Origin of the sequence: Vibrio antiquarius, assembly GCF_000024825.1 — a bacterium.
GTDB lineage: Bacteria > Pseudomonadota > Gammaproteobacteria > Enterobacterales > Vibrionaceae > Vibrio > Vibrio diabolicus.
This window is the reverse complement of sequence record NC_013456.1, coordinates 115,343-229,025: the sequence shown is the minus strand read 5'-3', so window position 1 is coordinate 229,025 and position 113,683 is coordinate 115,343. Positions and strand designations below refer to the sequence as shown.

Genomic DNA, 113,683 nt, shown 5'->3' with positions numbered 1-113,683 from the left:
ACCAAGGATTACCTACATTAGGCTTATCATATGATCTTAACTGCGATTATCTGGAGGTTATTCGCGTACCAATGGACAACGCTGTCGATGAGTACCCGACGGTTTTTGCTGTTCGATTTGATCTTCGACAACCAGAAGGTGATTTTCTTGATTGCCTTAGCCGTGATGAGATCATGGGCAATGAGGCTTTAGGCATTCGACGTACAGATTTAGCTACTCGATTTGTTCAATCGTTCAAGGCCAAACTTAAAGCACATGAACGAAGATGTCACCGCAAAGGGATAAGAGTTTATCCTTGTACCGTTAGGTTCGTGTGGGTTAGGGAGCGTGATAAATCGGCACATGACCACTATCACGTTGTTTTACTCCTGAATGAAGACCGTTTTGGGAGGTTGGGCAATATTACAAGAGAAGGCTCTCTAGCATGGACTATCACCAGTGCTTGGGCTAGTGCACTTAACTGTGATGTTGATACTATCCGTCACCTTGTGCATTTCCCTGACAATGCATGTTATGTCCTTGATAGAAAGAGTAAGGACTTTATTAAACAATTTAACGACTTATTCTATAGGCTCAGTTATTTTGCCAAGAATGCTACGAAGCATAATGACGAAGGTAATCGCTGTATAGGTCGAAGTATTCGTTAGGTGCGAACCAAGGTCTTTATCTAGAAAGCAAAAAATAAAGGGGGAGCGAATCCCCTTATCCTTTATGACGATACCTTAAGTCCCATACACGCCACTGACTCGCTTGAATGTGCGCATGAGCGTCACCTTTAAGCTGAGTTAATGTGAAGGTGTTGGAGAATATGTCACCACTTAGGCAGTAGCTACAGAACTGATGACAGCTTTCATTTAACAGGGAATAGTTTGTTTGTACACCTAGCATAGCTTCTGCAATTTGAGCGCATTGCTCATTACCAATGGAATGGCCCTGAGCATTGCAACTCACGTAAATGGAAAGGGCTGTGGTATCTGCTAGGAATTGATGAATTGATACAGCTTCGATAAGACCTTTGCCATTACGGTGGATGATACGTCCATTTCCCACGTAGACACCCGAATGCTCAGCAGTACCAAATGCGAGATCGCAATATACAATGCTACCTCTGATTGGTTGATTGGTTGATTGGTTTTCCAGAATAAGTTTTGGATTAAACTTTTCGATAAACTGCCAACTAGAAAGCTTCCTATTGCGTGATATGGGTTCATGTTATTTGCTCTCAAATGTAATAATTGCGAAACTCAAAAAGGCTCTGAGCTTAATGTTTATAAGGGATTGGCGGTCCCGCCCCCTCACTAAATGACCCGGTTTAAAGTTCAAGAGAAACAAAGTCTTTATCGACTTCATCTTGAGTGATACCGATATAGCGAAGGGTGACGCCCTCAGATGTGTGACGAAGCATTTTCATGACACGGGCTATATCCTTTGTGGCTTGGTAGAGAAAGTAACCTCGCGTCTTTCTCATCGAATGAGTACCTAAAGCGATATTTAGCTCTTGGCCTACTTGTTGAAATGCCATGGACACAGCACGTCGCGTGATTGGCTGCGGTGGTTTGTTTTTCAACTGTTGGCATCGGTGGGATTGAAACAAATAGATGTGGTCGGGATGTTGCTCCCTTAATCTAGCAATATGCTGCTGCGCTTTGGTATTGAGCTGAATGTTTGCCAGTTTGCCAGTTTTACTTTCACGAATAATAAGTCGGTCACCATGAATGTTTTCAAAGCGAATCGATAACAAATCAGAAATCCTCAGTGCCAGGTTTAATCCGATATGCCATACATCGGCCATTTGTGGATGACAACGAATACTCAGCAAATGACCAATCAGGCGTATGGTGTCATCGTTTTTGATTGCTTGGACCTCAGCCATAATCTGCTTCCTTTTTTGTCTGTAGAAGGGTGTTTTGGGAAGTACAGAGCCGACGATATCAAGAAACCCTTGTGCAATAAGGGATTGAAGCTTCCCGTTTTAACAATATGGGAAGCAGGCATCGGCGTAGCTCTATGCGGGTGGTTGTGTTGAATGTTTGGTAAGGGAAGAGGAGTGTTCTGGGGTAGTAAGTGGATTGGCTTTGGTTATTAGCCACACTTAATCTGAATTTGGTTGTAAGCGTCCATTGCTACATAAGCTAGAAAGTTACACTCCCACATTTCATACAGCTCCGTGGTTTCTTGTAGGTGCATGCCCAGCCAGCCGCTAAAGCGCGCGAAAGCGACGTTGTTAGCAAAATCAAAAGTCAGGTCGAGAACCAGTTGCGGTGTCTTGTCACCCACATAAACGCGGTCCGTTATCTCCCTAATGGCAATATGGCTGTCTTTAACATCGATAGTGATAGAGACAGGATGAAACCCTCCATCTTTCGGGTGGTAACTGGTGTCCTTAAATCGGATAGTTAGCCGTCCTCGGTAATTAACATCATGAATAGAGCGTTTAATTAAGTCTTTGAGTTGGTGTGAAGGCTTGGCTCGCTTGCATGCGAACATAGCCAGGTTAGCAGCTTGATTCATAGTGACCTCTTTGAGGGAAATGGAGATTAGCGAATGGGGGTAATGTCGATTGAGATTGCAGAGTGTGCGATGAGCGAGCGAGTGACTGCTTTAAGCCAGCTGGCGAGTAAGGTTTGTACTTCTGGCCGTTGTAAACTGCACTGCTTAATTTCAGGGTGATAGAACCAACAACCCGCGAAGTTGAAATAAAGCGATAACTCTTTTTGTGGCGTACCTGTGACGACAACATCAAAGGTTGCGATAAAGCGAAGCTGCCAGGGCGAATCACTGGATGTGCGTTCTAATTGAATTTCAATGGGCTGAAATCGTTGGTCAGTCTCTTGAGAACGAATGTTTAACGCCAATCGTTCAACTGTATTAGGAATGGTGCTGTCCAATAACAGGGCATCAAGAAAGCAATGCATTGGAGTAACGAGCTCATCACTAAGTCCGGAAACAATAAACTCACTCATATCAAGCCCTTCTCAGCAAATGAAACACAACCTTCACCAACAACGATGTGGTCTAAGACGCGGATATCCACGAGCTTTAGAGCGTCGATAAGTCGCTGAGTAATGCGTTTGTCGGCTTGGCTAGGCTCAGCAATGCCGGAAGGGTGGTTGTGGGCAAAAATTACCGCGGCAGCGTTGTGGTTTAGTGCTGTCTTCAATACTTCACGGGGATAAATCGAAGCGGCGTCAATCGTGCCAAAGAACAACTCTTCAAAACTGATCAACTGATGTTGGTTATCTAGAAACATCACGGCAAACACTTCTCGGTCATGAGATCCTAACTTGAGCTTTAGGTACTCTTTGACATTAGTGGGGTTGGTGAAGGTGCCTTCACGTTTGTATTTCACAGCCAGAGCCTCGGCTGCACGCTCTAGCAGTTCATTGAGTTCTGAAGTCTCAAAGGGGTAGTCATGGTCAGTCTTTTGGGTACGCATAAGGGCTCCTTGGGGTATCTGTTTGGTTATGCGTACTGATGAAATATATCTGAAAGGGTTTTAAATCAGGCTTGTCAGGAATTGGAGGGGAGAAAGCAAGCGTGCCCAGAGACAGGTAAAAAATAACTTACTTGCTGTTGTTATGTAGGAATCGCTGTAAAGCAAGTTATTAACAACCAAGCCGAATCAGAGAACGTATCGGCTTATTAGTCTCTGGAGAGTATGACAATGAATACAGAAATTTATGTAGAAGCGGCCATGGTGAGAAAGCAAAGAGATCGTCTTGTTGGTGGTGTTGGCTTAATCGTGATCGATGATGATGCGTGCATTGAACATGAAGATTGGGAGTATTTTGGCTATGTCGCAGACCAAACTTACCTAGAGCTGTCAGTGCTTGCTTTTGGGTTAAAGCATGCGAGAGATGGCGATATTATCTATTCAAGCAGCGATTATTGCGTCAAAGGCTTTAATGAGTGGTTAGATGGCTGGAAGCGACGAGATTGGCGTAAGGCAAATAAAGAACCGGTAGCTAATGAAGACCTTTGGCGACTGGTGGATGAAAGAAGCGCGGAGAAGCGTGTTGAGGTGAGGAAAGTCGCAGCCTGTTCAGCAGGAAAAGATGCAGCTTATAGATACGCTCTCGCAGCGGCGAACCGTCAGTTGTAATGAAAATGAATCACTTGCTGGTACTGCCAGCAAGTGATTCATCTTTGTGTGCTGCTTTGTTCAGGAACTGTTAGCTGTAGCCTCAGAGTAGGCGAGTAGGAAAAGTAAAAAATAACGTAGCGGCCTTTGTTATGAGTTGAACTACATAACAAGGTTTTAAAATGTTGAATTTTCTTAATTTAGAGCAAGTGGAAACCAAAACAACACTATGCAAAAGCACCATCTATAAGCTAATGAAAAATGGTGAGTTTCCAAAAAACTTCACCGTATCAGGTAAGAGTAAGGCTTGGGATGAAAAGGAGGTTGAAGATTGGATGATGAGTAAGATTGGAATCAATGATGTGAGATAGTGTTTATATAACAACCCTGCATTCTTACAGTGCTGGTTATCGAGTAGTCTGAGCAGCATTAGCTCAATGAAGCTATACAACATAACAGAAGTAACATTGACACAATAAATGAATAAAACTGAAATCTTAGCTGAGGTCGCTGGTATGACTCGTTCGTTAGCTTTGGGCAAGGTGTTGTAATTATGTGGATTTTCTCAGTGCCATGTTGCTTGAGAAGCCCATCGATTACGAATTAATATTAGCTTCAACATTAACTATAACGCTGGGTTACAGTGGACACTAGCAACGAAGGTTTGGCTGTTTCTATTCCTGTCCAACCCAAGTATAATCAGCGATCATTTTAATCTTTTCTAACTCTTGGTTTCGCTCGAATGGTAAGTAAACTTACAACATTAAATTTCAATTCGTTTTTTGCTGGTATTGGTGGGTTTGACTTAGCCTTCGAAAATCAAGGGTTTGAGCCAAGCTTTCAGTGTGAGTTGAATGCATTTTGTCAAAGTGTACTCAAAAAGCATTGGGGTAGGGTCCCATTGCACGGAGATATTTCCAACTTAGACGCAAGTGAGATTCCTAAAGCTACAGTTTGGTGTGGAGGATTTCCGTGTCAAGATCTGTCTGTTGCACGAGGCTCCAAAGGAAGGCAAGGGTTACGCGGAAGTAATTCTGGTTTGTTCTATCCATTTTTTGATTTGATAGCATCACATAAACCCGAAGCTGTTGTCATTGAAAATGTTGTAGGTTTGCTCAGTTCTCATAACGGTCAAGACTTTAGGATTATTTTAGAAAAGCTTACTAGCATTGGGTATGCTGTTGCTTGGCGTGTTGTAAATAGCCGCTTTTTTGGTGCGCCTCAATCGAGGCCAAGAGTTTTTATTTGCGCTTTTAGAGGAAACCCCCTTAAAGCATTCTCAACTTTGTATGAAACTGGGGTAGGTACTAAACCAAAAGATCTGAGGCGAGCATTTTTGGACGTTAGTGAATGCAGTAAAAGCAAAGCTAAAGTAGCGCAAATAGCATATTGTTTGGCTGCTACTTCTGGTCGGCATACTGGCACAGATTGGAGTCGTACGTACGTTTCTTACCCTGATGCCGTCAGGCGATTGACTCCGTCAGAATGTGAAGGGATTCAAGGTTTTCCTAAAGACTGGACTTTGTTGAATCATGAAAGAGCGACTGACTCAGATACAGAACGTTATCATGCTTTAGGGAATGCAGTGTCTGTTCCTGTTGTCGAATGGGTCGCCCGACGTTTAAAGCAAGAAATTACAGGGGAAAAGAAACCTGTGACTAGTCAAAATATGATACGTCATTTGCTCATGAGTCACGGTCCAGTATTGGAAAAGTTTAGAGAGCAAAATCACGTAAATTTAGTTTTAGATCCAACAGATAAAGAACATAAATTAAAATGGATGTCTGGTGGTATAGCGTTCGATGATAAATGTATAGACTTCAAGGCCACAGACTACCCAGAGACAATAATTCCTTCAAAGCTAATAGATGTTATCGACAAGTCCACTAACTTAGATGAAAAATACTATATTAGTTCAAATGCTGCAGAAGGAATACTTCGTAGAGTAAAAAGTCAAAATAGAAGCCTATTTGGGCCACTATATGATGCTCTGCTTGTAATGGCAAAAGGCAGAGAAGCTGCTTGAGGTGAGTAGAGGTTAGTATGGATTTTGTTGTTATAAGGTTAGGTAAGGATAGTGTCGATGATATTAAAAGAATTGACTCTTACAAAGGTTCATTGACAGAAAGTACTGCGTTGATCTTTAGATGTCATCAAGTCGAACAAGCCATTGTTGATAAGTTTGCTAATGGAGCGGTGTACTGTTTTTTATATTTAGGTTCAGATAATAGCAAAGGCATACCTACAAGTTGGCAAAAAGGTATTAGAGCTCTCGGTAAAATAGTTGCAATAGATGGAAGATCTAGTTTTCAATCAGAAGCAACAATTCATATTGACTTAATCAGCATCTTTCCAAACAGCCTTAATTCTACGAGTTTTCTAGAAGCAACTCCCAAGCTTTATCGAGAGTTTAGTCAATACCCTGTAATTGGCCTTCAAAGTTCAAGAAATAATGCTATTCAATATGTGAAAGGCGAAGATAAGCAAGATACGGCTTCATTAATTAATGCGATTAATACTTTGTATCCTAGATTTAGGCTCGATTTAGCCAAGAATGCCAGTGACCTTTTGGAACTTATCGATTCAGAAGAAGGCGAGCTAGAAGGGTATGAAGTCGAAAGTGAAGAAATGATTCATAGCTTTGGCTGGGGTGAGGAGTACCCTTTAAATACAGTTTTGATTCGTACGGAACAGAGAACTGTAAAAAATGTAGTGGAGAGAATAACTAATGATCGCTTTAAGTTAGACCCAGACTTTCAGAGAGCGTTTGTTTGGACGTCTTCAATGCAATCTAAATTAATAGAGTCTTGTCTGATGCGGATTCCTTTACCTGTATTTTATGTTGCAGAAGACGAAGATGGAAGAATAGTCGTTGTAGATGGTTTACAACGGCTTACTACATTTTTCCGTTTTCTTAAAGATGAGTTTCCATTACGTGGCTTAGGTATAAATGGCAAAAGGTTTAGTGAATTACCGATAAAATTACAAGAAAGAATAGAAGATACGCAATTAATTTTTTATATTCTTGACGAAAAAGCTCCTGAAAGAGCGAAACTGGATATATTTGACCGTGTTAATGGGGGAAGTCCACTAACACGGCAGCAAATGAGAAATTGTTTATATAATGGAGAAGGTACTAAATTCGTAAAAAGACTTTCCGAGTTGCAAGTGTTTAAGAAAGTTACCGGAGGGAGTTTCGACCCTAAGACAATGAGAGATCGGGAAGTTATTAATAGGTTTTTAGCTTTTTCACTTTTTGAGTATAGATCCTATAAAGGAGATATGGATGATTTCCTTGCTCGAGCTTTGAAAACCCTTAATCAGTTAGAAAGCTCTGAATTGGCTAATTTGGAGAATAAATTTGTCTTAGCATTAGAAAATAATTATCATCTATTTTCTAGCCACTCTTTCAGGAAGTCATTATTCGGAGCTACTAAATTTAGTGCGAGGTCTGTTATAAATATTGCGTTGTTCGACGTTTTCAGCTTTGCTTTATCTACGGTAGACTTAGATTTGATTGATGCCGATACACTAAAGGTCAAGCTAGAAAGCTTATTGTTAGATAATGAGTTTCTTGACGCAATTTCTATTGGTACGAATAGTACTCGGAAAGTACATATGAGATTTTCCAAAGTAATGACTTGTTTGGACGAATTTAAATGATAAATAAATTAGATTTAACGAATTTTAAGTGTTTTAAAAGGCTTATTTTACCTTTATCACACCTTACTGCTTTGACTGGTTTTAATGCTTCAGGAAAGACATCTACAATTCAGTCTATCCTGCTTCTCTCTCAAAACCTGAAAAATATTAGGCAAGACGATAAAGTTAGCTTAAATGGTACTCTTGTTCGTCTGGGAAGTCCTGGTGATGTGTTATATGAACACTCGGATGAAAAACTCATCAAAATTGATATAGAAAATGAAGAAGAAAAGATTTCTTTATCTTTAGATATAAGTAAAAGAAACACTGATAGAACGATTGATATTAGTGACTTGTCATTGATTGGTAGAGAAGAAACGTTTAGTTGTCGTAGCAGCTCAGTTCTCTTCTCTAAAATGGCTGAAATCCAATCAACTATATTTACGTCAATAAGGAATATTGTCTATTTAAGTACAGGAAGGCAAGATCTTGATGCTCTCTACCCCACTTCTCTAGATAATAGTGAGTTCAATGTTGGTGAAAAAGGAGAGTTTGCTCCGTGGCTGTTTGATATATCAAAAGACGATGTTGTGAGCTCTAGTAAGAGACATCCAAATGAGTCAGCTGATAGTTTTCGCCGTCAATTCAATGCTTGGTTTGGTGATATTTTTCAAGGCGCCGAAGCTGACACTTTGCTAATTGATAATAGTAACTTTGTTCGACTTCTATTTCGTCATAACAATACTAGTGAATGGAGAAATCCATCAAACATAGGGTACGGGTTGTCTTATGCTTTTCCTATTGTAGTTTCTGCTTTGCTCGCTGAACCCGGAGATGTATTAGTCATTGATAGCCCTGAAGCTCACTTACACCCTCAAGGGCAATCAAAGATGGGGGAGTTTCTATCTGTTATAAGTAATTCTGGAGTTCAGGTTATAGTTGAAACTCATAGTGATCATGTGATCAATGGATTACGTTTAGCGGTGTCACGCTCACTGATTGCAAGTGATAAAGTAGGAGTTCATTTTTTCAACTCTAAGAGTGAAAATATTGTTTCGCCGTCTATAGATAGTAATGGTAGAGTTAGTGAGTGGCCTGAAGGTTTCTTTGACCAGGCTGAAAAAGATCTAGCAGAACTTTCCGGCTGGTAGTAGCTATGACATGGTTTATTAACGAAGTCTCATTTACTGGGCAATATAAAAATAACAAGTTGTTCATTGAACATTTAAAATCTCTACTGAAACTTCGGCAGAGTAATAAAATTATTAAAGATGGCTTGTATTGTTCAAAGTACCTACCAAATTTGAAAGTTGTTGGTGACTCTACAGTTAGAGATGCTGTCAAAGCTGAGAATGATAGAGATTTAACTCGACAAGTTATAGAGTGGTTAGACAAGAAAGGCCCTTTTATTGATAGTATAAGGGAGCAGATTGAGAATGACGATTTCGAGCTTTCTGATATAGTTGTAACTGAATATGCTATAGGAGAGTCTGTTAGACAAAAAATTATTGGTAATTACTCTGCTCTATATAGCTTGGAAACACCAAAGTTCGAATTTACTACTAGTCCTTTAGTTGTCAACCAAATAGATGACCACCTAACAATAACTGCACATAAGATTGATAATTTTTGGACACTGGAAGACTTGGTTAAAAGCGCAGAAAACCAAATCCCACAGCCTACCTCATGGAATGAAATGCTAGATTTAGTCAGAGAGTCCTTTCCCGGTTTATCATTAAGTGATGAGCTAGGCGATTACCTTAACCCCCATCCATTTAGTAGTGTTATTTGCCAACATGTAATGCTCTACATGAACATATTCAATAGAGTTATTGAAAGTAGAGACGAGTCTGGAGGGTATACAGAAAGAACTCATGAAATAATAAACAAACACTTTTTAGGTGATGGTGCCAAGATTACAGATGAATCAGCTACAAACAAGGCTAAGTTTAAAGAAGATATGACATTTAAAGATCCAAGAGATGCAAGTAAGAACTTATTTTGCTCTTGGCATGCGAAAATATCGTTACGACAATTTAGAATACACTTTGAGTTTCCTATTAAATCGACTGAAAAAACAATGGCAATATGTTATATAGGCCCAAAATTAACAAAGAAATAGAAATTTAAACCTTGTTGTACCCCTGTCTTAACTTAAAAACAAAACATAGCGGTGGGGAATTATTGTTATTTGAATAATAATCTGTTCATGACTTAAGTAAAGGTAGCAATTTGCCATGCTAGTTTATCTAAAGCCTCTCTCCGCTCTTCAAAATAATCATGTCGATCATAAATCCCTTCAACACCTTTTAACTTGTGATTCAAGCACCTCTCGGCCACATGGCCGGGGGTGCCTTGTTGTGCCAATAAGGTTCGGCACGTACGGCGTAGGTCATGAACAGTAAAGCGAGGCATATCCCCCATAAGATTTGGCGGCTGTTTCTTTTTACCAGGTTCATGTCCGAATAGTTTGGTAATCGCACGATTAAGCGTATCTGTCCCCATATGTGGATTTTTACTGGATCGGCGACTAGGGAATACATAGTCAGAGACTAAGCTTCTCACTTTCAGTTCTTCAAGCCATTCTAATACTGGTGTCGCTAAAGGGATAGTAAGAGCGACATTGGTTTTGCTGCGTTCTTTTGGGAGTTCCCACACTGCTTTTTCTAAATCAAACTCTTCCCATCTGGCTTCGCACAGCTCGGATTTACGCACACCTAAGCACACTAGTAAGGCGCATGCTAAATAGTTGTCACGGGTAAAGCTCATCGGGTTTTGTTTAGCGGTATTAAAAAACTGCTTGAGCTCTTCGGTAGTTAAGGCTCTATCTCTGCTCTTTTCCACACCGCCAGCATCCCGAACCGTAAATGCAGAAGCAGGATTACCTTGCATGAGGTCGAGCTTCATTCCATGGTTGAACAGTTGTTTACAATAGTTAAGGGCGTCATTCGCAATTGCGGGTTTGCCAGCAGCAGTAATGGCATTAATAGTGGTACGAATATCACGAGCGTTGACTTGCTCAAGCGGGATAGCGCCGATATGAGGGGCAATATCTTTTAAGAAGACACGTTTAGGAATGTTAGGGTGCTTCAAACGTTTTTCTAGGGATGGATACCAGTCTGAAAATAAGTCGTTAACGGTTTTTATTTTTTCTTGCTCTGCGCGCTTGCGTTGTATAAGCGGATCAAACCCTTCACGGACTTGTTTCATTTTTTCGGCAGCTAGGAGTCGGGCGTCACGCAAAGATATGTCACTGACTTTGCCGAGTGTCATTTCGCGGCGCTTTTTGTTAGATGTGAAACGTAGCATCCAGCTAGGATAGCCAGAATGGGGAACAACCAAATACAAACCACCACCATCACCATAGCGCTTTGTTTTATCCCCACTAGTTTTAATTAATGCTTCCACTTTCTTAACTGTTAACTGAGACATCCTAACCTAACTCCACACCCATCAAATCGGCAGAACCTTACTTTACCCACCATTATTCTCTAATAGTAGTGTAACATACCCACCACTTTAACCACCAGTTGGTGGTGGTTAAAGGTGGTTCTCTATGGACCTGTATGGAATTTTATTATATTTAAGTTTTTGATATTTATTGCTTTAAATAACAATATGGAAGCGTGTGGAAATCATTCAATATTCTGGATCTGCTCACGCATCTGTTCAATCAGAACTTTCAGTTCAACGCCCGATGCGGTGATGTCTGTGCTGATGGATTTCGACGCTAGCGTGTTCGATTCACGGTTGAACTCTTGCATCATGAAGTCCAGACGACGACCCACTGCGCCACCTTTTTTCAGAATGTTTGTGGTTTCTTTTACGTGAGAGTCCAAGCGATCGAGCTCTTCAGCAACATCCGACTTTTGCGCTAGCAAAATCAGTTCTTGCTCGATACGAGACGGATCCAATTCCACTTTAGCGTCTTCGAACTTCGAGAATAGTCGCTCACGTTGCCATTCTAAAATTTCTGGCATGCGCGCACGCACTTTTACGACTTCTGCAGAAATGGCGTTCAAACGCTGTTCAATCAGCGCTTTCATGTTCTCGCCTTCACGAGCTCGCGCTTCAATAAACTCATCCATTGCGCCTTCAAACGCTTCTAGTAGCACTTTATTTACCGCATCCATGTCTTGCTCTGGCGTTTCCATGACCCCCGGCCATTGCATGACTTGAAATGGATTGATTCGGCTCCGTTCACCAGTCATGTGCATGACTTGTTCAGCGGCCTTAATTACTTGGCTAGCAAGCGCTTCGTTGATGCTAAGCTCACCTTTTGCTGCAGGGTTTGCTTCAAAACGCAGATTACATTCCACTTTGCCTCGCGCTAAGCGCTTACGAAAACGCTCGCGTAAAACGGGCTCTAATCCACGAAATTGTTCTGGCATGCGGAAGTATGTTTCTAAATAACGCTGGTTCACGCTGCGGATTTCCCATACCGCAGAACCCCAGTCGCCTTTTACTTCTTTGCGTGCATACGCTGTCATACTGTAAATCATCGAATTTTCCTGTCTTCATTTTTTGAAAATTACTGCAAGAGTGTATCACGCTGCGTCGATAGGTGCGCGGGATGTATGGATTGTTTATGTTGTGCCAGCGGCGTAACCTATGAATCCGGAATCGATTCCGTTATAATCTTCGCCCAACCAAATCGTCTTCTCCTCATATTTAAGGTAGATGCCCATGCGTCCAAACGATCGCAAGGCGGATCAAGTTCGCCCTATCAAAATTACTCGTAACTACACAGCTTACGCTGAAGGGTCAGTGCTAGTTGAGTTCGGTAACACCAAAGTGTTGTGTAATGCGACCGTCGAAGAATCTGTGCCACGTTGGTTAAAAGGTCAAGGTAAAGGCTGGGTTACAGCTGAATACGGCATGCTACCTCGAGCAACACATTCTCGTACTCGTCGTGAAGCGGCAAGTGGCAAACAAGGCGGCCGTACGATGGAAATTCAGCGTCTTATTGCACGAAGCCTACGTGCTGTTGTCGATCTAAAAGCCATGGGTGAGTTCATGATCACCGTTGACTGTGACGTTATCCAAGCTGACGGTGGTACCCGTACTGCATCTATCAGCGGCGCAAGTGTTGCAATGGCCGATGCGTTCCAACACCTAGTGGATAGCGGTAAGCTAAAAGCGAATCCAATGAAAGGCCACGTAGCGGCAGTTTCAGTTGGTTTGCTAGGCGATGATGTTCTGTGTGACCTTGAGTACGTTGAAGATTCAGCGGCAGACACAGACATGAACGTGGTAATGACCGAAGAAGGCAAGATGATTGAAATTCAGGGCACTGCAGAAGGTGAACCGTTCAGTCACGAACAGCTGATGGCATTGCTCGAGTCGGCGAAAATCGGCATTACGGAAATTGTCGCAGCGCAGAAGGCGGCGTTAGCCAATTGATTTTAATAGCTCCCATTATGGGGGCTATTTTTTTATCTCGACAATAGAGAAATGAATGATTGTCGAGAAGAGACACAAGAAACCAAGGACATAGAGAGAAAATAATGAAAGCATACCAGCGTGAATTTATTGAGTTTGCACTTGAGAAAGAAGTTCTTAAGTTTGGTGAGTTTACTTTGAAATCTGGCCGTAAAAGCCCGTACTTCTTTAACGCTGGTCTTTTCAATACTGGTCGTGACCTAGCGCGTCTTGGTCGTTTTTACGCAGCCGCGCTCGCTGATTCTGGCATTGAATTCGATGTACTGTTTGGCCCTGCGTACAAAGGTATTCCTATTGCAACGACAACAGCAGTCGCGCTGGCGGATCATCACGATATCGACACGCCTTACTGCTTCAACCGTAAAGAAGCGAAAGATCACGGCGAAGGCGGTAACCTTGTAGGCTCTGCGCTTGAAGGTCGAATCATGCTAGTGGATGACGTAATCACAGCAGGTACTGCGATTCGTGAATCGATGGAAATTATTAAAGCAAATGGCGCTGACCTTGCGGGTGTGTTGGTTGCTATCGACCGCCAAGAGAAGGGCAAGGGCGAGCTTTCTGCGATTCAAGAAGTTGAGCGTGACTTTGGTTGTGCCGTGATTTCAATTGTAAGTTTGGGTGATCTTGTTACTTACTTAGAAGAGAAAGGTGACGCTGCTGAGCACTTGGAAGCAGTTAAAGCCTATCGCTCGGAATACGGCATTTAATTTGTTATTTTTTCTGAAAAAGTAAAAAGGGCAGATGGATATCCATCTGCCCTTTTTTTGTTTTTGGATTTATCGCCTTGACGACTTACTTATAGCGAATGCCTTTCTCGACATGCTCATCTTGCATGGTTTTGTAGCGTTTATGGAGCCACATCCATTGCTCTGGAGCGCGTAGGATGACCTCTTCCACATACTTGTTCATGTAAGCGGCAGCGGCGACTTCGTCTTTTTGTGGATAGTCGGCTTCAATGCACTTATCGGCGATGATGTCGTATTTCCCTTCACCATTGCGAAACCCTGAGCCTGGGATGATCGCACATTTTGAGGTATACGCCAGAATGCTTGTACCAGTTGTAGTACACGCATCGTCTACGGCAAAGAAGGGCACAAATACAGATTTTTTTCGACCGTAATCGTGATCCGGCAGATAGAACAGACGCTCACCGCTGCGTAATACACGAATCATCTTTTTCACATCTTTACGATCAATCAGTTTATTGCCGTTATGTGTCCGTCCCCAATACTGGATAAAGTTATAAGCAGGATTATTATGCGGACGAAACGCGCCGTACCCGGCCACGCCGAGCACGGCGAAAGCACGTGCAGTGATCTCTAGATTAAGAGCATGGACACAACAAAGTAGGACGCCTTTACCTTCTTTGGCTTTTTCACGCAGTGCGCCGAGATCTTTCTCGACGATAAGTTTTTTAAAGCGCCAAGTCGGCCAGAACCAAGTGATTCCGGTTTCTATGAGTGCCATACCGGTATTTTTGAAGTTCTCTTCAACAATATGTTGAATCTCTTCAGGTGTTTTGTCTGGAAAGGCCAATTCTAAGTTACGTTGAGCAACGTGGACACGCTTTTTACCGTAGCGCATGCCAAGTTTACCGAGTGAACGACCTAATGAAAGCAGCAGCCGATAAGGAAGAATATTGACGAGGATGGCCAACAGACCAAAACCAAGCCATACGCCCCAGTTACGAGGGTGAAGAAGTGAAAGAGAAAACTCGGGCTGCGTGTATTTGTCTTTACTCATAATCTTTTACTTTATTTGTGCACTCAAAAGCGCCCAGTACTCGTCAAAGTTTGCAGTCGGCTGGTATTTAAAGTCGCTACGCACAAAGCGGTTTAGGCTACCCTCAACTTGTCCCAGAATTTGCGCGGCTAGGATGCGCTCTTCGACAGGGAAAGACTTCCCTTCACGAATCTTACGTTCACGCAGGATCTGGCGCAATTGTGTTTCTATGCGCTCAAAGAGTTGATTGATGCGTTCACGTAGGCGTTCATTTTCAAACATTAGAGCATGGCCCGACAAAATGCGTGTCAGACCAGGGTTACGTTCAGAGAACGCCAAAATCAGGTGCATCACCATACGAATACGCTCTAGAGTATCTTTTTCGTCGTCTAGAATACGGTTGATACGTGTCATCAAGGCTTCTTCAATGAACTCAATCAACCCTTCGAACATGCGCGCTTTACTTGGGAAATGACGATACAGCGCGGCTTCTGAAACGCCGACTTGCTTGGCCAGTTTTGCCGTAGTAATGCGTGAAGCGCCTTCTGTTGATTCAAGCATTTCTGCCAATGCTTGTAAGATCTCTTCACGACGGTTGGATTTTTTACTGCCGGCCATTAGTTACTTCCTTTCAAAATACAAAGTTGAGCGGAGGGGATTATAAGACGCTATTTCGCCTCAAACTAGACCACTAAGGGTGGAATGGGAGATTTAACACCCTTAGTTGTCATGTTTGTACCAAATTTATGCCAGCTTTTGTGAAAAGTTGGCAGGGTTTTCAAACGTTAGTTACATCAAGTGATGCATTTTTTCGAGAATTCTAAAGCTCAATGCTTCTTTTGATTCTAAAGCGAGCGCAAGTTCACCCTCAGGCCAGTACAGGGTAATCGCGTTGTCGTTGCTGTTAAATCCTTGCCCTGCAACCGAAACGTCATTCGCACAGATCATATCGAGGTTTTTCTTTGTTAACTTGCCTCGAGCATAGGTCTCTACATCATTGGTTTCAGCCGCAAAACCGACGGTAAACGGACGCTTCTCCGTCATTGCTGCTACAGAAGCAACAATATCAGGATTTTTGACCATATTAATGACCATTTCGTCATTGCCTTCAGTTTTTTTCAACTTTTGAGACGCGATCGTTTGTGGGCGGTAGTCGGCAACAGCAGCGCAGCTAATAAACGCATCATGCTTGTTTGCGTGTGCCATAACGGCTTCGTGCATCTCTTGTGAACTGGAAACATTAATGCGCTCAACACCTACGGGCGTATTTAAACTGACAGGACCGCTCACGAGGGTGACTTTGGCTCCCATCTGCGCTGCGGCGCTCGCCAATGCATAGCCCATTTTACCGGAGCTATGATTCGTAATGTAACGCACTGGGTCAATCGCTTCGCGAGTTGGGCCAGCGGTGATGAGTATCGACTTACCTTCTAGCAATTTTGGTTGAAAGAACTGTTCACATAGATGCACTAGCTGCATTGGTTCCAGCATTCGACCTGGTCCCACATCACCACAGGCTTGCTCTCCTGCCGCTGGACCCCAGATGTGCATACCGCGACGCGCTAACGTTGAGATGTTCTCTTGGGTTGCGAGATTGCGATACATCTGTTGATTCATCGCAGGAGATACAGCAACAGGGGAATCCGTAGCGAGCACAAGCGTGGTAAGCAAATCGTTCCCCATACCTGCAGACATGCGCGCGATTAAGTCCGCGGTCGCTGGCGCTAGTAGTACTAAATCTGCCCATTTGGCCAATTCAATATGGCCCATAGAGGCTTCCGCTGCTGGGTCTAATAAATTGTCTGAGACAGGACGGCCCGAAACGGCTTGCATGGTTAAAGGGGTAATGAACTCTTTTGCTGCTTTCGTCATTACCACTTGAACTTGCGCTCCTCTCTCTATGAGGCGACGGGTTAGCTCCGCACATTTATACGCGGCAATACCGCCACTGATGCCGAGTAGAATTTTCTTTCCTGCTAGTGTTTGCATGTGAGATCTCCAATTTGATGACCGGATTTTAACACAATTCAAAGTCTGACCGCCCGAGCATATATAACGAGAAGATAATTCACATCAAACTCCAGAGTATTAATCTGACCGAGGAAGGGAAAATTCGCGCCTACCTCACAGACAAGTTGCGCGGAGTTTGCAAGTCTGAAAAGAAAAAGAGGTACTGGAAACCATGGTGTTGAAAAGTCGAAACAAATTGCTGTTGATAACCCTAATTCCGTTGTTGTTGATCACCACTTTGATCTCAGTGGTGTATTACATCAACAGCAGTAAAAGTTTGGAAGCGGAGCTGGCAAGAGACAGGCAAGAGCTCATCGAAACGAAAAAGAAAGAGTTACAAGCCTACATGATGATGGGTGTGACTGCGATAAAACCGTTATACGACACGGATGTAAATGGAAGTAATAAAGAGGCAGCAAAAGAAATTCTGAAAGCCATGCGCTTTGAAAGCGATGGTTACTTTTTTGCCTACGACTCTCAAGGTGTGAATACGTTACATGCCATCAAACCTTCTTTAGAGGGTAAAAACCTTTACGACTTAAAAGATGAAAATGGGGTCGCAGTTATTGCGGGCTTGATTGATGCTTCTCAAAAAGGAGATGGATTCCTCTATTTCTCGTGGCACAAACCGACCATTGACGCACAAGCGCCTAAGCTAGGCTATGCAGAATATCTATCGAAATGGGACTGGGTTTTAGGCACTGGTGTTTATATTGATGACATCGACCAGCAAGTTGCGATGCACAGAGAGTTAAAGACTCAAGAACTAAAAGAGCATACGTTATCTGCCGTGTTGATTTCCGTTATTGGGTTGATCATTACCAGTGTTCTCACCAGTATCGTGGTGTCGAAAGGCATTCAGCCATTACAACATGTCGCGGCGTCATTGAAAGATGTAGCCGCAGGCGGCGGTGACTTAACGGCTCGTTTAAAAGTCGAAAGTCAGGATGAAGTCGGTGAAGTGGCGGCCGCGTTTAATGAGTTTATGGATAAGCTGCACCCACTGATGCAGGATATCCACCGCTCTGCGACGACAGTACAGACCGTTTCTCAAAGCTTGAACACTCAGACCAGCCAAGCGAGCGGTCAAATGCAGGATCACTGTTTAGAGACGGACAAAGTCGTGACGGCAGTGACACAAATGAGCATGACAGCCAAAGAAGTAGCCAGCAATACCAATGCGACCGCGCAGGCGATTGAGGATGCCAACAGTCAAGTTACCGAAGCTCAGCGTGAAGTGGAACAAGCAATAGAAGGTATTACCGAGCTAGTAATGGAGATAGACAGTACGTCAGATGCAATTTCTGAGTTGAGTTTACAAACCGAGAAAATAACCAAAGTACTGGATGTGATTGGTGAGATAGCCGAGCAAACGAATTTGTTGGCCCTAAATGCGGCGATTGAAGCGGCTAGAGCCGGTGAGCAAGGTCGAGGGTTTGCCGTCGTTGCGGATGAAGTTCGCTCGTTAGCCAGTCGTACACAAAATAGTACTCATGAAATTGGCGACATGCTCAAGCAGCTACAAAATGGTGTATCAAGAGCGGTCAGTACGATGTCGGTGAGCCAAAAACGAGGTGTAAAAACGGCGGAAGAGTCCGCGCTCATTCAGCAATCTCTTTCTGGTGTTCATCATTCTATCGGTACGATTCGAGATATGGGTATTCAAACCGCGTCTGCCGCCGAAGAGCAAAGTGCGGTTGCAGAAGACATCAACCAAAACTTAGTGGCTATTCAACAGATCGTGAACAACATTAATGAGACGTTGCAGCATGCCGAGTCAATCAGCACGCAGCTATCACAGTCTGGAACAGAAATTCACGGCTTGGTTGGCAACTTTAAACTCTGATGAACTGTTAAGTTGCATTGAAAGCACTGATGGTACGAAGAAAGCGAAAGTCACACTCGACTTTCGCTTTTTGTTTTGTGGAATAGGGGCACTTTCCATATAAAGAGACATCAGATGATACTGAAAGCTATGCCAACTGAGTCCATGCCCAGAGAGAAGTTGTTGCAACGAGGACCGCAAGCATTGACCGATGCTGAGCTACTGGCCATCTTCTTGCGCACAGGCACCCGCGGAATGAACGTGATTGAGCTTGCAGACTTCCTTATTCAAGACTTTGGTTCGCTCAGACAACTATTTTCAGCATCAGAGCAAGAGTTTTGTCGTCACAAAGGATTGGGGCAAGCCAAGTATGTTCAGTTGCAAGCGGTACTAGAAATGACGCAACGCTACTTGGCGGAGACGCTAAAGCGTGGTGATGCCTTAACCAGTCCCGACCAAACTAAGTTATATCTGTCTTCTATTTTAAGGGATCGGCAAAGAGAGGCTTTTTATATTCTTTTTCTCGATAACCAGCACCGAGTGATAAAAGATGAAATTTTATTTGAAGGAACGTTGGATGCCGCGTCGGTTTATCCGAGAGAAGTCGTCAAGCGAGCTCTGCATCATAATGCGGCGGCTTTGATTTTGGCGCACAATCATCCTTCAGGCGTTGCTGAGCCGAGCCAAGCTGACAGAAGGATTACAAGGCGTCTCACCGACGCATTAGCATTGGTGGATATTCGTATTTTGGACCATTTCGTCATCGGAGATGGGGAAAGTGTCTCTTTTGCTGAAAGAGGCTGGATATAACTGTGCGTTTTTTAGGTTGTTAGTTGCTAAAAATCTGCTATCATCCACGCCACTAAATTTTTAACTGAATTCAGCTTGGACTGCTAAAAAAATCTGCTGTCTAAAAAAAGATCACGAAAACCTGTAAAAAGGATCTGTTCGGGTCTTGAGCAATGCATATCAAGTTAGTATAATGCGCGACCTTTGATAGCCTTGTATGGATTTTCCATAGCGGTTCTTAACCTCTAACTTCTTTTCGAGAGATAGAGAGGTTCGGCCACCAAGGTTGATATCGAGCTGAAACGATTTTGGAGAAGACATTCATGTCACGAGTATGCCAAGTAACTGGTAAGCGTCCAGTAACGGGTAACAACCGTTCACACGCACGAAATGCTACTAAGCGTCGTTTTCTGCCGAACCTACAAACTCATCGTTTCTGGGTAGAGAGCGAAAAACGTTTTGTTAAACTACGTCTATCTGCTAAAGGTATGCGCATCATCGACAAGAAAGGTATTGATACTGTTCTTGCAGACATGCGTGCACGTGGCGAAAACGTTTAAGAGGAAATAAGCAATGGCAAAGAAAGGCGTTCGTGAGAAAATCCGTCTAGTATCTTCTGCAGGTACAGGCCACTTCTACACAACTGATAAGAACAAGCGTAACATGCCAGGCAAATTTGAGATCAAAAAGTTTGATCCAGTAGTTCGCCAGCACGTTATGTACAAAGAAGCAAAAATCAAATAATTGGTTTCAGTCTCTTTGATGAATTGAAAAACCCAACTTTCGAGTTGGGTTTTTTATTACCTGAATAAAAAGTGCTGAAAAAGTGTTCAGTACGTTATCGGATAATAAAGCACTGCTGAAGTCATTTTATCGGTCCGACGCTACACTAGAATTTTTGATTTATCGCTCTCTACCGCTTTGCCACCAATTCTCTACACACTTGCACACCGTTGTTCTAGTCAAGCTCAATACTCTTTGGTAGTTTACTCATAACTATAAGAGAGTAGAGATGGTTATGCGTGTGAGTCCGGCTCGTCGCCGCCGATGGAACAATATTCTTATTCTGGGCATTATCGCGTTTATAGTGATCTTAAATGCGCCGATGTGGATCAAAACTTACCTATTAACAGACCAAGCAGACCCCTACCCAAATGTACTTCGCTCCGACTATACGGTGGAGTCTTTGTACTATAGTGGCTGGGAGTTCGAACTGCATGATGGACGATGGCAATCTAACATCAAAGTCGATGCACCGATCAGTGAACTTGTATCACGTTGGCAATCATTGGAAGGGACCGAGCTTACCTCTGAACAGTACGATCATTTAAAACCTAACCTGATGGTACCTGAAACGGTAGAAGTCTGGTATCAGGATCTCGAAGAGCCGCAGCGGGTGACTTTCTTTCGTTTACCTGATTTCTGGCTATTTAAAACCTGGCAAGACAAATGGGTAGCTATCTCCGTCGATGAAAACTACCTTATGCCAGAGTAGAGCCTTTTTGCGCCTATACCCCTAACAAGCTTCCCTATTTATCGTTTTTCTTTTCGATTATGCTAGCAGCGAGAACTATTAGCCGGTGAATTGGAGAATCTAATGCCTGAGTTGCCAGAAGTTGAAGTCAGTCGTATGGGGATTAGCCCCCACATGGTTGGACAAACGATCCAGTCGTTTACTTTTCGAACGCCTAAATTGCGCTGGGATATTCCTATAGAGCTTAAAAAATTGGAAGGGCAGGTGATCCGTGCGATTAGCCGTCGCGCAAAATACTTACTGATCGAGACAAACACAGGTACAGCCATTGTTCACTTGGGCATGTCGGGGTCTTTACGTGTCCTAGATGCCGACTTTCCGCCAGCAAAGCACGATCATGTGGATCTCAAACTAAGCAGTGGAAAAATACTGCGTTATAACGATCCGCGTCGTTTTGGGGCATGGCTGTGGTGTGCTCCTGGCGAGTCACATGCTGTACTAGCAAACATGGGGCCTGAGCCTTTAACTGAAGAGTTCAATGCGGAATATGTAGCGGAGAAAGCTAAAAATAAGCGTGTCGCCGTCAAGCAGTTCATCATGGACAACAAAGTCGTGGTTGGTGTCGGGAACATCTACGCGAATGAGTCGTTGTTTAAATCTCGAATTCACCCTTCAAGGCCTGCAGGTAAGCTGACTTCTCAAGAGTGGGGGGGACTTGTTGAAAATATCAAAATGACACTTGAGATTGCCATTACGCAAGGTGGGACTACGCTGAAAGATTTTGCGCAAGCCGATGGAAAGCCGGGTTACTTTGCACAAGAGTTACTAGTTTACGGAAAAGCCGGAGAGCCATGCCCAGAGTGCGGCGAACGACTTCAAGAGCTAAAAATAGGGCAGCGTAATACCTTCTTTTGTAGTGAGTGTCAGAAATAATAGGCTTGGAGAGTTATTGATAGTTCACGCTCAACAATGAGTATCCTTGCTAATAATTATGGGGGTAGATACTATATTGAGCTGCACTAAATCAGCTGAGGGTTTAACGGTGGAACTAAGCAGTAATACACCATTGAAAGTGTTTGTTATTACAACTGGAAATGAAGAGCGAGTAAATCGCATTCAAAATTACCTAAAGGGTATCGATTTTGAATTTGTTTACTCAGATTCTTATGATGATCTTCTTAAGCTAGAGAAAGAGTATGAAAGTTACTCTCATAAGTTTCGCCAAAAAGCGATCATGGCTGGAGAGATTGGTTGTTTTAAGACACACTCTCAAGCATGGGAATTGATTGTTGCGTCTGGAACGCCTGCGATTGTTCTTGAAGACAATATTGAGTTCATCGGTGAAGCATCAAGATTACTTGCTGATGACGTACTATCTTATATCCAAAGTTGTGGCTTAGTGAATTTTACTAACTTCTGCTACATTTTAGACCCAGAAAAACCTTTTAAAATATCAGATGTAAAAGAAAAGAAGCCGTTTCCAACTGTGTGTTATGGCATTACACCATTGAGAGCTAGAGATCTATTAAGCAGCATGAGAAAAACGGCTTATGCTGTGCCAATTGACAAGTGGTTAGCGATTCCCAAATTAAGTGGTTGTTATGGTTACATCAGCCCAATAGTGGTAGCGAAAAGAGAAGATAACCTGACTAGTATTGCTAATAAACGTAAGGGGAAAAAGACTTTTAATCCCCTTAACATGATTCAGCGTGTTATCAATAAAATTAAGTACAACTACTAGTTATTTCAGGGTTACCTAATAGATTTAGGTAACCCTTTTCTTCGTTTCTGCAAGATTAAAATACTTCTCTGCGACCAATAGAGAAATCAACCTTTCTCGTTTGGTGTCTTTAAATTGCTCAACCCACTGATGAGCATTCTGTATAATTTCTTCTGCCTTGTCAGGGTGTTCTAAGTAGTAGTCCATTTTTTCATCTAGGTCAGAAAAATCATCTTTGACTTGAACAAAGTGCACACCCGCTTTTAGTTTTCCTTCCATGAACCATGTTTCATAGCGCAGCTTAGGGGTGAAGCACAAAGAGTTGGAGGACATGATCCACTTAAGATTGGTTGCGACGTCCATTCCCTCCAAGCTCAAAATGAATTTGTACTCAAGTTGTTCTGAGATACTCATTGAAGGGGTCACGTAGCTCAGTTGTTCTGGATCTTTATCCTGCGTATCCACTCGACCGATATTACAGCGAGGATTATGGAAATGACGAGAAAGTAGTTTTCTTCGATTTGGTCGAAATCCCGTCCCACGCCATACAATCATGTCTTTTTTAGTTTGGTACGGTTTGTCTTTGTCCACAAAAAAGTAGTGTCTAACGGCGTTTAGCTTTAGTAGGACCGAGTTGGTGTTCTCTCCTTTAATAGGTCGACTTTTTAAAAAACTCGGCTCGTTTGGTACATCAATGACATCGCCATTGACATATTTGAAGACAGCCTTTTTGGGGAAGCATTTAATAACCTTCAATAGATCATAGTAATAAGCGCTGCCGCCCGTTTTTTTAAAGTCTTTTACTTTCGTAAGATCTGGAGGAGTCAGCTCGAAGCTCGTGGTATGTTTATTGTAATAATTAACGCGTTCACGCAAGTACTCTTCATCATAACTTGGGGCTTGTGCTAATAGTTTTTTTGCGGAATAACGAAACAAAAAAGAAGGTAAATAAGCGAGTATTCCGTTAGATAAGTAATACTTTAACTTTTTCATGCTGAACGTAGTTTTTCTAAGATGGCTGTGTTTACAGGGCTCGGAACGAATTGGGCGACATTTCCACCATGAATCGCTACTTCTCTTACTATTGTTGAGGACAAGAACGCGAACTCTTCTGAAGGGGTAAGAAAAATACTTTCTAGTCCGGGTAGTAACTTACGGTACATACTCGTCAAACCAAACTCGTACTCAAAGTCCATTGTTGTGCGAAGTCCTCTGATTAGGATCGAAGCTTGTTGTTCTTTGGCGAAATCCACAAGTAAACCACTAAAGCCGACAACGCTGACATTGCTTAAGTGTTGACAGCATTGGTGTACCAGTTCTACACGCTCATCCAATGAGAACATGGTGTTTTTCGAAGGGCTAGCTGCAACTCCAATTGTTACTGAGTCGAACATTTTTGCTGTGCGTTCGATTAAATCTAAATGGCCATTGGTAATTGGATCGAAAGTTCCAGGATAGATAACCTTTTTATTCATCGCTGCAATCCTCTGAAATAAACTGATCAACACCATTCTCACAACGCTTAAGCTTGTTTTTAATGGTATTATCTAAGATTTCATCGTTTTGGCTCAATGACGCACGAGAGTTTTCTACGTGGTATAAGTGGTAGCCTACACCTGCGAATTTTAGGTAAAGACGTGACTTACCCGCATTCAACATGCGATGAACAAACTCGCTGTCTTCGCGTCCCCATCCAACAAAATCTTGGTTGAAGCCATTCACCTCGATGACATCTTGTCGCCAAAACGCCATGTTGCAACCGCGAGTGGCTTTATCGTTATTGCGCTCGTAAGAGAACCATTTCGATAGCAAAGCGTTGGTGATGCAGTTTTTACGATTGCGAATGCCTTTGCTGAAGATAGAAGGCACTAAGCCGTTTTCCATGATGGCCTTGCTGCAGTTTTCATCCGTTAACACACGTCCACCCTGCACAAACCAATTTGGCTTTGCGACTTGTTTATGTGATTCAATAAACGTTTGAGACAACACCATATCGCCATCAATCATGATGAGGTAGTCACCTGATGCTTTTGCGATAGCACGGTTGCGGCTCATTGAAAGTTGAAAGCCATTATCTTCGTGCCAGCTATGAATAAGTGGTACGGGAAAGCCGTCACGCAGTTGGTCGATCATTGCTTTGGTATCGTCTCGAGAACCGTCATCTGCAACGATGACTTCATCAGGCAAAACGGTTTGACGTTTCACGCTTTCTAACACCGCTTTTAATGCTTCTTTCCAGTTGTAAGTGGTGATAATTAAAGTCGTTTTCATGATTTTTTTGCCTGTTCACGTAAGTAGAGATCGATATATTTTACAAAAGTAGAGTGCATGCTTAGCCAAGCTAGAATGAAACCATGTTTGCCATCAAGGAAGCCTCGTTTGAGCACATACATCTTCAAAAAGCTAGCAAGAGCGTGAACGATAGCGGTCGTTAAACCCGCTTTCTTTTTACCTTCACGTTCATCCGTCCAGGCCTTGAGGTAGCCAGTGGTTTTATTGATGTAATGATGAAGGTGCTCGTAAGTGTAGTGATGCAGTCGACCATCCAGTTTTTCAGTTTGATAGTTTTTCTCATCAACTTTTTCATGAACGAGCGAATCATTATATTGCGTATATTCGGTGCGATATAAGCGCACAATCCAGTCTGGAGACCAACCAGAATGGTAGATGAACTTACCAAACGCTGAGCTTAGTCGATTAAGTTTGTATAAAACGTTCGGCTTATTGGCTGATACCGCGTGTAAGATACTTTCTTTTAGCTCTGGAGTGACTTGTTCGTCCGCATCAAGCCATAAAACGTAGTCTGCCGTAACGTATTGCTGCGCAAGTTGGCGTTGTTTACCGAAACCTGGCCAATCTAGGTTGGTGTAAAACTTATCTGTGTATTGTCGGGCGATTTCTTCGGTGCGATCGGTGCTGCCCGAGTCTAGAAGGACAATCTCATCGACCCAATCTTTTACTGTGTCTAGACAAGCTTGTAAGTGCTTCTCTTCATTTTTTACAATTAAGGCAACGGCTAAGGTTGGTTTGGACAAGGTCATTTCCTTCTTAACAAATCAAGACAGTAAGTTTACTGGTATTGAGGATACAAATCTTCTAAGACTTGATCGAACATGCTCATTACTTGAGTGCTGGTAATGCGGTTCATTGCCGTTTCATCTTTAGCGCGAGTTCGCCAGCTTAACTCGTGACTGTTTTTACCTGTTTCCGCAAAGATCGTTTCTTCATACACTGAGACAACGTATTTTAGATAACGGTAAGGTCCTACTCGCAGCGGATTATGGTGTGCATAGAGCCCGATGATTGGCGTTTTCATGGCATTCGCCATGTGTGCTGGTCCGGTATCGGGGGCGATGACCATTTCAACCTTATCTATTAACGCAAGCATTTGCAGAATTGAACTTTGTCCAACTAAATTTAGACACGGTTCTTCCAAGCGAGATTGAATGGCTTCAGCCAAATCCAGTTCAACTTGAGCTGGGCTACCTGCCAGAATCACGTTCCAGCCTTTAGCTCTGGCGTGATGAATCACATCCACATAACCTTCCGCGTTCCAGTTTTTATAAGCTTTGCTCGCACCAGGCACAATCAGCAGGTTAGGTTTATTACGAGAAATATGAGACTCTGCCCAAGCTTGGTCGTGATCTGAATAAGAAAGTACCCAGTCCAGTTCTGCCTTTGGTACTCCAATTTGATGGGCAAAGGCCATTAAGCCATCTGCGACATGCAGAGATTGCGGGGAAGGCACTTTGACATTGGTAAATAGCGTCTGAAAATCTTGGCTTCTATCAGAAGAGAAACCAAGTTTGTATTTTGCTTTAATGCCCAACGTTGCGACACTCGCTCGAATCGCGTACTGCATATGCAATAGCGCATCAAACTCTCTGCCTTTCAGCTGTCGCCAAAGCGATTTGTAGCCATCGAGTCCCGCTTTTTTATCAAAAACAATCACTTCTACGCCATCAATGGTGGCTAATAACTGGGCTTCAAGTTTACCCGTTATCCAAGTAATCTGAGTCGAAGGCCAGTGTTTCTGAACAGCTTGAACGGTGGCGATGGTATTGCAAACGTCTCCAATAGCGGACAAACGCAAGATGCATAATGACGATGGGGCAGAAGTGAACATAATTATTGTCTGATTCGATGAATAGAGGCAGGTAAATTATGCAGACATCCCCAATAAATGTAAAATACACGGCTCGAATATAGCTAAGTACTGATAAGTGTTCTGCAATGTCAAAGATAACACCGCATCAATCGCAAGAATCTGGCAAACCGGGTAATACCGGGCTAAAGCGCATCGTTAAAGCGACGGGTTATTCGATCCAAGGATTAAAAGCGGCTTTTAAGCATGAAGCCGCCATTCGACAAGAGTTGGCTCTGTTGAGTATCGCTGTGATTTTGGCTTGGTTAGTGGATGTCGGCATGGTTGAGCGTATCTTAATGATCGGGGTCGTGGTGTTAGTCTTGATTGTAGAGCTTGTGAATTCAGCTATTGAGGCTGTGGTTGATCGTATCGGTATTGAGCGGCACGAACTCAGTGGTCGAGCTAAAGACATAGGCTCTGCTGCCGTTATGGTTGCATTGGCGTTCGCCGGATTTACTTGGTTGTATATATTAGCCAGCCGATATTTAGGCTAGAGGGTGAGCGCATGACTCAACAGTACAAAAACAACAACCAAGTGATATGGTTTGATGACGAGATCATTACAGATCCTAGCCAACCGATATTTGATGCGGAATACTGGCAGTCCTTAGACAAGGTGGTTGGCAGTGCGACGGGACGAGGCACGACATGGTTTATCCAACTAGAGAACATGCAAGCGGCACTGCGTCATTACCGTCGTGGCGGTTTGTTTGGGAAGTTAGTTAACGATCATTATTGGTTCTCTGGCTGGGATAACACCCGTTGTGCGCAAGAGTTTCAGCTTTTGTTGGCGCTAATTGAGGCTGGGGTGCACGTTCCTCGTCCTATTGCAGCAAGAGCCGTAAAGTCAGGACTCTTCTATCAAGCTGATTTATTAAGTGAGCGAATCCCAAACGCCAGAGATCTGGTTAGTATCTTGCAAGAACAGTCTTTATCGGTAGAAATGTATCAGAAAATAGGGCAAGAAATTGCCAAGATGCATCAGGTTGGCGTTAACCATACCGATTTGAATATCCACAATATCTTGATCGACGACAAAGATAAGGTATGGATTATCGATTTTGATAAGTGTCGTTTTGAAACTTCTGGTGACTGGAAGCATCAAAATCTAAATAGACTTCTGCGTTCATTTAATAAAGAGCGTGTAAAGCGACAGATTATTTGGCAAGAGTCAGATTTTGAGCGTTTGCAGGACGGTTACGCTTCTCAAATTTAATTGGGTTTTTTATCATTTTATAATTGATTGCCCTAAGTAAGCCTTTCTTGTGTCCAACGACGCTCGAGTGAGTCCATAAACTACAATCATAAGTATTCATGTGTATCTGATGACACACAAATTAACGTAGGTAACATTCGTGAAGAAAATATTAGTAACCGGTGGAGCTGGCTTCATTGGGTCAGCTGTTGTCCGACATATCATTCGTGACACCCAAGATACCGTTATCAATTTAGATAAACTGACCTACGCAGGGAATCTAGAATCATTAGTTGATGTCTCAGAGAGTGAACGTTACTACTTCGAGCAAGTGGATATCTGTGACCGAACTGAACTAGACCGCGTGTTTTCAGAGCATCAACCTGATATGGTGATGCATTTAGCGGCTGAGTCTCATGTCGATCGATCTATTGATGGTCCTGCTGCTTTTATTGAGACCAACGTGATGGGCACTTACCATCTGCTCGAAGCGGCCCGTCAATATTGGTCGAACCTAGATGAAGCGCGCCAATCGGCATTCCGTTTTCATCATATTTCTACGGATGAAGTGTACGGCGATTTAGAGGGAACGGATGATTTGTTCACCGAAACCACTTCATACGCGCCGAGCAGCCCATATTCAGCGTCAAAAGCCTCGAGCGATCACCTTGTACGCGCTTGGCAACGTACTTATGGTTTACCGACACTTGTCACCAATTGCTCCAACAACTATGGCCCGTACCACTTCCCTGAGAAGTTGATCCCTCTGATGATTTTAAATGCCCTCGACGGCAAGCCGTTGCCTGTGTATGGCGATGGTATGCAAATCCGAGATTGGCTGTTCGTGGAAGATCATGCTCGCGCGCTGTACAAAGTGGTCAACGAAGGTGAAGTCGGTGAAACCTACAACATTGGTGGCCATAACGAAAAAGCAAACATCGAAGTGGTGAAAACCATTTGTGCTTTGCTTGAAGAGTTGCGACCAGACAAGCCGGCCGGGGTCGAGTCGTATGAATCTTTGGTCACTTATGTCAAAGATCGCCCTGGTCATGATGTGCGTTACGCAATTGATGCCACCAAGATCGCTCAAGAGCTTGGCTGGACGCCAGAAGAAACGTTTGAAAGCGGTATTCGCAAAACCGTGGGATGGTACCTCAATAATCCGCAATGGTGGCAGCGTGTGCTTGATGGCTCATACAGTCTTGAGCGACTAGGAGCGGGCGAATAATGAAAGGCATTATTTTAGCAGGCGGCTCGGGCACTCGCCTTTACCCTATTACACGTGGTGTCTCTAAGCAGTTGCTGCCGGTTTATGACAAACCAATGATTTACTACCCGTTGTCAGTACTCATGCTTGCGGGCATTCGTGAAATCTTGATCATCACCACGCCAGAAGACCAGGAGGGTTTTCAGCGCCTATTAGGTGATGGCTCAGAGTTTGGCATTGAGTTGCAATACGCGATTCAACCAAGTCCAGATGGCTTAGCTCAAGCGTTCATCATTGGCGAAGAATTCATTGGCGATGACTCAGTATGTTTAGTGCTGGGTGACAACATCTTTTATGGACAAGGGTTCACTCCTATTCTTCAGCAAGCTGCGATGAAGAGCCGTGGTGCGACGGTATTCGGTTATCAGGTTAAAGATCCAGAGCGATTTGGCGTTGTAGAATTTGATGCCAATATGCAGGCGATTTCGATTGAAGAAAAACCAGTAAAGCCTAAATCCAATTATGCTGTCACTGGGCTATATTTTTATGATAACCGAGTCGTCGAATTGGCAAAAAAAGTCAAACCTTCATCTCGTGGTGAGTTAGAGATTTCGACGCTAAACCAAATGTACCTTGAGCAAGGTGACCTGAATGTTCAATTACTAGGGCGCGGCTTTGCTTGGTTAGATACTGGAACACATGAAAGCCTGCATGAAGCCTCTTCGTTTGTTCAAACCATTGAAAATGTTCAAGGTCTTAAAGTTGCCTGTTTAGAAGAGATTGCGTGGCGCAATGGGTGGTTATCAACTTCTCAAGTTATCCAATTTGCTCAACCAATGTTAAAAAATGACTACGGACAATACTTAAATAAAATTATTTGTGATGATTGCTCATCAAGCTAAATAGAGATTACCCAAAACGAGTCCAAGCTTCAGGTATTGTTATGTGTAAAAAAATAGTATTACATGCGATGACTAAAAAAGGGTATGAAGTTGCTACCCTTTTATTTGAAAAATATCGAGAAATTGTTGATTTCCTTGTTATAGGAAAAGATAAAAATATTAAAGATGATTATAGTGAAAATTTGAGACAATTAGCTATCAACTACGGTGTTCAGTATTATTATCATAATGACACTTACACAATACCTCAAGAATCCTATGTGTTAGCAGTGTCATGGCGCTGGATGATTAGAAGTATCGAAGATAGCAAGTTAATTGTTTTCCATGACTCTATTTTACCTCGATATAGAGGCTTTGCTCCGCTAGTGAATAGTTTAATTAATGGTGAGCATGAAATTGGTGTTACAGCTCTATTTGGTTCAGATGAGTATGATAAAGGTGATATTATTGCACAAGCTACTTCATTTATTGACTATCCAATAAAATTATCTGATGCAATTGAAGTGAATAACCTCAATTATATAAAACTGGCAGATTTGATATTTAATAGTTTATATTCCGGAAGAGAGATAAAATCCTCACAACAAGATGAGTCATTAGCGACATATTCAATATGGCGAGACGAATCTGATTATGAGATCGATTGGAATCAAAGTTCTGCATACATTAAACGATTTATTGATTCTGTAGGGTACCCATATTCTGGAGCTATTACTAATGTTGATGAGAATAAAGTGGTGGTCTTGGATGCTGAAGTAGTACAGGATGTGGTTTGTGAGCATAGGCATGTTGGTAAAGTGATATTTGTTGAAAATGGCTGCCCCGTTGTAATTTGTGGTAAAGGCTTGTTGAAAATCACCAAAGCAGTAGTGAAGGAAGAAAACCAAGCTCGAGATTTCTTGCCGATCAATAAATTTAGAATGAAATTCTATTGATTGTAACCCCAGAGAGATAGATTAATGATTCCATTTAATAAGCCCCCAGTTGTAGGTAAAGAGCTTAGCTTTATTGAGCAAGCTATCCAAGGAAGTAAACTCTCGGGAGATGGGCCACTTTCTGAACGATGCGAGAGTTGGTTTGAAAACAGAGCGAGCTGTATTAAGACTTTGTTAACGCCTTCATGTACCCATGCGCTTGAACTCGCCGCTTTACTGATCGATATTCAGCCTGGTGATGAAGTGATTATGCCAAGCTACACTTTTGTTAGCACTGCGAATGCATTTGTACTGCGTGGTGCAAAAGTGGTGTTTGTTGATATTCGTCCAGATACGATGAACATTGATGAAACCAAAATTGAGGCTGCAATCACTGAAAAAACGGTTGCTATTGTACCTGTACATTATGCTGGTGTTGCTTGTGAGATGGACACGATCATGAGTATTGCAGAGAAGTATAAACTCATTGTTATTGAAGATGCGGCTCAAGGTGTGATGTCTACTTACAAAGGGAAAGCGTTGGGGGCAATTGGCCATCTAGGTGCATATAGTTTTCATGAGACGAAAAATTATACGTCCGGTGGTGAAGGTGGACTACTTCTTATTAATGACCAATCTTTTGTTGAGCGTGCAGAAATTGTCAGAGAGAAGGGGACGAACCGAAGTTTGTTCTTCCGTGGCATGGTAGACAAATATACTTGGGTTGATCTTGGTAGTAGTTTGCTTCCAAGTGAGATACAAGCAGCATACCTTTGGGGGCAGCTTGAAGAAGCTGAAGGGATTAACCAAAGACGGCTACAAATTTGGCGAAAATATCTAGATGAGCTTACGCCTCTTGCCGCAAAACACAATATAGAAGTGCCAACTGTTCCTTTTGAATGTCAGCACAATGCGCATATGTTCTACTTGAAACTGGAAAATCTGGAATTGAGAAGCCAGTTTATTGAAATGCTTCGTGAAGAGGGCATAGTCTCTGCGTTTCACTATATTCCATTGCATAGCTCACCAGCTGGCCAACAGTTTGGTCGGTTTGTCGGCAGTGATATATATACGACACAAGAAAGTGAGCGCTTGGTAAGGCTACCACTGTACTTCAATATGAGTGATAGTGAGCAGTCGTATGTTATTAATGCTATAAAAAATGTTTTAGGGCGTATGGAATTGTAAAAATGCGAAGCAGCGAGATTAAACATATTTTTTTAGTGTCTAGCACAGACTACTTTTCCCCTCTGTTTATTGATGCCTTAATTGAGAAAGCTGGCATTAATCACGAGACGTTAGGTGTCGTCGTTTTCGGGTGTGGTGATATTGAATCTCAGTACCATAAGAAAATTGATGGAGTCACTTACTTTTCTTACGAAAAGGTGAACAACTCTATTTTTTTGAACGCTTCAACGATAACTTATTTCTCTCTGAGTGCACTTAACTCTGCTCAAATTCGAGAGGTTCTCGAGCTTAGTCCACAAATGAAGAGCAAGTGTTATATGTTTATCACGGATGATGAGGTTGACAGATGGCTTTGGTGCAAAGATAAACATGGACGCTTAGTTGCAGATGTTAAGCTTAACATTACAGAGAATGATCTTTGGGTTTTAAGTCAACAAGAGCAGTTTATTGCTTTAAATAGTGCGTTTCGTGAGAAGTTGAGCCAAGTATTAGAAAGGTGTGATTTTTGTCTTGTTGATTCTAGTGTTGTCTTCGACACATTACCCACTAAATCTGCTGAGACTCTGGCGATTTCTGTTTATGCAGACGAAAAAAATAAGAAAAAAAGTATCCTTTTAGGTACTAAACCTAATGCATTTAAATATCAAAACATTAAAGCGATGTTGCGTGCATTCATAAAAGCTGGAGTGCACACGGAATACAAGTTTGTTGTGATGTGGCCTGTAAAGCAGTGGCGAAAACGTCTTCTTTTAGATCTTTATTTAACCTATTTGCAAAAGATAAAGAAGCAAACAGTCGATGTGTCTGTCATAACTTCACTTCCCCCACTAGCTTACACGGCTGTTGTGATGTCGTGCACCCATCTTGTGCTTCAACCTAGAGGCGGAGCTAGTACCGCCCGTCAACTGATGAAGTGGGGGCAAGGTAAGGTTTATGTGGCGAAAGGAAGCCACAATGAACTGTTCTTTAAAGATGCACAAAATGTTGAACTCTGTAGTTTTTCTACATTTGATGAGCTAGCGAGCAGTTTAGGAAAACAGATTGATGTTAAAGCTAATGCCTCTAAAATAAATGCAGAAGAGCAACGTTCACTTCAAGAGCTAGCTACACTTTATAGCTAGGCCACACCCAAATTTTCAAGGCTAAATATGAGCAATATTCTCTCTCTTATCGGTCGTACCGATGCTTTATTCACTCAAGACATCTCAAATCAAGAAGTTGAATTGTCAAAGATTGTCTCTGAATCTCGCTTTCTTGTCTTAGGTGGGGCGGGCTCTATTGGTCAAGCGGTCACGAAAGAGATTTTTAAACGTAACCCAAAGAAACTTCATGTTGTTGATATTAGTGAAAATAATATGGTTGAGTTGGTTCGTGATATTCGTAGCTCTTTTGGTTACATTGATGGCGATTTTCAAACATTCGCATTGGATATTGGTTCCATTGAGTACGATGCGTTTATCAAATCGGATGGGCAGTTTGACTACGTGCTGAACTTGTCAGCGCTGAAACACGTGCGCAGTGAAAAAGATCCTTTCACACTTATGCGTATGATCGACGTGAATGTATTCAATACAGATAAGACCATCCAGCAATCAATAGAATCTGGAGCGAAGAAATATTTCTGTGTATCGACAGACAAAGCGGCAAATCCAGTCAATATGATGGGAGCGTCTAAGCGCATTATGGAGATGTTCTTGATGCGTAGAAGTAAGCAAATGTCGATTTCAACCGCTCGCTTTGCCAATGTCGCATTTTCTGACGGCTCTTTACTGCACGGCTTCAATCAACGTATTCAAAAGCGTCAACCTATTGTTGCTCCTAATGACATAAAGCGCTATTTCGTAACGCCACAAGAGTCGGGTGAGCTCTGCCTGATGTCTTGTATTTTTGGTGAAAACCGAGACATCTTTTTCCCTAAATTGAGTGAAGCGCTTCACTTAATTTCATTTGCTGATATTGCAGTGAAATATCTAGAGCAATTGGGTTATGAACCATATCTCTGTAGCAGTGAAGATGAGGCTCGTGAACTGGCGAAAACTTTACCTGAGCAAGGTAAATGGCCTTGCTTGTTTACAGAAAGTGATACTACGGGTGAGAAAGATTTTGAGGAGTTCTTCACGGATAAAGAAGTCCTTGATATGGAACGCTTTGAAAACTTAGGCATCATCAAAAATGAACCTCTTTTCGAACAAGCTCTTTTGACTTTGTTCGAGCAAAGCATTGCTGAGATGAAAGATAAACGTGAGTGGAGCAAGGAGCAAATTGTAGAATTGTTCTTTACCATGATTCCCGACTTTGGCCACAAAGAAACGGGAAAATACCTAGACAGCAAGATGTAAGCGGAGCGAATGATGAATCCAACATCGATTGTTGAATTTGTGCAAGATACGTATAAAACCGAAGACTTTATTCCATTACACGCGCCAGCTTTCCAAGGCAATGAAAAAGCGTATGTGATGGAGACTATTGACAGTACTTTTGTATCAAGCGTCGGTAAGTTTGTTGATCAATTCGAACAGAAAATAGAGCAATACACTGGCAGTGAAAAAGCGGTAGCAACTGTTAATGGTACTGCTGCATTGCATGCTGCGCTGTATATGGCAGGTGTGCAACGTGGTGATTTGGTGATCACTCAGGCCCTCACTTTTGTGGCTACCTGCAATGCCCTTTATCATATGGGGGCCGAGCCTATTTTTGTTGATGTTTCAAAAGTTAGCCTTGGTTTGTGCCCTAAAGCGGTTGATGCTTACTTAATGGAACACGCAAAGCTTACAGAGGAAGGGTGTTTTCATCAAACAACGGGTCAACGCATTAGGGCTGTTGTGCCCATGCATACGTTTGGTCATCCCGTTGAGTTAGATGAATTGATTGCGATTTGTCACAAGTGGCAGCTTAATTTGGTTGAAGATGCGGCAGAAAGCTTAGGATCTTTTTATAAAGGTCAACACACTGGAACGATTGGTGATTTTGGTGCGGTTAGCTTTAATGGCAATAAGATTATTACGACAGGTGGTGGTGGTATAGTGTTGTGTAAGACCAAAGAGTTAGGCCAACATACTAAGCATGTGACTACGACCGCGAAAGTACCTCATCCTTATGAGTTTTATCACGATGAACCTGGGTTTAACTATCGTATGCCAAATCTAAATGCTGCACTTGGCTGTGCGCAGATGGAAGTGATAGAAACGTACTTGGCACAAAAGCGTGAGTTAGCAAAGCAGTATCAAGCTTTCTTCTCTGGTAGCGATGTTCAGTTTGTGACTGAGCCTGAGTACGCACACTCAAACTACTGGCTCAATGCGATCATTTGTCCGGACATCGAATCGCGAGAAGCGATATTACAAGAGACTAATGCCGCGGGCGTGATGACTCGTCCAATTTGGAAGTTGATGCATCGTTTGCCGATGTTTGAAAATGCACTGCGTGGTGATTTAAGTCACTCAGAGTTCATCGAGGCGCATTTAATTAACTTACCAAGCACTCCAGTTGCACTAAATCGTTAAGGCAAGATTAAACATGACACAGCAGCAAAAGAAAGTCGCCGTGTTTACCGGGACGAGAGCAGAGTACGGGCTGCTTTACTGGCTTCTAAAGGATATTCAAGATGATCCTGAGTTGAAACTTCAGCTTTTGGTGTCTGGTATGCACCTTTCGCCAGAGTTTGGCGAAACTTATCATCAAATAGAGCAAGATGGCTTTGTCATTGATGAAAAAATTGAGATTCTACTTTCATCCGATTCGGCAGTTGGGATCGCGAAAAGTATGGGACTAGGAGTACTTGGCTTTGCTGATGCCCTTTCAAGACTGCAACCTGATGTATTGGTCATTTTAGGCGACCGATTTGAAGCTCTTGCCGCAGCACAAACGGCAATGATACTGCGTATCCCTATTGTTCACTTGCACGGTGGGGAGATCACTGAAGGAGCGTATGATGATGCAATACGCCATGCCATTACCAAATTAAGCTATTTGCATGCTACGTCCACAGAGGATTACAGGCAGCGTGTTATTCAGTTAGGTGAGTCGCCCGACCGAGTAAAAAATGTGGGTGCTATCGGTCTAGACCACCTAAAACGCGCAACGTTTATGACGGTAGATGAGCTTGCTAAGTCACTTGCCTTTAACCTAACTCAACCATTTTTTGTGGTTACATATCACCCAGTGACCTTAGGTGATGAGAAGCCTGAGGCAAGCTTTCAAGCGCTTTTAGGCGCATTAGATGAATTTCCCAATCATCAAGTAATCCTTACTTATCCGAATGCTGATGATGGAGGACGACGTATTATCCCTATTTTGGAACAATATGCTCAAGCTAACCCACAACGTGTATTAGCTATTCCATCTCTTGGGCAAGTACGTTACTTGAGTGCGGTAAAGCATGCAGCTGCTGTGATTGGTAATTCTTCGAGTGGGATTATCGAAGTGCCTGCTTTTGATGTACCTACCGTTAATATTGGTTCAAGACAAAAAGGGCGTTTGGCCGCCAAGAGTGTCCTAAATTGTAAGCCTAATCAGATAGATATTTCTGCTTCAATAAGTGCGGCTGTGCAGAGAGCTTACAAAAGCGATAGCAACGAGGTTGTCTTAAATCCTTATGGGCAAGGCGATACAAGCGGGCAGGTGATTGACATGATTAAGACTTTGCGTTTTGAGCCGAGTAAAGCCTTTTTCGACCTAGATTTTGATAATGTATAATTATCCCATTGTAGATTTAAAGACGATATAAAGAGACTCTATGACATTAATAATTGCTGAAGCTGGTGTAAATCACAATGGTGATGAGACGTTGGCATTTGAGCTAGTCAATGCGGCGCATAAAGCTGGTGCTGATATTGTTAAGTTTCAAACTTTTAAAGCTAAAAACTTAGTTACAGCTGAAGCAAAACAAGCTGAATATCAAGTAGCAAATACGCAAAAGCAAGAGTCTCAACTTGCGATGCTTAGTCGGTTAGAACTTTCTTATGATGTTCATCACCAACTAGTAGAGCATTGTCAGTCAATCGGTATTGAGTTTCTATCGACAGCTTTTGACTCTGAGAGTCTAGATTTCCTTGTTAACGATTTGAATCTCACCCGATTAAAAATACCGTCGGGCGAGATTACTAACGCCCCTCTAGTTTTAGAACATGCACGTACAGGTTGTGATCTCATTGTTTCTACAGGAATGGCTACACTCTCGGAAATAGAAGCTGTTTTGGGAGTGATTGCTTTTGGTTACACTGCTGATCAAAATGCCACGCCAAGTGAGCTAAATTTTCAAAAAGCTTATGCCTCTGAAGTGGGGCAAAAAGCCTTAAAAGCAAAAGTGACGCTACTGCATTGTACGACAGAATACCCTGCACCAATGGAAGAGATAAACCTTAAGGCTATGGATACTCTTGCTAACGCCTTTGAACTACCCGCTGGCTATTCTGACCATAGTGAAGGTATCACAATCCCAATTGCGGCTGTTGCTCGCGGAGCGGTACTAATAGAGAAACACTTTACTTTAGATAAGAATATGGAAGGGCCAGATCATAAAGCTTCGCTCGAGCCGAGCGAGTTGACTGCAATGGTTTCAGCTATTCGTCAGGTGGAAGTTGCGTTAGGTGTTGGAGTGAAAAGCCCAACGGTTTCTGAGGTAAAGAACAAAGCGGTAGCTAGGAAGAGCTTGATTGCAGCGACGAACATCGCTGTAGGTGAAGTTTTTACTCAGGATAACCTGACTATAAAACGCCCTGGCACGGGCCTTTCTCCTTATAAATTTTGGGAACTACTGGATAAGCCAGCCAGTAAGGCTTACCAAGCAGGAGATTTAATCTTTGAATAAAGAGAGCTTGAAGCCTCTCGTCATTATTGGTGGAGGTGGTCACGCTAGTGTACTAGTGGATGTACTTCTACAGCAGCAAAGAGAGATCTTGGCGGTTATTTGCCCGGATGAGCTGAGTGAGCGCGGCATTTTTAACGAGCTACCCCATTTTCGCAAAGACGAAGATGTCTTTAGGTTTGATTGTAACGAAGTTTTGCTAGTCAATGGCATTGGTGCTCTCCCCAAATCGGGCTTAAGAAGCAAGCTAACTGAGTTTTATACAGCGAGTGGGTACCAGTTCGAAACAGTGATTGCCTCTTCTGCTCAAGTATCTCCTTTTGCGGAAGTTCATATGGGGGGGCAAATTCTTTCCAGTGCCATTATTCAAGCCGGAGCCAGAATTGGTCGCCATACAATAGTGAATACTGGCGTTATAGTTGAGCATGACTGTGATATTGGATCTTTTAACCATTTGGCCCCTCGTTCAACACTGTGTGGTCAAGTTCTGACTGGCGATAATGTTTATATTGGAGCTGGGGCTACGGTGATTCAAAACGTCCGAATAGATACAAACTCTATTGTAGGTGCTGGAGCGACAATCACTCAAAATGTGCCAATGGATACGATCTGTTACCCATATAGGGTAACAATGAAAAGTTTTAAATGATTTAGAAAATAGGTTAAGCATGAGTCATTGTTGGAAAAATGTTTTAATTAAGCCAACCAGTTCATTACTTGATGCGTTAGAAATTATAAACAATGAAGCGTTGAGAGTTGTGCTAGTTGTTGACGATAATGACCATCTTTTGGGGGTCGTTACGGATGGTGATATTCGTCGTGGGTTGCTTAAAAACTTGCCTTTGACTGCTGATGTAGCGCAAGTGATGAACACTAACCCATTGACGGCTAATATTAACACCCCTCGTGAAGAGTTAATTTCAGCAATGGAGAGCCGTAGCGTTCTTTCTATTCCATTGATAAAAAACGGAAAAGTGGTTGGTTTAGAAACTTTGCACGGTGCGCTACGTCAACCAACCTATCAAAATCCCGTTTTTCTCATGGCTGGTGGTTTCGGGACTCGGTTGAAACCTCTGACTGATACATGTCCTAAGCCAATGCTCAAAATTGGTGGTAAGCCTATTTTAGAAACGGTTATTCGAAGCTTCATTAAGGCTGGTTTTGTTAATTTCTATATTTCTACTCATTACATGCCGGAGCAGATTGAGCAGTATTTTGGTGATGGCTCTAAGCTCGGGGTAAATATCACCTACGTTTATGAAGAGTCTCCGTTAGGTACTGGCGGTGCTTTGGGTTTGCTACCTAAGGACTTACCAGCAGACCTGCCATTAATAATGATGAATGGCGATGTCTTAACGAAAGTTGATTTTCAGAGACTTCTGGAGTTCCATACAGAAAATCAAGCTGATGCAACGATGTGTGTCCGTGAATATGATTATCAGATCCCGTATGGTGTCATCAATGGCGATGGCAATAGAATTACCAGCATGGTAGAAAAACCAATCCAACGTTTTTTTGTTAATGCCGGAATATACGTTGTATCTCCGAGAGTCATCCAATCCGTACCGAAAAATCATCATATTGATATGCCGACTTTACTTGAGCAACATATGCATGAACGTGAAAATGTACTCATGTTTCCAATTCACGAGTACTGGCTTGACATTGGTAGAATGGATGATTTTAATCGCGCTCAAGCAGATATTCATACGTTAGGTGTACTGTAGTGATCGATGGTAAAAAAGTAATTGCGCTCATTCCTGCTCGTGGGGGTAGTAAGCGCTTGCCTAGAAAAAATGTGTTACCGCTAAACGGTAAACCTTTAATTGCTTGGTCTATTGATGCTGCGAATAATTGCCCATACATCGACAAAGTCTTGGTGAGTACTGATGATCAAGAAATCGCAGATATTGCATTACAATTCGGGGCTGAAGTTCCTGAATTGCGGCCGGAACATTTGGCTTCTGATACAGCGAAAACAGAAAGTGTGTTGATTTACACGCTTGAAAAGTTTGGTAAAGGTGATGAGATACTTGTCTTGTTACAACCGACATCCCCTTTACGCACCACTCAGCACATTAATGAAGCTCTGGAGTTGTTCATAGAAAAGCAAGCTTTGTCAGTGGTTTCTGTTACACCATGTGAGCACTCCCCGCTATGGTCGAACACGCTTCCGGAAGATGGTTCGATGGGGGGATTTTTGAGGCCAGAAGCACTTAATCGTTCACAAGACCTCGGAGAGTTTTACCGACTAAATGGAGCGATATACATTTTTGATGCCAGAGATCTGCTGGAACAAAAAAAAATTCATTATACCGCTAAGTCATACGCCTATGTTATGGATAACCGAGTCTCTTTTGATATCGATCAGAAGTTGGATTTTGAATTGGCTGAGTTTTTTATGGGCAAAACGAACTGATATATAATGCCTTGTTACAAGGCATTATATTACTTAATGGTTCAAATTTTCTTATTTCAGGTTTTTGTCTGTTTTCCATTGAGTAAGGAAATCGTGTAGATCCTGTGCAAGTAAATCAACTTGTATATTATCATTGACCTCTTTTAGGTTCAGTACAGAGGTTGAGTTCAAAGTATAAAGATGAACATTTTTATCATCTGGAGAAATAAGAACTTCAGCTGGTATAAATTTATCTAGAACCAAACAAGAAAAGTGCTTAGTATAATCTGTACATTCGCGAGGATGTGGCTTTATTACTGTAATGTTATATTTCTCAGCAATTTCTTTGTACAGCTCTATTTTTCCATCTTCCGTCACCAGATCGCTGATAGGTTGAGTAAATAAAATGTTTTTTCCACTAAGAGACTCGAAGCTGTGCGTTAGGATCATCTGCAAACTAAAATTTCTGGTGTAGTCCAACATATCAACAACATCGAAGACTTTTGTTTTGCTTTGTAATTGAGAGTCTACAAGTTCTGGTTTTGATAAATAGATGCTAGTTATTTTATTTCCATAGCCCAAAGGAGAGACAACTCTGCCTTTTAAAGCGCGTTTTACTCTTTTTTTGTATGGTATTGGGCCATTATAGTTTCCAGCACCATCTTCTAGAACTGAGCCATGAGATAAATCGAATAGAAACGCATAGGTTAGGTGATCGTGACCAAAAAACTTTTTCTTTTTAATTAGAGTTGTAATGTCATATTGTAGAAGTCCCATTTTGTAAAGAAAAGAGTCCCAATTTTTGTTGAGCTTAGTGTTAACAATGACTACGTTATCTAACTTACTATTCGCTAACAGAGCCTGGAAGTCAATATGGCTAACGAACAGTGTATTATGGCCCCCTTTATTAATATATAAGTATAAAAAAAGTGCGAAAATTGAGTTTACGTAACATACGTTCTCATAATTAGATTGAATTCTCTTATACGTAATGATGTTTTTCATTATTTTTTCTCAAAGATTATTGTTACTATTTTATTCACAACATTTGTATAATTAGCGATGAAATTTGCACTATGCAAACTTATAGAGTTTGTACTTAATGAAAAGTGATTATCTATCAAGTTACTGAGTTCGTTAACTTTTGTAATGATATTGCAGAACGAATGTTTTTTAAGAAGATTAACAATTTCTGTAAAATTGTAATAACTTGGTCCGGTGATTACAGGTACTCCCAGAGCTGCTGGCTCTAACACATTGTGTCCACCGACTTTATCTCCGATTAGACTGCCACCCATAAAGCAGATGTCTGCTGCACCCATCAAAGTTAGCATCTCACCCATAGTATCGCCGAGATATACTTGAGTATTTGTCTCTACTGCATGCGTTGAAGTACGACGCACAGTGTTAAAGCCTTGCTGTTGGCAAAGCGTGAATACATCATCAAATCGTTCTGGATGGCGAGGAACCAAAACGAGTAAAGCATTTGGATGAGATTTTAAAACTTGTCTATGTGCATCTAATACCTGTTCGTCCTCGCCTTTGTGGGTGCTAGCGGCAATCCAAATCGGACGATCGTCTCCAAGCTGGGCTCGAAGCTGCTGTCCTTGCTGTTTCACTTGCTCTGATATTTGAATATCGAACTTAATAGAACCGGTAACGGATAGTTTCTTTTTCTCGACGCCTAAGCGTTCAAAGCGCTCGGCATCTGAAGCTGTTTGGCAGAGTACTTGAGTTAGGCATGGATGAAGTTGGTTAAAAAGCCGCTGTATTTTGGCGTAGTTCTTACACGATTTTTCAGATAGGCGCGCATTCACGACAGTTATAGGGATACCCGCTTTGTGAACATTGTGAAGCGTGTTTGGCCACAACTCAGTCTCAATGATCAACATCTGTTTTGGTTGCACTGCTTTAAGAAAACCTTTGATAGCGAACCCAAAGTCAATTGGCATATAGCGGTGTTCAACTAAATCACCCAACTTAGCAATCTGTTCAGCTCCGGTACTTGTTGTTGTAGTAACTAGAATAGATTGTTCGGGGTTTTGTTCCTTAAGGGCTTTGATTAAAGGTGTTGCTGCTATGCTTTCACCAACAGATACGGAATGTATCCAAATAGGTTTGTCGTTGCTTTTTAGCTTGGGAGTTATGCCAAAGTGCTCTCTCCAGCGAGAGCCGAACTTAGGCTTATTTGGTTTGCTCTTGTACAAACCAAATAAAAGCAGCGGTGATGCTAGAGCGAGTAGTAAGGTATAAACAATACGAACTAACATGAGCTTATCGTAATGGCGTCAAGTTTTTGGATACTATCTAGCACTTGCTTAGGCGAAAGTTCTGTCAAGCACTTAAGGTGTTTGTATTGACATTCACGCTGGAAACAAGGGCGACAATCAATATCGGTATGAACAATCTCCACTTTTTCTGCGAGTGGGGGGGTGTACTTCGGTGAAGTTGAGCCATACACGGCAACAACATTACAACCAACCGCAGCAGCCACATGCATTAAGCCTGAGTCATTCGCGACAACAGCCTTGCATGCAGCAAGTAGATCGACCGCTTCAATTAAGCTGGTTTGGCCGGCTAGAACATGAATGTTCTCATGGAATTGCGTCGGGACAAGTACGCGGATATTGTTACAAGTCTCTAAGTCTTTTTGAGAACCAAACAACCAGATTTGATGCCCAGATCGAGCCATTTGCGTCGCAACTTCAGCGTAGTGTGTTTCGGGCCATTTTTTGGCAGGACCAAACTCTGCTCCTGGGCACAGTCCAATGATTGGTTGGTCTTGCGTTAAGTTGAACTTTTTGAGCGTGGCTTGTTGCTCAGCCGCGTTGATTGCAAGGCGTGGGCGGGGCAAGGTTTCAAGCCCGCCAAGGGAGTTGGAGTCCACCATCTCTGCTTTTGGATAAGCTAATGCTACATAGCGTTCTACCATGTATTGAAAAGACTTCATGTTGGGGCGTAAGTCATTCAATAAACCATAGCGCATTTCTCCCTTCCAGCCAGTACGAAGAGGAATGTTGGCAAACCATGGGATCAGTGCTGATTTCGCCGATTTAGGCAAGATATAGGCGTGGTCATATTGCTTTTCACGTAATGATTTACCAATTTCCCTGCGGCCTAATAAGTTAAATTCACCATGACCGATAGGCATTTCAATCGCTTGGTGGATTTCAGGCATACGCTCAAGAATCGGTTTACACCATCCTGGAGCGATAACGTCAATTTGGCTATCTGGATGACGTTGCTTTAATACGATATATAACGATTGCGACATTACCATATCGCCGACCCACGCAGGGCCAATAATTAAAATCTTTTTCATTTATTTACTTGCCAATCAGTATCATATCTAGGCTTAAAGATATTGTAATAGTTATTGCCGTCTTCTTGAGAGTGCAGCAACTGCAGTACCCACATATATTGTTCGGGCTTATCACCGACAAAATATTCAATGGCTTCATTACAGGTACGAGCGTCTTGCTCTTCGCCTTTATCCAGCTCAAACGCCGGTAAAATCTCAATATCAAACGTACCGTCTTCTGTGTTCATCGACGCAAATAGAGGCAATACTTTTGAGCGTGATAGTTTTGCAATTTTGCCTAAACCAGGTAGCGTTGCTTTACGTGTGGCAAAAAAATCGACAAACACACTATGCTCTGGGCCGTGATCTTGATCGGGTAGATAATACCCTACATAGCCATCTCGAATGGATTTCAGAAAAGGCTTAATGCCACCTGAGCGTTCATAAACACGGCCACCGTATTGAACTCTTTGCTTGTGCATCAGCCAGTCGGCAACATCATTCTTTTGCTTTTTCGCCATTGCAGAAACTGGCATTCCCATTGAAGCGAGCAAGATAGCAGGCACATCAATAGCCCAAGAGTGGGGAACCATTAAAATCACATTTTCGTTGTTATCAATGTGCTGTCGTAAAATGTCTAGGCCGCGAATTTGGCAACGGTTCTGAAGCCACTTTGGTGAGCGTAAACTTAGTAACCCGAAGCGAAAAAAGAACATGGCTGCTGTGTAGAGTGTTTTTTCTATTAAAGCTTCACGTTCTTGGAACGACTTTTCTGGAAAACACAGCTCAAAGTTAACCCTCGCTCGGTGAGCTGGCCCTTTGTGGGATTTCGACAGTTTTTTGGCTATGGTTTTCGCTAACCACTTTTGTAAACCCAGTGGCATTAATGATAAAGGTAAAAATAAGAGAACACCTAACCACGTGCCCCAGTACTTAGGCGACAGGAAGTGGCGCTTAAACTCAGGGTTATATGCTTTATGGTCGAAGTCATCACGTTTTATGGTCATGGCGTGTCTAGTTACCTATTCGTGTACTGGCGAAGTGGTTTAAATGAGAAAAAAGATATTAAGGAATGATACAGGCTATTGCACTTGAGTAAAGGTGGCAGGTTATGGTTCTGCCACCTTGTGGTGCTTAACTGTTTTGGATAGTCAAGTATTCGGCAACGCCTTCTGCAACTGTCTTGAATTCAACATCACAGCCTGCGGTGCGCAGTTTGGTCAGATCCGCTTGTGTGAATTCTTGGTAAGCGCCTTTTAGGTGCTCAGGGAATGGGATGGTTTCAATTTGGCCTTTGCCATGATGCTTGATAACTGCTTTTGCTACCTCTTCAAAAGATTCAGCACGGCCAGTACCACAGTTAAAAATGCCTGATACGCCGTTTTCTAAGAACCACAGGTTTACTTTACAGACATCACCAACGTAAACGAAGTCGCGTTTGAATGATTCGCTGCCCGCGAACAATTTAGGATTTTCACCTGCGTTAAGTTGGTTGTTGAGGTGGAACGCAACTGATGCCATGCTACCTTTGTGGTCTTCACGTGGGCCATATACGTTGAAGTAGCGGAAGCCGGTGATTTGAGAAAGGGTCTCACCATGTTCTTCAGCGTCTTGCCATAGGCGACGAACGTAGTTATCAAACTGCTGTTTCGAGTAACCGTATACATTCAGTGCACCTTCGTATTCGCGTTCTTCAACGAAAGTATCTGTATCGCCGTAAGTGGCTGCTGAAGAAGCGTATAGGAATGGAATCTCGCGATCTAAACAGTAATGAAGCAGCTCTTTAGAGTACTCGTAGTTGTTTAGCATCATGTACTTACCATCCCACTCAGTCGTTGCAGAGCAAGCACCTTCGTGGAAAATTGCCTCAATCGGACCAAAATCATCGCCCGCCATAATTTGGGTCAGAAAGTCGTCACGATCCATGTAATCTGTGATGTCCAGATCAACTAAGTTCTTAAACTTTTTGCCATTTTTTAGGTTGTCGACAATCAGGATATCGTTAATACCTGCTTCGTTTAGTGCTTTAACAATGTTGCTGCCGATCATGCCAGCGCCACCAGTTACGATGATCATAGAACTTCCACCATAGATTAAAATTTTCTCAGGAATTCTAGCAAGAAACGAAAAGTAGCGCTATTGGAAGCAGGAAGATAGGTTTGAGTCTTCTATTGCTCAGTATCTAGATATGAAAAAGGGAGCCTCAGCTCCCTTGATTACTTTATTATTCCACATCCGAACGGTTAGGTCTTTGGTACCAAGGATTTCGTTCGTCGGTTAACTCAATTAAGCTGTATTTGCGGCCGAGCTTCTGCCCTCCGTCACGAGTAAGAGGCTGCCAACTAAAGTTCGCACGATTGTTACTTGGTTTAACGGTCATGATGTCAAACGGAATCGACAAGTAGAAACCTTTAGTAAAGCTACCTTCACCAAATTCATCCGCAGACAAGTCTGTAAATGAGGCAAAGGCGCCAGCAATTACGCCACTCTTGAACTGCTTAGAAACATTGATTTGTGTACCAACATCGCCAGCTAGGAACTGACCAACATCGACTTGGATCATCAAATCTTGCAGGAACTCCCATTGAGGGTAGTAGTAACCAGATACAAAACCAGTGAATCCTTTATCAATAACTTGGAACGGACGTCCATATTCTGGCACGTTTTGCCATTTCTCATCGTAAACACCGAAGTAACTTTGTGGATCACGTTGAGAAATTACGTTGACGTCAGCGCCAATCGCCCAGTTAGCTCCTTGTGGTCGGTAAAGAAACTCGGTACCGACTCCGGCAAACATGCTCTCCAGATAGCCAGCGTAGAATTGCTGGTCCATCGTATTGGAATACTCTTGGAACCAAGTCAATTGTAGGTTTGACATGGTTACAGTATGTTCATTTTGGTAAGCGCGGAACATGGTGCGAACACGAGGAACGGTAGTACCATCAGGTGGAGTGACATAGTTAAACTTATCGTAGTTGTTATACCAATCCCAGTATAAGGAGCCGCCAATTTCAAGGTTATCCGTCAGCCAGTATGAGGCATTACCGCTTAGTCCTACACTAAAGAGGTAGAAGTCTTCTGCGTTACCGAGAGTTTGAACAAGCTTCGGTGCAAAGCCCCAATCAAAACGCTCAAAACCATCATAGACAGATTCTCCACTTGGCTTATTGCTAGCTTTTGCGGTTGCATCTTCTATTTTAGGGTTGATGTAATTAACTTGGGCAAAGTCGCGATATTTCTCCTTGGAAATAATCGTTTGTTCGCCGACTAAGCCTCGGCTACGTTCATTGATCGCATAGGTATCAATATCTTCAGGCATTTCATTATGAAGTACAGCCGCCGCTTTTTCATGTGCCTCTGTACGGTCACGATATTTCTTCTGTTCACCAACGACAGTTACGGTGTTGTCATCAACATAAATGCGCGTGTTTTGGTAACCCGCAATTTTGTCTAAATCTTCCGTTACACGTTCCCAGTCAACATTAGACAGTTCTTCTGGTTGGTTATCTTCGACTTCTGGCGTAGGCTCATCTCGCCAGAATGATGGCATGTCATTGAAGTTAGTGTTGAGCGTTAAACCTGCAACCAAAGTGTCTCCGCGTTCATAACTTAAACGAAAATCGGCCATTCCGATACGGTACAGCATACCAGCGTTCCACGGAGTATGTGGTGTCATGTCCACGCCACCTTTTACCACAGGGAAGTCTTCGCTGTAATCATTGCTATCGTATTCGAGTTTAAAACGTAATGGTGCATGTAAGGTCTGATATTCAACACCACCAAACAATGCAGTTGGTCCTTTAAATGCTCTATCAAAGTTAGTTGTGCCACCTGTATCTAAATAGTCAGAGGGGCGTTCACAAAATCGATCTGACAATTTACAAGTCGGGTTAGAGATGTTGTCACGAGTGCCTAGCGACCCCCAACCAATACCAAAAGTAAAATCAAAGGTCCCTAGCTCAGAGTTGGAATACCGCTTCGTAGCTGCTATGTATTCTCCATCGAATAAGCCGGTACCAGCAAAGTCTCGAACACCCAGTGATAGCTCAGGAATATACTGAGATTCTTTTAGCAATCGAATTTTAAAGTCAATACCTTTATCTGTATAGTTTGTATCTCCCGAGAAACTAGGATCCTTACTATAGAGCAAATCTCGCACCGAAGTATAACGAATGGTTGTTTCTAACCAAGGCATTAGTTGCAGAGTAACGTTGTAAAAAAGGTACTCATCACTACCGGTAACAGAAAAGTTGAATTCCCCTTCAGGAGCCATACGTCCGGTTGGCATCTGCATTAAGCCAACACCACCAAAATCAGATTGAGAAGGCTGTAACGAGGGAGCCTCAAAGGGTACTTCTTGAGCCCAAACCAATGCTGGGCCCATTAAAGAAAGGGTTAAGCTTTTTCTAATTGGTATCATTACGGTCTCTTTGTAGCATTTGGTATCAGTTGGGTGAGTAGGCGGATTATATCTTGATCCATTTCAGGCCGTTCAAGATCACCAAACGGTACATATACCAAGGTCAGAGGTGGTAGGTAATATTGTGTTGTTAACCAAGCTCCGTGATGTGGCTTAACTACGTGACCATCTGGGTAGATCAACACTGGTGGTGTTGATAATGCACCAATGTTACTTTTCAAATTCTCTATTTGCTTCTGCAAAGGGATGCCTGCTTGCTCTTTAATAGAATACACGCTATTCAAGTTTCCCAAGAAATACACTTTTTCTTCGCGCAGAGGGCTTGCGAGCAGGAGATTGCCGCGCAACAGTGGGTTGTCGAATTTATTTAGTCGAATTTTATCAACATCGATCGCAGACAGTAAGCGTGGTGCAAAGCTTTGCTTCTGAATGAATTTATAGAATGGATGTTCAACCAAATTATGTTGAATCATTTGATTGAGTACTGAGCTCTTTAAAGCGGTAGAGTTTTTTTCGGCGCGTTCCGATTTGTCAAACAAAGTGGTACCAAGAGAGTATTGCAGAGACACGCTTTGCTCCTTAGCAAGTGCTAACAGACTTTCTAAACGAGTCGGCTCTTGGAATTGTAGCTGTTTGCCTACTCCTAGCAATTCAACATTTAATGGTTGCATAGCAGAGCTTTCTGTTTGAGCGAAGCTAGGCATACTCAAAAGCGGCATGACCAAACCGAGTAATGTTAGTAGTTGCTTGCTCATGATTTGCTATATCCCTTCAAAATGGTTAACTCAACCGGAATCATATTTGGTCCTAAGTATTGTAAGGTTTTGATAACCTGACCTTGCTCGTTTACCCAATAGTAGTTTTCGACCGATTGAGAAAGGCTGCTAAACTCAACAACTTCTTTATATACGTCGGTCATGGCGTTAGAAATAGGTGTTATTAACGTTTCTTGGCCTGAGTAAGAGCGCGTTACATTTACAGGAAAACCATAACGGTATTGTGTTGCCCAGTCGTATGAGAGTGCAAAGTTGACAGAGGCTGAATCAGAAGAAAAATCTGGCACGTCACCATAAATACCCGCTAAGTCCCCATTCTGTAGACCTATCGTTTTGACTATATGCCCATTCTCCGTAACGATCATAGCTTTGTCAGCACTTACCCATTTCAGTTGTATTTTTCCATTGAGAGGATTTCGCTCTGCAAAAGCTAAAACAACAAATACCTGTTTTTGATTCCCAAGTTTTAAATAGGCACTGGCATAAGGAACGGCATTTATTTCTTCTGGGGTCATCTCTACATCGATGTAGTTACCGTACGCTTCTTGAACGGTTGCTGAAACATCATTAAACTTTTGTGTACAACCAAAGAGTAAGGCGAATAGCGGAAGAGTGAGAAGTGGGCGTATCCATTTAGACGTTCGGAAGATATTCATTATTCCCTCTTACAAATAAAATCGCCCTGAGTCATTCAGGGCGATTATCTTCTATCTACAAAACGAAATTAGTTTGTAGAAGTAGAAGTAGAAGTAGATGTTGAAGTAGATGTTGAGTCGCTATCTGACGCTGCAACTGCTACTACAGTTACTGCTGCTGCCGCACCTACTGCTACAGCTGTTGTGCCTGTGGCAGATGCAGAAGCTGCGCCTGCTGAACCAGCTTCTTCTGCTGCAAATGCAGTTGATGCGCTTAGAGCCATAAGAATAGCTAGAGCTGTATTCTTCATTATTAATCCTTGTATTAACTAGTTTTAAAACATCGATGTTCGAAACTCTATTTAGGGTTTCAACTCATATTCTAGTTAAAAGTTGGGCAGACTGTAAATAGTTTCTTATAAAAGGTTTTTTTTGTTGCATTTTTGAAATTGTTGGTTTTTTTTACCAAAAAATTGCATGCAGCTAATTAATTGGAAAATTGCGAATACGCTCCATTGAGTATACTCTTCCGCGGGTGTGGACTTGCCTCAAAGGAGAGTTATCTTGTACCCTAGTACGCACTTCAAAGGGGGCATTCACTGTGGGAAAAGCTGATTAGCTAGCCCAGAGTATCGAGTGCTCAAAGCATCTTATTTGCCAAAATACATACGTGTTATGGATAACGTGTTTAACCATAGGGCGGTAGCGTGCGTAAAAATGACAAAACATCTACTTTTCAGACATAAACATTTCTTCATTTCTTTAGTGTCCATTACAGTGCTGAGTGCATGTGCGAGTAAACCTCGCCACGTTAAGGCAGATCTTCCACTTGTTACGCAAGAGTCATCTTCGATAGAAATGATGGAGGAAGTTCCAGAACAGTATTGGGGATATTTGAACAGACCTGAACTGGTCTCTATATCGCATCCAAATTATCCTGTTGCTGTTGGGCCGATTTATTTCTCTGCACTGGGCCTATACTGTCGAGAAGTGAGCATTGACTCCACTTCTAATGTAGTGTGCTCGATAAAGTCAGATAAAAATAATACCAAAAATACTTGGTATTGGGTCAATGGGCTTGTTAAAGATAAACTAGAGAAAAAGCTTTAAAAAAATGATGAAGATGACAAATAAAGCAGCTCAATGGCTAGTTGCAATTACAAGCTTTGCTTGTATCAATTCAGCTTTCGCACTTGATAGTAACAATTTAAACCTCAATGCAACTAATCCTACATTTCCCTCTTCTGGAACTTTAAACCAATCTCAAACGCCACCCAACGAGACACTCTCTGCTGGTTCATTTAATAAAGAGAACAGAAATAACCTTCTTTTGCCAGGTGAAGTGGATGTTAGACAATTACTCCCTTCCTCTGGAGAAGAACTACCACCTCCTTATGCAGCAAATATTTTTGCGGGTGGTTATGAGACTGAAAGAGCTGATGGTTTGAATGATAATTATCTCGTTGCGGCTGGAGATAAGATTAACATCTGGCTGTGGGGAGCTGTAAATTACTCTAATGTTGCTACGGTGGACAATCAAGGAAATATCTTTATACCAGAAGTTGGCCCGATTCATGTCCTTGGAACAAAAGCTAGCCAAATCAACGAGCTTGTGACAAAAAAAATTAAACACGTTTATACCACTAACGTAAACGTGTATGTGAATTTACTTACTGCTACGCCAGTTAGTGTTTTTCTAAGTGGGCCGGTCATTAGACCAGGGCAATACGCTGGAATGGCCTCTGATTCAATACTTTATTTTCTTAAACGTGCTGGCGGTATTGACTCTGAACGTGGCAGTTATCGAGAAATTCAAGTTCTACGAAATGGTAAAATCATAACCAATGTTGATCTCTATGATTTTATGCAATCTGGAGTTATGCCAAAAGTTAGTTTTAAAGATGGTGATGTTATCTTGGTAACACCACAGAAAGCAGCTATCACAGTATCCGGAGGGGCTCGCAATCCCTTTCGCTTTGAACTGGAAAATTCTAGTGAATTAGGAGAAAAGTTAGCGGTTTATGCAAAACCGCTCGCAAAAGTTTCGCATGTTGGAGTTGTTGGGAATCGAATAGATGGGCCATTCTCACGTTATATGACTTACCAAGATTTCCTGAGGTTTGAATTACGAGACGGGGATAAAGTTATCTTCAATGATGACTTACACGCTCAAGTCATAGATGTTCAGGTTTCTGGTAGCTACTTAGGACCATCTTACTTTGCAGTTACAAAAGGCACTAAGTTACATGATTTGCTGAATAATATTCCTATTGATCCCATGCTTGCAGATTACCAATCTATTTATATATTGAGAGATAGCGTTGCGAAAAAGCAAAAAGAAATGATTGATGAGTCTCTTAATCGGCTAGAAAGAAGTATTTTTACTGCACCAGCGTCTTCAGATGGAGAGGCTGTAATCAGAGCAAAAGAAGCAGAAATGGTACTTCAGTTTACTGAACGAGCTCGTAAAGTTCAGCCGCTAGGGAAAGTCATTGTTTCTGAACATGGTCTTGTAGCTAATATATTATTAGAACAAGGTGACCAAATTGTTATTCCAAACAAAACAGATCTAATTCAAGTGGGGGGTGAGGTTTTGATGCCACAAGCGCTTGTTTATAACCCTAATGCCACTATCGACGACTACATTGCGTGGGCCGGTGGTTTCACTGATAGGGCCGAGGATCAGCGTATAGCAGTTGTGCGAGCAAACGGCCTGGTTGAATTTGATAGTGGGAAACCCATACAAAAAGGTGATCAAATCTTAGTTTTACCTAAAGTTGACACTAAAACAATGCAGGCAGTTAAAGATATTACGCAAATCATTTACCAAATTGCTGTAGCAGCAAATGTAGCGATAAACTAACCTATGAAAACTGATCATATAGTGTTATCGCTAGATCCAATGTACTCGCCACTACACGAAAAAATAGCGGGGATATTGGGAAAGAAAAGGTATGCAGTTACTTCCTGTTTATCAAAAAAAATCTATCTACCTACTTTCAAGCAGTTTCTCGCAGTTAATATGATCGCAGCAGTGAGTAAGGATCAAGCGCAGCCTTACCAAGAAAAAATATCTTTACTTCGAACATACCATCATGCTTATGCTCAAAAAGTAGAAGGTCGGACTCTCAGTAATGAGGAGTTGAACTATATGGCTAGGTTTTACGTGGCGCTTAAAGGTTTTGTTATAGAAAAAGATATCAATCTCGTTCTACTGCATAATGATGCAAGGTGGTATCACGCTGTGGCAATTGATATATGCAAGGAGTTGGGTATAAATTATTTGGTTACAGAGCAGGGGCTTATTCGACCATTTACAACTGTTATCGATCCCCAAGGTGTTAATGCCAACAGCAAGATAGATTTTAAAATATTTAGTAATGAGGTTCAGCACACCCCAAAAGAGCAGGGGAGTTTTATACCAAAAGATACTCATGACTCAATAAAATCGATGTTTTTTTTCTTTATTTTTTTATTTGGTTTCACTTTTGAGCGGATAAACAAAAATCGAACAGTTATCCGCTATATGCATAATAGCTATAGTTTGAAAAAGTATTTCAAACGTATTGCGAATAAATTGCTTAAGAAAAAAAAAAGGATATCAGTACCATCATTGGGTTCCCAAGGTTCCATTTTGCTTTTACTCCAGCTAGAAAATGATTCTCAGTTTCTACTGCACAGCCCTTTTAAATCTAATCAAGAAGTTATCAATTTGGTTGCGGACTTGGCAAAGACGGCAAAAATGAGCTTAGCAGTTAAGCTTCATCCGCTAGACGATAAAGAGTACCAACTTGATGACAATACCTACTATGTTGAAGGGAAAATAGCAGACCTGGCGCGTGCCGCTGAAGCTGTATTTACTATTAATTCTAGTGCAAGTATTGAGGTACTAAAGACCGTGACTCCATTAATATTGATGGGCGAGTCAATTTATGCTTACAAAGGGGTGGCAGTGGAGTTCGATTTTAACTATCCATCTCAAACGATAGTACAAGCAAAAAACGAGGTCGACCCTGTTATCAGACAAAAATTCCTCTATTATCTGAGTAATGAATACTTGGTAAAGGGAGCTGGGTATTCTTTTTGTTCTAAGTACCTTAAGCACAAATTAGAACAAATTTTAATTTAAATACAGTATGTTAACTTTGGTTGGGGAGAGCACGTTCATGAAAACACTAGATATTAATGACTATTATTCCATTTCGGATGAACAAAAGCCGGTTTTAGCGTCGGTTGCTGAGACGTTTAAGCATCAGGCCAATGCATTAAATGAGATGGCTAAGAGTATTGACTTTGAGCAATATCAAAAGGCTATTTCTTATATTATTGACTGCCAAGGTCATGTCATTGTATGTGGAATGGGTAAGTCGGGTCATGTAGGCAAGAAAATTTCTGCCACCCTAGCATCAACGGGTACGCCAAGTTTCTTCTTACATCCAAGTGAAGCATTCCATGGTGATTTAGGTATGATCACTAAAGAGGATGTAATAGTTCTGATTTCTAATAGTGGTGAAACGGATGAAGTATTGCAATTGATTCCTTCATTGAAGTCATTTGGCAATAAGGTTATCTCTATTACCGGAAGAATTGATTCTACGATGAGTCGCAACTCTGATGCCACATTGCTTCTAGCACAGATCCAAGAATCTTGCCCTAACAATTTAGCACCAACCACGTCAACAACCCTTACTATTGCCTTGGGCGATGCGTTAGCCGTTGCGTTGATGAAAATGCGCCAATTTATGCCCAATGACTTTGCTCGTTTTCACCCTGGAGGGTCCTTGGGTAGACGTTTATTGACTCGTGTTCGTGACGAAATGAACGCTGAAAATTTGCCATTAGTTGACGTTAGCGATTCAATGACTTCTGTTATCATTAAAATGAACGAGGGGCGTAGAGGTGTGGCCATTGTTATTGAAAACAATGGATTGAAAGGTATTATCACTGACGGTGATTTACGCCGTGCACTGGCGAAAGAAGCCGAATTTAATAGTTTAAAAGCCGGCGATGTAATGACTGTTGAACCTAAAACTTGCTATGACACCGAAATGTTAGCAGATGCAGAGGAGAAAATGCGCCAGTTCTCGATCTCATCTTTAGTTGTTTTGGACGATGAGAGCAAGGTTGTCGGACTAATCCAAATCTTTAATATGTAATGAAAGACCTAAGACAGGCTTTAAGAGTGCAAGGGCGAGTCTTGTACGCCCTTATTTTGCGTGAAGCGCTCGGAAAATATGGTAAGAGTAGGATTGGTTATCTGTGGGCTTTATTTGAACCATTAACCCAAGTTCTTATCTTAGTAGCCATATTCTCCGCGTTAGGAAGAAAGTCACCAGTTGGAGGTGATTTGGCTATTTTTTTTACAACAGGAATAGTACCTTGGCTTATATATAGCAATATCGCAAATAGGTTATCGGGAGCCCTAGGGGCTAATCAAGCCCTACTCGCATATCCGCATGTTACACCTTTTGATGTTCTTATGGGGAGAGCTCTACTTGAATCGATTACTATGCTAGTTGTATTTGCCTTGATAATAGTATCTCTACAGCTAATAGGGAAAGCATTAGCGATTTATGATCTCTTTAATGTTTTAATGGGATTAATTACACTAGTTCTATTTTCTGTCGGCTTAGGAATGACGAACTCCGCAATTCGAATTTATTTTGATAGTTGGGACAAGTTGTTTAGTGCGATAAACAGGCCTCTTTATTTTATCTCTGGTATTTTCTTTACAGCAGCTAGTTTGCCTCCTCAAGCCAGAGAATATCTTCAGTGGAATCCATTGTTCCAATATGTTGAATGGGTTAGAAGTGGTTTCTTTTCTACTTATCAAAACGTTTATATAAATCATCATTATGCTATATCCTGTTCTGCAGGAATGCTGTTGATAGGATTGGCATTAACGCAATATACAAAAGAGCAAGCACGTAACTTATGATTGAGCTGTTCAATGTTTCAAAGAGCTATAGTACTCCAAAAGGGAAAAAAGAAGTTTTGAAACCGTGTACTGTAAGCTTTCCTAAAGGCCGTAATATTGGTCTTCTGGGAGTAAATGGTGCTGGGAAATCAACTTTGCTAAGGATGATTGCTGGTTCTGAAGCGCCGACTACAGGAGTCATCAAGAGAAAAGTAAAAATGTCTTGGCCTTTGGGGTTTGCTGGTGGTTTTAACGGTTCACTTACTGGTGCTGAAAATTTAAGGTTTGTTAGTCGTATATATGGTGCAAATATTAAAGAGGTCACTGCTTTTGTCCGCGAATTTTCAGAGCTTGGCGATTATCTTGATATGCCAATTAGAAGCTACAGTTCTGGTATGAAAGCTAGGTTAGCTTTTGGGTTATCAATGGCAATGGACTTTGACTGTTATCTGGTTGATGAAATTACCGGCGTTGGTGATAGAAGGTTTCAAGAGAAGTGCCGAGTGGAATTTAAAGATAGAAGTGAGAAATCTAGTTTAATTATGGTATCTCATAGTATGCCTACGTTAAAAGAGCACTGTGATATGGGATTAGTATTGTCGGATGGGGTACTAACCTTTTTCGAAGATATTAACGAAGCGATCGATAAATATCTAACATTATCAAAATGAAATTAAATAAAAAACACAAAACGATCTTAAATAAGTTCTGGAAAAATAGAAATAATAAACAAAGAAGTTTCATTTTAGTCGTGTTACTTCCTACATTTATATCACTTGTTTATTATACATTTATAGCCTCAGGGCAATATGTTGTTGAAGCTCGGTTTTCAGTTAAAGGGAACGAAATGCAACAGATTGATTTACTGAGCGGCATTGCAGGTATTCCTTCTCAAGGTGGAAGTTCAACAGACTCTTACATAGTTCAAGATTATATCCATTCTTTAGATATGGTCAGAGAGGTTAATAAAAGAGTATCTTTACAGCAAGTGTTTAATCATCCAGATGCTGATTGGATGTCATCTTTAGGGAAACAGCCAACTCAAGTAGAGATGTTGGCTTATTGGAATAAATTTGTCACTGCCTCTTATGACCCTACAACGACAATAATCACACTTAAAGTTAGAGCATTTTCTCCGCAAGATGCTAAAAATCTATCAAAGGCTGTTCTTTACCAAAGTGAGATCCTAGTAAATAATTTATCTGAGCAAGCAAGAAAAGACGATCTCCTCTTTGCTGAAGAGGAAGTGAAAAGAGCAGAAAAGAGAGTTGCGAATGTACGAGCTTTGATGAACGAATTTCGGACTCAAGCTCAAGATCTAGATCCAAAACAGACTGCAAGTTCTAAAATGATGCTGATAGGCGAGTTGGAGGCTCAACTGGCAAAGACGCAAGCTGAACTTAGCGCTTTGACTAGTTACATGGATCCTAAAGCTCCATCAGTTATTAATTTAACTCGAAAGGCAAATGCATTAACCCAGCAGATCCAAAATGAGAAAAATTCTATCGCAGGAGATACGGATACACAGCCTGCACTAAGTGGTGTGTTTGCAGACTATGAGCCTTTGGTTGTTGAGCGAACATTTGCAGAAAAAGCTTATACATCTTCATTAGCTTCTTTAGAAGCAGCTCGCGTAGAAACCTCCAGAAAACACCGTTATCTAGCAACTTTCGTTGAGCCAACCCTTCCGGATGAGGCATCGGAGCCTCAGCGACTGCGTTCAATCATTACTGTATTCTTGGCAAGTTTAGTCAGTTGGGCGATTGGTTTACTTGGATTAGGAATTATCCGAGAGCATATTGGCTGGGTTTAGTGTTTGTGTACCACTTGTAGCTTTAGCGAGAAAAAAGGATATGAAGTTTAGAGAGTTTGTAAGAAGTAAGGAAATAAAGAAGCATGGGCGTAGCTATGTGTACATTGAAAGAAATGAACACTTAATAATTGTAATGAGCGCCCATAATCAAGGCGAAAGGTATATGTCTATAAAAACCTTCTATGAGGGAACTAATTATAGTTTACTTTTCCTAAATAACCCTGAAAACTCATGGTACTTGGATGATAATGATTCATATGGAAAAATTATTCAAGAAATAGCAGAAGATTATGATTCAAAAAACATAATTTTTTACGGTTCTTCCATGTCGGGCTACTCTTCAATACTTTTTGCTTTAAGATTTAATTGCAATGCACTTTCTGTTAACCCTCAGATTAACTTGGAGCTATCCTATGACATATGTTGGGAAGAGTTAAGAAATAGTTTTGACAGGATTTCATCGCAAAAAATAGCGCTGGAAAAGTATTGCTTGAATCACTGGAAAGATTCAGTAGTGTATATTCTACATGGGCACAACCCATTAGACAGGGAAAATGTTGACCTATTTGCTCGAACTCGCTCTGATAACAAAAAACTAATAATTAACACACTCGACTATGATGAACATGATAACTACATTGGAAATAATGTGGATGTTTTAATAGAAACTTGTGAGCTTATTTATCAGTTCAGAAAGATAAAGTCAGTCGCTCTAAACGAAAAAAATAGCAATAAAAACAGAAGAAAGAATATAAATATCGATTTGGAAAATAGTTCTAGATTGAGAAATTATCATAATAATTCGATAGTGTGGCATGAGAGAAGCAGTTACGAAAATAATCTGGAGCCTGTTCATTTTTCAGATATAGGTTTGTATGACTCTAATGGAAAACTATCAGGAGCACTTTGTTATTTTAACGGCAGGGATTGGGAGCTGATATCTCCTAAGCTAGATTCAAAGTATAATTTATTAAAGAAACAGAATTTTAAATTAGACATTATACCTACGAAATTGATAAACAATGAGAAATTCTATCAAGATTGGTGGTCTAGAGTTGAAAATGATTCAAATATTGAAGTAAAAGTAAATAACGAAGAAGCGGTTTTAGATGTCCGTAATGTGAATAGCAAAAATACATATATTTCTACACATCCAGAGAAGGAAAGTTTTCTTAATGATATTTCTGCGAGTAGTAAGTATTTGACATTTTTTGCAGATATATCAGTTGAACAAGGCTCTGCTTTCTTAACTTTAGGGGGCAGGACAAAAGAAGAGTATTTTCACTCCAACTCTAAGTCGGTTAGTTCAAGTGATTATACCCGAGTTTATACTAGTGAGATATTTTCTAATGTCTATCTAGACCACAAAGACTTCGTTTATTGTAGAGTGTTTTTAAGCCCAGATTTAAAGGATAAAACTGTTAAAGTTAAGAATCCAATGTTAGTTGAAGGCTATTTCCCAGAAGGTTTAATTTTTTAAGATGAAGATCGTAAATCACGTTATGAGTCAAGATATTCATAGTAATATCTTGACATCTTTTATTGAGTATTTGTCCAAGTCAGACCCTGAGGATCAGCATATAACGTCAGTAGATCCGATTGAGGATGCCGATATATATCACTATCACCGACCTCACTTAGAAAAAAAATTAATGTCTAACAGTGTCGTAACGGTGCATCATGATTTGATGGAAAATGATCCTTGGCTTTCGTTACCAAAATTTCTTAAAGTTTATAGAGATGCCAGTGCTGTTGTTTGTCTGAATAATATCCAAAAGGAGATTCTTTCAAAGCATAACATTGACCATACTTTTGTTATTCCGCATGGCTATAATAAAGATATATTTTGTGATTCATTGGAAAAGATTAAAAAAGATAAAATCACATTAGGATTAATATCGAAGCGTTATGGTCGACGTGTTAAGGGAGAGGCATACTTTTTAGAACTCATCAAACGATTAGATAATCAGCGATTTGATTTCATCTTAGTTGGCGATGGTCGCAGCGAAGAATATTTTCTTTTAAAAGAATATGGTTTTGATGTTCAGGTATATGAATCCCTACCCTACAGAGTGTTTCAGAGTTTGTATCAGAACATCGATATTTTATTAATGCTAAGCTGCTTTGAAGGTGGGCCAGCTAACGTTCCTGAAGCCATAGTATCATCAACTCCAATAGCGGGTTTTCCAATTGGTATGATTCCTGATTTTGTTAAAGACATGGTGAATGGCTTAATATTATCGGGAGATGCAGAAGAGGACACTGATAAGTTAATGGAGCTGGCTTTAAATCGTAATGAGTTTGAAAAGCTGCTTGAAAATACAAAGTTGTACGCAAATACTGCTCCTACATGGGAAGCTGTCGCGGAAATGTATAATGAAGTTTATAATGATATGGTAGCACGATAGTATGAAAGCAAAGATTTTATTTTCAGATAACCTTCATTTTCACAAGCGCAACTTTAAGTCATTAATTGAAGCAGTTGAAAACCAAAACTATGATGTTGAGTATAATCAAGAGTATAAGGATTGGATGGCATTATATGGAGATTATACGAATAAGTTTAGCAGCTTAAGTGGATATTATAACCTGTTAGAAAGGTTAGATAAAAATGAGTTATTTTGCTATGAAGTAAGAGGTGTTAATGTCTATGAGGTTGCCAGAGCTGAGTTGCTTGCTTATATCATACCTATGAAGGAACTGTATAAGTCTGATTTAAGTGACGATGTTCGCGAAGTGTACAGTTATATATATAGCAATTGCAAGGAAGAATTGTTATTGAATATGTCTGCTGCTTTGTTTTGGTTGGACTTTTGGTATAACAAAGTAGTGGTAAATAAGAAAAAGTATACGCATATCTTTACTTTTTCTGGATCCAATATTTACTCTAAAGCTTTAGTTAAAACATGTCAAAGCACCATTAGTCGAGTGTTTGTAACAGAGACGTCTTTAACGGGTAATGATTATTATATTGAAGAGAAAAACTCTCATCTAGCTAATAATTCAGACATTAAACTTTTAGCAGTAAAAAGAAAACACTTAGATGATTTAAATAATGATAATTCACCTTACAACACACGAATTAAAGCAATAAATAAATTAAATCTATCCAAGAATAAAAATGTTACGCAACCATATTCCGAACTAGATGATATTAAGTTCGACAATGAGAGTAAGTTGGTGACTATTCTTGGTCAGGTAGTCAATGACTACTCTGTAATTGAAACTAAGTTTGGTTATTTGTCGACAGTTCATGTCTATAAGCTTTTGATAAAAGAGATTGTTGAAAATACAGGTTATAATATTGTTTTCAAGTCACACCCTTGGGAGGAAAACAAAACTAACTGTGAGTTTGATATTACATATCAAGAAATCGTTAAATTTATCGAAAGTGAAATTTCAGATAAAGAACGTATTAAGGTTATAAAGGATTATGATATTGATACGTTGTTGAAAGAATCTGAGCATGTAGTGTTGTTGAACTCACAGTCGGGCATAGAAGCTGCGAGTCATGGAATTAAGCCCGTCATCTTGGGTAACGCTTTTTATAGTGGTTTTGGTTTTACATCCAATTGCCGTAGTATACAAGAAGTACTAAATGTCCTGACCACCACACGCGGGTCTTTAACATTGGATGAATATGATAATTACGAGCTGTTCTTGACTCTCTATCTTGAGAAGCACTTATTTAGTGTTAATCCATCTGGTATGAAGAAAGTCATAAAAGAAATATTTACTCCACATCCTAAAGTTCCATTTGTTACAAAAGTGAGGCCACTCAAAGAAGTGACCAACGAAAATAATGGCATTGACGTAGAGCATTCAGCTGTCGTTGAGGAGTTGGTTGAGCTGTCGGCTGCAAGTCAGATTAAAAATGGTATCGTTTACTTTTTTACAGACTTCGACAAATTTAAGAAAAAGCTAAAGAATAAGCTTTAGTTAAGTGGAATACCATTAATACTATGTGTAATAGGGTAGTAGTACTATCGAGAGGAATAATCCGTATTTCGAATCTGACAAGTTTTTTAGGTTCAAAGCTGGTTTTGCCCATTTTTCGGTGGTTGTATAGCTGCAACGTTGTTGTCGGGTGGGGCTTTAAAGCCACTGCAAAGCGAGCCAGAGATTATGCTGAAAAGCATGATCTTACTTACGTAGCATTGGAAGATGGTTTTCTGCGTTCTATTGGCTTAGGAGTGGCGGGCGCGCAGCCTCTGAGTTTGGTTGTCGATGATGTCGGCATCTATTATGATGCAAGACAGCCATCGAAACTTGAAATTCTGATCAAAGAAAGTGAAGGTTTAGGCTCTGACGAGCTTGTGCGCAGTCGCTTATGTATTGACGCAATTCGTCAGTATCGACTCTCGAAATACAATCAAAGCCAGCGTGATGAGAGTTTATTAGAAGAAAAACCCAAGGTGCTGGTCATTGATCAAACTATGGGGGATGCTTCTGTTGAGGGGGCGCAAGCCTCTCAAGATACTTTTGTGGAAATGCTGAAGCATGCTGTCGAGGCAAATCCCGACGAAACAATTTGGGTGAAAGTTCATCCTGATGTTGTGCATGGAAAGAAGAGAGGTTTTCTTTACCCTCTACCATTTGAGCATCCGAATATTCGGCTGCATACGGAAAAAGTAAACCCTTGGGATTTTTTAGATAGCGTTGAAAGTGTTTATACCGTTTCCAGTTTGATGGGATTCGAGGCGCTCTTGGCCGGAGCTAGTGTTCATTGTTTTGGTATGCCGTTTTACGCCGGTTGGGGACTAACGCACGATATACAGCAATGTCCTCGCAGAAACATTGACCGTTCGCTAGAACAGTTGTTTTATGCAGCATATATACAATATGCACGCTATGTAGATCCTATTCTTGGAGAGCGATGCGAGATTGAGCGCATTATCAGTTATATTGCTGATACTCTAAAAGTTATGGCAAAACCTTCTAGAACAGTTTCCATATCAAACTTGTCGTGGTGGAAACAACGATGGATTGGTGACTACCTGAAAGCCTGGCGGTTTGAGAAGGTGAGTTCCGAAGCGGAAGAAATGCTGCGCTGGGGTCGTGGGTCGTTGGATGAAAACAGCTATTGTATTGAAGATGGCTTTATCCGATCTGTAGGGTTAGGGGTGCATTTTAATCGTCCGGTATCTCTTGTGTGCGATTCGCGTGGTATCTACTTTGATGTCCGAGAGCCCAGCGATTTAGAGTATATGTTGGAGAACCAAGATTGTACTGCATGGGATTGTGCGCGATCGCGGGCGTTGATCGCTCAACTGCTGACCGCTAACCTGACGAAATACAATGTTGGTAGCGAGTGTGCGCTTTCTTTACCTAAAGGTCGCAAGATCATTTTGGTGCCGGGCCAGGTAGAGTCTGATGCGTCAATCAAGTATGGCTCACCGGAGACCTATCACAACGAGGCGCTTCTTAAAGCTGTAAGGACGGCCGAGCCTGATGCCTACATTATTTATAAGCCACATCCCGATGTTTTGGTCGGCCAGCGAGACAACGGTAATTGGCAGGGAGATTTCATTCACGTAGCCGACCATGTTGAACCCCAGGCTTCAATGGCAAGCTTATTAGAAATAGTTGATGAGGTTCATACCATGACGTCCTTAACCGGGTTTGAAGCATTGTTACGAGGCAAGAGCGTCACCTGTTACGGTTTACCGTTTTATGCGGGCTGGGGACTGACTAATGATAAACTGAATTGTGCAAGAAGAACGCGTTCTCATTCGGTCGAAAGCTTGGCTTATTTTGCCTTGATAGAATACCCGACTTATGTGGATCCTGTTACGCGTCAAACGATGACAGCAGAACAGGCGGTGACTCGTGTAGCACAAATGAAAGCTGGAAAAGTGCAAGTCAAAGATACCAAGCTACAGTTGTTACTCGCAGTGAAGAAAGCTAAAAATACGCTCAAGCGATTTATCCGATCTTAGATCTGTCTTTTATTTCTAATCAACGTCACTCACAAAGATGGAACGTTAATGTCTAATATTCATATTGTTATTCCAGCTCGCTTCGGTTCAAGCCGATTGCCTGGCAAACTCATGCTGGATCTGGTGGGCAAGCCAGTGATTGCACATGTTGTAGAGCGTGCCCTGACCTTGACAGACTCGGTCTACGTAGCGACAGATAATCAAGATATTTTTGATGTTGTCAGTCAGGCTGGTGCAACGGCGGTCATGACCTCGGAGAAACACAATTCCGGCACCGATCGCTTAGCTGAAGCCGCGATCAAGCTAAACTTTGCTGATGATGATATCGTGGTAAACCTCCAAGGAGATGAGCCACTGATGCCGATCGCGCTGTTACGGCAAGTCTCAGCCCTGCTTGATGCCCATAGTAACGCTGGCATTGCGACACTAATGCAGCGCATTAAGCATGTAAAAGATTTTATCAACCCTAACGTGGTAAAAGTAGCTCAAGGCGAAAGATGCAAAGCCCTTTACTTTAGTCGAGCTCCAATTCCTTACTCGCGTGATGAGTTCTCTACTGAAATGGCTGAATTGCCACAAGGCGACTATTTCCGACATATCGGTTTATATGCCTATCGAGTAAAGACGTTAAAAGCGATTACTCAACTTACTGAGCATCCTCTTGAGTCTTTAGAGAAACTGGAGCAGTTACGTCCGTTAGCTCACGGCGTCGAAATCGTCATTGATGAGGCAAGTGAGGAGCCTGAGCACGGTATTGACACTCTTGAAGATTTAGAACGTGTTCGTCATGTTCTACTAGCTAAATAAATATATTCATTAAGATAAAAACGGAAACCCCAATGAACCAGAAAACCGTAAACATCGGTCATATTGAAGTTGCGAATGACAAACCATTCACTCTATTTGGTGGTATGAATGTCCTAGAATCGCGTGACTTAGCGATGCAGATTTGTGAGTACTACGTAAAAGTAACGGAAAAGCTTGGTATTCCGTATGTTTTCAAGGCGTCATTTGATAAAGCGAACCGTAGCTCTGTGCACTCTTATCGTGGTCCAGGTCTTGATGAAGGGATGAAAATTTTCCAAGAGTTGAAAGATACATTTGGTGTGAAAATTATCACTGATGTTCATACCGAAGCTCAAGCACAGCCAGTTGCTGAAGTGGTGGATGTGATTCAGCTACCTGCATTTTTAGCTCGTCAGACAGATCTTGTAGAAGCGATGGCTAAAACTGGTGCGGTGATCAACGTCAAGAAACCCCAGTTTATGAGCCCGGGCCAAGTAGGCAATATTGTAGAAAAGTTTGGCGAGTGTGGGAACGATCGTATAATCCTGTGTGAACGTGGTGCTTGTCATGGTTATGATAACCTAGTTGTTGATATGCTTGGCTTTGGGGTAATGAAAAAAGCATCGCAAGGTAGCCCAATCATTTTTGATGTGACGCACTCATTGCAAATGCGAGACCCTTCTGGTGCCGCGTCAGGCGGACGTCGTGAACAAACGGTTGAGTTAGCTCTTTCTGGTATGGCAACCGGGATTGCTGGTCTGTTTATGGAAGCTCACCCTGAACCGAATAAAGCAAAATGTGACGGCCCGTCTGCGTTCCCGTTGGCGAAACTAGAGCAGTTCTTATCTCAGGTTAAGCAAGTCGATGACCTAGTTAAGAGCTTTAGTGCAATTGATATCAAATAATCACTAGTTTTGATTTTTAAACGTTGTCTAATCGTCACATAACTAAGTTTGGCTTTGTTTAAAACTAGCTATTTATAAAAGCAAGCGCATTTGAGCTTGCTTTTTTGTATAAAATCTAATTCAAGAGAATTTATTTGATATACAATTAGTAGGTGATTTTGATAAACGCAGGAACTAATGCCTGTTAGATCACAAACCGCGTGCAAGCAAGTTTAGCTAAATCAGATGATTTAATGAAAGCCGCAAAATGTTTCTTATAACTATACTTATCACAACGGAACTTGGTTTGATCTCTCTCGTTTTACTTACTGTCAGTGTGTCTTTTATTAGCTTGTTTACTTTCAGGAAGCTTGCTCTTGCCCATGACTTCGTCGATAGACCATCATGTCGCAAAAAGCATATTGGAGATGTACCTGTAATAGGCGGTTTGTCCCTCTTTGTCACGATTACTTTAGCAAGTATGTTTGAAGGACAACTTTTGCCAAATCAGCAAGACTTTCTTGCATGTGGTTTAATACTGACTATTATCGGCACAATAGATGACAAGTTAGACATCAGCGCTTCTTTCAGGCTGTGCGTCATTACCGTTATATCCGTTTGGCTTACACTTGGTGAAGGGATTGCGCTTACAGAGCTTGGCAATCTATTTGGATTTGGGGTACTCAACGTAGGCAGTGCAAATGTTTTGCTAACAACGATTGCTATCATTGGTTGTATTACAGCATTTAATATGGTCGATGGAATTGATGGTTTATTGGCGTCTTTAGCATCAATCACATTTTTAGCTTTAGGGTTCATGTTTTACCAAGCTGGAGAAGTAAAGCTAACAATATTCTGTTTTATCTTTGTGCTTTCCATGTTCCCGTACATATTGTGTAACCTAGAGCTGATCCCTAAGCGCTCATTTAAGGTATTTATGGGAGACTCAGGAAGCTTTCTGATTGGTTTTACTATCGTTTGGTTACTAATACATAGCTCGCAAAGTATTTCTAATGAGGTACAAGCTATTTTAATGAAGCCTGTCACGGCCTTATGGCTAATTGCCGTTCCTTTAATGGATATGGCAATGGTCATGCTACGTCGTTTAAGGAAGAAACAGTCTCCTTTTAAGGCAGATCGTTTACATCTTCACCACATATGTATGCGGTTGGGTTTGTCATCGCGACAAACTTTAGCATTCATTACCTTCTGGGCGCTATTGTTTGCCGCGTTTGGAATTTTAGGGCAGGTGTTTCAGGTGCATGAACACGTCATGTTGATACTCTTTTTATTAGCATTTACATGTTATGTCTTCATCATTAGCTACATTTGGCGTATTACCTGCTGGATTAGAAAGCGATTTCAAATTGGTAAGACACATGTAACGGTAAGTAGCTGACGCTTATTTAACAACGGTGGAGCCTTTTTCTGTTAAGTTGGATTGTAGGGCTCTTTTTACTTTATTTTCACCATGAATTAAATGCACTTCTTTCGGTGGTGGATTAATTCCTTCTACAAAGCGAATTAGATCGGATTGATCTGCATGAGCAGAATAGCCAGACATCGTATGTATTTGAGCTTTCACTTTAATTTTCTTTCCTTCGATATCAACCTCACTCGCACCCTCTTGAATTTCTCTCCCTAGCGTTCCTTCTGCTTGATAGCCAGCAAACAGCACATCATTACGACTATCTGGTAACAACGCATTGAGGTAATTCACCACTCGACCACCTTCGCACATCCCAGAAGCAGCAACCACAATAGCCGGTTCAGAAGTGCTCGCCAGACGATTCACCAATCTCATATGTTCAGCATGAGTCTCAATCGTAATACATTGTTCAAACCCGAGAGGATGACGATGTTGCTCCAAACGCCTTTTTGCTTCTTTACCCCAAAGTTTTTTAAAGCGCCGATAAGTCTTTGTCACTTTTCGTGCTAAAGGCGAATCAAGAATAATTGGTAGGGCACCATGTAAAGACTCCTGGTGCAGAAGCTGTTCGATATCGAATAACAGTTCTTGTGTCCTACCGACACTAAAAGCAGGAATAACAATCACACCACCATCTTCCAGCGCATGTTCGATAATAGAGAGCAATCGAGTACTTTTACTTTTCACGCTTTCATGTTGCTTATCACCATAGGTCGACTCAATAAACAAATAGTCTGCTTTTTCAGGAGGTTTCGGATCTGGGAGTAAAGGCGTATCACTGGGACCGAGATCACCAGAAAATACCACTACGTCATTATTTGAGAGTTTAAATTCCAAATAAGCAGAACCTAAAATATGGCCCGCAGGTTGAAAGCGTATATAAGCCAACCCCTTAAGAGGAAGCCATGTATTGTACTGACATGGCACCAATCGTTGCTTAATTAGATTTAATATATGTTGCCGTTGATGTTTGCCTAAACCCAGCTGTAGCTTTAATCCGTCCTCTAACATAAGAGGGACCAATTCAGCAGTTGCTTGTGTGCAGTAGATTTTGCCTTTAAAACCAGCAGCGAGTAACCATGGTAATCGGCCTATATGGTCAATATGAGCATGGGTCAGTACCAGCGCTTTTACCTTGGTTAAAGGAAACTCTATAGCCAGCGAACGATCATTACGACCTACCAATGCATCTTTACCTTGAAATAACCCGCAGTCGATCAAAATGCTCCCTTGCTCAAGTCGCAGTTCGTGACAAGAGCCCGTCACCGTATCCTTCCCACCATGATGAAGTACTTTCATAGCTATCTCCTTTTCATAGGCATCAATGTAATGAATCGAAGAAAGAAGAGGGAGGGTAACCGACCAGATAAACACGAAAGTAGGAGTCAAAATGCTAGGGGAGTGTTAAGCGGTGCTTTAAGTTGCATTAAATTGTGATGCATATTCCACATAGGCAACTTTTTGCATTTTGTAATAAATATAAACGAATAAATGCGTATTATAAAACGCGCTTTAGGTAGGTAGAATTTACGATTTTCTGGTTAAACTGACACCTCATATCTTGGTTAGTTGTCATAAAAAAGCCATTTTTTTGTCAGTCTTGTACTTTTCGTTGCAACCTGTTTGCTATACAATCCTTTGCCTTGAGCACAAATGATAAAAAACCAAATGCACTGCCTTTAGGAGCCAGACCTAAGGGCGGTAGCGTGCCAAAAAGCAAAACAAAGCTCTCTAAGTGACATAAAAATGTCACCAGATAAATATAAATACAATTAAGCACATAGTTGCATTTCTGGCAAGGTCGGCTTTTATAAAAAGTGCGCCTAAACAAATAATTAACTAAATGTCCCATTACGTCAGAGGGGCAATTCAAAGCTGCGATGACAGTTTTTGAGTGATAATTGGCTAGGCATAAGGTTCCTCCCTTCTATTTACCGTCCACGTATCTAGTTCCGTAGAGTGTTCTCGTTGCACATATACTCATGTGCTCTATCAACGTGTCTACGGCATGCCTAAAACATCCATATTCGCTATTCGAATACAAATCACTCTTACAAGTATTAAGAACTTCTCAAGGGATGCCCTGTGCGTCCTTCGTCTATCTACGCCTTTGGTTACCCTAACCAGACCTAAAGGCGTTCTAAAAATCTAAACTTGCTAGGAACTAAAAATGAACTTTTCATTAGAAAACGCCAGAGTTGGCATCATTGGCTTAGGTTACGTTGGTTTACCACTTGCAGTGGAATTTGGCAAAAAATCACCAACGATTGGCTTCGATATCAACCAAGATCGTATCGATGAACTCTCTGCCGGACGCGATAGCACATTAGAATGCAGCGATAATGAATTAGCAGAAGCAAAATACCTTTCTTATACTTCCTCTCTTCAAGAACTCAAAGAGTGCAATGTTTACATTGTTACCGTTCCTACTCCAATTGACGAACACAAACAACCGGATTTAACGCCTCTTATTAAAGCTTCAGAAGCGTTGGGTACAGTAGTAAATCAGGGCGATATCATCGTTTATGAATCAACCGTATACCCAGGTGCAACAGAAGAAGATTGTATTCCCGTTGTTGAGCGTGTTTCTGGCCTTAAGTTTAACCAAGACTTTTTCGCAGGCTACTCTCCAGAACGAATCAACCCGGGTGATAAAGAACACCGAGTCACGAACATTCTTAAAGTAACAAGTGGCTCAACGCCAGAAGTCGCAGAGTTTGTCGACCAGCTATACAAAACCATCATCACTGCAGGTACACACAAAGCGTCATCAATTAAAGTAGCCGAAGCTGCCAAAGTAATTGAAAACACACAGCGTGATGTAAACATTGCATTAATCAACGAGCTATCAATCATCTTCAACAAGCTTGGTATCGATACGCTAGAAGTGTTAGAAGCGGCAGGCACTAAATGGAACTTCTTACCATTCCGTCCAGGTTTGGTAGGCGGTCACTGTATTGGTGTTGATCCGTACTACCTAACGCATAAAGCGCAAGCAGTAGGCTACCATCCTGAAATGATTTTGGCTGGCCGACGCCTAAACGATGGTATGGGGCAATACGTTGTTTCTCAGCTGGTGAAAAAAATGCTGAAAAAACGTATTCACGTAGAAGGCGCAAACGTACTTGTTATGGGCCTAACATTTAAAGAAAACTGCCCAGACCTACGCAATACCAAAGTGGTGGATATTATCTCTGAGCTAAAAGAGTACAACATCAACGTCGATGTTATGGACCCTTGGTGTTCAAATGATGAAGCGCAGCATGAATATGGCTTAACGCTTTGCGAAAAAGAAAAGCAAGGTCATTACGACGCGATCATCATGGCGGTCTCTCATAACGAATTTAAAGAAATGGGTGTTGAGAAAATTCGTACTTTGGGTAAACCAGAACACGTATTGTACGACCTGAAATACGTTCTAGATAAAGAAAGCGTAGATATGCGTCTATAAGGACCTAGAATCTAGAGCTTCAGAGCCGAACCATGAAATTCGAACAGTTAGAAGTTTGGAAGTGGTCATCACGCTTGGCGAACCTCGTTTATACATTCATGCGAGATTGCTAAGGTTATGGATTTAAAGACCAAATAACACACTCGGCTCTGTCTGTTCCTTCAAATATCGCTGAAGGCTTTCAAAGAGAAACCGCGAAAGAAGAAGCGCGGTTTCTTTATTACGCTAAAAGCGTTTTAGGGGAACGCCTTACACAAACTTATATCGGTATAGATGTAGGTTACATAGATCTTAGACCTTCCCCACACGGAAAACACAATGACCAAATACGAACAAATCCAACAAGAACTAGTTGAATCACCAAAGACGTGGTTAGTAACGGGTGTTGCGGGCTTTATTGGCTCAAACCTACTGGAAAAATTACTCAAGCTTGATCAAACCGTAGTGGGTTTAGATAACTTCGCGACAGGCCATCAACACAACTTAGATGAAGTTAAAGGTCTAGTAAGTGAAGCACAGTGGGATCGTTTTACCCTTATTGAAGGAGACATCCGTGAGCCGAAAACATGCCAACAAGCCGTAAAAGGTGTTGATTACGTACTACACCAAGCAGCACTCGGTTCTGTACCTCGCTCTATCGCTGATCCACTAACCACAAACGCAGCGAACATCACCGGCTTTTTAAATATGCTGGACGCCGCAAAAGAAGAAAGGGTAAGCAGCTTTACTTATGCTGCAAGCAGCTCGACATACGGTGACCATCCAGCACTGCCGAAAGTGGAAGAAAACATCGGTAACCCGCTTTCTCCTTATGCGGTAACTAAATACGTAAATGAGCTTTATGCCGGTGTATACGCCCGCACTTACGGTTTTAAAACGATAGGGCTTCGTTATTTTAATGTATTTGGTCGTCGACAAGATCCTAACGGCGCTTACGCTGCGGTAATTCCAAAATGGACAGCAGCAATGATCAATGGTGAAGATGTCTACATTAATGGTGATGGTGAAACAAGCCGAGATTTTTGCTATATCGATAACGTTGTTCAAATGAACCTGTTAGCAGCAACGGCAAAAGAAGACGCAAAAGACGAAGTATACAACGTAGCTGTTGGTGATAGAACCACATTAAATGAACTATACTATGCAATTAAAAATGCGCTGAACGATAATGGTGTTCTAGTCGATGCTGAGCCTAAATATCGTGATTTTCGAGCAGGAGATGTGAGGCATTCTCAGGCTGAGATATCAAAAGCTAAAAATAAGCTAGATTACTTACCAGAGTTCAAAGTATTGAAAGGTATAAGTGTCGCCATGAAATGGTATAAAAATGAAGTTCTATAATGACTAAAGACATATTTCACAGATTATTGAATCATAAAATGATAAGGAATGTTCTTATTCTTATGTCAGGAAGTGCGGGGTCTCAGGTAATAGGTATTTTATTTATACCTATTATCACAAGATTCTATGGTCCAGAGGCTTATGGAATATTAGGTGTTTTTATTGCTTGTCTTGGAGTTTTAATTCCATTATCTACCTTTGGTTTTCCTGGTGCAATTGTGCTTCCCAAAGACGAAAGAAAAGCAATTAATTTGGCTAGATTATCAATATTAACCTCGTTGATTGTGTTCCTTTTTTCTTTTGTTATTATTTTTTGTTTTGGTGAGTATGTTTTTAATCAAATCAGTGATGGTAAGTTGATTGATTTTATGTACTTAATTCCTATAGGAATGCTAATGGGAGGGTGGCTTGACGTTTCACACCAGTTATTAATACGAAAAGGCGATTTTAAAACAATAGCTTCTATTTCCATATTACACTCCTTTTTGAATTATGGTGGACAAGCCCTATTGGGTTTTTTAAATCCAATAACTAAGTTTCTATTGGTAATCCATGTTGCTAGCTCAGCTATCAGAGTTATTACTTTAAATAAATTAGGAATGTTTGGCTTCTTTAGTTTTGGATTTATTAAGTTGCCAAATGATTTTAAGGAAATTATATATGAATATAGGGAGTTTCCTTGTTATCGAGCACCTCAGATGATTATAAATGCTCTTTCTCAAAGTGTGCCTGTTATTCTATTTGCTTCTTTGTTTTCTCCTGTTTCAGCTGGCTATTATGCATTGACTAGAACCATATTAAACGTACCCATTAGGCTTTTAGGTAACTCTCTTCAGAATGTTTTTTATCCTAATTTTAATGATTTGGTCGTTAACTTGAAATGTTGCTCCAACCTCTTGTTAAAAACGATGTTTATATTGTTTTTACTAGGTTTAGTCCCATCCCTGATAATTTTTATTTATGGTCCTGATATTTTTTCTATTGCTTTCGGTGAAAAATGGAGAACATCAGGTTCTTATGCGCAATGGCTTACTTTATGGCTATATTTGGTTTTGATTACTCGACCAGTTGTAGCTGCTATTCCAGTATTGGGACTTCAAAGATGGTATTTGGTTTTTGAGGTTGTTAGTATTATTGTTAGATGTTTGGTTTTTATTTTTTCAGCATCGTTTGAATTAGATGAATTGTCAGTGGTGGCTATATTTAGCTTGTCTGAAGTTATTTTGCATATAATTCTGGCTGTAAAGGTTTATATGTCTTCAGTTAGTCATGATGTGAAAATTAATCAAATGAAACTTATTGGATAATATAATTATGAAGTTAGGTGTTTCAGTTGTTATACCATTGTATAATAAAGAAGAGTTGATTGAAAGTTGTTTGATGTCCGTCATTAATCAGTCTAAGAAAGTTGATGAGATTATAATTATAAATGACGGTTCTAAAGATAACTCTGTAAATGTTGTTAAAAATGTAATTGAAAATAATAAAGATCATAATATCATACTTTTTGAACAAGAAAATCAAGGTGTTTCGGTTGCAAGGAATAAAGGAATAAGCCTTGCGAGCTTCGAGTATATATGCCTCTTGGATGCCGATGATTTGTGGAAAAAAGAATTTATCTCTAAGGTTCATGAATTAATTTATAATTATCCTGATGCAAGTATGTATTGCTTGGGGCATGAAGTTGTGAGAAAAACGGGAAGATTTAAGCCTAAACATGGGTTAAAGAGTGGCTTTCAAGGCTATGTGGATGACTTTTTTAAGTCTTCACTGGTTGGAAGTGTAGCTAAAAGTTCAAAAGTTTGCATTAAAAAGAGTAAGCTTGAACAAGGGAATTTGTTTCCAGAAGGTGTTACGGCAGGAGAAGACTTGTATGTCTGGATTAGCTTAGCTTTAAAAGGGAAAGTCGTTTGTGATACTGAATCTTTATGTATAGTTAATCAAATAGAAGATGAGTCCAGAGGAGCTCGAGTTAATTCAGTTCCATATCCATTAGAGTATTACTCAAGAAATAAAGAAGAATTAACTTTTCATGCCAAAAATTATATTTCTCTAATAGGATATAAACATGCAATATCGGCATTGTTCAAGGGTGATATTAATCTTTTTATAAAGAGATGGGTTCTTACATATAAATTTTCCAGAGTTAGGGCTGTAATGCCATTTTATCTTTTATATATAGTGATTAATTAATCATGCTTCTTGTTGGAAAAAAGAATAGTTATTTTTTTGTTGTATTTTCCTTTATTTTTCTATTTGCTATACTCCCTTTGTCCTTTTTAGTAGGTGGTAGAGATATAAGCATTGGTACGGATACGGAAAATTACTATAATTTGTATTATTGGTTTGTCGAAAGTAAGTATATGGCTCTGGAGCCTGGCATCTATATATTTGCATATATATCTAATTTTCTAAACGGTGGAGCTTTTCTGTTTTTTTCTTCAATATTTATATTCTATTATTTTTGTATAAGTTTCTCTTATTATAATTTTTTCTATTCAAAGTTAGCGTTACAAGAATTTCTTGTGTTTTATATTTTTATTTGGGGGGCTTTATTGGCATCTAGTTGGTTTCAAGTTGCCACAATTAATGTATTGAGACATGGATTAGCTTTAACAATTCTTTACTCTTCTGCTTCAATGTTGATGAATAAAAAATATATCTTTGGAGGGTGTCTATATGTTGTTTCGATACTCTTTCATTATTCTTTGATTATGGTTTTGCCTTTTGTTTTTTTATTTTTATTGAAAGAGAGGATGTTTTATTTCTCATATTTTTTATTGGCAGTTTTTTATCCTTTAGGGCTGAATGAGATTTTAATTAGCTTTCTCTCTAGTATAACTGGAATTCCTTTATACTCTTTAGTGTCAAGTTATGCAGAGGATAATTCGCTATATGTGGGTTTTAACCTGTATTTTTATCTCTATACTATATTTTGGACGTTATCTGGATTATTTATAATCAGATTTTTTTGTAGACCAGAAATGAAGTCACTTCTTAAAGATATGCTTAGGATTTATAGTGTCTTATCAATGATATATTTTATGTTTGGGTTTGCTGCATTTTCCAATAGATATGCTTTTTTTTCTTGGCTTTTTATCCCATTTCTTCAAACTGCACTAATGTCATCTGTTAATGTCATTTCTAATATAAAAGCTTACATTGCATTGCTTTTTTTAATTATTGGTTTTATTAACTATTACTTTTTATTTTAAATTTAATAAAATGTTTTTCTTAACTATATAAATGGTTTTTACGTATGAGAGTTCTTGTTTTAGGGGCAAAACCTGCATCTTTATATAATTTTAGAGGGTGCTTTATAAAGAAATTGTCTTCTTATGGCTATAGAGTATGTTCTATTGCTTCTGGGGCTTCTGAGCAAGAGATTAAGAAAATTAATGAACTGGGGTCTGAGTATAAAGATGTACATATTGGTAGAAGTGGTATCAACCCATTTGTTGACTTTAAAACATACTACTGCTTACGGAAACGGTTAAAGAAAGATAGTTACAATATAATATTATCATATACTATTAAGCCAGTGATTTGGGGGGGGTTAGCTGCTCGCTCGGTTCCTGACTGTAAGTTTTATGCGTTAATTACCGGGCTTGGATTCGCTTTTCAAAAAGGTAGTTGGAAGAAGAGGTTATTGAATAAGCTTGTTGTCTTTCTATACAAAACCGCTTTAAAAAACTCAGAAAAAGTAATTTTTCAGAATCCAGACAATAAAAAGGTCTTTATCGAACAGGGAATAATTCCAGAAGATAAAGCTTGTATTGTCAATGGTTCCGGGGTTGATCTATCACACTACACTTTATCGCCTTTAGCTGTAGAGAAAACAAGGTTCTTGCTTATTGCTCGTTTATTGGGCGATAAAGGGATTCGAGAATACATACGTGCAGCTAATATTGTTAAGAAACAGTACCCAACCGCACAATTCCAATTAGTTGGACCTGAAGATCCATCACCTGACGGAATTTCAATAGCAGAACTGAATGATTTGAATATTGATAACGCAGTCGAATACAAGGGTGCTACTGCAGATGTAAGACCATTTATCGAAGAATGCACAGTTTTTGTATTACCGTCTTATCACGAGGGTTTGCCAAGAACTGTACTGGAAGCCATGGCAATTGGTCGACCTATTCTTACGACAGACGTTCCTGGTTGTAGAGAGACAGTAGTAGATGGATTAAATGGTTTTCTAGTTGAGAGAGGAAATGTAGAACAGTTAGCTTCAAGAATGATTTGGTTTGTAGAAAATTCTGAAAAGTTGTCAGGAATGGCTCAAGTCAGCCGAGCGATGGTTGAGGAAAAATTTGATGTAAATAAAGTGAACGAGGATCTCAGTAGAATTATGAATTTAGATAACATTAATAATTGTCAAAGAAGTAATGAGAGATATAAATGAAGCGTTTAGTTGATTTTCTAGCTGCCTTGATGGCTCTAATATTGCTTTCACCAATAATAATAATTACAGCAATGTTGATTTTCTTTAAGTTAGGCTCTCCTGTCTTATTTACACAAGATCGTCCTGGAAAGCATGGGAAAAGATTTAAGATGTTCAAGTTTAGAACTATGACAAGTGAAAAAGATGAATCAGGGCAGCTATTACCAAATGAACAGAGAATGACAAGTTTTGGTAATAAATTAAGGTCGACTAGTCTAGATGAACTCCCTGGACTAATTAATGTTTTAAAGGGAGATATGAGTTTAGTTGGACCTCGACCATTATTAGTTGAGTACTTGCCTTTATACAGTGAAGAGCAAGCTAGACGTCATGAAGTTAGACCCGGTATTACTGGTTGGGCTCAAGTTAATGGAAGAAATGCAATTTCTTGGGAAGAGAAATTCAAACTTGACGTATGGTATGTAGATAATCAGAGTTTTTTTTTAGATTGCAAGATTATTTTTTTAACGATAAAGAAAGTATTTATTAGAGAAGGGATTAATAGCTCTGATAATATTACGATGCCCAAGTTTAAGGGTGAGGTAAATGAGTAAGTCATTAATAATTGTAGGAGCAAGCGGGTTAGGTAAAGAAGTTGCTTGGTTAGCAAAACGCTTAGGTATTGATATTCTGGGTTTCTTAGATGATAGAGAGGAACTTATTGGATGTAGTTTTTATCATTATCCAGTTTTGAATACGGTATCTAATTGGAGTGAATATAAAGACTGTTATTTTTCTGTAGCTATAGCATCTCCTAGAGTGCGAAAAAAGATAGTAGAAAAAATGAAGTTATCGGACGAGCCAAAATTTGTAACGCTAATCGATCCAAGCGTTGTCATTGAAGAAGTTGATAATATTGGATTAGGGTCCATTATTTGTGCAGGTTCTGTTATCACTGCAGATGTTATCATTGGCGAATTTGTAATAATCAATAAATTAGTTTCAGTTGGGCATGACGTAACCATTAACGATTTCTGTACTATCTCACCCAAAGTAATGCTAGGTGGAAACGCTAATATTTCAAATGGTACTGAAATAGGTGCTTCATCTTCTATTCGGCAAGGGCTCAGTCTAGGTGAGGGCTCTGTGGTTGGAATGGGTAGCACAGTAGTAAAAAATGTAGATTCAAATAGCCTCTATTTCGGTTCTCCAGCAAAAAAAGTAAAAGAATTGTCTCCATTTTAGCTTCTAGCTCCTATAACTTGTCAGGAAATAACAATGCTTAATACTCCATTTTCTCCATGGCCTTCTTTTACTCAAGAAGAGGCCGATGCAGTGCGTCGTGTACTACTGTCAAACAAAGTAAACTACTGGACGGGTAGTGAGTGCCGTGAGTTCGAAAAAGAATTCGCAGCTTGGGTTGGATGTGATCATGCTGTTGCACTAAGCAACGGTACCCTTGCACTCGATGTCGCGCTTAAAGCGTTAGCGATTGGTGAAGGGGACGAGGTCATTACGACGCCTAGAACGTTTCTTGCTTCTGCCTCTTCTATTGTTACGGCTGGCGCCAATCCTGTGTTCGCGGATGTGGATCTCAATAGCCAAGCCATCACGGCTGAGTCGATTGAAGCGGTGCTAACCCCTAAGACGAAAGCGGTCATTGTTGTTCATTTAGCTGGCATGCCTGCAGAAATGGATGCCATTATGGCACTTTCAGAAAAACATGGTTTTTCTGTTATTGAAGATTGTGCCCAAGCACATGGCGCAAAATACAAAGGGCGCAGTGTAGGCACAATTGGTCACATTGGTGCTTGGTCTTTCTGTCAAGATAAGATCATGACCACAGGCGGTGAAGGTGGCATGGTGACCACAAATGATAAAGATTTGTGGTCAAAAATGTGGTCTTACAAAGATCATGGTAAAAACTATGACGCGATTTATAACCGTCAACATCCACCGGGCTTTCGCTGGTTGCACGACAGCTTTGGAACCAACTGGCGTATGACTGAGCTACAAGCCGTGGTTGGTCGTATTCAATTGACTCGCATGTCAGAATGGACGGCAAAACGTCAAGCCAATGCGGCACAAATCGATGAGGCGGTTGCAGATCTCAATATCGTTCGCCGTGTTCACGTGCCTGAGCATTCGCAGCACGCAGAATACAAACACTACCTATTTGTTGAGCCTAAACATTTGGCAGAGGGCTGGACGAGAGATCGCATTGTGGAAACCATTGTAGAACGTGGCGTTCCGGCTTATCAGGGGAGCTGTTCTGAGGTGTATTTAGAAAAAGCATTTGATAATACGCCATGGCGACCAGAAAAACGCCTACCAAATGCGGTGCAGTTAGGTGAGACTAGTTTGATGTTTTTGGTCCATCCGACATTAACACCAGAAGAAGTGGCTAAAACCAGCTGCGTGATCCGTGAAGTGTTGTTAGAGGCGCAGAAGTAAACCTGTTCAGTCTGAGTGGGATGCATAGATAACAATGCCTTAACGCATCGTTATCTATAATTTTTTCCTACCAATGCGTCCCACCACTTGATGAAAAATGTAAAACGTCTGTTACACATATTGCTTAAAAGATGCGATGCAGCGAGATAATATGCAAATAATGGTTCTATACATAATCATCAGGTTGTATAATCTTTGCTCAGGCTATCTCATAACATTAACTAGCATTACCACCAAACTCTTAAAAAATAAACTTGGGGTAATGAGGCTTACATACTGTCATGATTGAAAATAATTCCAAACTTAACGTCATTTGGTCTTTACCGAGATATCAAAAGCGCCTTATTAGTATCGGAGTGGATTTCTTTATTATCTCTGCTGCTTTTATGTTTGCTTATTGGTCTCGCATCGGTGAGTTCCGTCCACTTCCAGATACAAGCAGTCACTACGTATTGCTTGCCACCATTATGTGTACTCTTGCAGTCTTTGTCGCGTTTGGCCTCTACCGAGCGGTATTACGCTATTTAGGCTTTCATGTGCTGGCAGTCGTCGGGTTAGGTACTATTCTATCTGCGCTTTGTGTGGCCAGTTTTGCTTTCGCATTCGATGCTCAATTACCACGCTCGATTCCTTTTATTTATGCCGCTTTTCTAGCAATAGGTGTAGGGACTAGCCGTCTGTTAGTAAGAAGTTTGGTTGCTCAATCGGTACATAAGGCCGGAGATCCAGTCCTCATTTATGGTGCAGGTAGTGCTGGTCGTGAGCTTGCGTTTGCGCTGCGACAATCAGAAACCTACCGAGTTATCGGCTTTGTGGATGAAGATAAAACCCTGCAAAACACAATGTTAATGGGTTATCGAGTCTATACCGCAGATAATGCGATAAAGGCGATCAGAAAGCATGAAGTGAAAAAAATCTTACTTGCCATTCCTAGCGCTTCGAATAAACGCCGTAAGGAGGTTTTGGATCGAATCTCTAAACTTCCGGTTGAAATCCAAACCGTTCCTGATATGAAAGATATCCTTACGGGTAAGGCGAAAATTGATGAACTGAAAGAGGTTCCGATTGGTGATTTGTTAGGTCGTGATCCTGTTCAGCCGCAACAAGTTTTGATGGAAGCAAACATCAAGAACCAAGTGGTCATGGTGACGGGAGCTGGTGGCTCAATTGGTTCTGAGTTATGTCGTCAGATTTTGAACTACTCACCAAAATCATTGATCTTATTTGAGCTGTCTGAGTTTGCCTTGTATCAGGTTCACAGTGAGCTAAGCCAAATCATCAAGGCTAAGAAGCTAAACATTGTAGTCGTGCCTCTAGTTGGCTCTGTGCAGCGACAAAATCGTTTAGAAACCACCATGAAGGCGTTTGAAGTGGACACAGTTTACCATGCTGCAGCGTACAAACATGTTCCGCTGGTGGAGTATAATGTTGTTGAGGGTGTGCGAAACAACGTATTTGGCACTTACTACACCGCACAAGCAGCGATTGATGCTGGTGTGAAGAATTTCGTTCTCATTTCTACTGATAAAGCCGTTAGACCAACGAACGTCATGGGGGCGACTAAACGCATGGCTGAGTTGGGGTTACAAGCGTTGGCGGAGCAACAAAATCGAATTCGTGAGAGCAACCCAAACCTTGGCACGCGCTTTTGTATGGTGCGCTTTGGTAATGTACTGGGTTCGTCAGGCTCGGTAATTCCTGTATTCAAAAGACAAATTGAAAAGCGAGAGCCTATTACGGTTACCCATAAAGACATTACTCGATACTTTATGACGATCCCGGAAGCTGCTCAGTTGGTCATTCAAGCTGGAGCAATGGGTAAAGGTGGCGATGTATTTGTTCTCGATATGGGGGAGCCAGTTAAGATTGTCGATCTAGCGAAGAATTTGGTTTACCTGTCAGGCCTTGAAGTTAAAGATGAAAACAATCCTCATGGCGATATAGAAATTCTCTTCACTGGTTTGAGGCCTGGAGAGAAGTTATATGAAGAGCTGTTGATTGGGGATGATAATGTTTCCGAAACTGCACATGCTCGAATTATGACAGCCCAAGAAAGTTACTTGCCATTGAAAGAGTATGAGACCTTGATCGACAAGCTCGATGTTGCTTGCCACAACTTCCAACACGAAGTGATTCGTCGTTTACTGCTCGAGGCCCCTACAGGTTTTAACCCAGTAGATGGCATTGAAGACCTTGTATGGAAGCAAAATACTCGCACTGCGGAGTTATATACTTTTGAACCAAAGCAAAGTAATGCAAGTGAAACTTGATGCTTTTATTTGATTGGTAAATAATAGAAAAATTAATAAGATATGCTTTCGTGATGCTCGCTGTGGAGATTTACCTATGACGAGCCCAGTATCGGCATATTGCAATCTCAAAAAGGCACTTCTGAGTGCCTTTTTCTGTATTCAATACATTAACAGTGGCTAAAACTGATGGCACAGAAAACGATAAAAACAGGGATAGCAGCATTATCGCTGCCGCTACTGGTAAGTACCTCCCTTACCGCTCACGAGTTGGAAACGTTACCTTCCAACCAAAGCTTTACAGGTTTAACTTTTACGCCTAATGCGCAGTCGTTAAACTATGGTGACTTTTCATTTACGTATGCGCAAGGCTTGCCATTTCGAACGGCAGTTCAAGATTTGGATTCTCTTAAGTTTTCGTTTGGCATGCTTGAGGGGTTAGAGGCCCACGGAAGAATTGTCACTGATGATTACACCTCAAACTGTTTTTACGATTGTGGAGACATTCGTGATTTATCGATGTCTTTCAAATATCAGGTTCCTAACTTTTGGGGGGCGGAGAATCTAGACTTTGCTTTGGGTATTCAGGACTTGGGAGGGGCTGGTAACCAGTTCAGTACTAAATATGCGGTCGCGGACTACTCTTTCGACTTTGCTCCAGTTCGAGTGTCGGCAGGCTACGGGCTTTCTGATATCGAATTGGGTGTAATGGATGGCCCATTCGGTGGTATTGAGTATCAACCATTGAGCTTTTTACAGGTCAGTGGGGAATACGATGCTGTGGAGTTCAACTCATCGGTGAAACTTTTTACCCCACAAGGCACACTGCCTTATGATGTGACAGCTTCGCTAAGTTATCAGCTATATTCAGGCCACAATACAGATGAGCAAAATATCTGGAACGCAGCACTTTCAGTACCGTTAGTCACCGGGTACACGCGTTCTCGCGATTACTCTCGCAATAATGTCACGTTGATGGAAAGGTTGTCTTTGGAGCAGAAGAAAGCCAAAGAGGCTTCTATCTCTACTTTGGTGAGCACGCTTCGTAATGAAGGCTTCGTGAATATTCAAATTGGTCTGTTGAACCAAACGACGGTAGTTGCGCTAGAAAACCGTCGTTATAACCATAACCAGGTTGACGGTTTAGGTGTTGCGATGGGGATCATCTCTAGCCACCTAGGTCAAAATGCCGTATCAGAAGTGGGCGGTGAGTCGGAGCGCATTGAGCTAATTATGCTCGCAAACCAAAAGCCTGTTGTTAGTGTGCAAGCGAATTCGTCTTGTTATCAAAGTTTTATCAATGGTTCTGCTGCGTGCGAGGATATTAAGTTCACGACACGAGATTTAGCCGAGAAACTTGAGCTGGTTAATTGGAAAACAGAGCGCGTAAATAGCGGTGTACTAGACTCTCAACTTGTTTTTTCACCTATGGTTCGCCATGCCGTTGCGACAGAGTTTGGGGTCTATGACTACTCTTTTGCCATGTCGAGCAACTTATATACGTATCTTTGGCCTGGTGCCGCTGTCGATGTTCGCCATATTCTGCCGTTAGCAGAAAGTGACGATTATGAAAAATGGGGATACTTTGAGGATAGCGCGTACGAGAATGATATCGAGCGCGCAATGTTGCATCAATTCTTCCGTTTGCCTTATGTCGATATCGCGAACCAAGTATCCGTCGGTTTGGCGAAAACAGATTATATTGGCGCGAGAAGTGAATCAACATGGTTTTCTCAGTCCGGTGCGCATGCCTTTAGCTTAGAAATGAGTTATTTCCAGCACGTTGATGAGAAAGATGAAAATGGATACGAGACTCTCGATCGTCAAACTTCGCTAGCTCGTTATACTTTCTCAATGCCTGAATGGGATTGGCAGTTTAACGCGACAGCGGGTGAGTTTTGGCGGGGTGATGTCGGTGCCAAGCTAACAACCTCTCATTGGTTTGAGGATATTGAGGTTTCCGCTACTTATCAGGTTACTAAGTACAAAGATACTGATGAAGAGCAGTTTGTGGCTGTTTCAGTCAAGCTACCATTAACACCTTGGCGCGATATGTCTCCTGGTTTGTTGCAGGTTCGAGGCAACGAGGCCTATGACTTTAATGTGATGACACGAGTAGGCAATGATGTGAATTACTTAAGTGATGGACAAGGTGATGAGCTTATCATGGACAACAGCATGCTACGTCGTTACTTCAACCGTGGCCGCTATGGTAGTGATTACTTTGAAGAGAATAAGATTCGCTTACGTAATGCCTACCTGCGTTACCTATCAACTCAGTTAGACTAAACCCATAGAGTAATACGATGTGCAAAAAGCGGCCAATGAGCCGCTTTTTTATTTTCTAATGTATGAAGCTTAGGTTGCACAATATTGTTTCACTATCCAAAAATTAAAACTATTGATATTCTGATATAAGAACTAAAGATTAGGGTATTGGAATGAAAATAGCGGTTGCCGGTACGGGGTATGTCGGGCTCTCTAATGCGATGTTGTTAGCCCAAAACCACCAAGTTGTTGCACTTGATATTATAGAAAAAAAAGTTGAGCTTCTTAACAACAAATGCTCACCTATTGTAGATAAAGAAATTGAAGATTTTCTTTCTAATAGAAAACTAGACTTTACTGCTACCACGGATAAAGCGTTTGCCTACAAAGGGGCCGATTTTGTTGTTATAGCTACACCAACGGATTATGACCCACAAACCAACTACTTTAATACTGCTTCCGTCGAAGCGGTGATAAAGGATGTAATGGCGATTAACCCAAGTGCTGTAATGGTGATTAAATCTACAGTACCAGTGGGTTACACTGCGCGTATTAAGCAAGAGCTAGGTTGTGAAAACATTATTTTCTCACCAGAATTCCTGCGTGAAGGAAAGGCACTTTTCGATAACTTGCATCCTTCTCGTATAATTGTCGGGGAGCGTAGTGCGCGTGCTGAGACATTCGCCAACCTTCTCGTTGAAGGAGCGATAAAAGAAGATATCCCAGTCCTGTTTACTGACTCTACAGAAGCAGAAGCGGTTAAGTTATTCTCAAATACTTACCTTGCGATGCGCGTAGCTTATTTCAATGAGCTAGACTCTTACGCTGAGGCACATAATCTTGATTCTCGCCAAATTATAGAAGGTGTTGGCTTGGACCCGCGTATTGGTAACCACTACAACAACCCTTCGTTTGGATATGGCGGTTATTGTCTGCCAAAAGATACCAAGCAACTTCGTGCAAACTATCAAGATGTCCCAAACAGTATTATTGGGGCCATAGTGGAAGCCAATCGAACTCGTAAAGACTTTATTGCTGAGTCTATTCTCAAACGAGAACCTAAAGTGGTAGGGATCTACCGTTTGATAATGAAAGCCGGCTCAGATAATTTCCGAGCTTCGTCTATTCAAGGTATTATGAAGCGTATCAAGGCAAAGGGTATTGAAGTGGTGGTGTATGAGCCAGTACTTCAGGAGGATGAATTCTTTAACTCACGTGTAATCAACGATCTGAATGAGTTTAAACAAAGTGCAGATGTGATTGTTTCTAACCGTATGGTTGAAGAACTTGCTGATGTGGCTGATAAAGTTTATACGCGAGACCTATTTGGTAGTGATTAGACTTTAGTTACGATGATCGTGTGTAATATAACACGCAAACAAAAAGGGATGCATGATGCATCCCTTTGTTATTTCGACTCTGAGTAAAAACGAGATTAAGCTTTTGCTTTTGCCGCTGCTTTAGCGATTGCCGCGAAGCTTTTCGCGTCTAGAGAAGCGCCGCCAACTAGAGCACCGTCGATGTCTGGTTGTGAGAAGTAAGCTTCAGCGTTTTCTGGCTTAACAGAACCGCCGTATTGGATGATTACTTGTGCTGCAACTGCTTCGTCTTTCGCTGCGATTAGTGCACGGATAGAAGCGTGGATGCGTTGTGCATCTTCAGCTGTTGCTGCTTTACCAGTACCGATAGCCCAGATTGGTTCGTAAGCGATGATTGCGCCGTTTAGAGCTTCAACACCGTAAGTGTCGATAACTGCGTTGATTTGACGTGCACATACAGCTTCAGTTTCGCCAGCTTCGTTTTGCGCTTCAGATTCACCGATACAGAAAACAGGTGTTAGGCCGTTTTCTTTTAGGAAGTTGAATTTCTTAGCGATAAACTCGTCAGATTCGTTGTGGTATTCACGACGCTCTGAGTGACCGATGATGATGTGAGTAGCACCGAAATCTTTCAGCATTTCTGGAGACATATCGCCAGTGAACGCACCGCTGTTGTTTAGGTCAGTGTTTTGAGCACCTAGGATGATCTTGTTACCGCCTTCAGCGATTACGCGCTCTGCTAGGTCGATGTAAAGTGCTGGTGGAGCGACTGCTACGTCAACACCTTCAACGCCTTCAAGCTCAGCGTTAAGACCAGTTAGCAGCTCAGTTACCATTGCTTTGCTGCCGTTTAGTTTCCAGTTACCCATCACTACAGGACGACGCATAGGAATATCTCCCTTATCTTTAATGTAAATAGTCAATTAATGTAAAAAATCTACGTAGGAATATAACAGAATAATGTGAACAGATCATGATTGGCGTCATGTCTTGTCCGGCTTTCTTTACTGATTTGACCAAGCATCGATCCTGTTATTTTTGTCAAAAGCAATCGATTGGTGATCACGTAGACAGAATGATAGTTCATTCCTCGGAAATTGCTGCTGAGATTGGTATTACTACGCGCTGGAATTAATAGTTGTAGAAAGGAATCAAAATGCCAAATCTCGTTTTAGAGTATTCAAACTCGGTGGAAGAACGTGTCAATGTTCAGGGGTTGCTGGAGGATTTACATAAAACGGCGTTAGAGAGTGGCCTTTTTGAACTCGCGTCAGTGAAATCTAGAACGATCCGGTGCCATAATTGGTTAATTGGGGAAGAGGGCGATAGCCTCGACTTTATCCATATCAACTTTGATTTGCTATCTGGCCGTTCCCAAGAGCAGAAGAGAGAACTGTCACGAGCCTTGATGGCGACACTTCAAACGCAAGCCAGTCACGTGCACAGCTTAACGGTCAATATCCGAGACATGGACGTAGAAAGTTTCCAGAAGGTAGTGAATTAGGTTGAACAGAGTTTCTTGAGAATAGCGAGTAGGGTTAAGCATCGCGAGATGCAAGGGAACTGAAAGCTAATAGGCTTTATCGAGTGTTTATCGTTGCTTGAGCTTAGTCTCTGCTTGTTAGAACGGCGTTGTTGGCGCTTACACTACAGGTGTACTTTCCAAACCATATCGACTCGGCTAATCTATAACCTTTCTATTTTGGGGTAAAATTTGATGTCGACTAAAGAGTTACTGTTTTCTTTTCAAGGACGTATAAACCGTAAAACCTACTGGATTTGGAACGTCATTTACTATGTCTCTATTCTAGGTTTTGGTGCTGGAATCAGTAAGCTATTTCCTACTTTCTCCTATTTACTTCTCCCTATTTTCTTGGTGATTTTGTTAATCCCTGATTTGGCGATCACCACCAAGCGTTGGCATGACCGCAACAAATCAATCTATTGGCTAGCACTGAATATTCCGTTGATTATCGGGCGAATCGCCACGCCAATGACCAGCCCTGTCGCACAAGAGCCGTCGACACCGCAAATGTTCGTCGCATCCATTTCTCTGATTTGTGGTTTATGGATTCTAATTGAATGTGGCTTCTTAAAAGGAACATCAGGACCAAACCAATATGGCCCTGAGCCGGAGTAATCGCTTTAAGTAACGTGCTCGCTGAAAGTAGATTCTTAGTCTCGCTAAGGCTCGCTAGAATGACGATCCCCTTTGGTTTAGAGGCTGTTAAAGTCATCGTCATTCTGAACAACGAGGTACGAGCGTGATTCAGAATCTATCGTCCGCTTGAGCAGTGGCTAAGGTGAGAGGGAAAGAATAGGAGTTTGCTGTTACGAGATTCTTAGTCTCGCTAAGACTCGCTAGAATGACGATCCCCTTTGGTTTAGAGGCTGTTAAAGCCACCGTCATTCTGAACAGCGAGGAACGAGGTGATTCAGAATCTATCATCCGGTTGAGCCGTGGCTGAGGTGAGTGCGAAAGAATAGGAGCTTGCTGTTACCAGATTTTTAGCCTCGTTTGAGCTCGCTAGAATGACGACCTTCTCTTATTTAGTAGCAAGTTAAATTAACCGTCATTCTGAACAGCGAGGGACGAGCGTGATTCAGAATCTACGCACAGAGCGCTCCGAGTTTGAACTGAGCGAGTGAATTACAATGGAAAAGTAACAGCGAATAATGAAGGAGAATGAATCACCGATAGGACACATTGCGTTTATATCCTAACGTCAAACAACAACGCCGTTCTTTACATTGGTGTTACCAGTCAGCTGCCTCAAAGAATATGGCAGCATAAAAACGGAGTAGTTGAGGGATTTACCAAGAAATACAACGTTCATAAGCTCGTTTACTTTGAGTTATTCGAAGATATGGCAACTGCCATAAACCGAGAAAAGCAGCTCAAGCAGTCGAAGCGTGAGTGGAAGTTAGCCTTGGTAAGAGAAACGAACCCTAACTTTCTCGATCTATCTACTGAGTATCAGTAAAACTCATCCCTATCTTTAAACGCATTTAAGCTAACCACATCCGCTTTTTGAGTCGGTGTCGTTTCCCCTTGTAGCGCCGCTCTGAACTTCACGACCTGTTTTTGTAATTCGTTCATCAGTACCACATTGGTGTGATGAGGGTTTTTACACGTGCTGATGACCCTATCGATGTGGCTTTGCTGAGCCCACAGTCTTTCTTGCATGTTTTCTGATGCGCTTTCGATCATCTCTTTCGCCATTTCATGACGAAATTGCTCAAAAGCTTCTGGATCTCGCTCTGCCATTCGAACCATTTCATCGAATGGCGGAAGCGTTTGGGATGGGATATGACGTAGAGTAGACATCGATGCTCTCCAAATCCTTATGGAAATTGCTTTTAGTTACTAAAAGCCTATACCACTAGAAAGAGGAGAGAGAATGAATTCTTCAGCCGTCTCACTTATAAGAGAAGCTTTCAAGCTTGAGATTAAATAAGTGCGGCATGTCGATGTTTGTTTGTGGTGGTTACTGCAGTTGTTGGATGCGGTACACGCAGCGTCTTTGACCGCTGATGATATGCTCGGTGCGCTCTACTTTGGTGTCACGTCCAAGTAAAGACTGAAAGACACTTAATTCTGATTGGCACAAGCTTGGGCAGCGAGTTGCGGCTTTACAAATCGGGCAGTGATTTTCGATCAAGATAAATCCGTTCTCATCTTGCTCAAGCTCGGCCATATAGCCTTCTTGCTCTCTTAGTGTCACAAGAGTTTCTAGTTTGCTTTGCAGAGAGTTGCATTGCTCAAGGTGCTGACTATAACTTTGTAACGTGAGTTTTTCTCTTTCCGATGTGACTTTGTCCAGTCCATCTTTGCCAAAAATGTGTTCGACAGCCTCTATAAACTGAATGGTCAACTCACCGTGACGGTCAGCAAATTGCTCATGACCTTTTTGAGTGAGAGACCAATGGCGAGCGGGGCGACCCACTTTGACTTTGACGTCATGAATAGACAGGATGCCATCATCTTCTAAACTCTGAAGGTGCTGACGTGCCCCCATAGTCGTCATACCCAGCTCAGAAGAGAGTTGTTTTGCAGTGACGGAACCATCACGCTTAACGATTTGCAATATCCTATCTACAGTCTTCATATACCCACCATTTATACGTCAGTACATATTATGCGCGATAGGGTTAGTAAAGAAAAGTGTTGACTTAGTTTGAGTGGGGAGCTGTTGGGTCTATGTTCATGCGAACCAATATATATCGCCACTCTGAACAGCGAGAAACGAGTGTGCTTCAGAATCTATCGTTCGGTTGTGCAATGGTTATGGTGAGAGGGAGAGAATAGGAGTTTGCTGTTATTAGATTCTTAGTCTCGCTGGAGCTCGCTAGAATGACGAGTTCTTTTGATTTAGAGCTTGCAATGGTAGCCGTCATTCTGAACAACGAGGGAGGAGCGTGATTCAGCATCTATCGTCCGGCAGTGTAGGGATTAAGGTGAGTGGGAAATAATAGGAGTTTGCTGTTACTGGATTTTTTAGTCTCGCTGGAGCTCGCTAGAATGACGAGCTCTTTTGATTTTGAGCTTGCTATGGTGCCCATCATTCTGAACAGCGAGGGACGAGCGTGATTCAGAATCTATTGCTTGGTTGTGCGGAAAGAAAGGCTCCAACTCAGATTGGCTAGAGCCTCGAGAAATGCTTAAAGAATAATATCACGCACTTCTGGATCTTTACGATCTAGGTAGTGAGTCGACTTAATGCGACGAATAGTACGGCATCGACCACGCACGAGCAGCGTTTCTGTGGTTGCGATATTGCCTTGGCGAGAGATGCCTTCTAGTAAGTCACCTTTAGTGATGCCTGTTGCTGAGAATACCACGTTGTCGCTGCGTGCCATGTCTTCCATTTTGAGGACAACATTCGCTTTTACACCCATTTCATCACAGCGTTTTAGTTCGTCTGCGCCGTAAATGCGGTTTTCTTCAGTATCGCCTTTTACTTCATGACGAGGGAGCAGGCGACCGTGCATGTCACCATCTAGCGCTCGAATCACCGCGGCTGAGACGACCCCTTCTGGCGCGCCGCCAATACAGTACATCATGTCCACTTCACTGTCTGGCATACAAGTCAGAATAGAGGCAGCCACGTCACCATCAGGCACCGCAAAGACACGTACGCCCATTGCTTGCATTTCTGCAATAACGTCATCGTGGCGAGGTTTTGCAAGGGTAATAACGACTAGGGTATCAAGTGGTTTGTTCAGGGCTTTTGCTACGTTCTCTAGGTTCTCTTTTAACGGCTTTTCTAAATCAATTACGCCTTTTGCACCAGGGCCAACAACCAGTTTTTCCATGTACATATCTGGCGCTTTAAGAAAGCTGCCTTTCTCACCTGCGGCAAGTACGGCTAGTGCGTTTGATTGCCCCATTGCCGTCATGCGCGTCCCTTCAATCGGGTCGACAGCGATATCCACTTCATCACCACCAATACCCACTTGCTCACCAATGTATAGCATTGGCGCATCATCGATTTCACCCTCACCAATGACAATTTCACCACTGATATCTGTTTTGTTCAGTAGGGTGCGCATAACTTCAACAGCTGCGCCATCGGCTGCATTTTTATCGCCACGGCCAAGCCATTTGTAACCAGCCAAAGCTGCACCTTCAGTCACACGGGAAAATGCCATTGCTAAATCGCGTTTCATGATGTCTCCAAGTAAGCAAGAGGGAAGAAGAATTTGCGCGGCGATTCTATCACAACGTAGGGTAAACGTTTGCCTTTTTGCGGAGCTTTTACTTTATCTAACTTGAATTTGATCAATACTTAGGGCGATTTTCAGCGTGGCGGGAGGCAAAATCCTTGCTCAAAAATGCTTCGGCGATAAGAAAAGTCAGCGTTTAGTGAGATTGCGCTGATTTTTTGACCGAATGATGCGAAATATCGAATATAGTGAGTGTTTCTCATCGCGACGCTGAGTAGAATGAACCTTATATAGGTTAGGTGTGCATCAATCTTGCACATCGTCCCAACGGAATAACATAGGTAGGCCAAGATGTCTTTTGAAGTACTAGAACAACTAGAATCTAAAATTCAAACTGCAGTTGACACAATCACTCTTCTTCAGATGGAAGTCGAAGAGCTGAAAGAAGATAAAGCTAAACTTGCGGAAGAAGCGAACGAGCTTCGCTCTCAACGAGAAGAGCTAGAGCAAAAAGCACAACAAGCACAGCAAGAGCATGCGCAATGGCAAGAGCGCATTCGTGCACTACTTGGCAAAATGGACGAAGTGGAATAATCCGGCTTCTTCATTCCAAATTAAAAACACCCGCGTTAAGCGGGTGTTTGTGTTTTGGGGAAGTAGGAAATCTTTGGACAAGCTCTATGCCTGATAGCCAAGAGAAGGTCCTATAACTTAGGTACCTAAGACTCGTTATTCTTCTTCTTCATCCAACTCTAAATCAATATTCAATGGCTCAGGCGACAGGATGATCCCAGTGCTATCAGCATAAATATAATCTTCAGGTAAGAAGCTGACGCCGCCAAAGTTGACTGGTACATCCAATTCGCCAATACCCTGACTGGTCGCTCCAACAGGAATAGAAGCGAGGGCTTGAATGCCTAAATTCATATCTTCAAGTTCATCTACTTCACGAACACAGCCGTAAACGACAATGCCTTCCCACTCGCTTTCTTCCGCAATAGTTGCGATTTCTGCATCGATAAGGGCTTTACGTAGGGAACCGCCACCGTCAATTAACAAAACACGACCAAGTCCATCTTGCTCTAATGTCTCGCGGATCAACGAATTATCTTCAAAACACTTGATGGTGGTGATTTGCCCGGCAAATGAAGCGCGACCGCCAAAATTACTGAACATTGGTTCAACCACATCTACCTGATCGAGGTAGATATCACAGAGTGCTGAGGTATTGTATTCCATAGCGTACCTTTCTAAACAGAAATTGGTTGTCTTTGAGTATATCTAGGCATTAAGTCAATGCAATGACAATCCTTTTTTAACTTACTAGAGTTTGAGCTACCACAATTGTTGCAAACAAAACGTTGGTGACTAAAGAACATTTCACGATGACTGGCATCATTGGTGCTATCTGAGCGGGCTTTTGTGTATGCCAAACCGCTTTACCATGATCGGCCACGAAATAAATACTAAGTAAAAATGGCAAGCTAATCCAAACGGGTTTGTCTTGAATTAACAAGTAAGCCGCAAAGGCAAGAATAGCACCGCCAAGTAAAACAAAGTGGTACTGCTTGGCTTTGCGTTGACCCAAACGCACTGCGACCGTGCGTTTACCACACTCTCGGTCGTTCTCGATATCACGCATATTGTTGATGTTGAGTACTGCAACGGCGAGCAAACCGCAGCCTAGAGCAGGTAAGAATAGCGTGGTATCTACGTGACCAGTATGCAAGAAATAGGTACCGGATACGCCGAGTAGACCAAAAAACAAGAAAACTGAAATATCGCCAAGCCCCACGTAACCGTATGGTTTGCTACCCATGGTATAAGCAATGGCTGCGAGAATGGCCAAAATTCCCAGCCCGATAAAAGTGACAATGCTTTCTAGTGAGCTTAGTGAATAGAAAACTAACACTAAGCCAGAAATGGCGGTCAGAACGATGTTAAAGATAATCGCCTGTTTCATTTGTTTCGCACTTACCACGCCAGACTGCATCGCTCGTAATGGGCCAAGGCGTTTGTCGTTATCTGTACCTTGAACGGCATCGCCATAGTCGTTCGCAAGGTTGGATAGAATTTGCAGCAACGTCGCGGTTACGAAAGCCATGATGGCAATTGTCGGTGAAAAATGACCCGCCGAGTAGGCGAGTACACTACCCGTTAAGATAGAGACTAATGCCAGAGGTAGTGTTTTTGGGCGAGCGGCTTCAAGCCAGATCTGTAAAGATTGTTTCATGGAAATTTCGTGCTAGTAACCAATGTGCCCAGTATAAGCACAAAGAGGCAGATACGCTATTGACCTAAAACAACTCAACTAGAAGTCAAAGGGTGAAGTAGAAGGAAAGCAGTTTCGATATTTGAGGCGATAAAATAGCCCTCTTTTTGGAAAGTGAAGGGTACGGAGAACGCTGCTATTAGATTCTTAGTCTCGTTTGAGCTCGCTAGAATGACTAGGTTTTTTGATTTAGATGTTGTCAAAGTCACCGCCATTCTAAACAAAAAGCCCAGAAACAAGGTTCTGGGCTTTGGTGGGATAGATTGCGGTTAAAGAATAAAGCGGCTTAGATCTTCATCTTCAATCGTGTCGCCTAGGCGCTCTTTCACATAAGCGGCATCGATAACAAATTTCGCGCCAGATTGCTCCGCCGCGTCGTAAGAGATTTCATCCATTAAGCGTTCCATAACGGTGTGTAAGCGACGAGCACCGATGTTTTCTGTGCTTTCGTTGACCGTCCATGCCGCTTCCGCGATTTGCGTGATGCCATCTTCTGTGAACTCGATGTCCACATCTTCCGTTTTCATCAACGCAACGTACTGCTCTGTTAGAGAGGCTTTTGGCTCTGTCAGAATGCGTTTGAAGTCGTTGCTGCTTAGTGCTTCTAGCTCAACACGAATTGGTAGACGACCTTGTAATTCTGGGATCAAATCAGATGGTTTTGCTACTTGGAATGCACCAGATGCAACAAACAGAATGTGGTCTGTTTTTACCATGCCGTGCTTGGTTGATACCGTGCTGCCTTCAATCAGTGGAAGTAGGTCGCGCTGAACACCTTCGCGTGAAACGTCTGGGCCTGAGCTCTCACCGCGTTTACAGATCTTGTCAATCTCATCGATAAATACGATGCCGTTGTTTTCAACGTTGAAAATCGCTGCTTCTTTTAGCTCTTCTTGGTTAACCAATTTCGCTGCTTCTTCTTCCGCTAGCGCTTTCATCGCGTCTTTGATTTTCAGCTTACGCTTTTTCTTAGTATCGCCAGCCAGGTTTTGGAACATGCCTTGCAGCTGGTTGGTCATCTCTTCCATACCTGGGGGCGCCATGATCTCTACGCCCATTTGTGGTGCGGCTACGTCGATTTCAATTTCTTTATCGTCTAGTTGGCCTTCACGCAGTTTCTTACGGAAGATCTGGCGAGTGTGAGAAGACTCTTCCGTTTGCTCTGCTTGACCCCAGCTATCACGTGCTGGTGGCAGTAGCGCATCAAGAATGCGTTCTTCCGCTTGCTCTTCAGCGCGGAATTTTACTTTTTCCATCGCTTGTTGATGCGTCATTTTTACCGCGACATCAGTCAGGTCACGGATGATGGTTTCAACTTCTTTACCAACGTAACCCACTTCTGTGAATTTTGTCGCTTCAACTTTGATGAAAGGGGCATTTGCCAGTTTTGCGAGGCGGCGTGCGATTTCAGTCTTACCAACACCAGTAGGACCAATCATCAAAATGTTTTTTGGCGTCACTTCGGCGCGCAAGCTTTCTTCAAGCTGCATACGGCGCCAGCGGTTACGAAGTGCAATCGCAACCGAACGCTTGGCTTTTTCTTGACCGATAATGTGGCGGTTCAATTCATGAACGATTTCGCGAGGCGTCATTTCAGACATATTCTTTCCTTACTTCGTTACGATTACGCGGTTGGTTTTTCAGGCTCTACCGTTGAGTCTAGCTCTTCTACTGTGTGGTGGTGGTTGGTGAAGACACAAATATCACCCGCGATGTTGAGGGCTTTTTCCGCGATCTCACGAGCATCTAGATCTGTGTTTTCTAGTAGGGCGGTTGCTGCAGCTTGTGCGTAAGCACCACCAGAGCCAATCGCAATCAGGTCGTGTTCTGGCTGTACGACATCACCATTACCGGTAATGATTAACGATGCGGTTTCGTCGGCAACGGCAAGCAAGGCTTCGAGCTTGCGCAGAGCACGATCGCTACGCCAGTCTTTGGCTAGCTCAACCGCAGCCTTAGTTAGGTGGCCTTGGTGCATTTGCAGCTTGCTTTCGAAGCGCTCAAAAAGGGTGAAGGCATCCGCAGTGCCGCCAGCAAAGCCCGCTAGTACTTGGTTGTTATATAAGCGGCGAACTTTGCGCGCATTACCTTTCATTACGGTATTGCCTAGAGATACTTGGCCATCACCCGCGATGACGACTTTATTATTTCGACGTACAGATACAATGGTAGTCACAGTCGACCTCTTGATTATTTCTCTTTGGATTTAATTCAGTATATGGGGGAGGGGAAATAGGGATTCAAGGGGGCAAAAAGAAAGGCCCTAGGATCTTAGCTCCTAGGGCCTGAGTTTAAAGATTTTCTTTCCAAATCGCACATGGCTCGATTTTCGCGCGTTGCAACTTGTGACGGTCACGTTCTGCATCACGTTTGAACTTATACGGACCTAGCACCACGCGATACCATGAACTGCCTTCTTTCTTACGAATCTTGCTCGACATCCCTTGGAACGCGATTGCAAGCTTGCGCTCTTCCGCTTGTGCCTGGGTTTTGTACGCGCCACACTGCATGATGTAAGGAATTTTAGAAACTTCAATTTCTTTGGCCACAACTTCAACTTCACGTTTCGGTAGTGACTCAACATATTCCCACTTTTCTTCTGGTGGTGGCGGCAAGTCTTTTTTCGGCTTTGGTTTGCTTACAGTGGTTGTTGGCTGCTTCACGACAGGTTGTTTGGGTTCTGGGTCGCTACTCAAAAGGTAAAGACCATAGCCAAAACCACCCACGAGCAAGATAGCGAGCAGGCCACTACGCCAAGGTTTTTTTCTTCTCGGCGGCTGTTTTTTTGTCGACTTTTTTGGGGCGCCTCGCCCCCGTCTTACATAATCTCTATTTGCCACGGTTATTTCTGGTCATCAAGGATTCTTGCAAATATGTTAATCCAGAACGAGTTGAGAAAACACCCTATTGATAGAATCTTGATAGCTAAAGCGCGACAACGCCCGAGTGTAGGAGTGTGTTTCCGTTCTTGCTTATATTTATTCGGGGATACACAAAAAGCAGGAGGGGCAAATAAAAAGCGGCGCCTTAGCACCGCTTTGGGTATGAATACCTAATTTTTAGGTTAAGGGCGCTGTGGTGGCGCTGCACTTCCGCGAATGATGAGGTTAGTTTCAAGTAGGCGCGAGCCTGAATGCACGTCGTGTCCTTTTAACATCTCAAGCATCATTAGCATCGCTTGTCGACCAATCTCATAGCGAGGCTGAGAGATAGTGGTCAACGGTGGATCGCAGTACTGAGCGAAGTTAATGTCATCAAAGCCCACAACAGAGAGATCTTGCGGTACTCGTAAGCCAAGCTTTTTCGCTTCTTGAATTGCGCCGATGGCCATTGTGTCACAGTGGCAGAAAATAGCCGTTGGTGGCTCTGGCAATTCGAGCAGTTTACGAACGGCTTTTGCTCCGCCATCAAAAGAGAACTCAGTAATGACACTATATTGTGGATCTTTATTGATGCCGGCACGGCGCAGGGCTTGTTGGTAGCCTTGCTGGCGGAACTGACACAATATTGCTGTATCTGGTCCAGAGATTTGAGCAATGCGTTTATGACCTAATTGGGTTAGGTAATTCACCGCTTCAAATGCTGAGGTCAGGTTATCAATATGTACTGTCGGAAGCTCGAGTTCAGGCGCAAATTCACACGCCATTACCATCGGAGGTAAGTTCTTTTGCTCTGGCTTACTGACATCGAACGGTAGATCTGTGCCAAGCAGTAGCATTCCATCTGCCTGCTTAGTAAATACGAGGTTAACGAAAGAACTTTCGCGTTTCTTCTGTTGTCCGCTATCGCCCAGCAGGACTAGATAGCCATGTTCCATGGCAGCATCTTCAATACCGCGAATAATTTCAGAAAAATAAGGATCACAGATGTCGGGAACGATAGTGACAATGGTTTTTGATTCGTTTCTACGTAAGTTACGCGCTAATGAGTTTGGAGAATAACCCGCTTCAAGTACGGCATCTTCTACTCTTTTTCTCGTTGAAGAAGAGACCTTCTCTGGGTTCATTAATGCTCGAGATACCGTAGCCGTAGACACTCCCGCAAGCTGGGCAACATCCTTCATTGTCGCCATAGTTTTTAACCTCTCGTTTATTTTTTTGCCAAGATGACGTTATTCCTGTTTGAAATCATAATAATCACGCTGAGTTAGAGCATCGTTTGCTCTTCGCTCAGTTCGTGTTAACAAGTGGAAAAATGGATTCTTCACTGCGACATCAATTTGTGGGAATAGTCATTGTTTTAATCTAAGCCTGTGCGAACAAGTCACTTTAGACTTTTCTAATTTGGATAGTCTATTCATTTCTAAAGTGAAAGTTACGGTCTGTTTAACAAAAATTGCAATCCCGTCGTGATGCTCGTCACATTAAATGGTAATTCATTACATAGTTAAACGTTTGCTAGCTGAGATCTTGTGGCTCTATGTCTAAATTCCAGCGAACTTTCTTGGCATTTGGCAACAACTCAATAGCAGGTTTGGCACTGGTTAATAACTTTTGCATCAATGAACGATGCTGGGTTTGAAGTAACAGCTGCCAGCGGTATTTGCCTGCACGTTTGGCGAGAGGTGATGGTGTTGGACCCAGCACCATGCAAGTGTCGTCAAATAAAGGATGCGATTCTAAGGTAAAGCGAACCTGACGTAAGAAGTCTTCAACCACTTCACTTTGGTTTGCTTCTGCTTTAAACAGAGTCAAGAAACTATAAGGCGGAAGCTGGGCGAGCTTACGCTCTTCCAGAGCTGTCATGGCAAAGTGACGATAGTCTTTTTGAAGTAGGGCTTGCAGCAAGCTGTGCTCAGGATGGTGAGTTTGCAGGATCACTTCGCCAGGTTTACTTGCTCGGCCAGCACGACCTGCGACCTGAATAAACAGCTGAGCTAATCGCTCCGAAGCGCGGAAGTCACTACTATATAGAGAGCCATCAACATCCAAAAGAGCAACGAGCGTTACATTTGGAAAGTGGTGCCCCTTAGCCAGCATTTGAGTGCCTATCAGTATTTGGTATTCACCTTTACGAATCGACTCAAGGGCATCTTCCAAGCTACCTTTGCGACGTGTGCTGTCTCTGTCGATGCGAATGGCTTTGTATTCTGGAAACAACTGAGCCAATTGTTGTTCGAGCTGTTCCGTTCCTACGCCGACGGTAACCAGTTGAGTTGAACCACACCCCTGACACTGATGAATGACAGGTTGTTGTGAACCACAGTGATGGCAGCGTATTTCGTTGCTGTAATGGTGGAACGTATAGTACGCATCACAGCGTTTACATTCCGCAATCCAACCGCATTCATGGCACATCAAAGCGGGCGAGAAACCTCGGCGGTTAAGAAACAACATAACCTGATTGCCCACTTTTAAGTGTTTGCGCATTTCGGCAATCAGCTGGGCGGATAAGCCACTTTCTAAATACTGACCTTTTACATCTAACACTTTATTGGTGGTTGGCACGGCAGAGCCAGCTCGTTGGGTGAGTGTTAAATGGTGATATTTACCAGACAGTGCATTATGTAGGGTTTCTAACGCTGGCGTCGCTGAGCCAAGGACAATCGGCACTTGTTCTTTATGGGCACGCATGACTGCAACATCACGAGCGTGGTAACGCAAGCTGTCTTGTTGCTTATACGAGGAGTCATGCTCTTCATCAACGATAATAATCCCCAAGTCAGCAAAAGGTGTCAGTAGGGCTGAGCGCGTACCAATGATGATCCCCGCGGCTTTATCGCGAGCCGATAACCAGGCGTTCAAACGCTCTGTTTCATTCAAACCGGAATGAATCACATCTACCGGGACATTAAATCGATGTTTAAAGCGGTTGATGGTTTGGGGCGTTAGACCGATCTCAGGTACTAAAACTAGTGCCTGTTTCCCTTGCTCTAGAACTGGCTTGATAAGGTTTAAGTAAACTTCGGTTTTACCGGATCCCGTGACCCCTTCTAATAAATAGCAAGCAAAGCCCGTTTGGCTATTTACGCTGGCAATCGCGAGTGCTTGTTCGTGGTTAAGCTTTGGTTTCTCTACCGCACACTCTACATTTTGACTCCATTTCGTAATAACCGGCTTTTTCTCGATGCGCTCGACCCAACCTTTTTCTTCGAGGTTTTTTAAGATGGTTGAGTTTACTTCTTGATCCAAGAGCTCTTGATGCGAGGTTGGGCCGTTGACCATCATTTGGAGTGCACGCTGTTGTTTTATTGCACGTCCAAGCCCCTGCATGAGCTTATTTCTTCCTGCTTCTGTCAGTTGCCATTCTTGTAGCGTTGCAAAGTCGGCCGGTTTGCCTTTCCTCAGCGCGGCAGGCATTGCATTGTGTAGAGTGTCACCTAGAGGGTACTGATAGAACTGGCTGCACCAATTTAGCAGAGAATAAAGCGTCTCTGGCCATATCGGTTGGGAGTCTAATACCGCTTTGATTGGCTTAAGTTGATCTTTAGGAAAGTCGGAGTCGTTCACCATTGCGGTGACGATGCCGACTAAGGTTTGGCGTCCAAAAGGTACGGAAACGCGTCCACCAATGATCGGAAACAGGTGCCCCGGAATGGCGTAATCAAATTGTTTGTCGAGCGGAACGGGTAATGCCACTCTAGCAATGGTTGGACGCATAAATTCTTAGCTATTAAAAAGAGGGAAAGGAAATGAGAGTCTATTAAAATCGGTATGGAAATTCGAGTAAAGCTATGTGATTCAGCGTGAATCGTGCCTCTATGATTAGTCTGGCTAAAAAAGTGGCGAAAAAGTTGCCAAATATGTTGATCCGAGCAATGTGATTCTTTACTATATCGCGCCTTGAGATATGGCTTCGGCAATTAGTTGATGCGGTATCCCATTTTATTATTAATTGCGTGTGGTGTGCGGCTTAGATTCGTATAGCGACACGGCCTACTATTGAGGTTATCCCATGAAAGCTGGTATCCACCCAGAATACAAAGCAGTAAAAGCGACTTGTTCTTGCGGCAACTCTTTTGAGTTCAACTCTACTCTAGGTAAAGAGTCTATCCACCTAGACGTATGTGACAAGTGTCACCCATTCTACACTGGTAAGCAACGTATCGTTGATACAGGCGGCCGTGTTGATCGCTTCAACAAGCGTTTCGGTGCACTATCAAGCGGTAAGAAATAATAGCAGCCGCTATTACGATTACAGTTTAGAAAAGGACGCTGAAGCGTCCTTTTTGTTTAATGGCTACCAAGCGAAGAGGGATGTATAGGGTTTGGAATATTCCCGATTATTTTTCACTCAGCGCTTGCAACCTAAAGTGTGATCTGTATAATGCAGCGCACTGGTTAAGCCAGTTGTGAACCAATGAGCAGTGAGGAGCGAGCAAATCTAAGGATTTGTGAGGTAATGTATACTCAGCTTATGTTCGCGGTTAATACAATTAGCTATCTTTTCTTCGGAAAAACTATCCTCAAAGGTGACTTTGGCATATAGGGATAGTTAATCGAAAATTAACTGACAATGCGTCCTAATCTTGGATGCTACGGTTTCACATAAATCAATCGGCATTCTCTCGTCTTGACGAGTTTGAGTGGCGATATTGTTTGTGTAATTTATTAAATTTGGAGCTCTGTCTCATGCAGAACCAACGTATCCGTATCCGCCTAAAAGCTTTCGATTACAAACTAATCGATGCTTCTACAGCGGAAATCGTTGAAACAGCTAAGCGCACTGGCGCACAGGTTCGTGGTCCAATCCCACTGCCAACTCGTAAAGAGCGTTTCACAGTTCTTATCTCTCCACACGTTAACAAGAAAGCACGTGACCAGTACGAAATCCGTACTCACAAGCGTCTAATCGACATCGTTGAGCCAACAGACAAGACTGTTGATGCTCTAATGCGTCTAGACCTTGCTGCGGGCGTTGACGTTCAAATTAGCCTAGGTTAAGGGAGATTAGAAGTATGATTGGTCTAATCGGTCGTAAAGTGGGCATGACCCGCGTATTTACTGAAGAAGGCGTTTCTATCCCAGTAACTGTTGTTGAGGTTGAAGCTAACCGTGTTTCTCAAGTGAAAACTCTTGAAACTGACGGCTACGCAGCAATCCAGGTTACAGCTGGTTCTAAGAAAGCTAACCGCGTAAACAAAGCTGAAGCAGGTCACTTTGCTAAAGCTGGCGTTGAAGCTGGTCGCGGTCTTTGGGAATTCCGTTTAGAAAACGGCGAAGAGTTCGAAGTTGGTTCAGAACTAACTGTTGAACTATTCAACGAAACTAAGAAAGTAGACGTTACTGGTACATCTAAGGGTAAAGGTTTCCAAGGCGCTGTTAAGCGTTGGAACTTCCGTACTCAAGATATGACTCACGGTAACTCATTGTCTCACCGTGCTCCTGGTTCTATCGGTCAATGTCAGACTCCAGGTCGCGTATTTAAAGGCAAGAAAATGGCAGGTCACATGGGTGCTGAGCGTGTAACGACTCAAAACCTAGAGATCGTACGTGTTGACGCTGAGCGCAACCTGCTTCTTATTAAAGGTGCAGTCCCAGGCGCAACTGGCGGCAACGTGATCGTTAAACCAGCTGTTAAAGCATAACGTCTCAGGAGTAAGTAATGGAACTAATGGTTAAAGGTGCCGATGCACTAACTGTTTCCGAAACTACTTTCGGACGTGAGTTTAACGAAGCTCTTGTACACCAAGTAGTTGTTGCGTACGCAGCAGGTGCTCGTCAAGGTACTCGTGCTCAAAAAACACGTTCAGAAGTTTCTGGCGGTGGCGCTAAGCCATGGCGTCAAAAAGGTACTGGCCGTGCGCGTGCTGGTACAATCCGTAGCCCAATCTGGCGTACAGGTGGTGTTACTTTTGCTGCGAAACCACAAGATCACAGCCAAAAAGTAAACAAAAAAATGTACCGTGGTGCTATGAAGAGCATTCTTTCTGAGCTTGTTCGTCAAGAGCGTCTAATCGTTGTTGATAACTTCTCAGTTGAAGCACCAAAGACTAAAGAGCTAGTTGCTAAGCTTAAAGAGCTTGAGCTAACTGACGCTCTAATCGTGACTAGCGAAGTAGATGAGAATCTATTCCTAGCTGCTCGTAACCTATACAAAGTTGACGCACGTGATGTTGCTGGTATCGATCCAGTATCTCTAATCGCGTTTGACAAAGTTGTAATGACTGCAGAAGCAGTTAAGCAAGTAGAGGAAATGCTAGCATGATCACTGAAGAGCGTATCCTAAAAGTTCTACGTGCACCGCACATCTCTGAAAAAGCAACTATGGCAGCTGAGAAAGCGAACACTATCGTTTTCAAAGTAGCGAAAGATGCGACTAAAAAAGAGATCAAAGCAGCTGTAGAAAAGCTATTTGAAGTTGAAGTTAAGTCTGTAAATACTCTTATCACTAAGGGTAAGACCAAACGTCAAGGTCTACGCCAAGGTCGCCGCAGCGACGTTAAGAAAGCGTACGTTACTTTGAAAGAAGGTCAAGATCTTGACTTCGTTGGCGGCGCGGAATAACAGGAGTAGTTAAAAATGGCTATTGTTAAATGTAAGCCGACTTCCCCTGGTCGTCGTCACGTTGTTAAAGTTGTTAACGCTGACCTACACAAGGGCAAGCCATACGCACCTCTTCTAGAGAAAAACTCTAAGAACGGTGGTCGTAACAACAAGGGTCGTATCACAGTACGTCACATCGGCGGTGGTCACAAGCACCACTACCGTGTAGTTGACTTCAAACGTACTAAAGATGGTATTCCAGCGACAGTTGAGCGTCTTGAATACGATCCAAACCGTAGCGCAAACATTGCTCTAGTTCTTTACAAAGACGGTGAGCGTCGCTACATCCTAGCACCTAAAGGTGTTGTAGCTGGTGATGTTATTCAGTCTGGTGTTGATGCACCAATCAAAGCTGGTAACACTCTACCAATGCGTAATATCCCAGTAGGTTCAACAGTACATAACGTTGAACTTAAGCCTGGTAAAGGTGGTCAGCTAGCTCGTTCGGCTGGTGCTTACGCTCAAATCGTTGCTCGCGACGGTGCGTACGTAACTATCCGTCTACGTTCTGGCGAGATGCGCAAAGTTCTTTCTGAAGGCCGTGCAACAATCGGTGAAGTTGGTAACTCTGAGCACATGCTACGTGAACTTGGTAAAGCAGGTGCATCACGTCATCGCGGTATCCGTCCAACGGTTCGTGGTGTTGTAATGAACCCGATTGACCACCCACACGGTGGTGGTGAAGGCCGTACTTCTGGTGGTCGTCACCCAGTATCTCCTTGGGGTATGCCTACTAAAGGCTTCAAGACTCGTAAGAACAAACGCACTGACAAGTACATCGTACGTCGTCGTAACAAGTAATCTATATAAAGAGGAATCGCCATGCCACGTTCTCTCAAGAAAGGTCCTTTTATTGACCTACACTTGCTGAAGAAGGTAGAGAAAGCGGTGGAAAGCGGAGACAAAAAGCCTATTAAGACTTGGTCCCGTCGTTCAATGATCATCCCTACGATGATCGGTTTGACCATCGCTGTCCATAATGGTCGTCAGCACGTACCAGTATTTGTAACTGATGAAATGATCGGTCACAAACTGGGTGAATTCGCACCAACACGTACTTACCGCGGTCACGCTGCGGATAAGAAAGCTAAGAAGCGCTAAGGAGTAAATAATGGAAGCAATTGCTAAACATAACTTTGCTCGCATTTCGCCTCAGAAAGCTCGCTTAGTTGCGGATCTAATCCGTGGTAAATCTGTTGACCAAGCTCTAGAAATCCTAACGTTCAGCAACAAAAAAGCTGCTGCACTAGTTAAGAAAGTTCTAGAGTCTGCTATCGCTAACGCGGAGCACAACGAAGGTGCAGATATTGACGATCTGAATGTCGCAAAAATCTTTGTAGATGAAGGCCCAACCATGAAGCGTATTATGCCTCGTGCTAAAGGTCGTGCGGATCGTATCTTGAAGCGTTCAAGCCACATCACTGTTGTTGTAGCAGATCGCTAGAGACTAGGAGAGTAAGCAATGGGTCAAAAAGTACATCCAAATGGTATTCGTCTAGGCATCGTTAAGCCTTGGAATGCTACATGGTTTGCTAACACCAAAGATTTCGCTGACAACCTAGACGGCGACTTCAAGGTACGTCAGTTCCTTACAAGTGAACTGAAAAAAGCGTCTCTATCACGTATCGTTATCGAGCGTCCTGCTAAGAGCATCCGTGTGACTATTCACACTGCTCGTCCAGGCGTTGTTATCGGTAAGAAAGGTGAAGACGTTGAGAAGCTACGCGCAGCTGTAGCTAAAATTGCAGGTGTACCAGCGCAAATTAACATCGCTGAAGTACGTAAGCCTGAACTAGATGCGCAACTTGTTGGTGACAGCATCGCGTCTCAGCTAGAGCGTCGTGTTATGTTCCGTCGTGCTATGAAGCGCGCAGTACAAAACGCAATGCGCCTAGGCGCTAAAGGTATCAAAGTGGAAGTAAGCGGTCGTCTAGGCGGCGCTGAAATCGCACGTTCAGAGTGGTACCGTGAAGGCCGTGTGCCTCTACACACTCTACGTGCTGACATTGATTACGCAACTTCTTCGGCTCACACTCAATACGGTGTGATCGGCATTAAAACTTGGATCTTCAAAGGTGAAATCCTAGGTGGTATGCCAGCAGCTAACGCTGTAGAGCCTAAAGGCGACAAGCCTAAGAAGCAGCGTAAAGGCCGTAAGTAAGGAGTCGACAGATGCTACAACCTAAACGTACTAAGTTCCGTAAGGTTCAGACTGGTCGTAACCGTGGTCTAGCTAAAGGTACTGATGTAAGCTTCGGCGAATTCGGTCTTAAAGCTGTTGGCCGTGGTCGTCTAACTGCTCGTCAAATCGAAGCGGCACGTCGTGCAATGACACGTCACGTTAAGCGTCAAGGTAAAATCTGGATCCGTGTGTTCCCAGACAAACCAATCACAGAAAAACCACTTGAAGTTCGTCAAGGTAAGGGTAAAGGTAACGTTGAGTACTGGGTAGCCCAAATCCAACCTGGTAAGGTTATGTACGAAATGGGTGGTGTACCTGAAGAATTGGCACGTGAAGCGTTCCGTCTTGCGGCACGTAAACTGCCTTTCAAAACTACATTTGTAACTAAGCAGGTGATGTGATGAAAGCACAAGATCTACGCGAGAAAAGCGTTGAAGAGCTTAACGCTGAGCTAATGAATTTGCTACGTGAACAGTTCAACTTGCGCATGCAAGCTGCGACTGGTCAACTACAGCAAACTCATACTCTGAAAGCTGTACGCCGTGATATCGCACGTGTGAAAACTGTTTTGACTGAGAAGGCAGGCGCATAATGAGCGAAGTAAAACGTACTCAACAAGGTCGTGTTGTTAGCGATAAGATGGACAAGTCTATCACTGTTGCTATCGAACGTTTCGTAAAACACCCAATCTACGGTAAATACGTAAAACGTACGACTAAAGTACACGCACATGACGAGAACAACGAGTGTGGCCTAGGCGACACAGTTGAAATCGCAGAGTGTCGTCCACTGTCTAAGACTAAGTCTTGGACTTTGGTAAAAGTTCTAGAAAAGGCGAAGATTTAATCTCGTTAATTCTATGAAACTAAAGCGGCTCCAAAATATTTTTGGAGCCGTTTATTTTTTGACTACCCAATCACAAAAAAGGGTGGTACAATTCGCGTCCCTTTTAAAGAGGCAGCCCGACCCGTGATGGGTCTAGTTATTAATATTTAGCGGAGCACTAACATGATCCAAATGCAAAGTATGCTGGACGCAGCTGATAACTCAGGCGCACGCAGCGTAATGTGTATTAAGGTTCTGGGTGGCTCTCACCGCCGTTATGCACATATCGGTGACGTCATCAAAGTTACTGTGAAGGAAGCAATCCCTCGCGGTAAAGTTAAAAAAGGTGATGTTCTGAAGGCGGTGGTAGTGCGCACCCGTAAAGGCGTACGTCGTCCTGACGGTTCTGTCATTCGCTTCGACCGAAATGCTTGCGTATTGCTAAACGACAATACTGAGCAACCAATCGGTACACGTATCTTTGGTCCTGTGACACGCGAACTTCGTGGCGATAAGTTCATGAAGATCGTTTCACTGGCTCCAGAAGTTCTGTAAGGAGCACGTAGAAATGGCAGCTAAAATCCGTCGTAATGACGAAGTAATCGTTCTTGCTGGTAAAGACAAAGGCAAGAAAGGTAAAGTAACTAAGGTTCTAGCAACTGGTAAAGTTATCGTTGAAGGTATCAACCTAGTTAAGAAGCATCAGAAACCTGTTCCAGCTATGGGTATCCAAGGCGGTATCGTAGAGCAAGAAGCAGCAATCGACGTTTCTAACGTGGCGATTTTCAACGCAGCTACTGGTAAAGCTGACCGTATCGGTTTCCGTTTTGAAGACGGCAAAAAAGTTCGTTTCTTCAAGTCTAACGGCGAAACCGTTTCTAACTAATAGAAGTAATTTGGAGTTCTACTATGGCGAAACTGCATGATTACTACAAGTCGTCTGTAGTCGCTGAACTGACCAAACAGTTCGGTTACACAAGCGTCATGCAAGTCCCTAGAATCGAGAAAATCACCCTAAACATGGGTGTTGGTGAAGCAATCAACGATAAGAAACTGCTAGAAAATGCAGCGTCTGATATGGCAACGATCTCTGGTCAAAAGCCACTTATCACAAAAGCGCGCAAATCTGTTGCAGGTTTCAAAATCCGTGAAGGCTACCCTATCGGTTGTAAAGTAACCTTGCGTGGCGAACGTATGTGGGATTTTCTTGAGCGTTTAATTAACATCGCTCTTCCACGTGTACGTGACTTCCGTGGTGTTAGCGCTAAGTCTTTTGACGGTCGCGGTAACTACAGCATGGGCGTTCGCGAGCAAATCATCTTCCCGGAAATCGACTTTGATAAAGTTGATCGTGTACGCGGTTTAGACATCACTATTACGACGTCTGCTGGTACTGATGAGGAAGGCCGTGCTCTGCTGGCTGCCTTTAACTTCCCATTCCGTAAGTAAGGTGAAGGGTTACTGTTATGGCTAAACAATCAATGAAAGCACGTGAAGCTAAACGTGCACAGCTAGTAGCTAAGTTCGCTGAAAAGCGTGCAGCGCTAAAAGCTATCATCAGCGATGTAAACGCATCTGAAGAAGATCGTTGGAACGCGGTTCTTACACTGCAATCTCTTCCACGTGATTCAAGTGCATCACGTCAGCGCAACCGTTGCAACCAAACTGGTCGTCCACACGGTTACCTACGTAAGTTCGGTCTAAGCCGTATTAAGGTTCGTGAAGCTTGCATGAAAGGCGAGATTCCGGGTCTTCGTAAGGCTAGCTGGTAATTGCCACTTAATCATTTGGAGTAAATCATATGAGCATGCAAGATCCGATTTCGGATATGCTGACCCGCGTTCGTAACGGTCAGGCAGCAAACAAAGTTGCTGTAAAAATGCCTTCTTCAAAGCTTAAAGTTGCAATTGCTGCACTACTAAAAGCTGAAGGTTACATCGTTGACTTCGCTGTTGAAGGCGAAGCAAAACCTGAGCTAGAAGTTACACTTAAGTACTTCCAAGCTAAACCAGTAATCGAGCAACTTAAACGTGTTTCTCGTCCAGGTCTACGTGTTTACAAGAAGAAAGATGAACTTCCTTCTGTAATGGGTGGTCTTGGTATTGCTATCGTTTCAACTTCCAAGGGTCTTATGTCAGACCGCGCTGCACGTAAAGCAGGTCTTGGTGGTGAAATCATCGCTTACGTAGCTTAATAAGGAGTAGACTATGTCTCGTGTTGCAAAAGCACCTGTCGCTATTCCAGCTGGCGTAGAGGTGAAACTAAACGGCCAAGAAATCACTGTAAAAGGTGCGAAAGGCGAACTAACTCGCGTTCTTAACGATGCAGTTGTAATCGCTCAGGAAGAAAATAACCTGACTTTCGGTCCTAAAGAAGGTGTTGCTAACGCATGGGCTCAAGCAGGTACTGCTCGCGCTCTAGTTAACAACATGGTTGTTGGTGTTACTGAAGGCTTTACTAAGAAGCTAACTCTTAAAGGTGTAGGTTACCGTGCTGCTATCAAAGGCAACGCTGTAGGTCTAACACTAGGCTTCTCACACCCAGTTGAGCACGAGTTGCCAGCGGGTATTAAAGCTGAATGTCCAAGCCAAACTGAAATCGTGATCACTGGTGCTGACAAGCAACTAGTTGGTCAAGTTGCGGCTGACATTCGTTCTTACCGTGAGCCTGAGCCATACAAAGGCAAAGGTGTTCGTTACGCAGATGAAAATGTGCGTACTAAAGAAGCTAAGAAGAAGTAAGGTAACACTATGGATAAGAAAGCATCTCGCATCCGTCGTGCTACACGTGCACGTCGTAAGATTGCAGAACTGGGTGCGACTCGCCTAGTTGTACACCGTACTCCTCGTCACGTGTACGCACAGGTTATCGCGGCTAACGGCTCTGAGGTTATCGCAGCAGCTTCTACTGTAGAAAAAGCGATCCGTGAGCAAGTGAAATACACTGGTAACGTTGATGCAGCTAAAGCAGTGGGTAAAGCTATTGCTGAGCGCGCTCTTGAGAAGGGCGTAACTGCAGTTGCATTTGATCGTTCTGGTTTCCAATACCACGGTCGAGTAGCGGCGCTAGCAGAATCTGCTCGCGAAGCTGGTCTGAAATTCTAAGGTAGGGTTGGAAGATGGCTAAAGAACAACAAGTTCAAGCGAATGATTTGCAAGAAAAGCTAATCGCAGTTAACCGCGTATCTAAGACGGTTAAAGGCGGTCGAATCATGAGCTTCACTGCACTAACAGTAGTTGGTGACGGTAATGGTCGTGTAGGTTTCGGTTACGGCAAAGCTCGTGAAGTACCTGCAGCGATTCAAAAAGCAATGGAAAAAGCGCGTCGTAACATGACTACGATCGCTCTAAACGAAGGCACTCTTCACCACCCAGTGAAAGGTCGCCATTCGGGCTCTAAAGTTTACATGCAGCCTGCTGCAGAAGGTACTGGTGTTATCGCAGGTGGTGCGATGCGTGCAGTACTAGAAGTTGCTGGTGTACACAACGTACTATCTAAAGCGTACGGTTCTACGAACCCTATCAACATCGTTCGTGCAACGATCGATGCACTAGGTAGCATGAAGTCACCAGAAATGGTTGCTGCTAAACGTGGTCTAACTGTTGAATCTATTTCGGAGTAAGAACACCATGGCAACTATTAAAGTAACTCAAACTAAAAGCTCAATTGGTCGTCTGCCAAAGCACAAAGCTACTTTGCGCGGTCTAGGTCTTCGTAAAATCAACCACACAGTAGAACTTGAAGATACTCCGTGTATTCGCGGTATGATCAACAAGGTTTACTACATGGTTAAAGTTGAGGAGTAATCAGAATGCGTTTGAATACTCTAGCACCGGCTGCTGGCGCGAAAACTTCTGCGAAGCGAGTAGGTCGTGGTATCGGTTCAGGCCTAGGTAAAACTGGTGGCCGTGGTCACAAAGGTCAAAAATCACGTTCTGGCGGCAGTGTTCGTCCAGGTTTCGAAGGCGGTCAGATGCCTCTGAAACAACGTCTACCAAAATTCGGTTTCACTTCTCGTAAGAGCCTAGTGTCTGCTGAAGTTCGTCTAGCTGAGCTAGCGAAAGTTTCTGGTGACGTAGTTGATCTAAACAGTCTTAAAGCTGCTAACATCATCACTAAGAACATCGAATTTGTAAAAGTTGTTCTTTCTGGTGAAATCAACAAAGCAGTGACTGTGAAAGGTCTACGTGTGACTAAAGGCGCTAAAGCTGCAATCGAAGCTGCAGGCGGTAAAATCGAGGAATAATCTCGAGGAACGAGGTACAGATGGCTAAGAAACCAGGACAAGATTTTCGTAGTGCTCAGAGCGGCTTAAGTGAACTAAAGTCGCGCTTGTTATTCGTAATTGGTGCACTTTTAGTATTCCGAGCCGGCTCCTTTGTGCCGATTCCTGGTATTGACGCTGCTGTACTTGCCGATTTGTTCGAACAGCAAAAAGGTACCATCGTTGAAATGTTTAACATGTTCTCCGGTGGTGCTCTTGAGCGTGCATCTATATTAGCATTGGGCATCATGCCGTATATTTCGGCATCTATTGTTGTCCAATTGCTAACTGTAGTTCATCCAGCGTTAGCTGAACTCAAAAAAGAGGGTGAAGCAGGCCGTCGTAAGATCAGCCAATACACACGCTACGGCACGCTTGTACTTGCAACCTTCCAAGCTATAGGTATTGCAACTGGCCTACCAAACATGGTCGACAATCTGGTTGTTATCAACCAAACCATGTTTACGCTAATTGCTACCGTAAGTTTAGTAACCGGTACCATGTTCTTAATGTGGTTAGGTGAACAAATTACAGAGCGAGGAATTGGTAACGGTATTTCGATACTGATTTTTGCAGGTATTGTTGCTGGATTGCCTTCTGCAATCGGTCAAACAATCGAGCAAGCGCGTCAAGGTGAATTGCATGTACTTCTTCTGTTGCTAATCGCGGTATTAGCTTTTGCAGTCATTTACTTCGTTGTTTTCATGGAACGTGGTCAACGCCGAATCGTCGTTAACTACGCGAAGCGTCAACAAGGTCGTAAAGTATTTGCTGCACAAAGCTCGCATCTGCCTCTTAAAATTAACATGGCAGGTGTAATTCCAGCGATTTTTGCATCAAGCATTATCTTGTTCCCAGGAACATTGGCTCAGTGGTTTGGTCAAAACGGCGAGAGCAGCGCGTTCGGTTGGTTAACTGACGTGTCTTTGGCTCTTAGCCCAGGTCAACCGTTGTATGTAATGCTTTATGCAGCAGCAATTATCTTCTTCTGTTTTTTCTACACGGCGTTGGTTTTCAACCCGCGTGAAACAGCAGATAACTTGAAGAAGTCTGGTGCATTCGTACCCGGTATCCGCCCAGGTGAGCAGACAGCGAAGTACATTGATAAAGTAATGACACGTTTAACCCTTGCTGGTGCACTGTACATTACCTTTATCTGTCTGATTCCCGAGTTCATGATGGTCGCGTGGAACGTACGTTTCTACTTCGGCGGTACATCGCTACTAATCGTAGTTGTTGTAATTATGGACTTTATGGCACAGGTACAGACTCATCTGATGTCTCAACAGTATGATTCTGTGTTGAAGAAAGCGAATCTGAAAGGCTACGGCCGTTAATCCGGCGGTAGACTCAGTTTCATTTACGGAGTTTAGCAATGAAAGTTCGTGCTTCCGTTAAAAAAATCTGCCGTAACTGTAAAGTAATCAAGCGTAACGGTGTCGTTCGCGTGATTTGCAGTGAGCCAAAGCACAAACAGCGCCAAGGCTAATTAGCAGAAATTTTTACTTGAAAATGAAGGTTGGGTCGAGTATATTCCTCGGCCTACCTTTTGCGTGCAAAAGAAGTAGTATTCCGCAGCGTATCCATAACGGGCTTTGCTGCGGCTAATTCTTTTATAGAAACACTTAGGAGTGAATAATGGCCCGTATAGCAGGCATTAACATTCCTGATCAGAAACATGCAGTAATCGCTCTAACAGCGATCTACGGCATCGGTAAAACTCGCTCTCAAGCTATCCTAGCTGAAGTGGGTATTGCTGAAAATGTTAAGATCAGTGAACTAACTGAAGAGCAGATCGATCAACTGCGTGATGGTGTAGCTAAGTACACTGTAGAAGGTGATCTACGTCGTGAAGTATCTATGAACATCAAGCGTCTTATGGACCTTGGCTGTTACCGTGGTCTTCGTCATCGTCGCAGTCTACCACTACGTGGACAGCGTACTAAAACCAACGCTCGCACCCGTAAGGGTCCGCGTAAGCCGATCAAGAAATAATCGGGAAGGTAGAGTACAATGGCTAAACAACCAACTCGCGCTCGTAAGCGCGTACGCAAGCAAGTTGCAGATGGCGTTGCGCACATCCATGCTTCTTTCAATAACACAATCGTAACCATTACTGACCGTCAAGGTAACGCTCTTGCATGGGCTACTGCAGGTGGTTCTGGTTTCCGTGGTTCTCGTAAGTCTACTCCGTTCGCTGCACAGGTTGCTGCTGAGCGTTGTGCTGAAATGGCTAAAGAATACGGCCTAAAGAACTTGGAAGTTATGGTTAAGGGTCCTGGTCCAGGTCGCGAATCTACTGTTCGTGCACTAAACGCCGCTGGTTTCCGCATCACAAACATCGTTGATGCTACACCAATCCCTCATAACGGTTGTCGTCCACCTAAGAAACGTCGCGTATAACGTTTCTAGGACAATTGGAGAAGAATCATGGCAAGATATTTGGGTCCTAAGCTGAAGCTTAGCCGTCGTGAAGGCACTGACTTATTCCTTAAGTCTGGTGTTCGCGCGATCGATACCAAGTGTAAAATTGATAACGCACCAGGTGTACACGGCGCTCGTCGCGGTCGTCTATCTGAGTATGGCGTTCAGCTTCGTGAGAAGCAAAAAGTACGTCGTATGTACGGCGTTCTAGAAAAACAATTCCGTAACTACTACAAAGAAGCTGCTCGCCTAAAAGGCAACACTGGTGAAAACCTACTTCAGCTTCTTGAAGGTCGTCTTGATAACGTAGTTTACCGCATGGGCTTTGGTGCAACTCGCGCAGAAGCACGTCAGCTAGTTAGCCACAAAGCTATCCTAGTAAACGGTAAAGTTGTAAACGTTCCTTCTTTCAAAGTAGCGGCTAATGACGTTGTTTCTATTCGCGAGAAAGCTAAACAGCAAGCTCGTATTAAAGCGGCTCTAGAAGTTGCTGAACAACGTGAAAAACCAACTTGGATTGAAGTAGATGGTGGCAAGATGGAAGGTACATTCAAGCGTATGCCTGAGCGTTCTGATCTATCAGCTGACATCAACGAACAATTGATCGTCGAGCTTTACTCTAAGTAAGGTTTAAACTAAAGAGAGGACACAATGCAGGGTTCTGTAACAGAATTTCTTAAGCCACGTCTAGTTGACATCGAACAAATCAGCTCGACTCACGCAAAAGTAACTCTTGAGCCATTAGAGCGTGGCTTTGGTCATACTCTGGGTAATGCACTTCGCCGCATTCTTCTATCTTCTATGCCTGGTTGTGCAGTGACAGAAGTAGAAATCGAAGGCGTACTTCACGAGTACAGCACTAAAGAAGGTGTACAAGAAGATATTCTTGAAATCCTTCTAAACCTTAAAGGTTTGGCAGTGCGTGTTGCTGAAGGCAAAGATGAAGTGTTCATTACTTTGAACAAATCAGGCTCGGGCCCTGTGGTTGCAGGTGACATCACCCATGATGGTGATGTAGAGATCGCTAACCCTGAACACGTTATTTGTCACCTAACGGATGACAACGCTGAAATCGCAATGCGTATTAAAGTAGAACGTGGTCGTGGTTATGTTCCAGCTTCTGCGCGTATCCATAACGAAGAAGACGAGCGTCCAATCGGTCGCCTACTAGTAGATGCTACTTACAGCCCAGTAGACAAAATTGCCTACGCTGTAGAAGCAGCTCGTGTAGAACAGCGCACTGATCTAGACAAGCTTGTTATCGATATGGAAACAAACGGTACTCTAGAACCTGAGGAAGCAATCCGTCGTGCAGCTACAATCCTAGCTGAACAATTGGATGCATTCGTAGATCTTCGTGATGTACGAGTTCCTGAGGAGAAAGAAGAGAAGCCAGAATTCGATCCGATCCTACTGCGTCCTGTAGACGATCTTGAACTAACAGTTCGCTCTGCTAACTGTCTGAAAGCAGAAGCGATTCACTACATCGGTGATCTAGTACAACGTACTGAGGTTGAGCTACTTAAAACGCCTAACCTTGGTAAAAAATCTCTTACTGAGATTAAAGACGTACTTGCGTCACGTGGTCTGTCTCTGGGCATGCGCCTAGAAAACTGGCCACCTGCATCAATCGCTGAAGATTAATCGATACTAGTTAGAAGGATTAGGTCATGCGCCATCGTAAGAGTGGTCGTCAACTCAACCGCAACAGCTCACATCGCAAAGCGATGTTCAGCAACATGGCTAGCTCTCTAGTACGTCATGAAGTTATCAAGACTACTTTGCCAAAAGCAAAAGAGCTACGTCGCGTAGTTGAGCCTTTGATTACACTAGCTAAGACTGACAGTGTTGCTAACCGTCGTCTAGCATTTGCACGTACTCGTGACAACGAAGTAGTTGCAAAACTATTTAACGAACTAGGTCCACGTTTTGCTGCTCGTCAGGGCGGTTACACTCGTATCCTAAAAGCTGGCTTCCGTGCTGGTGATAAAGCTCCAATGGCTTACATTGAGCTTGTAGATCGCCCAGCTGCTGAAGAAGCTGCTGAGTAATCAGTTCGTAAGAACGAGAAAGCCGAGCGTTAGCTCGGCTTTTTTGTATCTGCGATTCAGTAAATCTTTATATCCAGCCTGCATTTATTTTACTCCATGCAGACTGGCAATTTAAAAAGTGATTATCACTTGCGCTTATTTACTAGTATTCCACAACCCGCCCAACGAACTTAGAAGTCCCTCGCTAGCGCCTTGCTTGTTCAAGTAATCCAAGATTACTGGAGCAAACTGACTGATCATAGAGGGATCTAAACCCAGCGTATCAAAAGCGCTTTTTACTGCACTAATATTCTCAATATTCCCCAGTAAGCTTTGTGCTCCTTGCAAGTTTGAAAGCCCAGGAATCAAAGACTGTAATTCACTGCTATTTTCTTGTGAAAGCTGGCTTTGAGCCAAAGCGAGTAGTGCGCCACTACCTCCAGCCGCTTGTTCTGTAGATACAGGTAATTGGCTAGTTAGCATGTCTGTTAATGGAGATGATTCAGTATTCAGGCTACTACCTACCATATCCATCAGGCCACTTTCTTTACTTTTTTGCGTGACGGAATCTAAGAATGCGTGTGCACTACCAATGTTCATTGATAAGAGTGCCAGAGTCAGGAGTGTTTTACGCATAGTACCTCCAAAGGTTGAGCGTTTTTTAAAGTGATTTTATTGTTTTAAAGGCTATCAGAATGAA

General features: G+C 42.4%; 127 protein-coding genes (1 of these 127 only partly in view). 90 read left to right on the top strand and 37 right to left on the bottom strand.

Features of this window, described 5'->3' with window-relative positions; genetic code table 11:
* Positions 1–647, top strand: the 3' portion of a protein-coding gene (locus VEA_RS01140) for an inovirus Gp2 family protein (protein ID WP_012841204.1). It extends 16 nt beyond the left edge of the window; 647 of the gene's 663 nt are visible here — the last part of the coding sequence; its start codon lies off the left edge, out of view; it ends in the stop codon at positions 645–647.
* 55 nt (positions 648–702) lie between these two features.
* On the opposite strand, the gene VEA_RS23025 is transcribed toward VEA_RS01140, so the two are convergent.
* From VEA_RS23025 to radC (VEA_RS01120), 5 genes are all read right to left on the bottom strand, one after another.
* Positions 703–1,050 (bottom strand): lecithin retinol acyltransferase family protein, encoded by a 348-nt coding sequence (locus VEA_RS23025; RefSeq protein ID WP_012841203.1) that lies wholly within the window; start codon positions 1,048–1,050, stop codon positions 703–705.
* A gap of 262 nt (positions 1,051–1,312) precedes the next feature.
* Positions 1,313–1,873, bottom strand: a complete 561-nt coding sequence (locus VEA_RS01135) for a tyrosine-type recombinase/integrase (RefSeq protein WP_006741823.1) — start codon at positions 1,871–1,873, stop codon at positions 1,313–1,315.
* 209 nt (positions 1,874–2,082) lie between these two features.
* A complete protein-coding gene (locus VEA_RS01130; protein WP_012841202.1) occupies positions 2,083–2,511 on the bottom strand; it encodes a DUF2787 family protein in 429 nt (142 codons plus the stop codon).
* A gap of 26 nt (positions 2,512–2,537) precedes the next feature.
* Positions 2,538–2,963, bottom strand: coding sequence for a DUF2787 family protein (locus tag VEA_RS01125; protein ID WP_012841201.1), 426 nt, complete (start codon positions 2,961–2,963; stop codon positions 2,538–2,540).
* Positions 2,960–3,436: a RadC family protein gene (radC, locus tag VEA_RS01120; protein WP_012841200.1), complete on the bottom strand. Its 477-nt coding sequence runs from the start codon at positions 3,434–3,436 to the stop codon at positions 2,960–2,962. The genes VEA_RS01125 and radC (VEA_RS01120) overlap by 4 nt, the downstream gene beginning before the upstream one ends.
* A gap of 228 nt (positions 3,437–3,664) precedes the next feature.
* On the opposite strand from radC (VEA_RS01120), the gene VEA_RS01115 reads away from it, so the two are divergent.
* The 6 genes from VEA_RS01115 (at position 3,665) to VEA_RS01090 (ending at position 9,845) form a co-directional block, all read left to right on the top strand.
* Entirely contained in the window at positions 3,665–4,102 is a 438-nt protein-coding gene (locus tag VEA_RS01115; protein WP_012841199.1) for an RNase H family protein, read from the top strand.
* Positions 4,103–4,263: 161 nt separating this feature from the next.
* Complete coding sequence (locus VEA_RS01110) at positions 4,264–4,452, top strand: AlpA family phage regulatory protein (RefSeq protein ID WP_012841198.1); 189 nt, start codon at positions 4,264–4,266, stop codon at positions 4,450–4,452.
* 371 nt (positions 4,453–4,823) lie between these two features.
* Complete coding sequence (locus VEA_RS01105; protein WP_006741824.1) at positions 4,824–6,107, top strand: DNA cytosine methyltransferase; 1,284 nt, start codon at positions 4,824–4,826, stop codon at positions 6,105–6,107.
* 17 nt (positions 6,108–6,124) lie between these two features.
* Positions 6,125–7,744: a DUF262 domain-containing protein gene (locus tag VEA_RS01100; RefSeq protein ID WP_006741825.1), complete on the top strand. Its 1,620-nt coding sequence runs from the start codon at positions 6,125–6,127 to the stop codon at positions 7,742–7,744.
* Positions 7,741–8,874, top strand: a complete 1,134-nt coding sequence (locus VEA_RS01095; RefSeq protein ID WP_006741826.1) for an AAA family ATPase — start codon at positions 7,741–7,743, stop codon at positions 8,872–8,874. Before VEA_RS01100 ends, VEA_RS01095 begins: the two co-directional genes overlap by 4 nt.
* A 5-nt stretch (positions 8,875–8,879) precedes the next feature.
* The gene (locus VEA_RS01090; RefSeq protein ID WP_006741827.1) at positions 8,880–9,845 is read left to right on the top strand and encodes a hypothetical protein; all 966 of its coding nucleotides are present in this window, start codon (positions 8,880–8,882) and stop codon (positions 9,843–9,845) included.
* Between the two features lie 92 nt (positions 9,846–9,937).
* On the opposite strand, the gene VEA_RS01085 is transcribed toward VEA_RS01090, so the two are convergent.
* Together VEA_RS01085 and VEA_RS01080 are read right to left on the bottom strand one after the other, a co-directional pair.
* Entirely contained in the window at positions 9,938–11,155 is a 1,218-nt protein-coding gene (locus tag VEA_RS01085; RefSeq protein ID WP_006741828.1) for a tyrosine-type recombinase/integrase, read from the bottom strand.
* A 203-nt stretch (positions 11,156–11,358) separates the two neighbouring features.
* Positions 11,359–12,225, bottom strand: a complete 867-nt coding sequence (locus VEA_RS01080; RefSeq protein ID WP_006741829.1) for a YicC/YloC family endoribonuclease — start codon at positions 12,223–12,225, stop codon at positions 11,359–11,361.
* Between the two features lie 184 nt (positions 12,226–12,409).
* Here VEA_RS01080 and rph point away from each other — a divergent pair, with 184 nt between their 5' ends.
* Positions 12,410–13,126, top strand: coding sequence for a ribonuclease PH (gene rph, locus VEA_RS01075; RefSeq protein ID WP_012841197.1), 717 nt, complete (start codon positions 12,410–12,412; stop codon positions 13,124–13,126).
* Between the two features lie 104 nt (positions 13,127–13,230).
* Positions 13,231–13,872 carry an orotate phosphoribosyltransferase gene (gene pyrE, locus VEA_RS01070; protein WP_006741831.1) on the top strand — a complete coding sequence of 214 codons (642 nt, stop codon included), beginning with the start codon at positions 13,231–13,233 and terminating at the stop codon, positions 13,870–13,872.
* Positions 13,873–13,957: 85 nt separating this feature from the next.
* Here the strand turns inward: pyrE and VEA_RS01065 are convergent, their stop codons facing one another.
* From VEA_RS01065 to coaBC, 3 genes are all read right to left on the bottom strand, one after another.
* Complete coding sequence (locus tag VEA_RS01065) at positions 13,958–14,908, bottom strand: Kdo(2)-lipid IV(A) acyltransferase (RefSeq protein WP_012841196.1); 951 nt, start codon at positions 14,906–14,908, stop codon at positions 13,958–13,960.
* A 6-nt stretch (positions 14,909–14,914) separates the two neighbouring features.
* Positions 14,915–15,505, bottom strand: coding sequence for a nucleoid occlusion factor SlmA (slmA, locus tag VEA_RS01060; RefSeq protein ID WP_005395778.1), 591 nt, complete (start codon positions 15,503–15,505; stop codon positions 14,915–14,917).
* Positions 15,506–15,676: 171 nt separating this feature from the next.
* Entirely contained in the window at positions 15,677–16,876 is a 1,200-nt protein-coding gene (coaBC, locus tag VEA_RS01055) for a bifunctional phosphopantothenoylcysteine decarboxylase/phosphopantothenate--cysteine ligase CoaBC (RefSeq protein ID WP_012841195.1), read from the bottom strand.
* Positions 16,877–17,069: 193 nt separating this feature from the next.
* Between coaBC and VEA_RS01050 the strand changes: the two genes are divergently transcribed.
* The 7 genes from VEA_RS01050 to VEA_RS01020 all read left to right on the top strand — a co-directional run bounded on the left by VEA_RS01050 (position 17,070) and on the right by VEA_RS01020 (position 22,726).
* On the top strand, positions 17,070–18,743 hold the full coding sequence (locus VEA_RS01050; RefSeq protein ID WP_012841194.1) for a methyl-accepting chemotaxis protein: 1,674 nt from the start codon (positions 17,070–17,072) through the stop codon (positions 18,741–18,743).
* 114 nt (positions 18,744–18,857) lie between these two features.
* A complete protein-coding gene (gene radC, locus VEA_RS01045) occupies positions 18,858–19,532 on the top strand; it encodes a RadC family protein (RefSeq protein ID WP_005395784.1) in 675 nt (224 codons plus the stop codon).
* 302 nt (positions 19,533–19,834) lie between these two features.
* Positions 19,835–20,071 carry a 50S ribosomal protein L28 gene (gene rpmB / locus VEA_RS01040; protein WP_005384783.1) on the top strand — a complete coding sequence of 79 codons (237 nt, stop codon included), beginning with the start codon at positions 19,835–19,837 and terminating at the stop codon, positions 20,069–20,071.
* 13 nt (positions 20,072–20,084) lie between these two features.
* A complete protein-coding gene (gene rpmG, locus VEA_RS01035) occupies positions 20,085–20,255 on the top strand; it encodes a 50S ribosomal protein L33 (RefSeq protein WP_004410866.1) in 171 nt (56 codons plus the stop codon).
* 274 nt (positions 20,256–20,529) lie between these two features.
* Entirely contained in the window at positions 20,530–21,006 is a 477-nt protein-coding gene (locus VEA_RS01030; protein WP_041853004.1) for a hypothetical protein, read from the top strand.
* A 102-nt stretch (positions 21,007–21,108) separates the two neighbouring features.
* On the top strand, positions 21,109–21,918 hold the full coding sequence (gene mutM, locus VEA_RS01025) for a bifunctional DNA-formamidopyrimidine glycosylase/DNA-(apurinic or apyrimidinic site) lyase (RefSeq protein ID WP_006742529.1): 810 nt from the start codon (positions 21,109–21,111) through the stop codon (positions 21,916–21,918).
* A gap of 109 nt (positions 21,919–22,027) precedes the next feature.
* Positions 22,028–22,726 carry a glycosyltransferase family 25 protein gene (locus VEA_RS01020; protein ID WP_154647399.1) on the top strand — a complete coding sequence of 233 codons (699 nt, stop codon included), beginning with the start codon at positions 22,028–22,030 and terminating at the stop codon, positions 22,724–22,726.
* Between the two features lie 24 nt (positions 22,727–22,750).
* Here VEA_RS01020 and VEA_RS01015 read toward each other — a convergent pair whose 3' ends face one another.
* Genes VEA_RS01015 through VEA_RS00995 form a run of 5 tightly spaced genes read right to left on the bottom strand, consistent with a single transcriptional unit; the run spans position 22,751 to position 26,831 of the window.
* Positions 22,751–23,698, bottom strand: coding sequence for a glycosyl transferase family 90 (locus VEA_RS01015; RefSeq protein WP_006742527.1), 948 nt, complete (start codon positions 23,696–23,698; stop codon positions 22,751–22,753).
* Positions 23,695–24,180, bottom strand: coding sequence for a pantetheine-phosphate adenylyltransferase (gene coaD / locus VEA_RS01010; protein WP_012841191.1), 486 nt, complete (start codon positions 24,178–24,180; stop codon positions 23,695–23,697). Before coaD ends, VEA_RS01015 begins: the two co-directional genes overlap by 4 nt.
* The gene (locus VEA_RS01005; protein ID WP_006742526.1) at positions 24,173–24,976 is read right to left on the bottom strand and encodes a glycosyltransferase family 2 protein; all 804 of its coding nucleotides are present in this window, start codon (positions 24,974–24,976) and stop codon (positions 24,173–24,175) included. The genes coaD and VEA_RS01005 overlap by 8 nt, the downstream gene beginning before the upstream one ends.
* Positions 24,973–25,740 (bottom strand): glycosyltransferase family 2 protein, encoded by a 768-nt coding sequence (locus VEA_RS01000; protein WP_005395793.1) that lies wholly within the window; start codon positions 25,738–25,740, stop codon positions 24,973–24,975. Before VEA_RS01000 ends, VEA_RS01005 begins: the two co-directional genes overlap by 4 nt.
* Positions 25,741–25,775: 35 nt before the next feature.
* A complete protein-coding gene (locus VEA_RS00995) occupies positions 25,776–26,831 on the bottom strand; it encodes a glycosyltransferase family 9 protein (protein ID WP_006742525.1) in 1,056 nt (351 codons plus the stop codon).
* Between the two features lie 107 nt (positions 26,832–26,938).
* Here VEA_RS00995 and VEA_RS00990 point away from each other — a divergent pair, with 107 nt between their 5' ends.
* From VEA_RS00990 to VEA_RS00925, 14 genes are all read left to right on the top strand, one after another.
* Entirely contained in the window at positions 26,939–27,346 is a 408-nt protein-coding gene (locus VEA_RS00990; RefSeq protein WP_012841189.1) for a diacylglycerol kinase, read from the top strand.
* 11 nt (positions 27,347–27,357) lie between these two features.
* Complete coding sequence (locus VEA_RS00985; protein WP_006742524.1) at positions 27,358–28,068, top strand: 3-deoxy-D-manno-octulosonic acid kinase; 711 nt, start codon at positions 27,358–27,360, stop codon at positions 28,066–28,068.
* A 139-nt stretch (positions 28,069–28,207) separates the two neighbouring features.
* Entirely contained in the window at positions 28,208–29,275 is a 1,068-nt protein-coding gene (rfbB, locus tag VEA_RS00980; protein ID WP_006742523.1) for a dTDP-glucose 4,6-dehydratase, read from the top strand.
* The gene (gene rfbA, locus VEA_RS00975; RefSeq protein ID WP_006742522.1) at positions 29,275–30,156 is read left to right on the top strand and encodes a glucose-1-phosphate thymidylyltransferase RfbA; all 882 of its coding nucleotides are present in this window, start codon (positions 29,275–29,277) and stop codon (positions 30,154–30,156) included. Before rfbB ends, rfbA begins: the two co-directional genes overlap by 1 nt.
* A gap of 41 nt (positions 30,157–30,197) precedes the next feature.
* Positions 30,198–31,091 carry a formyltransferase family protein gene (locus VEA_RS00970; protein WP_006742521.1) on the top strand — a complete coding sequence of 298 codons (894 nt, stop codon included), beginning with the start codon at positions 30,198–30,200 and terminating at the stop codon, positions 31,089–31,091.
* A gap of 24 nt (positions 31,092–31,115) precedes the next feature.
* Positions 31,116–32,258, top strand: coding sequence for a dTDP-4-amino-4,6-dideoxygalactose transaminase (gene rffA / locus VEA_RS00965; RefSeq protein WP_006742520.1), 1,143 nt, complete (start codon positions 31,116–31,118; stop codon positions 32,256–32,258).
* A gap of 2 nt (positions 32,259–32,260) precedes the next feature.
* Entirely contained in the window at positions 32,261–33,379 is a 1,119-nt protein-coding gene (locus VEA_RS00960) for a hypothetical protein (protein ID WP_006742519.1), read from the top strand.
* Between the two features lie 27 nt (positions 33,380–33,406).
* Positions 33,407–34,597: a UDP-N-acetylglucosamine 4,6-dehydratase gene (locus VEA_RS00955; RefSeq protein WP_006742518.1), complete on the top strand. Its 1,191-nt coding sequence runs from the start codon at positions 33,407–33,409 to the stop codon at positions 34,595–34,597.
* A gap of 12 nt (positions 34,598–34,609) precedes the next feature.
* Positions 34,610–35,761, top strand: coding sequence for a LegC family aminotransferase (locus tag VEA_RS00950; RefSeq protein ID WP_012841188.1), 1,152 nt, complete (start codon positions 34,610–34,612; stop codon positions 35,759–35,761).
* 13 nt (positions 35,762–35,774) lie between these two features.
* On the top strand, positions 35,775–36,953 hold the full coding sequence (gene neuC / locus VEA_RS00945; RefSeq protein ID WP_006742516.1) for a UDP-N-acetylglucosamine 2-epimerase: 1,179 nt from the start codon (positions 35,775–35,777) through the stop codon (positions 36,951–36,953).
* Positions 36,954–36,993: 40 nt separating this feature from the next.
* Positions 36,994–38,067, top strand: coding sequence for an N-acetylneuraminate synthase (gene neuB, locus VEA_RS00940; RefSeq protein ID WP_006742515.1), 1,074 nt, complete (start codon positions 36,994–36,996; stop codon positions 38,065–38,067).
* Positions 38,060–38,713 carry an acetyltransferase gene (locus VEA_RS00935; RefSeq protein WP_006742514.1) on the top strand — a complete coding sequence of 218 codons (654 nt, stop codon included), beginning with the start codon at positions 38,060–38,062 and terminating at the stop codon, positions 38,711–38,713. The genes neuB and VEA_RS00935 overlap by 8 nt, the downstream gene beginning before the upstream one ends.
* 19 nt (positions 38,714–38,732) lie before the next feature.
* Positions 38,733–39,791 (top strand): nucleotidyltransferase family protein, encoded by a 1,059-nt coding sequence (locus VEA_RS00930; protein ID WP_006742513.1) that lies wholly within the window; start codon positions 38,733–38,735, stop codon positions 39,789–39,791.
* Entirely contained in the window at positions 39,791–40,483 is a 693-nt protein-coding gene (locus VEA_RS00925) for an acylneuraminate cytidylyltransferase family protein (RefSeq protein ID WP_006742512.1), read from the top strand. Before VEA_RS00930 ends, VEA_RS00925 begins: the two co-directional genes overlap by 1 nt.
* A gap of 51 nt (positions 40,484–40,534) precedes the next feature.
* Here the strand turns inward: VEA_RS00925 and VEA_RS00920 are convergent, their stop codons facing one another.
* The 9 genes from VEA_RS00920 to VEA_RS00880 form a co-directional block, all read right to left on the bottom strand.
* Positions 40,535–41,467 (bottom strand): glycosyltransferase family 52, encoded by a 933-nt coding sequence (locus VEA_RS00920; protein ID WP_006742511.1) that lies wholly within the window; start codon positions 41,465–41,467, stop codon positions 40,535–40,537.
* Positions 41,467–42,732, bottom strand: coding sequence for a lipid IV(A) 3-deoxy-D-manno-octulosonic acid transferase (gene waaA, locus VEA_RS00915; protein WP_006742510.1), 1,266 nt, complete (start codon positions 42,730–42,732; stop codon positions 41,467–41,469). The genes VEA_RS00920 and waaA overlap by 1 nt, the downstream gene beginning before the upstream one ends.
* Positions 42,726–43,784, bottom strand: coding sequence for a lipopolysaccharide heptosyltransferase II (gene waaF / locus VEA_RS00910; protein ID WP_006742509.1), 1,059 nt, complete (start codon positions 43,782–43,784; stop codon positions 42,726–42,728). The genes waaA and waaF overlap by 7 nt, the downstream gene beginning before the upstream one ends.
* Positions 43,781–44,770, bottom strand: coding sequence for a lauroyl-Kdo(2)-lipid IV(A) myristoyltransferase (lpxM, locus tag VEA_RS00905; protein ID WP_006742508.1), 990 nt, complete (start codon positions 44,768–44,770; stop codon positions 43,781–43,783). The genes waaF and lpxM overlap by 4 nt, the downstream gene beginning before the upstream one ends.
* A gap of 127 nt (positions 44,771–44,897) precedes the next feature.
* The gene (gene rfaD, locus VEA_RS00900) at positions 44,898–45,839 is read right to left on the bottom strand and encodes an ADP-glyceromanno-heptose 6-epimerase (protein WP_006742507.1); all 942 of its coding nucleotides are present in this window, start codon (positions 45,837–45,839) and stop codon (positions 44,898–44,900) included.
* A 148-nt stretch (positions 45,840–45,987) separates the two neighbouring features.
* Positions 45,988–48,183 carry a YjbH domain-containing protein gene (locus tag VEA_RS00895; RefSeq protein WP_006742506.1) on the bottom strand — a complete coding sequence of 732 codons (2,196 nt, stop codon included), beginning with the start codon at positions 48,181–48,183 and terminating at the stop codon, positions 45,988–45,990.
* Entirely contained in the window at positions 48,183–48,938 is a 756-nt protein-coding gene (locus tag VEA_RS00890; RefSeq protein WP_006742505.1) for a capsule biosynthesis GfcC family protein, read from the bottom strand. The genes VEA_RS00895 and VEA_RS00890 overlap by 1 nt, the downstream gene beginning before the upstream one ends.
* On the bottom strand, positions 48,935–49,615 hold the full coding sequence (locus tag VEA_RS00885; RefSeq protein WP_006742504.1) for a YjbF family lipoprotein: 681 nt from the start codon (positions 49,613–49,615) through the stop codon (positions 48,935–48,937). Before VEA_RS00885 ends, VEA_RS00890 begins: the two co-directional genes overlap by 4 nt.
* Before the next feature lie 68 nt (positions 49,616–49,683).
* Complete coding sequence (locus tag VEA_RS00880; protein WP_005535462.1) at positions 49,684–49,905, bottom strand: hypothetical protein; 222 nt, start codon at positions 49,903–49,905, stop codon at positions 49,684–49,686.
* A 406-nt stretch (positions 49,906–50,311) separates the two neighbouring features.
* Between VEA_RS00880 and VEA_RS00875 the strand changes: the two genes are divergently transcribed.
* The 14 genes from VEA_RS00875 to wecA all read left to right on the top strand — a co-directional run bounded on the left by VEA_RS00875 (position 50,312) and on the right by wecA (position 66,332).
* Entirely contained in the window at positions 50,312–50,704 is a 393-nt protein-coding gene (locus VEA_RS00875) for a hypothetical protein (RefSeq protein WP_154647398.1), read from the top strand.
* 4 nt (positions 50,705–50,708) lie between these two features.
* Positions 50,709–52,457 (top strand): polysaccharide biosynthesis/export family protein, encoded by a 1,749-nt coding sequence (locus tag VEA_RS00870; RefSeq protein WP_006742503.1) that lies wholly within the window; start codon positions 50,709–50,711, stop codon positions 52,455–52,457.
* A 3-nt stretch (positions 52,458–52,460) separates the two neighbouring features.
* Positions 52,461–53,723, top strand: a complete 1,263-nt coding sequence (locus VEA_RS00865; RefSeq protein WP_006742502.1) for a capsular polysaccharide export protein, LipB/KpsS family — start codon at positions 52,461–52,463, stop codon at positions 53,721–53,723.
* Between the two features lie 37 nt (positions 53,724–53,760).
* The gene (locus tag VEA_RS00860; RefSeq protein ID WP_012841186.1) at positions 53,761–54,750 is read left to right on the top strand and encodes a KpsF/GutQ family sugar-phosphate isomerase; all 990 of its coding nucleotides are present in this window, start codon (positions 53,761–53,763) and stop codon (positions 54,748–54,750) included.
* Positions 54,750–55,532: an ABC transporter permease gene (locus tag VEA_RS00855; RefSeq protein WP_006742500.1), complete on the top strand. Its 783-nt coding sequence runs from the start codon at positions 54,750–54,752 to the stop codon at positions 55,530–55,532. The genes VEA_RS00860 and VEA_RS00855 overlap by 1 nt, the downstream gene beginning before the upstream one ends.
* Complete coding sequence (locus VEA_RS00850; RefSeq protein WP_006742499.1) at positions 55,529–56,182, top strand: ABC transporter ATP-binding protein; 654 nt, start codon at positions 55,529–55,531, stop codon at positions 56,180–56,182. The genes VEA_RS00855 and VEA_RS00850 overlap by 4 nt, the downstream gene beginning before the upstream one ends.
* Positions 56,179–57,324, top strand: a complete 1,146-nt coding sequence (locus tag VEA_RS00845) for a KpsE/RkpR family capsule polysaccharide export protein (RefSeq protein WP_006742498.1) — start codon at positions 56,179–56,181, stop codon at positions 57,322–57,324. Before VEA_RS00850 ends, VEA_RS00845 begins: the two co-directional genes overlap by 4 nt.
* A complete protein-coding gene (locus VEA_RS00840; RefSeq protein ID WP_006742497.1) occupies positions 57,311–58,804 on the top strand; it encodes a hypothetical protein in 1,494 nt (497 codons plus the stop codon). Before VEA_RS00845 ends, VEA_RS00840 begins: the two co-directional genes overlap by 14 nt.
* Before the next feature lie 22 nt (positions 58,805–58,826).
* Entirely contained in the window at positions 58,827–59,732 is a 906-nt protein-coding gene (locus tag VEA_RS00835; RefSeq protein WP_230198194.1) for a glycosyltransferase family 4 protein, read from the top strand.
* Between the two features lies 1 nt (position 59,733).
* On the top strand, positions 59,734–61,263 hold the full coding sequence (locus VEA_RS00830; RefSeq protein WP_006742495.1) for a capsular polysaccharide export protein, LipB/KpsS family: 1,530 nt from the start codon (positions 59,734–59,736) through the stop codon (positions 61,261–61,263).
* A 23-nt stretch (positions 61,264–61,286) separates the two neighbouring features.
* Positions 61,287–63,263 carry a capsular polysaccharide biosynthesis protein gene (locus VEA_RS00825; protein WP_006742494.1) on the top strand — a complete coding sequence of 659 codons (1,977 nt, stop codon included), beginning with the start codon at positions 61,287–61,289 and terminating at the stop codon, positions 63,261–63,263.
* A gap of 48 nt (positions 63,264–63,311) precedes the next feature.
* Positions 63,312–64,070: a 3-deoxy-manno-octulosonate cytidylyltransferase gene (gene kdsB / locus VEA_RS00820; RefSeq protein WP_006742493.1), complete on the top strand. Its 759-nt coding sequence runs from the start codon at positions 63,312–63,314 to the stop codon at positions 64,068–64,070.
* A 32-nt stretch (positions 64,071–64,102) separates the two neighbouring features.
* Complete coding sequence (gene kdsA, locus VEA_RS00815) at positions 64,103–64,954, top strand: 3-deoxy-8-phosphooctulonate synthase (RefSeq protein ID WP_006742492.1); 852 nt, start codon at positions 64,103–64,105, stop codon at positions 64,952–64,954.
* A 247-nt stretch (positions 64,955–65,201) separates the two neighbouring features.
* Positions 65,202–66,332, top strand: coding sequence for a UDP-N-acetylglucosamine--undecaprenyl-phosphate N-acetylglucosaminephosphotransferase (gene wecA / locus VEA_RS00810; protein WP_006742491.1), 1,131 nt, complete (start codon positions 65,202–65,204; stop codon positions 66,330–66,332).
* 3 nt (positions 66,333–66,335) lie between these two features.
* On the opposite strand, the gene VEA_RS00805 is transcribed toward wecA, so the two are convergent.
* Complete coding sequence (locus VEA_RS00805) at positions 66,336–67,661, bottom strand: MBL fold metallo-hydrolase RNA specificity domain-containing protein (protein WP_012841184.1); 1,326 nt, start codon at positions 67,659–67,661, stop codon at positions 66,336–66,338.
* Positions 67,662–68,532: 871 nt separating this feature from the next.
* Between VEA_RS00805 and tviB the strand changes: the two genes are divergently transcribed.
* The 13 genes from tviB to VEA_RS00745 all read left to right on the top strand — a co-directional run bounded on the left by tviB (position 68,533) and on the right by VEA_RS00745 (position 83,855).
* Entirely contained in the window at positions 68,533–69,813 is a 1,281-nt protein-coding gene (gene tviB / locus VEA_RS00800; RefSeq protein ID WP_006742489.1) for a Vi polysaccharide biosynthesis UDP-N-acetylglucosamine C-6 dehydrogenase TviB, read from the top strand.
* A gap of 134 nt (positions 69,814–69,947) precedes the next feature.
* Entirely contained in the window at positions 69,948–70,169 is a 222-nt protein-coding gene (locus tag VEA_RS24660; protein ID WP_208855290.1) for a four helix bundle protein, read from the top strand.
* Entirely contained in the window at positions 70,132–71,154 is a 1,023-nt protein-coding gene (locus tag VEA_RS00795) for an NAD-dependent epimerase/dehydratase family protein (protein ID WP_006742488.1), read from the top strand. Before VEA_RS24660 ends, VEA_RS00795 begins: the two co-directional genes overlap by 38 nt.
* 62 nt (positions 71,155–71,216) lie before the next feature.
* A complete protein-coding gene (locus VEA_RS00790) occupies positions 71,217–72,461 on the top strand; it encodes a lipopolysaccharide biosynthesis protein (protein WP_229607890.1) in 1,245 nt (414 codons plus the stop codon).
* A 7-nt stretch (positions 72,462–72,468) separates the two neighbouring features.
* Entirely contained in the window at positions 72,469–73,347 is an 879-nt protein-coding gene (locus tag VEA_RS00785) for a glycosyltransferase family 2 protein (protein WP_006742486.1), read from the top strand.
* 2 nt (positions 73,348–73,349) lie between these two features.
* The gene (locus VEA_RS00780; RefSeq protein WP_006742485.1) at positions 73,350–74,369 is read left to right on the top strand and encodes an EpsG family protein; all 1,020 of its coding nucleotides are present in this window, start codon (positions 73,350–73,352) and stop codon (positions 74,367–74,369) included.
* 44 nt (positions 74,370–74,413) lie between these two features.
* Positions 74,414–75,565, top strand: coding sequence for a glycosyltransferase family 4 protein (locus tag VEA_RS00775; RefSeq protein ID WP_012841183.1), 1,152 nt, complete (start codon positions 74,414–74,416; stop codon positions 75,563–75,565).
* Positions 75,562–76,158 carry a sugar transferase gene (locus VEA_RS00770; protein ID WP_041852869.1) on the top strand — a complete coding sequence of 199 codons (597 nt, stop codon included), beginning with the start codon at positions 75,562–75,564 and terminating at the stop codon, positions 76,156–76,158. Before VEA_RS00775 ends, VEA_RS00770 begins: the two co-directional genes overlap by 4 nt.
* Positions 76,151–76,789, top strand: coding sequence for an acetyltransferase (locus VEA_RS00765; RefSeq protein ID WP_006742484.1), 639 nt, complete (start codon positions 76,151–76,153; stop codon positions 76,787–76,789). Before VEA_RS00770 ends, VEA_RS00765 begins: the two co-directional genes overlap by 8 nt.
* A 33-nt stretch (positions 76,790–76,822) precedes the next feature.
* The gene (locus VEA_RS00760; protein WP_006742483.1) at positions 76,823–77,998 is read left to right on the top strand and encodes a DegT/DnrJ/EryC1/StrS family aminotransferase; all 1,176 of its coding nucleotides are present in this window, start codon (positions 76,823–76,825) and stop codon (positions 77,996–77,998) included.
* Positions 77,999–78,279: 281 nt separating this feature from the next.
* Complete coding sequence (locus tag VEA_RS00755) at positions 78,280–80,268, top strand: polysaccharide biosynthesis protein (protein WP_006742482.1); 1,989 nt, start codon at positions 78,280–78,282, stop codon at positions 80,266–80,268.
* Positions 80,269–80,436: 168 nt separating this feature from the next.
* On the top strand, positions 80,437–82,536 hold the full coding sequence (locus tag VEA_RS00750) for a YjbH domain-containing protein (protein ID WP_041852868.1): 2,100 nt from the start codon (positions 80,437–80,439) through the stop codon (positions 82,534–82,536).
* Positions 82,537–82,688: 152 nt separating this feature from the next.
* Complete coding sequence (locus VEA_RS00745) at positions 82,689–83,855, top strand: nucleotide sugar dehydrogenase (protein WP_006742480.1); 1,167 nt, start codon at positions 82,689–82,691, stop codon at positions 83,853–83,855.
* A 95-nt stretch (positions 83,856–83,950) separates the two neighbouring features.
* On the opposite strand, the gene tpiA is transcribed toward VEA_RS00745, so the two are convergent.
* Positions 83,951–84,721 (bottom strand): triose-phosphate isomerase, encoded by a 771-nt coding sequence (tpiA, locus tag VEA_RS00740; protein ID WP_005384863.1) that lies wholly within the window; start codon positions 84,719–84,721, stop codon positions 83,951–83,953.
* A gap of 269 nt (positions 84,722–84,990) precedes the next feature.
* Here tpiA and VEA_RS00735 point away from each other — a divergent pair, with 269 nt between their 5' ends.
* The 3 genes from VEA_RS00735 (at position 84,991) to VEA_RS23010 (ending at position 86,818) form a co-directional block, all read left to right on the top strand.
* Entirely contained in the window at positions 84,991–85,338 is a 348-nt protein-coding gene (locus VEA_RS00735) for a 5-carboxymethyl-2-hydroxymuconate Delta-isomerase (protein ID WP_012841179.1), read from the top strand.
* 213 nt (positions 85,339–85,551) lie between these two features.
* The gene (locus tag VEA_RS00730; RefSeq protein ID WP_012841178.1) at positions 85,552–85,974 is read left to right on the top strand and encodes a DUF805 domain-containing protein; all 423 of its coding nucleotides are present in this window, start codon (positions 85,552–85,554) and stop codon (positions 85,972–85,974) included.
* Positions 85,975–86,524: 550 nt separating this feature from the next.
* Complete coding sequence (locus tag VEA_RS23010) at positions 86,525–86,818, top strand: GIY-YIG nuclease family protein (protein ID WP_081441198.1); 294 nt, start codon at positions 86,525–86,527, stop codon at positions 86,816–86,818.
* Here the strand turns inward: VEA_RS23010 and VEA_RS00725 are convergent.
* From VEA_RS00725 to glpX, 3 genes are all read right to left on the bottom strand, one after another.
* A complete protein-coding gene (locus VEA_RS00725) occupies positions 86,812–87,162 on the bottom strand; it encodes a DUF3135 domain-containing protein (RefSeq protein ID WP_012841176.1) in 351 nt (116 codons plus the stop codon). The two genes, VEA_RS23010 and VEA_RS00725, sit on opposite strands and share 7 nt — an antisense overlap.
* Positions 87,163–87,322: 160 nt before the next feature.
* Positions 87,323–87,943 (bottom strand): helix-turn-helix transcriptional regulator, encoded by a 621-nt coding sequence (locus tag VEA_RS00720; RefSeq protein ID WP_006742479.1) that lies wholly within the window; start codon positions 87,941–87,943, stop codon positions 87,323–87,325.
* A gap of 553 nt (positions 87,944–88,496) precedes the next feature.
* On the bottom strand, positions 88,497–89,504 hold the full coding sequence (gene glpX, locus VEA_RS00715) for a class II fructose-bisphosphatase (protein WP_005383180.1): 1,008 nt from the start codon (positions 89,502–89,504) through the stop codon (positions 88,497–88,499).
* A 348-nt stretch (positions 89,505–89,852) separates the two neighbouring features.
* On the opposite strand from glpX, the gene zapB reads away from it, so the two are divergent.
* A complete protein-coding gene (zapB, locus tag VEA_RS00710) occupies positions 89,853–90,095 on the top strand; it encodes a cell division protein ZapB (protein WP_005379536.1) in 243 nt (80 codons plus the stop codon).
* Positions 90,096–90,230: 135 nt separating this feature from the next.
* Here the strand turns inward: zapB and rraA are convergent, their stop codons facing one another.
* From rraA to priA, 7 genes are all read right to left on the bottom strand, one after another.
* Positions 90,231–90,740, bottom strand: coding sequence for a ribonuclease E activity regulator RraA (gene rraA / locus VEA_RS00705; protein WP_012841175.1), 510 nt, complete (start codon positions 90,738–90,740; stop codon positions 90,231–90,233).
* A gap of 76 nt (positions 90,741–90,816) precedes the next feature.
* Positions 90,817–91,734, bottom strand: coding sequence for a 1,4-dihydroxy-2-naphthoate polyprenyltransferase (locus VEA_RS00700; protein ID WP_006742476.1), 918 nt, complete (start codon positions 91,732–91,734; stop codon positions 90,817–90,819).
* A 308-nt stretch (positions 91,735–92,042) separates the two neighbouring features.
* Positions 92,043–93,374: an HslU--HslV peptidase ATPase subunit gene (hslU, locus tag VEA_RS00695; protein ID WP_006742475.1), complete on the bottom strand. Its 1,332-nt coding sequence runs from the start codon at positions 93,372–93,374 to the stop codon at positions 92,043–92,045.
* A 23-nt stretch (positions 93,375–93,397) separates the two neighbouring features.
* Positions 93,398–93,949 carry an ATP-dependent protease subunit HslV gene (gene hslV, locus VEA_RS00690; protein ID WP_005383176.1) on the bottom strand — a complete coding sequence of 184 codons (552 nt, stop codon included), beginning with the start codon at positions 93,947–93,949 and terminating at the stop codon, positions 93,398–93,400.
* A 115-nt stretch (positions 93,950–94,064) separates the two neighbouring features.
* The gene (gene ftsN, locus VEA_RS00685) at positions 94,065–94,613 is read right to left on the bottom strand and encodes a cell division protein FtsN (protein ID WP_017820300.1); all 549 of its coding nucleotides are present in this window, start codon (positions 94,611–94,613) and stop codon (positions 94,065–94,067) included.
* Positions 94,614–94,837: 224 nt separating this feature from the next.
* On the bottom strand, positions 94,838–95,845 hold the full coding sequence (cytR, locus tag VEA_RS00680) for a DNA-binding transcriptional regulator CytR (RefSeq protein ID WP_006742474.1): 1,008 nt from the start codon (positions 95,843–95,845) through the stop codon (positions 94,838–94,840).
* A gap of 325 nt (positions 95,846–96,170) precedes the next feature.
* Positions 96,171–98,372, bottom strand: coding sequence for a primosomal protein N' (gene priA, locus VEA_RS00675; protein WP_006742473.1), 2,202 nt, complete (start codon positions 98,370–98,372; stop codon positions 96,171–96,173).
* A gap of 295 nt (positions 98,373–98,667) precedes the next feature.
* On the opposite strand from priA, the gene rpmE reads away from it, so the two are divergent.
* The 29 genes from rpmE to rplQ all read left to right on the top strand — a co-directional run bounded on the left by rpmE (position 98,668) and on the right by rplQ (position 113,004).
* Entirely contained in the window at positions 98,668–98,889 is a 222-nt protein-coding gene (gene rpmE, locus VEA_RS00670) for a 50S ribosomal protein L31 (protein WP_005379546.1), read from the top strand.
* A gap of 455 nt (positions 98,890–99,344) precedes the next feature.
* Positions 99,345–99,656 carry a 30S ribosomal protein S10 gene (gene rpsJ / locus VEA_RS00665; protein WP_004410492.1) on the top strand — a complete coding sequence of 104 codons (312 nt, stop codon included), beginning with the start codon at positions 99,345–99,347 and terminating at the stop codon, positions 99,654–99,656.
* 14 nt (positions 99,657–99,670) lie between these two features.
* The gene (gene rplC, locus VEA_RS00660) at positions 99,671–100,300 is read left to right on the top strand and encodes a 50S ribosomal protein L3 (protein WP_005379555.1); all 630 of its coding nucleotides are present in this window, start codon (positions 99,671–99,673) and stop codon (positions 100,298–100,300) included.
* Positions 100,301–100,317: 17 nt separating this feature from the next.
* A complete protein-coding gene (gene rplD, locus VEA_RS00655) occupies positions 100,318–100,920 on the top strand; it encodes a 50S ribosomal protein L4 (RefSeq protein WP_005379556.1) in 603 nt (200 codons plus the stop codon).
* Positions 100,917–101,219, top strand: coding sequence for a 50S ribosomal protein L23 (gene rplW / locus VEA_RS00650; RefSeq protein WP_004398471.1), 303 nt, complete (start codon positions 100,917–100,919; stop codon positions 101,217–101,219). The genes rplD and rplW overlap by 4 nt, the downstream gene beginning before the upstream one ends.
* Before the next feature lie 15 nt (positions 101,220–101,234).
* Positions 101,235–102,059 (top strand): 50S ribosomal protein L2, encoded by an 825-nt coding sequence (gene rplB / locus VEA_RS00645; protein ID WP_005383168.1) that lies wholly within the window; start codon positions 101,235–101,237, stop codon positions 102,057–102,059.
* A gap of 21 nt (positions 102,060–102,080) precedes the next feature.
* Positions 102,081–102,359, top strand: coding sequence for a 30S ribosomal protein S19 (rpsS, locus tag VEA_RS00640; RefSeq protein WP_004394525.1), 279 nt, complete (start codon positions 102,081–102,083; stop codon positions 102,357–102,359).
* Between the two features lie 10 nt (positions 102,360–102,369).
* Positions 102,370–102,702: a 50S ribosomal protein L22 gene (rplV, locus tag VEA_RS00635; protein ID WP_005383164.1), complete on the top strand. Its 333-nt coding sequence runs from the start codon at positions 102,370–102,372 to the stop codon at positions 102,700–102,702.
* Between the two features lie 18 nt (positions 102,703–102,720).
* Positions 102,721–103,419, top strand: a complete 699-nt coding sequence (gene rpsC, locus VEA_RS00630; protein WP_005383161.1) for a 30S ribosomal protein S3 — start codon at positions 102,721–102,723, stop codon at positions 103,417–103,419.
* Positions 103,420–103,430: 11 nt separating this feature from the next.
* Complete coding sequence (gene rplP / locus VEA_RS00625; protein WP_005379577.1) at positions 103,431–103,841, top strand: 50S ribosomal protein L16; 411 nt, start codon at positions 103,431–103,433, stop codon at positions 103,839–103,841.
* On the top strand, positions 103,841–104,032 hold the full coding sequence (gene rpmC / locus VEA_RS00620; protein WP_005379576.1) for a 50S ribosomal protein L29: 192 nt from the start codon (positions 103,841–103,843) through the stop codon (positions 104,030–104,032). The genes rplP and rpmC overlap by 1 nt, the downstream gene beginning before the upstream one ends.
* Positions 104,032–104,286 (top strand): 30S ribosomal protein S17, encoded by a 255-nt coding sequence (gene rpsQ / locus VEA_RS00615; protein ID WP_005379575.1) that lies wholly within the window; start codon positions 104,032–104,034, stop codon positions 104,284–104,286. Before rpmC ends, rpsQ begins: the two co-directional genes overlap by 1 nt.
* Before the next feature lie 162 nt (positions 104,287–104,448).
* The gene (gene rplN, locus VEA_RS00610; RefSeq protein ID WP_004410450.1) at positions 104,449–104,820 is read left to right on the top strand and encodes a 50S ribosomal protein L14; all 372 of its coding nucleotides are present in this window, start codon (positions 104,449–104,451) and stop codon (positions 104,818–104,820) included.
* A 13-nt stretch (positions 104,821–104,833) separates the two neighbouring features.
* On the top strand, positions 104,834–105,151 hold the full coding sequence (gene rplX, locus VEA_RS00605; protein WP_005379574.1) for a 50S ribosomal protein L24: 318 nt from the start codon (positions 104,834–104,836) through the stop codon (positions 105,149–105,151).
* Positions 105,152–105,174: 23 nt separating this feature from the next.
* Positions 105,175–105,714, top strand: coding sequence for a 50S ribosomal protein L5 (gene rplE / locus VEA_RS00600; RefSeq protein ID WP_005379573.1), 540 nt, complete (start codon positions 105,175–105,177; stop codon positions 105,712–105,714).
* A gap of 17 nt (positions 105,715–105,731) precedes the next feature.
* Positions 105,732–106,037: a 30S ribosomal protein S14 gene (gene rpsN, locus VEA_RS00595; protein WP_012841173.1), complete on the top strand. Its 306-nt coding sequence runs from the start codon at positions 105,732–105,734 to the stop codon at positions 106,035–106,037.
* A 29-nt stretch (positions 106,038–106,066) separates the two neighbouring features.
* Positions 106,067–106,459, top strand: coding sequence for a 30S ribosomal protein S8 (rpsH, locus tag VEA_RS00590; RefSeq protein ID WP_005379572.1), 393 nt, complete (start codon positions 106,067–106,069; stop codon positions 106,457–106,459).
* A gap of 13 nt (positions 106,460–106,472) precedes the next feature.
* Positions 106,473–107,006, top strand: a complete 534-nt coding sequence (gene rplF, locus VEA_RS00585; RefSeq protein ID WP_005392377.1) for a 50S ribosomal protein L6 — start codon at positions 106,473–106,475, stop codon at positions 107,004–107,006.
* Between the two features lie 9 nt (positions 107,007–107,015).
* A complete protein-coding gene (gene rplR / locus VEA_RS00580) occupies positions 107,016–107,369 on the top strand; it encodes a 50S ribosomal protein L18 (RefSeq protein WP_005379568.1) in 354 nt (117 codons plus the stop codon).
* Between the two features lie 14 nt (positions 107,370–107,383).
* Complete coding sequence (gene rpsE / locus VEA_RS00575) at positions 107,384–107,887, top strand: 30S ribosomal protein S5 (protein WP_004745894.1); 504 nt, start codon at positions 107,384–107,386, stop codon at positions 107,885–107,887.
* Between the two features lie 7 nt (positions 107,888–107,894).
* Positions 107,895–108,071: a 50S ribosomal protein L30 gene (gene rpmD / locus VEA_RS00570; protein ID WP_005379565.1), complete on the top strand. Its 177-nt coding sequence runs from the start codon at positions 107,895–107,897 to the stop codon at positions 108,069–108,071.
* Positions 108,072–108,076: 5 nt separating this feature from the next.
* The gene (rplO, locus tag VEA_RS00565; protein ID WP_005383155.1) at positions 108,077–108,511 is read left to right on the top strand and encodes a 50S ribosomal protein L15; all 435 of its coding nucleotides are present in this window, start codon (positions 108,077–108,079) and stop codon (positions 108,509–108,511) included.
* Positions 108,512–108,531: 20 nt separating this feature from the next.
* A complete protein-coding gene (gene secY, locus VEA_RS00560) occupies positions 108,532–109,866 on the top strand; it encodes a preprotein translocase subunit SecY (RefSeq protein ID WP_005379562.1) in 1,335 nt (444 codons plus the stop codon).
* 38 nt (positions 109,867–109,904) lie between these two features.
* Positions 109,905–110,018: a 50S ribosomal protein L36 gene (rpmJ, locus tag VEA_RS00555; protein ID WP_000868186.1), complete on the top strand. Its 114-nt coding sequence runs from the start codon at positions 109,905–109,907 to the stop codon at positions 110,016–110,018.
* Positions 110,019–110,167: 149 nt separating this feature from the next.
* Positions 110,168–110,524: a 30S ribosomal protein S13 gene (gene rpsM, locus VEA_RS00550; protein WP_005383154.1), complete on the top strand. Its 357-nt coding sequence runs from the start codon at positions 110,168–110,170 to the stop codon at positions 110,522–110,524.
* An 18-nt stretch (positions 110,525–110,542) separates the two neighbouring features.
* Positions 110,543–110,932, top strand: coding sequence for a 30S ribosomal protein S11 (gene rpsK, locus VEA_RS00545; RefSeq protein WP_001118870.1), 390 nt, complete (start codon positions 110,543–110,545; stop codon positions 110,930–110,932).
* 27 nt (positions 110,933–110,959) lie between these two features.
* Positions 110,960–111,580, top strand: a complete 621-nt coding sequence (rpsD, locus tag VEA_RS00540) for a 30S ribosomal protein S4 (protein ID WP_005383146.1) — start codon at positions 110,960–110,962, stop codon at positions 111,578–111,580.
* A gap of 24 nt (positions 111,581–111,604) precedes the next feature.
* Entirely contained in the window at positions 111,605–112,597 is a 993-nt protein-coding gene (locus VEA_RS00535; protein WP_005383143.1) for a DNA-directed RNA polymerase subunit alpha, read from the top strand.
* Between the two features lie 26 nt (positions 112,598–112,623).
* Entirely contained in the window at positions 112,624–113,004 is a 381-nt protein-coding gene (gene rplQ, locus VEA_RS00530) for a 50S ribosomal protein L17 (protein ID WP_005383141.1), read from the top strand.
* 135 nt (positions 113,005–113,139) lie between these two features.
* Here the strand turns inward: rplQ and VEA_RS00525 are convergent, their stop codons facing one another.
* Positions 113,140–113,619 (bottom strand): DUF2780 domain-containing protein, encoded by a 480-nt coding sequence (locus tag VEA_RS00525; protein WP_012841172.1) that lies wholly within the window; start codon positions 113,617–113,619, stop codon positions 113,140–113,142.
* Between the last annotated feature and the right edge of the window lie 64 nt (positions 113,620–113,683).

Excerpts from the sequence above, each read along its gene's own strand:
- waaF (WP_006742509.1), bottom strand. The coding sequence starts at position 43,784 with ATGAAAAAGATTTTAATTATTGGCCCTGCGTGGGTCGGCGATATGGTA.
- coaBC (WP_012841195.1), bottom strand. The coding sequence starts at position 16,876 with ATGCAAACACTAGCAGGAAAGAAAATTCTACTCGGCATCAGTGGCGGT.
- VEA_RS00970 (WP_006742521.1), top strand. The coding sequence starts at position 30,198 with ATGTGTAAAAAAATAGTATTACATGCGATGACTAAAAAAGGGTATGAA.
- rfbA (WP_006742522.1), top strand. The coding sequence starts at position 29,275 with ATGAAAGGCATTATTTTAGCAGGCGGCTCGGGCACTCGCCTTTACCCT.
- rplV (WP_005383164.1), top strand. The coding sequence starts at position 102,370 with ATGGAAGCAATTGCTAAACATAACTTTGCTCGCATTTCGCCTCAGAAA.
- VEA_RS01130 (WP_012841202.1), bottom strand. The coding sequence starts at position 2,511 with ATGAATCAAGCTGCTAACCTGGCTATGTTCGCATGCAAGCGAGCCAAG.
- rplQ (WP_005383141.1), top strand. The coding sequence starts at position 112,624 with ATGCGCCATCGTAAGAGTGGTCGTCAACTCAACCGCAACAGCTCACAT.
- VEA_RS00775 (WP_012841183.1), top strand. The coding sequence starts at position 74,414 with ATGAGAGTTCTTGTTTTAGGGGCAAAACCTGCATCTTTATATAATTTT.
- VEA_RS01125 (WP_012841201.1), bottom strand. The coding sequence starts at position 2,963 with ATGAGTGAGTTTATTGTTTCCGGACTTAGTGATGAGCTCGTTACTCCA.
- hslU (WP_006742475.1), bottom strand. The coding sequence starts at position 93,374 with ATGTCTGAAATGACGCCTCGCGAAATCGTTCATGAATTGAACCGCCAC.
- rpsH (WP_005379572.1), top strand. The coding sequence starts at position 106,067 with ATGAGCATGCAAGATCCGATTTCGGATATGCTGACCCGCGTTCGTAAC.
- tviB (WP_006742489.1), top strand. The coding sequence starts at position 68,533 with ATGAACTTTTCATTAGAAAACGCCAGAGTTGGCATCATTGGCTTAGGT.
- coaD (WP_012841191.1), bottom strand. The coding sequence starts at position 24,180 with ATGAATAAAAAGGTTATCTATCCTGGAACTTTCGATCCAATTACCAAT.
- VEA_RS00845 (WP_006742498.1), top strand. The coding sequence starts at position 56,179 with ATGAAATTAAATAAAAAACACAAAACGATCTTAAATAAGTTCTGGAAA.
- VEA_RS01015 (WP_006742527.1), bottom strand. The coding sequence starts at position 23,698 with ATGAAAAAGTTAAAGTATTACTTATCTAACGGAATACTCGCTTATTTA.
- rfaD (WP_006742507.1), bottom strand. The coding sequence starts at position 45,839 with ATGATCATCGTAACTGGTGGCGCTGGCATGATCGGCAGCAACATTGTT.
- VEA_RS00760 (WP_006742483.1), top strand. The coding sequence starts at position 76,823 with ATGCTTAATACTCCATTTTCTCCATGGCCTTCTTTTACTCAAGAAGAG.
- secY (WP_005379562.1), top strand. The coding sequence starts at position 108,532 with ATGGCTAAGAAACCAGGACAAGATTTTCGTAGTGCTCAGAGCGGCTTA.
- neuC (WP_006742516.1), top strand. The coding sequence starts at position 35,775 with ATGACACAGCAGCAAAAGAAAGTCGCCGTGTTTACCGGGACGAGAGCA.
- VEA_RS00835 (WP_230198194.1), top strand. The coding sequence starts at position 58,827 with ATGAGTCAAGATATTCATAGTAATATCTTGACATCTTTTATTGAGTAT.
- VEA_RS00745 (WP_006742480.1), top strand. The coding sequence starts at position 82,689 with ATGAAAATAGCGGTTGCCGGTACGGGGTATGTCGGGCTCTCTAATGCG.
- VEA_RS00805 (WP_012841184.1), bottom strand. The coding sequence starts at position 67,661 with ATGAAAGTACTTCATCATGGTGGGAAGGATACGGTGACGGGCTCTTGT.
- rpsD (WP_005383146.1), top strand. The coding sequence starts at position 110,960 with ATGGCAAGATATTTGGGTCCTAAGCTGAAGCTTAGCCGTCGTGAAGGC.
- VEA_RS00720 (WP_006742479.1), bottom strand. The coding sequence starts at position 87,943 with ATGAAGACTGTAGATAGGATATTGCAAATCGTTAAGCGTGATGGTTCC.
- kdsB (WP_006742493.1), top strand. The coding sequence starts at position 63,312 with ATGTCTAATATTCATATTGTTATTCCAGCTCGCTTCGGTTCAAGCCGA.
- VEA_RS00755 (WP_006742482.1), top strand. The coding sequence starts at position 78,280 with ATGATTGAAAATAATTCCAAACTTAACGTCATTTGGTCTTTACCGAGA.
- VEA_RS00930 (WP_006742513.1), top strand. The coding sequence starts at position 38,733 with ATGAGTCATTGTTGGAAAAATGTTTTAATTAAGCCAACCAGTTCATTA.
- VEA_RS00885 (WP_006742504.1), bottom strand. The coding sequence starts at position 49,615 with ATGAATATCTTCCGAACGTCTAAATGGATACGCCCACTTCTCACTCTT.
- lpxM (WP_006742508.1), bottom strand. The coding sequence starts at position 44,770 with ATGACCATAAAACGTGATGACTTCGACCATAAAGCATATAACCCTGAG.
- VEA_RS00525 (WP_012841172.1), bottom strand. The coding sequence starts at position 113,619 with ATGCGTAAAACACTCCTGACTCTGGCACTCTTATCAATGAACATTGGT.
- VEA_RS00770 (WP_041852869.1), top strand. The coding sequence starts at position 75,562 with ATGAAGCGTTTAGTTGATTTTCTAGCTGCCTTGATGGCTCTAATATTG.
- rplB (WP_005383168.1), top strand. The coding sequence starts at position 101,235 with ATGGCTATTGTTAAATGTAAGCCGACTTCCCCTGGTCGTCGTCACGTT.
- rpsS (WP_004394525.1), top strand. The coding sequence starts at position 102,081 with ATGCCACGTTCTCTCAAGAAAGGTCCTTTTATTGACCTACACTTGCTG.
- rpsM (WP_005383154.1), top strand. The coding sequence starts at position 110,168 with ATGGCCCGTATAGCAGGCATTAACATTCCTGATCAGAAACATGCAGTA.
- mutM (WP_006742529.1), top strand. The coding sequence starts at position 21,109 with ATGCCTGAGTTGCCAGAAGTTGAAGTCAGTCGTATGGGGATTAGCCCC.
- rpsC (WP_005383161.1), top strand. The coding sequence starts at position 102,721 with ATGGGTCAAAAAGTACATCCAAATGGTATTCGTCTAGGCATCGTTAAG.
- VEA_RS01110 (WP_012841198.1), top strand. The coding sequence starts at position 4,264 with ATGTTGAATTTTCTTAATTTAGAGCAAGTGGAAACCAAAACAACACTA.
- VEA_RS00850 (WP_006742499.1), top strand. The coding sequence starts at position 55,529 with ATGATTGAGCTGTTCAATGTTTCAAAGAGCTATAGTACTCCAAAAGGG.
- VEA_RS01105 (WP_006741824.1), top strand. The coding sequence starts at position 4,824 with ATGGTAAGTAAACTTACAACATTAAATTTCAATTCGTTTTTTGCTGGT.
- rpsE (WP_004745894.1), top strand. The coding sequence starts at position 107,384 with ATGGCTAAAGAACAACAAGTTCAAGCGAATGATTTGCAAGAAAAGCTA.
- VEA_RS00950 (WP_012841188.1), top strand. The coding sequence starts at position 34,610 with ATGAATCCAACATCGATTGTTGAATTTGTGCAAGATACGTATAAAACC.
- slmA (WP_005395778.1), bottom strand. The coding sequence starts at position 15,505 with ATGGCCGGCAGTAAAAAATCCAACCGTCGTGAAGAGATCTTACAAGCA.
- VEA_RS01095 (WP_006741826.1), top strand. The coding sequence starts at position 7,741 with ATGATAAATAAATTAGATTTAACGAATTTTAAGTGTTTTAAAAGGCTT.
- VEA_RS00700 (WP_006742476.1), bottom strand. The coding sequence starts at position 91,734 with ATGAAACAATCTTTACAGATCTGGCTTGAAGCCGCTCGCCCAAAAACA.
- VEA_RS00780 (WP_006742485.1), top strand. The coding sequence starts at position 73,350 with ATGCTTCTTGTTGGAAAAAAGAATAGTTATTTTTTTGTTGTATTTTCC.
- VEA_RS01135 (WP_006741823.1), bottom strand. The coding sequence starts at position 1,873 with ATGGCTGAGGTCCAAGCAATCAAAAACGATGACACCATACGCCTGATT.
- VEA_RS00860 (WP_012841186.1), top strand. The coding sequence starts at position 53,761 with ATGAAAACACTAGATATTAATGACTATTATTCCATTTCGGATGAACAA.
- rplO (WP_005383155.1), top strand. The coding sequence starts at position 108,077 with ATGCGTTTGAATACTCTAGCACCGGCTGCTGGCGCGAAAACTTCTGCG.
- VEA_RS00785 (WP_006742486.1), top strand. The coding sequence starts at position 72,469 with ATGAAGTTAGGTGTTTCAGTTGTTATACCATTGTATAATAAAGAAGAG.
- rplF (WP_005392377.1), top strand. The coding sequence starts at position 106,473 with ATGTCTCGTGTTGCAAAAGCACCTGTCGCTATTCCAGCTGGCGTAGAG.
- priA (WP_006742473.1), bottom strand. The coding sequence starts at position 98,372 with ATGCGTCCAACCATTGCTAGAGTGGCATTACCCGTTCCGCTCGACAAA.
- rplE (WP_005379573.1), top strand. The coding sequence starts at position 105,175 with ATGGCGAAACTGCATGATTACTACAAGTCGTCTGTAGTCGCTGAACTG.
- VEA_RS00725 (WP_012841176.1), bottom strand. The coding sequence starts at position 87,162 with ATGTCTACTCTACGTCATATCCCATCCCAAACGCTTCCGCCATTCGAT.
- rpmG (WP_004410866.1), top strand. The coding sequence starts at position 20,085 with ATGGCAAAGAAAGGCGTTCGTGAGAAAATCCGTCTAGTATCTTCTGCA.
- VEA_RS00535 (WP_005383143.1), top strand. The coding sequence starts at position 111,605 with ATGCAGGGTTCTGTAACAGAATTTCTTAAGCCACGTCTAGTTGACATC.
- VEA_RS01030 (WP_041853004.1), top strand. The coding sequence starts at position 20,530 with ATGCGTGTGAGTCCGGCTCGTCGCCGCCGATGGAACAATATTCTTATT.
- waaA (WP_006742510.1), bottom strand. The coding sequence starts at position 42,732 with ATGTTAGTTCGTATTGTTTATACCTTACTACTCGCTCTAGCATCACCG.
- glpX (WP_005383180.1), bottom strand. The coding sequence starts at position 89,504 with ATGAAACGCGATTTAGCAATGGCATTTTCCCGTGTGACTGAAGGTGCA.
- VEA_RS00790 (WP_229607890.1), top strand. The coding sequence starts at position 71,217 with ATGTCAGGAAGTGCGGGGTCTCAGGTAATAGGTATTTTATTTATACCT.
- pyrE (WP_006741831.1), top strand. The coding sequence starts at position 13,231 with ATGAAAGCATACCAGCGTGAATTTATTGAGTTTGCACTTGAGAAAGAA.
- VEA_RS01005 (WP_006742526.1), bottom strand. The coding sequence starts at position 24,976 with ATGAAAACGACTTTAATTATCACCACTTACAACTGGAAAGAAGCATTA.
- VEA_RS00920 (WP_006742511.1), bottom strand. The coding sequence starts at position 41,467 with ATGAAAAACATCATTACGTATAAGAGAATTCAATCTAATTATGAGAAC.
- VEA_RS00955 (WP_006742518.1), top strand. The coding sequence starts at position 33,407 with ATGAGCAATATTCTCTCTCTTATCGGTCGTACCGATGCTTTATTCACT.
- rplN (WP_004410450.1), top strand. The coding sequence starts at position 104,449 with ATGATCCAAATGCAAAGTATGCTGGACGCAGCTGATAACTCAGGCGCA.
- radC (WP_012841200.1), bottom strand. The coding sequence starts at position 3,436 with ATGCGTACCCAAAAGACTGACCATGACTACCCCTTTGAGACTTCAGAA.
- VEA_RS00830 (WP_006742495.1), top strand. The coding sequence starts at position 59,734 with ATGAAAGCAAAGATTTTATTTTCAGATAACCTTCATTTTCACAAGCGC.
- wecA (WP_006742491.1), top strand. The coding sequence starts at position 65,202 with ATGTTTCTTATAACTATACTTATCACAACGGAACTTGGTTTGATCTCT.
- rplP (WP_005379577.1), top strand. The coding sequence starts at position 103,431 with ATGCTACAACCTAAACGTACTAAGTTCCGTAAGGTTCAGACTGGTCGT.
- tpiA (WP_005384863.1), bottom strand. The coding sequence starts at position 84,721 with ATGCGTCGTCCTGTAGTGATGGGTAACTGGAAACTAAACGGCAGCAAA.
- rpmJ (WP_000868186.1), top strand. The coding sequence starts at position 109,905 with ATGAAAGTTCGTGCTTCCGTTAAAAAAATCTGCCGTAACTGTAAAGTA.
- rplW (WP_004398471.1), top strand. The coding sequence starts at position 100,917 with ATGATCACTGAAGAGCGTATCCTAAAAGTTCTACGTGCACCGCACATC.
- kdsA (WP_006742492.1), top strand. The coding sequence starts at position 64,103 with ATGAACCAGAAAACCGTAAACATCGGTCATATTGAAGTTGCGAATGAC.
- rpmE (WP_005379546.1), top strand. The coding sequence starts at position 98,668 with ATGAAAGCTGGTATCCACCCAGAATACAAAGCAGTAAAAGCGACTTGT.
- VEA_RS00985 (WP_006742524.1), top strand. The coding sequence starts at position 27,358 with ATGACTCAACAGTACAAAAACAACAACCAAGTGATATGGTTTGATGAC.
- VEA_RS00825 (WP_006742494.1), top strand. The coding sequence starts at position 61,287 with ATGTGTAATAGGGTAGTAGTACTATCGAGAGGAATAATCCGTATTTCG.
- VEA_RS00795 (WP_006742488.1), top strand. The coding sequence starts at position 70,132 with ATGACCAAATACGAACAAATCCAACAAGAACTAGTTGAATCACCAAAG.
- cytR (WP_006742474.1), bottom strand. The coding sequence starts at position 95,845 with ATGGCGACAATGAAGGATGTTGCCCAGCTTGCGGGAGTGTCTACGGCT.
- VEA_RS00895 (WP_006742506.1), bottom strand. The coding sequence starts at position 48,183 with ATGATACCAATTAGAAAAAGCTTAACCCTTTCTTTAATGGGCCCAGCA.
- VEA_RS00735 (WP_012841179.1), top strand. The coding sequence starts at position 84,991 with ATGCCAAATCTCGTTTTAGAGTATTCAAACTCGGTGGAAGAACGTGTC.
- rpmB (WP_005384783.1), top strand. The coding sequence starts at position 19,835 with ATGTCACGAGTATGCCAAGTAACTGGTAAGCGTCCAGTAACGGGTAAC.
- VEA_RS00880 (WP_005535462.1), bottom strand. The coding sequence starts at position 49,905 with ATGAAGAATACAGCTCTAGCTATTCTTATGGCTCTAAGCGCATCAACT.
- VEA_RS00765 (WP_006742484.1), top strand. The coding sequence starts at position 76,151 with ATGAGTAAGTCATTAATAATTGTAGGAGCAAGCGGGTTAGGTAAAGAA.
- VEA_RS00870 (WP_006742503.1), top strand. The coding sequence starts at position 50,709 with ATGATGAAGATGACAAATAAAGCAGCTCAATGGCTAGTTGCAATTACA.
- rpsN (WP_012841173.1), top strand. The coding sequence starts at position 105,732 with ATGGCTAAACAATCAATGAAAGCACGTGAAGCTAAACGTGCACAGCTA.
- VEA_RS00960 (WP_006742519.1), top strand. The coding sequence starts at position 32,261 with ATGCGAAGCAGCGAGATTAAACATATTTTTTTAGTGTCTAGCACAGAC.
- rffA (WP_006742520.1), top strand. The coding sequence starts at position 31,116 with ATGATTCCATTTAATAAGCCCCCAGTTGTAGGTAAAGAGCTTAGCTTT.
- VEA_RS00855 (WP_006742500.1), top strand. The coding sequence starts at position 54,750 with ATGAAAGACCTAAGACAGGCTTTAAGAGTGCAAGGGCGAGTCTTGTAC.
- rpsQ (WP_005379575.1), top strand. The coding sequence starts at position 104,032 with ATGAGCGAAGTAAAACGTACTCAACAAGGTCGTGTTGTTAGCGATAAG.
- rraA (WP_012841175.1), bottom strand. The coding sequence starts at position 90,740 with ATGGAATACAATACCTCAGCACTCTGTGATATCTACCTCGATCAGGTA.
- VEA_RS01050 (WP_012841194.1), top strand. The coding sequence starts at position 17,070 with ATGGTGTTGAAAAGTCGAAACAAATTGCTGTTGATAACCCTAATTCCG.
- rpsJ (WP_004410492.1), top strand. The coding sequence starts at position 99,345 with ATGCAGAACCAACGTATCCGTATCCGCCTAAAAGCTTTCGATTACAAA.
- neuB (WP_006742515.1), top strand. The coding sequence starts at position 36,994 with ATGACATTAATAATTGCTGAAGCTGGTGTAAATCACAATGGTGATGAG.
- rph (WP_012841197.1), top strand. The coding sequence starts at position 12,410 with ATGCGTCCAAACGATCGCAAGGCGGATCAAGTTCGCCCTATCAAAATT.
- VEA_RS01115 (WP_012841199.1), top strand. The coding sequence starts at position 3,665 with ATGAATACAGAAATTTATGTAGAAGCGGCCATGGTGAGAAAGCAAAGA.
- rpmD (WP_005379565.1), top strand. The coding sequence starts at position 107,895 with ATGGCAACTATTAAAGTAACTCAAACTAAAAGCTCAATTGGTCGTCTG.
- rpmC (WP_005379576.1), top strand. The coding sequence starts at position 103,841 with ATGAAAGCACAAGATCTACGCGAGAAAAGCGTTGAAGAGCTTAACGCT.
- VEA_RS00995 (WP_006742525.1), bottom strand. The coding sequence starts at position 26,831 with ATGTTCACTTCTGCCCCATCGTCATTATGCATCTTGCGTTTGTCCGCT.
- VEA_RS00990 (WP_012841189.1), top strand. The coding sequence starts at position 26,939 with ATGTCAAAGATAACACCGCATCAATCGCAAGAATCTGGCAAACCGGGT.
- rplR (WP_005379568.1), top strand. The coding sequence starts at position 107,016 with ATGGATAAGAAAGCATCTCGCATCCGTCGTGCTACACGTGCACGTCGT.
- zapB (WP_005379536.1), top strand. The coding sequence starts at position 89,853 with ATGTCTTTTGAAGTACTAGAACAACTAGAATCTAAAATTCAAACTGCA.
- VEA_RS01080 (WP_006741829.1), bottom strand. The coding sequence starts at position 12,225 with ATGATTTACAGTATGACAGCGTATGCACGCAAAGAAGTAAAAGGCGAC.
- VEA_RS00730 (WP_012841178.1), top strand. The coding sequence starts at position 85,552 with ATGTCGACTAAAGAGTTACTGTTTTCTTTTCAAGGACGTATAAACCGT.
- VEA_RS00865 (WP_006742502.1), top strand. The coding sequence starts at position 52,461 with ATGAAAACTGATCATATAGTGTTATCGCTAGATCCAATGTACTCGCCA.
- VEA_RS01085 (WP_006741828.1), bottom strand. The coding sequence starts at position 11,155 with ATGTCTCAGTTAACAGTTAAGAAAGTGGAAGCATTAATTAAAACTAGT.
- rpsK (WP_001118870.1), top strand. The coding sequence starts at position 110,543 with ATGGCTAAACAACCAACTCGCGCTCGTAAGCGCGTACGCAAGCAAGTT.
- radC (WP_005395784.1), top strand. The coding sequence starts at position 18,858 with ATGATACTGAAAGCTATGCCAACTGAGTCCATGCCCAGAGAGAAGTTG.
- VEA_RS01065 (WP_012841196.1), bottom strand. The coding sequence starts at position 14,908 with ATGAGTAAAGACAAATACACGCAGCCCGAGTTTTCTCTTTCACTTCTT.
- rplD (WP_005379556.1), top strand. The coding sequence starts at position 100,318 with ATGGAACTAATGGTTAAAGGTGCCGATGCACTAACTGTTTCCGAAACT.
- VEA_RS00750 (WP_041852868.1), top strand. The coding sequence starts at position 80,437 with ATGGCACAGAAAACGATAAAAACAGGGATAGCAGCATTATCGCTGCCG.
- rplC (WP_005379555.1), top strand. The coding sequence starts at position 99,671 with ATGATTGGTCTAATCGGTCGTAAAGTGGGCATGACCCGCGTATTTACT.
- VEA_RS01100 (WP_006741825.1), top strand. The coding sequence starts at position 6,125 with ATGGATTTTGTTGTTATAAGGTTAGGTAAGGATAGTGTCGATGATATT.
- VEA_RS00875 (WP_154647398.1), top strand. The coding sequence starts at position 50,312 with ATGACAAAACATCTACTTTTCAGACATAAACATTTCTTCATTTCTTTA.
- rplX (WP_005379574.1), top strand. The coding sequence starts at position 104,834 with ATGGCAGCTAAAATCCGTCGTAATGACGAAGTAATCGTTCTTGCTGGT.
- VEA_RS01090 (WP_006741827.1), top strand. The coding sequence starts at position 8,880 with ATGACATGGTTTATTAACGAAGTCTCATTTACTGGGCAATATAAAAAT.
- VEA_RS00890 (WP_006742505.1), bottom strand. The coding sequence starts at position 48,938 with ATGAGCAAGCAACTACTAACATTACTCGGTTTGGTCATGCCGCTTTTG.